Here is a 115,343-nt window from a genome sequence, read left to right on the forward strand (position 1 = left end):
CGCATGGCTTAACCTCGGCCACACATTCGGCCACGCCATTGAAGCGGAAATGGGTTATGGCGTATGGCTGCATGGTGAAGCCGTTGCAGCAGGCACTGTGTTGGCGTGCCGTTTATCGCAGGAGTTGGGCAAATTGACCGAAGCCGACACGCAGCGTGTTATCCGTTTGCTTGCAAAGGCCGGGCTGCCTACCGAAGCACCGAAATTTAGTTTCGAGCGCTGGATCGAACATATGCAGCACGATAAAAAAGTCAGCGGCGGAACCATGCGTTTTATCAGTTTGAACCGATTGGGCGAAGCTTGCATTACGCCAATAAGCGATATGGAAATTTTGTGTCGGGTGTTGGGTGGCTGACAGCCTGTTTTAATGGAGTAAATCCGACACTTAGGCAAACCGGCAAGCAGGAAAAATGAAACTGATACAACAAACACTTGCATTAAAACGCCAAACTATCCTAAAATTAGCGGTTTCCCATATATTCTATTTTTCTCCAAGGAATTTTTAAACATGGTAGTTATCCGTTTAGCCCGTGGCGGCTCTAAAAAACGCCCTTTTTACAGCATTATCGTAGCAGACAGCCGCAGCCGTCGTGACGGCCGTTTTATTGAGCGCGTAGGTTTCTATAACCCGGTTGCCAATGAAAAACAAGAGCGCGTTCGTTTGAATGCTGAGCGTTTGAACCACTGGGTAAGCCAAGGCGCGCAAGTGAGCGAAGCGGTTGCCAAACTGGTTAAAGAACAAAAAGCTGCCGCTTAAGTTTCGATAAAGCAAATACACCATGAACGACTCTCGGCAATGGGTAGCCATGGGCTACATCAAAGGTGCGTTCGGTATTAAAGGCTGGGTAAAAGTAGCTGCCAATACCGAATATCCCGACAGCCTGTTGGATTATGCCGAGTGGCGCTTGGTCAAAGACGGTCAAATCAATAACGTTGCCGTGGAAAGCGGAAAGCTTGCCGGCGGCGAGCTTCAAGTGAAATTTGAAGGTATTGACGACCGTGACATTGCGCATGCGCTGCGCGGCTATACGATTGAAATTCCTCGCGAAGAATTTGCTCCGGTTGAAGAAGATGAATACTACTGGGCCGATTTGGTGGGAATGGAAGTATTTAACCGTGAAGGTGTTTCATTGGGGAAAGTTGAAAACCTGATGGAAACAGGCGCGCATGATGTTTTGATGGTTAACGGCAATTACGGCAAGAAGTTGATTCCGTTTGTATCGCACTATATAGACCGCGTTGATTCTGAAACGCAATCCATCACGGTAGATTGGGGCTTGGATTATTAATGAAAATCCAAGCAATTACCCTATTTCCCGAGATGTTTGAGAGCATTACCAAATATGGCGTTACTTCCCGCGCCCTGAAACAGGGGGTGTGGCAATTTGATAGCATTAATCCGCGCCAATTTGCCGATAACAAACTGGGCTATATTGATGACCGCCCGTTTGGCGGCGGGCCGGGAATGATCATGATGGCACCACCATTGCAGGCTGCTATTGATGCGGCAAAGGAAAACCTGGCTGGTAATCAGTCTGTGGTGGTCTATTTAAGCCCGCAAGGTATGCCGCTAACGCATAAAAAAGTGCAAGAATTTGCTCAGATGAGCGATTTGATTTTGTTATGCGGCCGTTATGAAGGTGTGGATGAGCGTGTGTTATCAACAAGCGTCGATCAAGAAATCAGCATAGGTGATTTTGTGGTGTCAGGCGGTGAATTGCCGGCCATGATGTTGATGGATGCTGTGTTGCGCCTGATTCCGGGTGTGTTGGGTGACAGCCAGTCGGCAGAGCAGGATTCTTTTGCCAACGGCCTGTTAGATTGCCCGCACTATACACGCCCTTTAGAATTTCGAGGTATGGGTATTCCTGAAGTATTACGCTCGGGAAACCATGGTTTGATAGCGAAGTGGCGGTTAAAACAATCGCTGCAACGCACTTTACTGCGCCGACCGGACCTGCTGGAAAAGCGCAATTTAATCCCAGAGGAAATCCGACTCTTACAGGAAATTAAAGAAGAGCAACGGACAATCCAATCATAATTAAGGAAATGAAATGAACCTGATTGAACAATTAGAGCAAGAAGAAATTGCTCGTTTAAACAAAGATATCCCTGAATTTGCTCCGGGTGATACCGTAGTGGTATGGGCGCGTGTGGTAGAGGGTAACCGTACCCGTCTGCAAGCTTATGAGGGTGTGGTGATTTCCCGTCGCAACCGTGGCTTAAACAGTAACTTCATCGTGCGTAAAATTTCCAGCGGTGAAGGCGTTGAGCGTACTTTCCCACTTTATTCTCCGCGTCTTGAGAAAATCGAAGTTAAACGTCGTGGTGATGTACGCCGTGCTAAACTGTACTATCTGCGTGGCTTGACCGGTAAAGCGGCCCGTATTAAAGAAAAATTGCCTGCTCGTAAAGGCTAAAATCAAATATTGTCTTAGGATAAATATAAATAAAACCTCTTAAGCGAAACTGGCTTTATCAAGCCGGGGGCTTGAGAGGTTTTTGTTTTGAGTTGGGTGTTTTGAGATTATGTTTATATAATTAAACCACTTACATAGTAACAGTTCCTTCATGCTGGATGGGGCAAGCCTAGGTATAACCGGATTATAGTAATGCCTGTCTGAAAAAGAAGTTTTCAGACAGGCATTACGTTATGCTATAGCCCGCTAGGAATTTGACTGTACAGTGTGTAGGACATTGTTAATGAAGCTGGTGAGTCAGCTTGAAAGTCTTGTAGACCTGTTTTTCAGACAGGCTTTGTGTGTGGCTACGATGATGACTCAACGATAAAACATTGCTGATATCTAATGGCTTCAGTTATTATCAAGCTACTTCGGTATCGAATAAGGATCAAATATGAATAATATTAAAGTGGCAGCCATTCAAATGGTTTCTTCGACACATCCGGATGAAAACCTTGAAACTATGAAGAATTTAGTGCGCAATGCCGCTAAGTTGCAGGCGGATTGGGTGTTATTGCCGGAGTATTGGCCGCTGATGGGTAAGCAGGATGCTGATAAGTTAGCGGTGGCGGAGCCTTTGGGTTGCGGGCCGTTTCAGCAGGCTTTGAGTGAGTTGGCGCATGAGTGTGGCGTGGTTTTATTTGGTGGTACGGTGCCTTTGAAGAGCCGTGAGTTGGATAAAGTTTTGAATACTATGTTAGTGTTTGATGCCGATGGTGAACGTTTGAGTTGTTATGACAAAATGCATTTGTTCGGTTATTCCGGATTGGGCGAGCGTTATGCCGAAGCCGATACGATTTTAGCCGGGCAGTCGGTGCCGAGTTTGCGGGTTGACGGCTGGGGTGTGGCTCAGGGGGTGTGTTATGACGTTCGTTTTCCTGAGTTTTTCCGGGCACAATTACCTTTTGATGTATTGATGCTGCCTGCCGCTTTTACTTATACAACCGGTTTGGCGCATTGGGAATTGTTGCTGCGCGCACGCGCCGTGGAAAACCAGTGTTATGTTGTGGCGGCTGCCCAAGGCGGTTTGCATGAGAATGGCAGGAAAACGTTTGGCCATACGATGATTGTTGACCCATGGGGCGAGGTGTTAAATGTTTTGGGCGAAGGTGAGGGCATTGTTACGGCAGAGTTGGATGTGGCACGATTGAAGAGTGTCCGAGCACGCTTGCCGGCTTTATCGCACAAGATGCTTTAAGGTGTTATTAATCAAATGCCTGTCTGAAATGAAATGTTTCAGACAGGCATTTGATTTATGGGTGGGATAATGTGATCGGTATATTCATAGGTGCTTGATGGCGGGCGTAATAAAGGGGGAATGTAATGTGGTTTTTTTCTTTGTTCCATTGTAGCTGCCGAGATGGGCTGCTGTGTCGTGCCAGGATGGAGATTAGCGCGGCCTTTCTTTGATGCTCGGGTAATCGGTACAAATCCAGGCTTGCCTGAAAAGCGTGCAATAACATTTGAGTGTCTTGCAGGCGGTTTTGGTGGCTGGAAAAATCGATAACGGTTGAAGCAAAGAAACGACAACCGAGTACATTGCTTTTGCACGCCCAGCTATGATGATCAATTGTTTCAAGTGGTAAGAATGGGCCGGCATCTTGTTTCAAGGCCTGTAAAGCAGATGCGCGGCAGTAGGGCGCATAAGACATGGCAAGGATGGCCTCATTGTGCTCGGTGTCAAATACGGGTAGCGTCATGGCCTGAAGAGCCAATGGCCAAAAGGGTTCGTTATCTTCAAGCAATAGAGACCATGAATGTTCCGGATTGGCAATAAGCTCGACACGCATGCGGAGAGAAGAACTTGTTCCCATTTGCCGGTTGAGGTTGAGGGGTGAGCGGGATTCTTTTTTTATGGAGGCGCAAATGCCGTGTTCATTTTTTGTGAACGGCATCAAAGCTTGCATACATGTTTCGGGCAGGCGCGTGGCCCATTCGGGCTTTTCTGAGAGCATTTGGGCGATCAGGCGGGCATTACTGGAGACTAAAACATCGCCCATCATGGTATAGATGAGTTCTTGTTGCTCTTTGATTAAGGTTTTGCCTGATTTAATTTGGCGGCAGGCTCGTTGCAGGGCTTGTTCGTGTTGCTTGTTTGCCCAATCGACGGCAGCGGCTGTGGGGCGTAGGAAAGTAAGTTTAGCTGGGGCAAGCGTGTTTTGAATGGGGATAAATCATCACTTAGCGGATGGTTGAAATAGAATGTTTCATAATCTGCAAGAGCATCAATATTACGAATGATGTCGCGGTATTGATAAACAGCTTGCCGGTATTCAGGAAGCTTAGCCCTGATTTCAGACAGGCATTTGGCTGCATCGTGATCGCATCGCATTTCTTCATTTTGGGGCAGGGGTAATGCCAAAGCCTGTAGTTCTTGTGGTATTTCAACGTCGGTATTGTGCAAAGCATCTTGATACTTTTCCATCAGGCCGGTGCGTTCGGCTTCGGAATGGGTTCGGTAGGGCAGCATCCATAATTCGTGATAACCGTTACTCAAATGGCCGGCAGGATGTTGTGTATTTTCTGAAGATATAAGCTGCAAGTCGGCTTGTGCGGATTGGATATCGCGGTGTTTGAGATAGGCTGGCAGCAGGTAGAAAACGCAGGCGATAAGGGAAATAATTGTGAGGATAATAAGAATGTGGATACGTTTCATAATGTGTGAGTAGATGTAAATATAGTTTCCTTTCCGGATTTTATCTGGAAATACTTGGCGTGCACGGAGAACGGATAAAGTGTGTGGTTTTATGTCGCCGCGGATACACCAATGCCTGTCTGAACATTTTCAGACAGGCATTGGTTTGGGTTTCACATTGAATAAAAACGCATTTTTTAGTACAATCGCGCATCTTTTTTACTTGGGCGCTGATCTAATTTGCTGCCCGCCCAGCTGTGAAACCTAATCATTCTGCAGCGTTGCCCGGCGCTATCATAGCGTTTGTAGCCGTGCACTGTGTATCATGATTAGGTTTCTTCGCTATATATTGTTTGAGAATAGAAAAATGTCGAATATTCCTTCAGAAGTGCGCCGCCGACGCACCTTTGCCATTATTTCCCACCCTGATGCGGGTAAAACCACGCTGACCGAGAAGCTGTTGCTGTTTTCGGGTGCAATTCAAAGCGCCGGTACGGTGAAGGGCAAGAAAACCGGTAAATTTGCTACTTCGGATTGGATGGAAATCGAGAAGCAGCGCGGTATTTCTGTAGCATCGTCCGTGATGCAGTTTGAATATAAAGATCATATAGTGAACCTGCTCGACACTCCGGGCCACCAAGATTTTTCTGAAGACACTTATCGTGTACTGACTGCCGTCGACAGCGCTTTGATGGTGATTGACGCGGCAAAAGGTGTGGAAGCGCAAACCATTAAGCTTTTGAATGTTTGCCGCCTGCGCAACACGCCGATTGTAACTTTCATGAATAAATACGACCGTGAAGTGCGCGATTCGCTTGAGCTGCTGGATGAGGTGGAAAGCATTTTAAAAATCCGGTGTGCGCCCGTAACTTGGCCGATCGGCATGGGTAAAAACTTCAAAGGTGTTTACCATATTCTGAATGACGAAGTATATTTGTTTGATGCAGGCGGCGAAAAATTGCCGCATGAATTTGAAGTGATTCAAGGGATTGATAATCCGCGCTTGGATGAGCTGTTTCCTTTGGAAATGGATAACCTGCGCGCCGAAATCGAATTGGTTCAGGCTGCCTCGAATGAATTTGATTTGGAAGAATTTTTAGCCGGTGAGCTGACACCGGTATTTTTCGGGTCAGCCATCAATAATTTCGGCATTCAGGAAATTTTGAATTCGCTGATCGATTGGGCGCCCGCACCGAAAGGCCGCGATGCAACTGTGCGCGTTGTTGAGCCTGCCGAAGAAAACTTTTCCGGTTTTGTGTTTAAAATTCAGGCTAATATGGATCCGAAGCATCGCGACCGCATTGCTTTTTTACGCGTGTGTTCCGGCAAATTTGAGCGCGGTATGAAAATGAAACATCTGCGTATCAACCGGGATATTGCCGCTTCCAGTGTGGTGACATTTATGTCGCATGACCGAGAATTGGTAGAAGAAGCCTATGCGGGCGATATTATCGGGATTCCTAATCACGGCAATATTCAAATCGGAGATAGCTTTTCCGAAGGCGAGCAGCTGACGTTTACCGGCATTCCTTTTTTCGCGCCGGAGCTGTTTCGCAGTGTGCGTATTAAAAACCCGCTGAAAATCAAACAACTGCAAAAAGGCTTGCAGCAGCTTGGCGAAGAGGGTGCGGTGCAGGTGTTTAAACCGCATTCCGGCGGTGATTTGATTCTGGGCGCGGTTGGCGTGTTGCAGTTTGAAGTGGTCACTTCGCGCCTGGCTGCCGAATATGGTGTGGAAGCGGTGTTTGATAATGTCGGTATTTGGTCGGCGCGCTGGGTTTCTTGTGAAGACAAGAAAAAGCTGGCGGAGTTTGAAAAAGCAAATGCTGTTAATTTATCGATTGATGCCGGCGGTAATTTAACCTACCTCGCACCTAATCGTGTGAATTTGAATTTAACACAGGAGCGTTGGCCGGATATTGTGTTCCATGAAACCCGCGAACACGCAGTTAATTTAAACGAGTAAAAGCGAATAATATCGAATGCCTGTCTGAAGTCCATTCAGACAGGCATTTTGCTTATTAAAAAAGCTTTTGAAAGGTGTTTGTCAAGTTATGATAAGTTAAAGCAATTAAGAGTGTTGTGAAAAAGTTGAAAGGATTAAATAATCGGATGTTATTTTGGATAAGCGTTAATTTAAATGTTAAATAGATAATTTTGTTATAAATCATGGCGATATGGTTTCGGGTATATATAATAAGGCACGTTGTTTGATTTATTACAAAGAAAATGTGAAAAAAAAGATTGGAAAATACCGATTGTCTGATTAGAATGCCATTTATCTTTGATTCCGTTATGTTTAAGCACGGGTAAATATTTTCAGGCTACTTTATAATTATGCAAACCATTTCTATCGACTTCCAACCGCAGCGCAGCTTTCTTGGACACCCGAGAAGAGCTGCTGTTGCTCATATGGGGGAAATGGTTGCCGAATTGAATAAAAATGCCTTGTTCGCGGGGCAACGTATATTAATTAGAAGCCAACCTGATTTTCCTTTGAGTCATGTTGAAGAACAGCGTAAATCACCTTTTGCCAGTGCAGGTTTCGTAGATGTGATCAATGCGATGGAAGGCAGTGAGCTGTTACAGGGCATGCCGTCTGAAAGCCGCTATCATAAGATTTTCTCGGTTAATTGCGCGAATGATGCCCATCAAAGCCTTTGTTTTCATGATAAAGAAGAGTTGAAAAGCACCGGTTTGATTGAATGGTTGCTGGATCAAGAGGCTTCCACGCTGATTATCGGCGGCACAGCAACAGACCGCAGCTTAAAAGAAACCGTGAAGCAGCTGCGCTTTTTTGGCAACTGGGACATTGTTGTAAATTTGGCCGCTTGTCGCGGGTTTGATGCGGAAGATACATTGTGTGCCATCAATGAAATGCGTAGGATGGGCGTACGCACCATCACCAACTCTATGGAATTGCTCAGTAAGCTGATGCCTGAGGGATCAAAATCGGAGGAGTTCGCTAAAATCAATCATGCGTTGAAATTTGCCAAAATCTGATTGCTTATCTATAGTGATTTGAAGATGCCTGTCTGAAAAGTTTAAATGATTCAGACAGGCATATTTATTATGATGATGTTTTTGGAAAAGTGTGCCGCCAGCTTTCTTCGTTATAGATATAGTTCTATAATAACCAAGTCAGCGGCCGCATTATCGAAATTTATTAATAAAAAATTTCTTTTGTTGCTGATTTAAATTAAAAAATTAATAATAAACATTAGATTATAATCATTTTATTATAAATTTAATATTTTAAGGAACACACTATGTCTGAGCAAACTAACCAGCAGCCGGACAAGCCGAAGCCAACTTCATCCAAACAAGCCGGAAAAGAGCCCAAAGAGCAAGTGATCAATCTCTATCAGGGCAGTAAGCGCATCCATCCTAAATTAGCGAAAGGCCGTTTCGCTAATTGGCGCGTGGTTGCGATTTTTGCAACGCAGTTTGTGTTTTATGTTTTGCCCTGGCTTAACTTCAATGGCCGGCAAGCCGTATTATTTGATATTCCCGACAGACATTTTTATATTTTCGGTTTGTCTTTGGGAACCGGCGATTTAATTTATCTTTCAGGTCTTTTGATTGTTTCGGCATTCGGTCTGTTTTGGTGGACAACTATTGCCGGGCGGTTATGGTGCGGCTATGCTTGCCCGCAAACGGTTTATACCGAAGTCATGTTATGGATAGACCATTTGGTTGAGGGTGACCGCAATAAACGTTTGAAGCTGGAAAAATCGCCTTGGAATTTCACAAAAATCCGTATTAAAGCCACCAAATACCTGCTGATTTTCGCTGTATGTGCATGGACAGGTATTTCGTTTGCAGGTTGGTTTACACCGATACGCGAATTTGTGCCTAATATTTTTAACGGTACGGCTAACGCTGCGCCGATGATTGCGGCTGCATTTTACGGCTTCATGACTTGGCTTATGGCGCACATGATGCGCGAGCAGGTATGTAAATATATGTGCCCGTATGCGCGTTTCCAGAGCGCCATGTTCGACCCGGATACTTTGATTATTTCTTATGATGAAGAGCGTGGTGAACCGCGTGGCGCGCGTAAGAAAAATTTGAGCAAAGAAGAAAGCGGTTTGGGCGATTGCATCAATTGCACCATGTGTGTGCAGGTTTGCCCGGTTGGCATTGATATTCGGGATGGCTTGCAGTATGAATGTATCGGGTGCGCGGCGTGTATTGATGCGTGCGACGAGATTATGGATAAAATGAATTATCCGCGCGGCCTAATCCGATATACCACAGAAGCCGCACTCAAGCACCAATATCCTGAAGCGCAAATTAAAAAGCGCCTGCTCAGACCTCGAGTGGTGGGGTATGGTTTGTTTTTATTGGCGGCAGTGTCGGCATTGCTATTCGGTCTGTCTACACGTGACAGCCTAAAAGTCGACATCATTAAAGACCGGGGTGTGATGGTTCGTGAAAACAAACAGGGCCGTTTGGAAAATGCGTATAATCTGAGGGTTGTGAATTACAGCGAAGAAGAGCAGATAATTACGGCAACGGTAAAAGGCTTTGACGATATCGTTTTGACCGGTTTGCCGGAAGCAGGTTTGCGCGTGCCGCCAAGTGAAACGCTGACTGTGCCGGTGCAGGTTGCCACTTACCCGGAATATGCCGATAAAGGTACGCACCCGATTGAATTCACTTTCAAATATAGAAAAGCGGCAGAAACACCTGAAGCAGCCGCTGAATTGGTAGAAAAATCCTCATTTGTCGGAGAGTAAACGTGAATGAACCGAAGCAATCCAAGGTTTGGTATAAAGAACCATGGCCTTGGATTCTGATGGCAGGCCCCGCCATTGTAGTGGTGGCTGCGATTGCCACTTTCTTTATCGCCAAAACCAATAATTCGGATTTGGTGATTGATGATTATTACAAAGACGGTAAATATATTAATCTGCAAATCGAACGTGATCAGGAAGCGCAGAAGCGCAATATTCAGGCTCAAGTGTTGATCAGCCCTTCGAATGATGCGGCTAAAGTATTTATCAGTGGTGATTTTAATCCGAAAGAACCGATTAATATTCTGTTTATGCATCCGGCACGGCAAGCAGACGATCAAACGGTTAAGCTTCAGGCTGGCTCCGGAGGATTATCCGGTGATAAGCACGAATATAATGCTGTATTTAAGCCGCTTCCGCCAGCTAAGCATTGGTATGTGCGCGTTGAGGATGTTGGAGGTAAATGGCGTGTGGAAAATAAATGGCAGGTAAATCAAGGCAATGCTTTAACGCTTTCACCTATGGAAAAGCTGCCGGAGGCAGGCGGTTGAAAATGTTAGCGTGCCACCATAAAGTTTCGCTATGCTATTCAAGTTGTTAACAGAGATGCCTGTCTGAAAAACTTTTCAGACAGGCATTTTTGAATAAGATGAAGATTATGTAAAAAAGCCATTAAAGCCAAATTTGGCGCACGCAGCAAAAGCCTTACCTTTAAGCAGCCTCCCGTGTTAACATTACGGTAACATCAAATTACATTCCGTTGGAAAAATACAATATTAGGATTGAAAGTACCATGGACGATTTAATCAAAGAAGCAGCACTTCATTTCCACGAATACCCGTTTCCGGGCAAAATTCAAGTAACGCCGACCAAGCCTTTGGCTACCCAGTATGATCTTTCTTTGGCTTATTCGCCGGGTGTGGCTGCGCCTTGTATGGAAATTTATAATGATCCGCTCGCCTCATATAAATACACGGCACGAGGCAATTTGGTTGCGGTTATTTCCAATGGTACGGCCGTTTTGGGCTTGGGTAATATCGGCGCACTGGCCGGCAAACCCGTGATGGAAGGTAAGGGCGTATTGTTTAAGAAGTTTGGCGGTATTGACGTTTTTGATATTGAGGTAAACGAAACAGACCCTGATAAATTGGTTGAAATTATCGCTTCTTTAGAGCCGACGTTTGGCGGCATCAATTTGGAAGACATTAAAGCACCCGAGTGTTTTTATATCGAGAAAAAATTGCGCGAGCGCTGCAATATCCCCGTATTCCACGATGATCAGCACGGCACGGCCATCATCACTGCGGCAGCGGTAATTAACGGCTTGCGCGTGGTGGGCAAAGATATTGCCGATGTGAGCTTGGTGTGTTCCGGTGCCGGTGCCGCTGCGATTGCCTGCTTGGATTTGCTGGTTGCGCTGGGTATGAAAACTGAAAACATCACAGTTTGCGATTCAAAAGGTGTTATTTACCAAACCCGCGAAGACCGTGAACGCATGGATGAATCCAAAATCCGTTATGCCATCGCAGACAATGGGCAACGCGTGTTGCCTGATGCGGTTTCAGGTAAAGATATTTTCTTAGGTCTTTCCGGGCCTAATCTCTTAAGTGTTGACATGCTTAAGACTATGAATGACAAGCCTATCGTACTGGCTTTGGCAAATCCGCAACCTGAAATCTGGCCGCCTGAGGCTAAAGCTGCCCGTCCTGATGTGGTGATTGGCACAGGCCGTTCGGATTTCCCGAACCAAGTAAACAATGTTTTGTGTTTTCCGTTCATTTTCCGTGGTGCATTGGATGTGGGCGCGACCACCATCAATGAAGAGATGAAGCTAGCATGTGTACGTGCGATCGCCGATTTAGCGATGGCTGAATCGAGCGCGGAAGTGGCCGGTGCGTATGAAGATGCGGATCTGACTTTCGGTCCGGAATATCTGATTCCCAAGCCGTTTGACCCGCGCCTAATTGCTAAAATTGCACCGGCAGTGGCTCAAGCAGCGATGGATTCCGGTGTGGCAACCCGCCCGATTACCGATATGGATGGCTACGTTGAGAAACTGAACCAGTTTGTTTATAAAACCAGCTTATTTATGCGCCCGATATTTAATCAAGCGCGTAAACAGATTAAGCGTATTGTGCTGACTGAAGGTGAGGATGAGCGTATTTTACATGCTGCACAGCAAGTGGTTTCACAGAAACTGGCGTTCCCGATTTTGGTAGGGCAGCGGAAAATCATTGAAGAGCGTTTGCAGTCTCAAGGCTTAACTATCCAACCGGGTCGTGATTTTGAATTGATTGATATTGATGATAATCCGCACTTTGAAGCAAGCTGGAAAGAATATTACCGCTTGCGTCAGCGCAAGGGTGTTACCGAAGAAATGGCACGCCGCCGTGTTCGCGCTAACAGCACTTTGATCGGCGCATTGATGGTGCGACTAGGCTATGCTGATGGTATGTTATGCGGCACCATGGGGCGTTTTTACGATCATTTTGCTATTTTTGAGGAAGTGATTGGTTACAATAATCCTGAAAAACATGCATTTGCCATGAATGCGCTGATTTCAAATAAAGGCAACTTCTTTATTGCAGACACTTACATCAATGAAGATCCGGATGCCGAACAATTGGCCAAGGGTACTTTGATGTGTGCCAAAGAAATGAAGCGTTTCGGTATCAAGCCGAAAGTGGCGCTGGTGTCTAATTCGAACTATGGTTCGCGCCATGATAAAGATGCCGTGAAAATGCAAGGCGCGCTTGAAATGATACGCGAGCTGGATCCTGAATTGGAAATCGATGGCGAAATGCAGGCAGATGTGGCAATGGATGAAGAAATGCGTAAATCCATTTATCCGGAAACCACGCTGACGGGTTCCGCCAATCTGCTGGTAATGCCTAACGTTGAAGCTGCTAATATCAGCTATAACCTGTTGCGCGTGAATGCAACCAACGGCATTACAGTCGGCCCGATTTTGATGGGTATGAACAAACCCGTGCATATTGTTACGCCGATATCTACCGTGCGCCGCATTGTCAATATGATTGCATTAACCGCCGTAGATGCACAGCGTCAATAAGCTTGATTGAGCATGAATGCCTGTCTGAAAAAATATTCAGACAGGCATTGTCGTTTTGTTATTGCAGACTTTCGGCAGGCGCGCTTATCCTTTAAAATAGCAGCGTTTTATTTCAGGAGCCGGCCGTGGAATGTCCGATATGCAATGCGCAAGACGAAGATGTTTTGTTGCAAACCGATAAATTACGTGTGATTGCTGTGCATAATGAAGCCGATGCGCCGGCTTTCTGCCGCATTATCTGGCAGCAGCATATTGCAGAGATGACCGATCTGTCGGCAGCAGAGCGTAATGAATTAATGGATATGGTGTATCGCGTGGAAAGCGCGATGCGCGAGGTGTTTAGGCCTGCCAAAATCAATTTGGCCAGTTTGGGCAACGTGGTTCCGCATTTGCATTGGCATGTGATTGCCCGTTTTACCAACGACGCACATTTTCCCGCACCTATCTGGGCAGCACCCAAACGCACGTCAGCCGTTGTGTTGCCAAAAGATTGGCCGCAACAGATCAAAGCATTAATCAATTAAACTAAACGAAAAGGAAACAATATGGATTGGCAAACTTCACGCCGTAATTTGTTGCGCGTAGGAGCGGCAGTGGCCGGTGCCGGTGTGTTGCAAGCCTGTACGGGCGGGGCACAGAAAAAGCCGACTGTAAAATCTACCGGAAAAGCTGTGCCTGTTCAGCCGAAGCCGACCATTAAACGTTCAGGAAAAAATGTGTTAAGAGTTGTTGCACCTTCTGGTTTTGCGGAAGATAGAAACCGTATCGAAATCGGTTTGACCCGTCTTTACAATGCCGGGTTCACTGTAACTAACCAAGAAGCTGCTTATCGCCGTTATCAGCGTTTTGCCGGTGCAGATGCTCAGCGGATTGCTGACTTTCAGGATGTTGCCTCCGGCCGTGTGCCCGCGCCGAAAGTGTTAATGGGGCTGCGTGGCGGTTATGGTGCGGCACGATTACTGCCTCATATCGATTTTGCTTCGCTTGGCGCAAGAATGCGGGAGCGTCAAACACTGTTTTTGGGTTTTAGCGACGTGTGCGCTATCCAACTTGCGCTTTTGGCTAAAGGCAATATGATGAGCTTTGCCGGGCCTATGGTGTATAGCGAATTTGGCAAAACCATGCCCAGCCCTTACACAATGGATTCGTTTATTAACGGTACCACCAATGCGCAAAATACCATTACCGTGTCATCTATTCAGCGAAAAGGTGTGAGTGTGGAAGGCACGCTTTGGGGGGGGAACCTAAGCGTATTGGCATCTTTAGTGGGGTCGCCTTATATGCCTGATATCCAAGGCGGTATTCTGTTTTTGGAAGATGTGGGCGAGCAGCCCTACCGTATTGAGCGTATGCTGCAAACCTTGCTTTTGGCAGGCATATTGCAAAAGCAGCAAGCCATTATTTTGGGCGATTTCCGCATGGGTACCATCCGTGATATTTATGACAGCAGCTATGATTTCACTAATGTAATCAACATTATTAGCCGAGTAGCTAAAGTCCCCGTGTTAACTGGTTTCCCGTTTGGCCATATTACCAATAAATCTACTTTCCCATTGGGCGGACATGCGAAAGTGAAACCGAGTTCGGACGGCGGCTATTCTGTGACGTTCAGTGGTTACCCGGTTTTAGACAAAACCACTTTGGCTTTGGATACGCTGATTCCGCCTCCGGTATCGCTTGAAGACCCGTTGAGTGGATACAATCAGATTATCGAAGAAAAAGGTGATTTGGAATAATGTGGCACCGATATTGCCGCCCGTAAATCATAGTTAACCTGTTTTGTAGAATTGAGCAGAATGCCTGTCTGAAGCATAAAAAACGTTTCAGACAGGCATTTTTTGTTGATCGGTTTTAAATATTTTATGCGGTGCTTGCAGCACTGTTTGTGAAGGCGTATCTTCTTATATATTAATTTCGCTATAAACACAATTTAATAATTTATGTTATAGTTGCTTTTTAACTTTATTGCTAAATCTAAATATTGATTTTATATGTTATGAAGTTTCGTTAATGCCACTATAGCCAAGTCAATAACAACTGGTAAATATATTGATGGATACACAAGTTATGCTGCGCCAAATCATACGTTCCGATATTCAAGCAATGACTGCCTATGCCGTGGCAGACGTGCCTTCAAACTGCATCAAGCTTGATGCAATGGAGATGCCCTACCGTTATCCGGACGAACTGAAAACACAATTAGGAAAACTTCTGGCAGAAGCGCCGGAGAATCTTTATCCCAATCCGGCTACCAGCGGGCTTCAAGAGGCATTGCGTCAGACTTTTGGCATATATGATGCTGCGGATATTGCTCTGGGTAACGGTTCCGATGAGTTAATCCAATTACTTACCATGCTGGTTGCCAAGCCTGGCGCTAAGGTTTTGGCTTTGGAGCCGAGCTTTGTTATGTATCGACACAATGCCCGCCTGTTTGGCTTGGAATATGTCGGGGTTCCGCTGAATCAAGATTTCACCATGAATCTACCGGCAGTGTTAGCCGCGATTGAAAAACACCAACCTGCTTTGATATTTGTGGCTTATCCTAATAATCCCACGGGGGTTTGTTTTGCGCGGGATGAAGTGCAGATGATTATTGATGCGGCACCGGGAATCGTGGTGGTAGATGAAGCTTATGGGGCGTTCAGCCGAGATAGTTTCTTGCCGCAAGCCGGCAGTTGTGAACATCTAGTGGTTATGCGAACACTGAGTAAAATCGGCTTTGCCGGCTTACGGATCGGCTATGCTGCCGGCCATCCGACGGTAATGCAGGAGCTGGCAAAGATTGTGCCGCCTTATAATATGAACCAACTAAGTCTTGCGGCTGCTAAATTTGCTTTGCAAAATCAAAACTGGATTACACAGCATATTGATATTTTGAAGCAGGAACGAAGCCGTTTAAGTGAAGCACTCTTAGCATTAGGGATTGAAGTTTTTCCTAGTGAAGCTAATTTTATTACGGTAAAAGTGAATGATGCCGAAAAAGTATTTGAAACTTTATGGCAGAATAACATTCTTATAAAAAAACTACATGGAACGCATCCGTTGTTGGCACAATGTCTGCGCATTACCGTAGGCACACCTGAACAGAATGATGCCGTTTTAAATATTTTAAAAAATATTACAACATCAATCTTGAAACCAAATTAATAAGTAAGCGAACTTTTTATGAAAACCAAAAAAGAAATCCGTAATGAAAATTTCAACCGCTTAATTGAAGAAGCAGGTTCCATTTCCGAGCTGGCACGACGTTGCGGCTATGAGAATCCCGCTTCGCTCTACCAGCTTAGGGTGCGTTTGAATAAACAGGAGGAGGGCAGCCGCGGCATCACCAATACACTGTCCGCTAAGCTGGAATCCGGTATGGGTAAGCCGCGTGGTTGGATGGACATTCCCCAAGAGGGTGCAGCGAGTAGTTCGGGTGCGGTATCGGGCAGTAGTGTTAGCGCCATTGATATGAGCAATGCCTCAGGCCGTGTCGTAACGGTAACGCGCAATACCAATGAAACCCAGATTACCATTTCACTTAATCTGGATGGCACCGGTCGAAGCCGTTTCGATACAGGTGTGCCGTTTTTGGAGCACATGCTTGACCAAATTGCCCGCCACAGCTTGATTGACTTAGACATTACCTGCAAAGGTGATCTGCATATCGACGACCACCATACAGTGGAAGATATCGGTATTACGCTCGGCCAGGCTCTAAAGCAGGCTTTGGGTGACAAAGCAGGCATTCGACGTTATGGCCATGCCTATGTGCCGTTAGATGAGGCATTGAGCCGCGTGGTGATTGATCTTTCCGGCCGTCCGGGTTTAGTGTATAACCTTAATTTCACTCGAGCATGGATCGGTAAATTCGACGTTGATTTATTCAGCGAGTTTTTCCACGGTTTAGTGAATCACAGTATGATGACACTGCACATTGATAATCTGAGCGGTTACAATGCCCACCATCAAGCTGAAACCGTATTTAAAGCGTTTGGTCGTGCATTGCGTATGGCGGTAGAACATGACCCGAGAATGGCTGGCCAAATGCCGTCAACCAAGGGTACTTTAACTGCATAAGGCCGTAATGGCTGGGATAGTTAGTCGCTTTCACGTCGCACTTTCAGACAGGCATATGCCTGTCTGAAAGCATTTTAAAGTCTTCAAAATAATATATGTAAGGTTTGTGTTCAATGAAAATAGCAATAGTTGATTACGGCATGGGTAATCTGCATTCGGTTTTAAAATCTGTTCAAGCGGCAGACAAGTTGGCCAACACCGGCGCGCAAATTGTACTGACTGACAAACCGGAAGATGTGTTTGCTGCTGATAAGATTATTTTCCCGGGCCAGGGCGCCATGCCCGATTGTATGGCTGCTTTGGAACAAAGTGGTTTGGGCGAAGCCGTGGCTGATGGTTTGAAAAATAAACCTTTTTTCGGTATTTGCGTGGGCGCGCAGCTCTTGTTTGATCACAGCGAAGAAGGGCCTACAGCCGGTTTAGGTTGGTTTAAAGGCGAAGTGAAGCGTTTTCCGGCCGATAACACGGATGTAGAAGGTAATAAACTGAAAGTGCCGCATATGGGGTGGAACAGCGTGCACCAAGTGCGCTCCCACCCTTTGTTTAAAGATATTCCCGATGAAACGCGTTTTTATTTTGTACACAGTTATTACTTCGCACCCCAGGAAGAGAGCATAATATTATGTACCAGTGAATATCCTGAACCATTTGCGTGTATTGTCGGACGCGACAATGTGTTTGCCACCCAGTTTCACACTGAAAAAAGCCATGACGCCGGATTACTGTTGTTGCGTAATTTTTTACACTGGAACGGATAAATTGTGTTAAAATCACTAAATTATATTTCAGACAGGCATTTCTTAATAATGAAATGCCTGTCTGAAACGATAATGTTTACCGCGTTTCGTTTGAGTTAGGTCAGCTAATCATATTTTGATTGCGATAAATATTTTATTTGAATAACGGATTTTGCCATGTTACTGATTCCTGCCATTGATTTGAAAAACGGCCAATGCGTGCGCTTGAAACAAGGCTTGATGGATGAAGCAACCGTATTTTCGGACAAACCTGCCGAGATGGGGCGGCATTGGGTAGAACAGGGCGCGCGCCGTTTGCATTTGGTGGACTTGGACGGCGCATTTGCCGGAGAACCGAAGAATTTTGAGGCTATCAGGGAGATTTTGGCGGTAACTTCGCGTGATGTGCCGGTTCAACTTGGCGGCGGCATTCGAGATTTAGGTACCGTCGAAAAATATCTGGGCTTAGGTTTGAGCTACGTCATAATCGGTACAGCAGCAGTAAAAAATCCCGATTTTGTGCGTGAGGCATGCAAAGAGTTTGCCGGGCACATTATTGTTGGTTTGGATGCAAAAGACGGCATGGTTGCCATTGATGGCTGGGCCACGGTAACCGACCACCATGTGATTGATTTAAGCAAACGATTTGAAGATGATGGTGTAAACAGCATTATTTATACAGATATCGGTCGCGACGGGATGATGAGCGGAGTTAATGTAGAGGCAACCGTTAAACTTGCCGAAGCTGTTGATATTCCTGTGATTGCTTCCGGTGGTTTAACGAATTTAGAAGACATTAAAGCATTGTGTGCAGTTCAGGAAAGCGGCATTGAAGGTGCCATCACAGGCCGGGCAATTTATGAGGGCAGTATTGATTTTGCCGAAGCCCAAAAATTGGCTGATGAATTATCAAAGTAAGCAAGCATTTTACATTTATCTGAATTAATTTAGTTTTATTGATCAGCAATCTCGCAGCCGGATAACGGGTTGAAATTAAATATATTAAACGAGATTGCATACATATTCGCAGGGAATAGAAAAAATGTTGGAAGTATTTGTTTTAGGTTTTTGGCTGATATGGTCGTCTGAGCGCGACATCTCAGCACTGATGGAAGGCTTGGCATTTGTCGGGCTTACTGTTTTGATTCGCAGCATCATGGTATTTTCTCCGCCTGAAATCAACCAATTATTTTTTATTACAATGGGCATTGAATGGGCGTTTGTATCTTTGGTAATGTGGGCGGTAAACCGTTATTCGACCACTTTCATTACCACTTTGCTATTTGCGCTAATCGGCTCGGCATCTTATTATTGGTTATCGCAGCATTCGCTCGAAATTGCCGAAAAAATCATTGCATAATTAAACAGGCTGCTTGGCAAATAAAGCAGCCTGTCGTTATTTTGAGAGTAGTAAGGGAATCGTTATGGCATTGGCAAAACGTATTATTCCATGTCTGGATGTAGAAAACGGTCGCGTTGTGAAAGGTGTCAACTTTATCGGATTACGTGATGCGGGCAATCCGGTTGACGTAGCCAAACGTTACAATGACGAAGGTGCGGATGAATTGACATTTCTCGACATTACGGCATCTTCCGATAATCGCGACACTATTTTGCATGTGATTGAAGAAGTCGCCTCGCAAGTGTTTATTCCGCTAACAGTTGGAGGCGGTGTACGTTCTGTAGCGGATGTGCGCCGATTGTTAAATGCCGGCGCAGATAAGGCCAGCATTAATACTGCTGCCGTTACTAATCCTGATTTGATTAATGAAGCCAGCGGTTTTTTTGGCTCACAGGCAATTGTGGTAGCGATTGATGCCAAAGCCGTCAATCCCGAAAACACACGTTGGGAAGTATTTACCCACGGTGGGCGCAAAGCCACGGGTATCGATGCTGTAGAGTGGGCAAAAAACATGCAGGCGCGTGGTGCCGGTGAGATTCTTTTGACTAGCATGGATAGAGATGGCACTAAGATAGGTTTTAACCTGCCGCTCACACGAGCGATTAGTGAAGCAGTGGATATTCCTGTGATTGCATCGGGTGGTGTAGGTAATGTACAGCACTTAATAGATGGTGTGAAAGAAGGTAAGGCTGATGCTGTGTTAGCGGCTAGTATTTTTCACTTTGGCGAAGTAAGTATTCGTGAAGCTAAGCTGGCGATGCAGGCTGCAGGAATAGAGGTACGGCTTTAAACTCAATATCCGTTGAGCCTATTTTTAAGTTGACTCACTACGGTCAATCAACTTGATTTTTATTGCAGTATCACTGTCTCTCTCTGTATTACAGCAAATGAACTTTTGAACTTTATTTTGGATGCAAGGCAGCAAGCTGTAGACAGCACAGGTATAGTAAACAAATTTATTTTGCTATACCTGTGCTGTTTTGTATGAGAGGCTAGTTTCATGGCTATATAAAAAAAGCGTACTCATTTTGAGTACGCTTAAAATTTGGAGAGAGTGTACAAATAAAGAATTAAAGCAAATATAGCAAGCTTGTTTCTCGGGCTCCTCGGGTTTAGGAGGAATATCGATTAATAGCTTAGAAAGGAATTAACTATCTGTTGTTAAAGAAATAGTTAGAAGGCATCTTGTATGTTAAATATCTGAAACTACAGATTGATGCCTCTTATTTCTTTGCTACCGTTAGGTAGTTAAATAAGCAGGTTGCTTATTTTTTCATGCCCAATTGGATTTCGCCACCTTTGCTAAATTTGATTTCTTTAACAACGCTGAATTCTTGCGCTTGGCCGTTTACGAAAGCAGGGCGAAGTGTTTGGTTGGCCATCCATGCAATAGCTTGATTGTCGACAGTTGTGTTGCCGCTGGTACGGGTAACGCGAACATCTTTTACGGAGCCATCTGTATTAATAGTAAGGCGTACAGCCAATTTGCCGTCAATTTTTGCTTGGGCTGCGCTCACTTCTTGGTTTTTTTGGAAGAATTGCAGGCTTTGTGCTGAAGCAGCTTGAGCAGACAACAGAGCAGCTGAAATAGCGATAGAAGAGAAGATAGTGCGGATAGACATGGTAAAACTCCTTGCGTAATGTGTTGAGTATAATGATTAGCATAAAATGCTAAATTTATATATAGAAAGCATTTTCGACCTCTGTCGGTTTTGGGTCTGTTTTGCTTTTCGATGGACTCATTGTGCCAAACATTTTTTTTCTTTGCAATAAAATTAAAATGTCAAAACAAATTTGTTTATTGCATTAAAAAATGAATAAACGGTTATTCTGGTTTTGTGATGGAGCAAAAATTATCGTTTAGTGTTTAATGATGGCTGGATATTTGGCTTTTTATTTTATTTTAATTTAATTAAAACAGTTAGTTATTTATAATGAACTTAGTTCTGATATTGTTTATATATGCATAATTTTATGCTTTTATCATTTAAAAATATACCAAATATCACCTTTATATACCGATTGTTTAAATTTTATTTGTGTTGTATTTGTGATAATTGTAGACAATTTGGTGGTTTGGTTTTATGTAAATTGCCAGTTTTTTAGGCAATTGCTATTTTTTATGGCGATAATAGTTGATTTTATGTGATATTTGCATAAAAAATTATTTCGTAATATTCATTTTGATTATTTTTGAAATATAATTCCAATTTTTATCTTTTTGAATTTATGAATGATGACTGGATAGCATTTGCTTGTAATTTAACTAGATCCATTTTGTGGGTATGTAATTAAATATTTTTAGGCAGCCTATTTATTCTTAGCTTAATCAGTGCTATTTTCTTTAAGGTATGCATGTTGATCTGCGTGCACTATGAGAAAAACAATTCAGGAGAACAATAATGACCTATCAATACACTCAAGCTGCCGACTTGAAAGTTGACAATCATCTCTACCGTTTCATCGTTGAGGAAATCCTTCCCAAGCAAAATAAACATACGCCGGAAACATTTTGGCAAGGGCTTGCTGATTTGGTGCACAAATATGCGCCGAAAAACCGGGAGCTTTTGGCTAAACGGGATGAAATACAGTTGAAGCTGGACGAATGGCATAAAACCAATCCGGGCCCGGTTCGTGACGAAGCGGCTTATCAGGCATTTTTGCGTGAAATCGGCTATTTGGTTGATACACCGGCTTCTTTTAAAATTGCTACTCAAAATGTTGACCGTGAAATTGCCGAGCAGGCCGGCCCGCAATTGGTGGTGCCGATTAATAATGCCCGCTATGCGCTGAATGCTGCCAATGCCCGCTGGGGCAGCCTGTATGACGCGCTTTACGGTACTAATGCAATTGACCAAACCGGTGATTTGGCTCCTGGCAAAGGTTACAATCCGAAGCGTGGTGATGCAGTAATTGCATTTGCGCGCACGGTATTGGATGAAAGTCTACCTTTGGCGAAGGGCAGCCATAAAGATGTGTTGGCTTATAGCGTTGACGGTGGGCAACTGAAAGCGAAATTGAAAGATGGCAGCGAAAGCGGCTTGAAGCAGCCTGAATTGTTTAAAGGTTATAACGGCAACCCGCAGGCGCCTTCTTCTTTATTATTCCTGCATAACGGCCTGCACATCGATATTCTGATTGATAAAGACAGCCCTATCGGCAGCCAAGATCCTGCCGGTATCAAAGATATTGTGATGGAAGCGGCTTTATCTACTATTATGGACTGTGAAGACTCGGTTGCAGCGGTTGACGGTGAAGACAAGACTTTGGTTTATCGCAACTGGCTGGGTTTGATGAATGGCACTTTGGTGGAAGAGGTTGAGAAAAACGGCAAAACTTTTACCCGTAAGCTCAACCCTGACCGCGAATATACTGCGCCTGACGGTTCTTCTTTCAAGCTTCCCGGTCGGTCTATGCTGTTTATCCGTAATGTGGGCCATTTGATGACGACGCCGGCAGTATTGGATAAAGACGGTAACGAGATTCCCGAAGGCATTCTTGACGGTGTGATGACGGCAATGATTGCGCCTTTCGATTTGAACCGCAGTGAAAACACCAACAGCCGTTCAGGTTCGGTATATATTGTTAAACCGAAAATGCACGGGCCGGAAGAAGTGGCTTTTGCCAACGAATTGTTTGGTGCATTTGAAGATTTGGCCGGTTTGCCGCGCAATACTCTGAAAATGGGCGTGATGGATGAAGAGCGCCGTACTTCTGCCAATTTGGCGGCTTGTATCGAAGCGGCGAAAGAGCGCTTGGTATTCATCAACACGGGCTTCCTCGACCGCACCGGTGATGAAATGCATACCTCCATGCATGCCGGCGCGATGGTGCGCAAAGGTGATATGAAGTCTACCGATTGGATTAGGGCTTATGAGCATAACAATGTTCAGCAAGGTTTGGCTTGCGGTCTGCCGGGCAAGGCGCAAATCGGTAAAGGTATGTGGGCGATGCCTGATTTGATGGCGGAAATGTTGGAGCAGAAAATCGGCCATCCGAAATCCGGTGCAACGACCGCCTGGGTTCCTTCGCCGACAGCCGCTACGCTGCATGCATTGCACTATCATCAAGTAAACGTGTTTGATGTGCAGCGGGCTTTCCAAGCGCAAGACGATAAAAAAGTCCTGTCTGAAATCCTCACGATTCCGGTGGCTGAAAATACCGGCTGGTCGGCTGAAGAGAAACAGCAAGAGCTGGATAACAACTGCCAGGGTATCTTAGGCTATGTGGTCCGTTGGGTGGAGCAGGGCGTAGGTTGCTCGAAAGTGCCCGATATCCATAACGTAGGCCTGATGGAAGACCGTGCGACCTTGCGTATTTCCAGCCAGCATATTGCCAACTGGTTGCTGCACGGCGTGGTAAGCAAAGAACAAGTGCGCGAAACTTTGGAGCGCATGGCAGCCGTGGTGGATAAACAAAACGAAGGCGATGCGGCTTACACGCCGATGGTTGGCCGCTTCGACAGCTCGCCCGCTTTCTTGGCGGCTTGCGATTTGGTGTTTAAAGGTACGGAGCAGCCTAACGGCTATACCGAGCCGCTGCTGCATCACTGGCGCCGGGTTGCCAAAGGCAGCTGAGCTTTTTAAGCTGCAAGCGTGAACAATGCCTGTCTGAAAACGTTTTAACTTGGTTAAAGCCTGCTTTCAGACAGGCATTTCAGTTATAATTCCACGGCAAACGGGGCGTGTGCCCCGTATTTACTTTAGATTGAGAAGATATGGCCACTTATTCCCTATTCATTACCTGCCCGCGGGGCTTGGAACCTGTATTGCAAACCGAGCTGGAAACACAAGGTTGCACCGATATTCGGGCAACGGATGGGGGTGTGGCATGTAAAGGCGGTTTGGAGCAAGTTTACCGTGTGAACCTGCATTCGCGCACCGCCAGCCGCGTGCTGCTGCGGCTGACCAAAGGCAGCTTCCGCAGCGAGCAGGATATTTACATTTTGGCACGTAACATTAAATGGGATAATTGGTTTGATGTGCATGATACATTTAAGGTCAAAGTGGAAGGTAAAAGAGCCCGGGTAAAAAGCCTGGATTTTACAGGGCTGAAAATCAAAGATGCTTTATGCGACAGCTTCCGCGGGCAAACAGGCAGCAGACCCAGCGTGGATAAACACCGCCCTGATGTGCGTGTTCATGCATTTATTGACGAAAACAATATTCAGATTTTTATCGATACCAGCGGGGAAGCGCTCTTTAAACGCGGATACAGGCAAGATGCGGGCGATGCGCCGCTGCGGGAAAATCTGGCTGCCGGATTGCTGATGTTGGCCGGTTACGACGGTACTCAGCCTTTTCAAGACCCGTTTTGCGGCAGTGGAACGATTGTAGTGGAGGCAGCGTGGATTGCGATACACCGTGCGCCCGGTTTGATGCGCCGCTTTGGTTTTGAAAAGTTTAAAAATTTCGACCGTGCTTTGTGGGTTCAAACCAAACAGGCGGCGCGTGATGCGGAAATAGCGCAGGCACCGGCGCCTATCGGCGGCAGCGATAATGACCGCCAAATGATCCGCACCGCGGAAGCCAATGCGCGTGCGGCTGAAGCGGATGCTTTCATACAGTTTTCAGTGAACGATGCGCAGGATGTGCGGCCCAACGGTGTTGCCGGCATTATGCTTTCAAACCCGCCTTACGGTGTGCGCTTGGCCGAAGTGGAAGCCTTACATGCGCTTTATCCGCAGCTCGGTGCATGGTTGAAGCTGCATTATGCCGGCTGGCTTGTCGGCATGTTTACCGGCGACCGCGATATGCCCAAGCTGATGCGTTTGCAGCCCAAGCGCAAGATTCCGCTTTATAACGGCAATCTTGACTGCCGCTTGTTCCTTCTGGATATGGTTAAAGGCAGCAACCGCTGATGCCTGTCTGAAACGGATAATTTATGAATCATAATCATCAAGAAATGATGCGTTTATCTAAGCGCATGGCGGAACTGGGGCTATGTTCGCGCCGTGAAGCGGATGGCTATATAGAACAGGGTTGGGTAAAAGTAAACGGTCAAACTGCGGTGCTCGGGCAGAAAGTGGGCTTATCGGACCGCATCGACTTGGATAAAAAAGCGCATGAAAGCCAAGCGGGGCGCGTAACGATTTTGTTGAACAAGCCGGTGGGCTACGTGAGCGCCCACGCTGAAAAAGGTTATGCGTCTGCCGCTTCATTGATTACGGAAGAGAACAGGTGGGAAGGCGATTCCAGCGGGATTGTGTTCAAAAAAAACCATTCCCGCGGGCTGGCGCCTGCAGGCCGATTGGATATTGATTCGGTAGGGTTGCTGGTGTTGACGCAAGACGGGCGGATTGCCAAACAACTGATTGGCGAACAGAGCGGCATAGAAAAAGAATATCTGGTTCGGGTAAAAGGAACCTTATCAGAAGAAGGATTGCGCTTGTTAAACCACGGCCTGAGCCTTGATGGGGAAAAATTGCGCCCAGCTCAGGTTACATGGCAAAACCAAGACCAATTGCGTTTTATTTTGAAACAAGGCAAGAAGCGCCAAATCCGACGCATGTGCGAATTAGTCGGCCTGCGTGTAGTGGGTTTGAAACGCATCCGTATGGGCAAAGTCAAACTGGGTGCACTGCCGCCGGGAAAATGGCGGTATTTGGATAAAAAAGAAAAGTTTTAAGAGTAAGCGGCAAATGCCTGTCTGAAAGCAAACAACTTAATAGCCGTTTGCTTTCAGACAGGCATTGTGCTATAGCAAATAAGATTATTTTTGAAACAAGGCAGCAAGCTGTGGACAGCACGAGTGGTACGTCAAAGGCGCAGCAACGCCGTAGTAAAAGTGCTGTATCGCTTGTTTATAAAGCGCGGTTAAAATACAAAGGTACCTTCGCTGCCTTCGACATTTTGTTTACATAAGTCAGCAATTTTTCCGGCAGCTCCAAACCGCGAACCATCGTCAGATTGCGCAGAATAGGGAAGATGAGAATGTCTTCCATACTTAATTCGCCGGCTAGAGCCCCGGTTGATACAACCAGCTTTTCCAGCTCTGCTAAATCAGTGTGCAATTCGGCCAGATATTGAGGGGTATTCGTTAGATGTTCTTCGAATTTGCCGATAGTTTCTTCTTTTTTCTTCACAAAATAGTCGATTGCCGATTGGGTGGGATAATCAGGTAGCCCCAATTTGATATTGCGCGGCCAAACCAGTTTGTTTTGATAGCTGCTTACTTTATCGAACCATGCCTGTATTTCGGGGCGGATGGCTTCGTCTAGTTTGCCATCGGCATATTCTCTAACCCAGCGGACAATATCCAGGCTTTCTCCCATGTATGAACCATCGGGCTTTTGCAAAATAGGCACTTGTTTTGCACCAATCATACTGATGGGCGTGTCTTCATCATCGTTAGCCAGGATAATTTGCTCAACATCAATATTAAAAAGGCCAAACGACATACGGGCACGAACGCAAAAAGGGCAATGGTCATAAATATACAGCTTCATCATGCTTCTCCGTGGAGGGAATGGGTTTTAATAAAAATATAACTTAGTTAAAAATTATTTTTAAAATATTTTAAATTGTAATTAAATGTATTAAAATTAAACTCAAAATAAATAAAGAAAACATTTTTTTACAATTGCAGCGTTGTATTATTTTTATGTATTCTTAGCATTTGTTTTTTCAGTGAATTTCAAAATTATAAATAAACGGCATTTTTCTTAGATAAGCGGGATTATGCAAATTAATTGTTATTGTGTGAAAATTGCTTAAATTTTGAGCGGCGAAAATTTTACAACTTCCGTGAGCCGCCCTATACTTACAACATATTATCAGAGCTACAAGCTTAATGCGTATAGATTTTTTCAACCCCCTTGGCAATGTTGCATCTAAAGCGCCGATGTTTATGATGCAGTTGATTTGTAAATAAGCTTGTTTCAGGCTTGCAGCATTATTAAATGTGTTTTTTAGAATATTTAGTGGAGAGTACTATGAATTACGATAAAGCCGTATCAGAAATGTTGAACGTTGATGGTTCTATTGCTGCTGCTGTGGTTGATTATGCGAGCGGAATGCTTTTAGCCGGTGGCGGATCACCTTCCGTAGACTTGGAAATTGCGGCTGCCGGCCACACTGAAGTAGTTTCTTCAGAAATGAAAACCATGAAAATGCTGGGCATGAATGATGTTATCGAAGATATTCTGATTACATTGGGTAAACAATACCATCTGCTTCGTCCGCTGAAAAACCACGATGGTTTGTTCCTTTACTCTGTATTGGATAAATCTAAATCAAATTTGGCTTTGGCCCGTCGCTCTTTGGTTGAGGTAGAGCGCAATTTGGGTTGATTTTAAAGAGACTTGGTAGCGAATCCAGCCATCTTACAGGCTGGATTTTTTAGGGTTGGAATACAAGAATGCCTGTCTGAAAAATAGTTTTCAGACAGGCATTCTTGTATTCCAACGGCTTATCGTTACATTCGAGTGCGTTGACACGGTAGATCTCCCTTTCGTTTGTCATGGCGGTTTAAGAATGCTTGGTTCGCGGCTGGATTTAGCCTATGCTTAACGTTACAATAATCCCTCACAAAACACTAGCGGGTAGAAACTATGACGATCACGTCCACCGTAAGCAGTCTTGCTCTGGATTTGGATAAATATCGCGATTGGTTTGATATTTATCTGAAAGGCCTGTCTGAAAAACATCAACAGCTGCTGAAATCGGCACTGGCTTTGGCTGAAGAATGTTATCCGGAAAAGGCTGTAACGCATGCCGGTGAACTGCTGCTCAGCAATTTATTGGGGGCGGCTCAAATGGTTTCTGAGATGGATTTGCTGCCGGATGCCGTAGCAGCCACTATTCTTACCGACATTTCATCGTTCTGCGACAATTGGCAGGAAAGAGTAACAGAAACATGCGGTAAGAAAGTATGCGATTTAGTTGAAGGTATTGATGAAATCCAAAAGCTGACGCATTTTGCCAAGGTTGACAATCTGGCCACGCCTGAAGAGCGGGCGGAGCAGGCCGAGACCATGCGGAAAATGTTACTGGCCATGGTGTCGGATATTCGGGTGGTGTTGATTAAACTGGCGCTCCGCACCCGTACCATGCAGTATCTCTGCCGTTTGCCGGATAGTGAGAAAAAACGGGCGGTTGCAAAAGAAACCTTGGATATTTTTGCGCCTTTGGCCAACCGCTTGGGGGTTTGGCAGCTCAAATGGAAGTTAGAAGATTTGGGCTTCAGACATCAAGACCCTGAAAAATACAAAGAGATTGCCAATCTGCTGGATGAAAAGCGCACCGAGCGCTTGGAATATATTGAAAACTTTCTAAACATTTTGAGAAGAGAGTTAGATAAATACAATATCCACTATGATGTGGCCGGCCGACCCAAACATATCTATTCCATTTACAAAAAAATGGTTAAGAAAAAGCTTGGGTTTGAAGGTTTGTATGACATCAGGGCCGTGCGGATTTTGGTTGATACCGTGCCCGAGTGTTATACCACGCTCGGTATCGTACACAGTTTGTGGCAGCCTATTCCGGGTGAATTTGATGATTACATCGCTTACCCGAAAGCCAATGGCTACAAGAGCTTGCATACGGTTATCGTGGGGCCGGAAGATAAAGGTGTGGAAGTGCAAATCCGCACTTTTGAAATGCATCAATTCAATGAATTCGGTGTAGCGGCACACTGGCGCTACAAGGAAGGCGGTAAGGGCAATAGCGCTTACGAACAGAAAATCGCGTGGCTGCGCCAGCTTTTGGACTGGCGTGAAAATATGGCGGAAAGCGATCAAGAAGATCTCGCTTCGGCCTTTCAAACAGAATTATTTAACGACACGATTTATGTGCTGACGCCGCACGGCAAAGTATTTTCACTACCGGCGGGCGCCACCCCGATAGATTTTGCTTACGCTTTGCATTCTGATTTGGGTAACCGATGCCGGGGTGCAAAAGTGGACGGGCAGATTGTGCCGCTTTCCACGCCGCTGGAAAACGGGCAGCGGGTGGAAATTATTGCCGCCAAAGAGGGTGCGCCATCGGTAAACTGGCTGTATGAAGGTTGGGTAAAAAGCCAGCGCGCCATCAGTAAAATCCGTGCCTATATCCGCCAGCAGAATGCGGAGGCTGTGCGCGAAAACGGCAAGGCGCAATTTGAAAAAGTGCTGGCTAAAACCTCCCCCAAACCTAACCAGCAAGAGCTGAGCGAGAAGCTCGGGTTCAAAAAAATCGAAGATCTTTATACTGCCATAGGGCAGGGTGAAATCACGCCCCGGGCCATACAAAAAGCCTGCGGCATGTTGAATGAGCCGCCGCCCGCGCAAGTTAGCGAAACCAGTATTGTCAAACGGTCGAAAATCAAATCCGATAATAAAAACGGGATTTTAATTGATGGTGAAGAGGGTTTGCTTACCACATTGGCCAAATGCTGCAAACCTGCGCCGCCCGACGATATTATCGGTTTCGTAACCCGGGAGCGGGGTATTTCGGTGCACCGAACCAACTGCCCGTCGTTTCAAAATCTTGCTAAGCAATCCCCCGATAAAGTATTGCCTGCTTCTTGGGCGAAAATACAAGACGGTCAGGTATTTGCGGTGGATATCGAAGTGCGCGCGCAAGACCGTAGCGGGCTGTTGCGTGATGTCTCAGAAACATTGGCGCGTCATAAAATCAATGTGACTGCGGTTCAAACACATTCCCGTGATTTGGAAGCCAGCATGCGGTTTACTTTGGAGGTGAAACAAGTGAGCGAGCTGCCTCGTGTTTTAACCAGCTTGAGCGAAGTGAAAGGTGTGCTGAGCGTTACGCGGCTTTGATTGACTATATATAAACTGAAAAAATGTAATGCCTGTCTGAAAACTTGTTGCAGCTTTAGTTTTCAGACAGGCATTTTGTTTACCGGATGATGATTGGATTTACTTCAGCTGATCCAGCCAACGTTCCGCATCAAGTGCGGCTTGGCAGCCGGATGCGGCACTGGTGATCGCCTGGCGGTAGGTGTGGTCTTTTACATCGCCTGCCGCCCAAACGCCGTCGATATTGGTTAGCCCCACATTATCGGCGGAGCCGCCTTTGGTTTTCAGGTAGCCTGTTGCGTCCATATCGAGCTGGCCTTTGAAAATGGCGGTGTTGGGCTGGTGGCCGATGGCGATGAACACGCCTTTCACGGTGATATTTTCGGTGTTGCCGTCGGTGTATTTCAGGCGGGCGCCGGTTACGCCGCTGTCGTCGCCCAATACCTCGTCGAGGTTGGCATTGAGTTTGAGGATGATTTTGCCTTCTTCAACGCGTTTCATCAATTTATCAACCATGATTTTTTCTGCGCGGAAGGTATCGCGGCGGTGGATGAGGGTAACGGTTTTGGCGATGTTGGCCAGATACAGAGCCTCTTCTACGGCGGTGTTGCCGCCGCCGACTACGGCCACGTCTTCACCTTTATAGAAGAATCCGTCACAGGTGGCGCAAGCGGAAACACCGCGGCCTGCAAAGGCTTCTTCGCTCGGCAGGCCGAGGTACTTGGCCGAAGCGCCGGTAGCGATAATGAGTGCATCGCAAGTATAGGTGCCCATATCGCCTTGCAGGGTGAACGGGCGGTTTTGCAAATCAACAGTGTGGATTTGGTCGAAAATCATTTCTGTGCCGAAACGCTCGGCATGGGCTTGGAAGCGGGCCATCAGCTCCGGGCCTTGCACGCCTTGAGCATCTGCCGGCCAGTTGTCGACATCGGTGGTGGTCATCAATTGGCCGCCTTGTTCGATGCCGGTGATGATAACGGGTTGCAGGTTGGCACGGGCGGCATAGATGGCGGCGGTGTAGCCGGCAGGGCCTGAGCCTAAGATGATGAGTTTGTGATGTTTGGTTTCGCTCATGATAAATCCTGTGGTTATGCAGATAAGTTCAGACAGGCATTATGAATGATTCAATGCCTGTCTGAAAAAAGTGTAGCCGTATTAACGGCGGCGGCCAAAACCGGGTTTGCCGCCCATGTTGCGTTGTTGACGCGGCTGTTGGTAGTTGTTTTGCGCGTTGTTGCTTTGGCGGTAAGCCGATTGGTTGGCCTGCTGCGCGGCTTTTTGGCGAGGGGTCAGTTTGTTGGGGGCTTGGGCGGTTTTGCCTCGGTATTGTTGGGCGTATTGGGTGCGCACTTGTTGGGCGGTAGGGCTGTTGGCCGGGGCCTTGGTGAATTTATTAGCCAAAGCGCTGCCGATAAAGGCGCCTGCCGCGGCACCGATCAGGCTTTGCAGCAACCAGCTGCCGGTTGACGGGTCATACATATATTGTTGGCCGTCGGTGCCGGTAACAACTTCGCCGTTTTTGCCTTTTTCTTGTTCGGCAGCGGGAATGGTTTCGTTAACCGCGCTTGCGGCCAGCTGATAAACAGTGGTGTCTTGTTGAGCCTGCAGTTGGGCAATCTGTTCTTGCTGGGCTTTCACTTGGGCTTCCAGCTCGGCTTGTTTGTCGCCGCCGCATGCGGTAAGCGTGAAAGCGGCAGCGCTGATAAGGGCAAGGTATTTCTTCATAAGTATTCCGAATTGTATTTTGTGGGTTGCAAACAGCGTTTAATATATAGTCAGATAATCGAATATTCAACAAATGGGTTGTCGATTGCTCTTTTAAAGAAGTTATATAAAATTGATTTAGGCAATATATTTTGTTTCTATTTTTATATTGGTACTGTATTATTAACGTTTCTTTTTGTTAATTAAAGGGATGTTTATGCGAAAAAACGTTGGGTTTGCAATTTCTTTGTTTTTTGTCGTTACGGGATGTGCAACTGCTCCAATCGATTCTTCTCGAGCAAAACTTGTGCCGACTGAAAGAATTTTGGCATATAGTGAGCCAAACCCTGATTATGCAAAAGTAGAAATTATTAGAGATTCAGGTCATATTGGAAGTGCCTGTTATTTTGGAGTCATGTACCGAAACACGGTTTTGGCTCGTTTTGGAACAAAGGAAAAGGCTACTTTTTATATTCCTGAAGGTAATTGGCCATTTGCTATTGTGCGAGATCCTGATGGACGAGGTTTATGTGGAGTAAACGATTTAAATCCTGTTTTTGAAACACAAAAAATTAGTAAAGAACAAGATAATTTATTTAGAATTAGTTTTGGCCCTTGGCGTCGTCCAAGATTATTACCGCTTCAATAAATAGTTTTCGAACCAATTTTTTATAGCATTAAAAATTATTTTTCAAAGCATAGAAGCAAGAAAAACAGTAATGCCTGTCTGAAAAGTTTTCAGACAGGCATTGTTTGCTTTATTCGGGCTTCTTAAAGTGCTTGCGACGCTCATGCTCTTGCAAGTAGCGTTTGCGCAAGCGGATGGATTGCGGCGTGATTTCCACCAATTCGTCGTCGTCGATAAACTCGACCGCGCTTTCCAAAGTCAGCTTGATCGGAGTGGTCAGGCGCACGGCTTCATCGGTGCCGCTGGCGCGCACGTTGGTGAGTTTTTTGCCTTTCAGCGGGTTAACCACCAAGTCGTTGTCACGGCTGTGGATGCCGATAATCATGCCTTCGTAGAGTTTGTCGCCGGGCGATACGAACATGCGGCCTCGGTCTTCCAAGTTCCACAATGCGTAAGCCACGGCTTCGCCTTGCTCTTGGGAAATCAACACACCATTGTGGCGGCCGGGCATATCGGGTTTCACCGGCGCGTAATCGTCGAAAACGTGGCTCATCAGGCCGACGCCGCGGGTTAAGGTCATGAATTCGCCTTGGAAACCGATCAGGCCGCGGGCGGGGATGTGGTATTCCAAGCGGGTGCGGCCGTTGCCGTCACTTTCCATATTGGTCAGCTCGCCACGACGGCGGCCAAGCTCTTCCATCACGGCGCCTTGGTTGTCGTCGGGTACGTCAACGGTCAGGTTTTCATACGGTTCGCATTTTTGGCCGTCAATTTCGCGGTAAACCACGCGCGGTTTGCCGACGGCCAATTCGTAACCTTCGCGGCGCATGTTTTCCAACAGAATGGTCAAGTGCAATTCGCCGCGGCCGGAAACGCGGAATACGTCGGCATCTTCTGTGTCTTCTACACGCAGGGCGACGTTGGTGAGCAATTCTTTTTGCAGACGGTCGCGAATTTGGCGGGAAGTAACAAATTTGCCTTCGGTGCCGGCCAGCGGAGAGGTGTTGACCATGAAGTCCATGGTTAAAGTCGGCTCGTCCACGCTCAACATGGGCAGGCCTTTGGGATTATCTTTATCGGTGATGGTTACGCCGATGCCGATGTCTTCAATGCCGGAAATAATCACAATATCGCCTGCTTCCGCTTCTTCCAAGGGAACGCGCTCCAAGCCTTTGAAGCCCAAAAGTTGGTTGATGCGGCCTTGCGCCACTTGTTTTTCGTGGTTCATCACGGCAACCACTTGGCCGGGTTTGATGCGGCCGTTCAAAATGCGGCCGATACCCAAGCGGCCGGTGTAGTTGTCGTAGTCGAGTTGGGAAATTTGCAGTTGCAGGGTTTCGTCTGCGTTGCCGCTGGGCGGGGGGGTGTGTTTCAGGATGGTGTCGAACAACGGGCGCATATCTTTGTTCTCGTCGTCTTCTTCCAACTTGGCGAAACCGCTCAAGCCTGAAGCGTAAACGATGGGGAAGTCTAATTGCTCGTCGGTGGCGCCGAGGCTGTCGAACAGCTCGAACGTTTGGTCGATCACCCAGCTTGGGCGCGCGCTCGGTTTGTCGATTTTGTTAATTACCACAATCGGGCGCAGGCCTAATGCCAGTGCTTTTTTGGTGACGAAACGGGTTTGCGGCATCGGGCCTTCTTGGGCATCTACCAGCAATACCACGCAATCCACCATGCCTAATACGCGTTCTACTTCGCCGCCGAAGTCGGCGTGTCCGGGCGTATCTACGATGTTGATGTGATAGCCTTCGTATTCGATGGCGGTATTTTTGGCAAGAATGGTGATGCCGCGTTCTTTTTCGATGTCGTTGCTGTCCATCACGCGTTCGTCAACCTGCTGGTTGGCTCGGAAGGTGCCGGATTGGCGCAATAATTGGTCGACCAGTGTTGTTTTACCGTGGTCAACGTGGGCGATAATCGCAATGTTGCGGATTTGTTTCATGTTTGTGCTTTAGCTTAAATTTGGAAAACTGTGAATTATAACATGCTTTTATTGGCAAAATGTCTTCAATAAAAAACAGGTTTTAAAGTTAATTAATGTAAAATGTAAATCTAATTGATAGAGCTTATCAAAATCGTATCCAATAAAACACTATTAAAAACAAGATACTGATATTTTCTATTCAAAAAAACAGGCCTATTTATTTTTGATAATTATTTGTATTTTAAATAGAAAATTTGAAATATTTGGAATAGTTGATAGAATTTGAAATATGGAAGAGCAGTGCAAAAGAAACACACCGCATCATAATAAGTAAGTATTCGTGAAAGGAATAAAACTATGCAAGGCAATCAAGCAGTAATTGATTATATGAACGAGTTGTTGGCGGGCGAATTGGCTGCGCGCGACCAATATTTTATCCATTCTCGCATGTATGCGGAATGGGGTTACAACAAATTATTCGAACGCATCGGCCATGAGATGGAAGATGAAACCGAGCATGCAGAAGCGTTTATCCGCCGTATTTTGATGCTGGGCGGCACGCCGAAAATGGTGCCTGCGGCTATTAATGTGGGCGCTGATGTGGTTTCTATGCTTAAAGCCGATTTGAACACTGAGCTGGAAGTGCGCGCCGCTTTGAAAAAAGGTGTGAAACTTTGCGAAGAGCAACAAGATTATGTTACCCGCGAATTGCTGGTTAATCAGTTGAAAGATACTGAAGAAGACCATGCACACTGGCTTGAGCAGCAATTGCGCCTGATTGATATGGTCGGCATGCAAAACTATCTGCAAAGCCAAGTTTAATATTTAGAACCTTGAAAGGAGCCGATAATGCAAGGCGAACGTTCGGTAATCCGTGAGCTGAATATAAATCTAGGCTTGCTGCTGGTAACCATCAATCAATATTTCCTGCATGCCCGTATTTTGAAAAACTGGGGCTTTGAGGAATTGGGTGAACATTTCTACAAACAATCTATCGTGGAAATGAAGGCTGCCGATGACCTTATTGAGCGGATTTTACTGCTGGAAGGTCTGCCTAACCTGCAGGATTTGGGTAAATTGCTCATTGGTGAAACGCCGGAAGAAATTATCCGTTGCGATCTTACTAAAGAGCAGGAAAAACACGACGCATTGGTGGCTGCGATTGCCGAGTGCGAGGCTCAACAGGATTATGTAAGCCGTGCTCTGTTAACCAGCTTGAAAGACACCAACGAAGAACACATTGATTGGTTGGAAACCCAGCAAGAATTGATTGGCAATATGGGGTTGCACAATTATTTGCAATCTGGTGCGCAAGAGGACTAAGCAGGGCAGCCCGCTTAGAAACACAACACTACCAAACTAACAACAACTTTTGCGCAAGTTGTGAGGAAGCGGCTCATCGTTCGGATGAGCTGTTTTATTATGTATGCCTGTCTGAAAAGTGTTTAATTAGTTTTCAGACAGGCATTGCCGAAGCCATATAGTGGAAGCGGTAAACTTGTGCTATAAATAAAAACGTTTTTTATTTAAACAGAAAGCGAACAGCAATGGATGCATTGGCACTATTAACCACACGCCGTTCAAGTAAGAAATTGACCGCGCCCGGACCCGACAGGGCGCAGATTGAAACGATGCTGCAAGCGGCAACACAGGTGCCTGATCATGGCAATATGCGGCCGGTTAAGTTTACCCTTATCGAGAGTGAAGAAGGTTTGAACCGTTTCCGCGAGCTGCTTAAGCAAACCGTGATTGAGTTAAATTTTGGTGAAGAGAGCTTGCAAAAAGCCGAGAGAGTAGGGCGTATGGCGCCTTTGGTGGTGGGGGTAACGTTCAGCCCAAATCGTGAGGTGCCGAAACCCAAGCCCGAATGGGAGCAAATGTTGAGCGCTGCGTGCTCTGCGTACGCTTTCCAGCTGGCTGCCAAAGCACAAGGTTTTGATAATGTTTGGATTACCGGGCTTTGGGTAAACAGCCCTTTATTGCGCGAAGCTTTCGGTTGCGCTGAAAAAGATAAAATCATTGCTTTGTTGATGGTGGGCACGGGCGAGGAAAACAGTGAAGGTGCAAAAAACACGGATTTATCAGAATCGGTAACTTATTGGTAAACAGTTAAAACCCGGTTGCTCTTCATGGCAACCGGGTTTTTTCAGACAGGCATTGGATTAAGTGAACTTTAACTGTTGATTAGCTATTGATAAACAATCTCAAATAGAGTTATAATGTTACGTTATAACGCTAGGAGGAAGTTATGAAACCCGATATTCATCCGGAAAATTACCGCACTGTTTTGTTTTACGATAGCAGCGCCGATGAAGGCTGGCTGATCCGCTCTTGCGCGCCCACTTCTAAAACCATGCAGTGGCGCGACGGTCAGGAGTACCCGGTATTTATGCTGGATACATCATCTGCAAGCCATCCTGTGTATACAGGCAAACAGCGCGAGCATAACCGTGAAGGCCGTGCCAGCCTGTTTAACCAACGCTATGCAGGTATGATGAACGCACTTAAGAAAGGATAAGCACATGCAAGTTTTATCATCTTTAAAAGCCGCCAAACAACGCCACAGAGATTGCCAAGTGGTGCGCCGTCGCGGAAAAGTTTATGTGATTTGCAAAAGCAATCCGCGTTTTAAAGCGCGTCAGCGTTAAAAATATATTCCCTTTATCTATCGAAGTCGAGCTGCCTTTGGGCAGCTTTTTTTTATGTTTTTGAAAATAGATTTTCAGACAGGCATTGAGATAAATCAAAATCATATTAATCATTTGCTGTCAAATAAAATTAATAAAATTTAACTATTGAAATACATCTTCATAACCCAATATCGCATTTATCCAACAATTGAAGCTATACAAATAAGGAGCTCTAGAAATATGAGATTCGATAAACTAACCGCAAAATTCCAACAAGCTCTGGCCGATGCCCAGAGCTTGGCTTTGGCTGCCGATAACAGCTATCTCGAAGCAGGCCATGTATTGAAAGCCTTGCTCGACGATGCCGAAGGTGGCACCGCAGCCCTACTCTCGCACGCCGGTGTGAACGTACCACAAGTAAAACAACAACTTACCCAAACCCTAAACAGCCTGCCCAAAGTATCGGGCACCGGCGGCGAAATCCTGCCCAGCCGTGAATTGCAGGCCGTCTTAAACCTGATGGACAAAGCTGCCGTGAAGCGCGGCGATGCCTATATAGCCAGCGAACTGTTCCCGCTTGCATTGGTACAGCAAAACGACAACACCGGCCGCATTCTGAAAAATGCCGGAGCCACCGAACAAAACATCAACGCCGCCATTGACGCGGTACGAGGAGGAGCCTCTGTGGATAACCCCAATGCCGAAGACCAACGCGAAGCCCTGAAAAAATACACCACCGACTTAACCCAGCGCGCCCGCGAAGGCAAACTTGATCCGGTTATCGGCCGTGATGACGAAATCCGCCGTGCCATCCAAGTATTGCAACGCCGCACCAAAAACAACCCCGTGTTAATCGGCGAACCCGGCGTGGGTAAAACCGCCATTGTGGAAGGCTTGGCGCAACGTATCGTGGACGGTGAAGTGCCCGATTCCCTGCGCAACAAACGCCTGTTGGTGCTCGATTTAGCCGCATTGATTGCCGGTGCCAAATACCGCGGCGAGTTTGAAGAACGCCTGAAGGCCGTCTTAAACGATTTGGCTAAAGACGATGGCAACACCTTGATTTTCATTGATGAAATCCACACGCTTGTCGGTGCGGGCAAGGCAGACGGCGCAATGGACGCAGGCAATATGCTCAAACCCGCTTTAGCTCGCGGCGAGCTGCACTGTATCGGTGCCACCACTTTAGACGAATACCGCCAATACATCGAAAAAGATGCCGCGCTGGAGCGACGCTTCCAAAAAGTATTGGTGGGCGAGCCGAGCGTGGAAGACACCATCGCCATTCTGCGCGGTTTGCAGGAGCGTTACGAAATCCACCACGGCATCGACATCACCGATCCGGCTATTGTCGCCGCCGCAGAATTGAGCAACCGCTACATTACCGACCGCTTCCTGCCCGATAAAGCCATTGATTTGATTGACGAAGCTGCCAGCCGAATCAAAATGGAGCTGGATTCCAAACCCGAGCAGATGGACAAACTCGACCGCCGCATCATCCAGCTCAAAATGGAAAGAATGCACGTCGAGAAAGAAAGCGACGACGCCAGCAAAAAACGCCTCGATTTAATCGACGAAGAAATTGCCGGCCTACAAAAAGAATACGCCGATTTGGACGAAATCTGGAAAGCCGAAAAAGCCGCTTCCGCAGGCACTGCCGATCTCAAAAAACAAATCGACGACATCAAAGTCAAAATCGAGCAGGCCAAACGCCAAGGCGACTTCGCCCGCGCATCCGAGCTGGAATACGGCGAACTGCCCAAACTCAGCCAACAACTGCACGCGCTGGAAAACAATCCGCAAGAGCAGCAGGCCAACAAACTCTTCCGCACCAAAGTGGGCGCGGACGAAGTGGCCGAAATCGTATCGCGCATGACCGGCATTCCCGTGAGCAAAATGATGGAAGGCGAACGCGACAAACTCTTGAAAATGGAAGAAGTATTGCACAACCGCGTGGTGGGGCAAGACGAAGCCGTGCGCGCCGTATCTAACGCTATCCGCCGCTCGCGCTCCGGCTTGGCCGACCCCAACAAACCATACGGCAGCTTCCTCTTCTTAGGCCCGACCGGTGTCGGCAAAACCGAACTGTGCAAAGCATTGGCGAGCTTCCTGTTTGACAGCGAAGACCATTTAATCCGCATCGATATGTCGGAATACATGGAAAAACACGCCGTTGCCCGCTTAATCGGCGCGCCTCCCGGCTATGTCGGCTATGAAGAAGGCGGCTACCTAACTGAACAAGTCCGCCGAAAACCTTACAGCGTGATCCTGCTCGACGAAGTGGAAAAAGCCCACCCCGATGTGTTTAACATCCTGCTGCAAGTGCTGGACGACGGTCGCTTGACTGACGGCCAAGGCCGTACGGTGGACTTTAAAAACACCGTGATCGTGATGACTTCCAATATCGGCAGCCACCACATCCAACAAATGGACACCGCCGATTACGAAGCCGTGAAAGAAGTGGTAATGGAAGACGTGAAAGAACACTTCCGCCCCGAAATGATCAACCGTATCGATGAGGTGGTCGTGTTCCACGGCTTGGATCAGGCCAATATCCGCAGCATCGCCAAAATCCAGCTCAAAGGTTTGGAAAAACGCCTTGCCGCCCAAAACCTGCATCTCAAAGTCGACGATGCCGCGCTGGATCTAATCGCCAAAGCAGGCTTCGACCCCGTATACGGCGCACGCCCGCTCAAACGTGCCATCCAAGCGGAAATCGAAAACCCGCTGGCTCTCGCTTTGCTCGAAGGCAAATATAAGCCCGAAAGCACCATCCATGTGAAAGCGGATGGAGATAATTTAATATTTGATTAACTATTTTTTAGTTAACTATAACCAAAGGCCGTCTGAAAATTTTCAGACGGCCTTTTCATGAGTTAAAATACGTTTCTTTGTGATAACTTAAGCCATCATTTACCATGTCTGCATTACAAACCCTTCTTTCCCAATTTCGCGAGCTGACCCAAACCGAACGCGATAAAGGCACGGCTTTTGAGAACCTGATTATCCGTTACTTTGAAAACGAACCTTACTACCGTAGCCAATATGCCAAAGTGCAGACCTATGCCGCATGGGCGCAAGAGCATTTTGAATCACTAGGACTCAGCAGTAAAACCGATGCCGGTATTGATTTAGTTGCTACTACCCAAGCAGGTGAGTTCCATGCGATTCAATGCAAAAACTATGCCCCAGAAAAAACCATTCAAAAAGCAGACATCGACAGTTTCTTTACTGCTTCCGGAAAACACTATTTCAACCACCGTTATATTGTGACCACTACCAACAAATGGTCATCAAATGCCCGTGCCGCGCTGATTGACCAACATATTCCGGTAGCAGTCATCAATCTGGAAGATTTGGAAAACAGCCGGATTGACTGGACACAATATCAAATTGGCGCTTCTCCCGTATTAAAAGCGCGTAAAGATTTACGCCCACACCAACAACAAGCACTTAGAAACGTGCAAACCCGTTTTGACGGAGGGGAAACCCGAGGCAAACTGATTATGGCTTGCGGTACAGGCAAAACCTTCACCGGCTTAAAAATTGCCGAAAACATTGCAGGTGTCGGAAAGCGGGTATTGTTTTTGGTACCAAGCCTATCTTTATTAAGTCAAACCTTGCGGGAATGGACGCAAGACAGCGAAATCGCTTTAAACAGCTTTGCCGTCTGTTCCGATAGTGATGTTGGCAAAAAAGGCAAAAAAGACGAAGACGACCGTGTGCTTGTCACTACCAGCGATTTGCAATTTCCAGCCACAACCCATGCGAAAAGTTTGGCTCAAGCCATAAGCGTTGCTGAAGCCCAAGACAATCGGCAAGCTATGACCGTTGTTTATGCCACTTATCATTCTATTGATGCGATTCATCAGGCTCAAAAACAATTTGGGCTACCTGAATTCGATCTGATTATCTGTGATGAAGCCCACCGCACCACTGGCGCAACATTCGACGGCGAAGACGAATCTGCCTTTGTCCGTATCCATGATGCCGATTACATCAAAGGTGCAAAACGTCTTTATATGACTGCCACACCGCGCATCTACGGTGAGACTGCCAAAGCCGCGGAGGGTGTGGTGTTGTATTCCATGGATGATGAAACCCATTACGGCAAAGAATTTTTCGTTCTCACTTTCTCTCAAGCCGTTTCAGACGGCCTCTTAGTTGATTACAAAGTGATTGTGCTGGCGATTGAAGAATCACATGTCAACCGTCGTTTACAAAACCTGCTTACCGATAGCAATAACGAGCTCAAAGTCGATGATGCCGCAAAAATCGTCGGCTGCTGGAAAGCCTTGTCAAAATACGGGCTGAGCGGCGAGGATGGGGCTTTATATAACCCCATGCGTCGAGCTGTTGCCTTTTGCCAAGTAATTGAAAAAGAATACAAAGGCAGCAAACACAAAGTCAGTTCCAAACTCATCGCCGAAATGTTCCAAGCCGTGGTGGAAGAATATCAACAAGCCGAAAGCAAAGCTCTGCTGGAACACAATCCTGATTTAAAACTGCCTCCGCAATTGTCCATGAAGTGTGAAGCCGAACATGTTGACGGCAGTATGAATGCAGGTGAAAAAGAAAGTAAGCTGCAATGGCTCAAAGCAGATCTGCCCGATAATACCTGCCGCATTCTTTCCAATGTACGTTGCCTGTCTGAAGGCGTGGATGTACCTGCACTTGACGCAGTGCTGTTTCTTACACCGCGAAATTCACAAGTGGATGTCGTGCAGTCTGTCGGGCGCGTAATGCGTCGCGCCGAAGGTAAAAAACAAGGTTATGTTATTCTGCCTGTTGTGATTCCTGCCGGTATCGAAGCCGAAGATGCTTTGGATAAAAACGAAAACTACAAAGTCGTTTGGCAAGTGCTCAATGCCTTACGTGCCCATGACGACCGCTTTGATGCCATGATCAACAAACTGGAATTCAACGGCAAAGATACTCAAAAAATGGAAGTTATTGCCGTTGCAGACAAAGTACAAGCAAAGCAAAAACGCCAAAGCAAGAGTGCAAAAGCAGCAGGTAACGCACGGGGTGGCAACGCCATTGGTACAAAACCCGAACACAACCCTGCAAACCAAGAGGCCCTTGAATTCCAAATAGGCGAAATCGAACGCGCCCTATACGCCAAAATCGTCAAAAAATGCGGCAACCGCCATCACTGGGAAGATTGGGCGGGCGACATTGCCAAAATCGCCCGTACCCACATCGACAGCATCACCGCCATTCTTGAAAACCCAGCCAATAGCGCCGAACAAAACGCCTTTAACGCCTTCGCCGCCGAATTGCGCGACGACCTCAACAATGCCATTACCGATGCCGAAATCACCGAAATGCTGGCGCAGCACATGATTACCAAACCCGTGTTCGATGCTCTGTTTGAACAATACAGCTTTGCCGAGCACAACCCCATGAGCCGAGCCATGCAAAACGTGCTGGATTTATTGCAGGCTAAAAACCTGCATAAAGAGCGCAACACCTTACAATCGTTCTACGAATCCGTTCAAATGCGGGCTTCCGGTATCGAAACCGCCGAAGGCAAACAAAAAATTATTGTCGAGCTATACGATAAATTCTTCCGTAATGCCTTCCCCCGCATGACCGAACGGCTCGGCATTGTTTATACCCCGGTTGAAGTCGTTGATTTCATCATCAAAAGCGTAGAAGACGTATTACAAAACGAATTCGGCAGCAGCCTCAAAGACAAAGGCGTGCACATTATCGACCCCTTTACCGGCACCGGCACGTTTATTACCCGACTGTTGCAAAGCGGCATTATTCCTGTTGACAGGCTACCTGAAAAATATCAAAACGAAATCCACGCCAACGAAATCGTTTTACTCGCCTATTACATCGCCGCCATCAACATTGAAGCCACCTATCACGGCATCTTGCACGGCAATATCGACGGCAAAATTTCAGACGGCCTCGATTACCAACCCTTTAACGGCATCTGTCTGACCGATACTTTCCAAATGTACGAAAAAGGCGACATGCTCGATGAAATGCTGGTTGACAACAGCGCACGTCGCAAACGGCAGAAAGAATTAGATATCAGAGTGATTATCGGCAATCCGCCGTATTCAGCGGGGCAAGAAAGTGCCAACGACAACAATGCCAATATCGAATACCCGCATTTGGATGACCGTATTCGTACAACTTATGCCGAGCATTCCAAAGCCACCAATAAAAACGCGCTATACGACAGCTATATCCGCGCCATCCGCTGGGCTTCCGACCGCATCGGCACACAAGGTGTCATCGGATTTGTGACCAATGCCGGCTGGGTCGAGGCCAACACCGCCGACGGCTTAAGAAAATGCCTGTCTGAAGAATTCAGCAGTTTGTATATCTTTCATTTGCGCGGCAATGCGCGTACATCAGGCGAACGCCGCCGCAAAGAAAAAGACAATGTTTTCGGGCAAGGCACACGTACGCCCATTGCCATTTCCATTTTGGTGAAAAATCCCGAATCCCAAAAACAAGGACAGATTTATTTTCACGACATCGGCGACTATTTAACCCGCGAGCAAAAACTGGAAACAGTTGCCGAATTTGGCAGCATTAACGGCATTAGCGCACAAAACGCTTGGCAGCAGATCGTGCCTGATGAATTTAACGACTGGCTCAATCAACGTGATCCGAATTTTGATAACTACATTCTGCTTGGCAGTAAAGACAATGGTGATGAGAAGGTGATTTTTAGTAATTACAGTAGAGGGCTGGAAACTAATCGTGATGCGTGGTGTTACAACTCATCACCATGTCGCCTGAAAGAAAATATGGAAAATATGATTGAGTTTTACAATAGTGAAGTAAAACGTTTTCAGGTAGCCTGTGAAGTTTTATCTGAAAGTCAAAAAATTTCCATTGATGACTTTGTCAATACAGATACAACTCAAATTAGTTGGAACAGAAGTTTAAAAGCAGATTTAGGAAAACAACGGTTCTATCAGTTTGATAAAGCCAATATTTCAACCGCAATGTACCGTCCCTATACGAAACAAGCTATATATTTTGCCAAGGGTATAAATGCTTATTTAAACCAAATGCCCAAGATGTATCCAAGTGGTAATTTAGTTAATGAAACTATTTATTTGAGTGGCAGTGGCAATTCAGGAAAAGAATTTTCTACAATAATGACCGATGTTATTCCTGATTTGAATATGCAGCATTCAGGCGGGCAAGGCTTCCCAAAAGATTTATATGAATTTTCAGACGGCATAGAGATAGCCGAACGAACGAACGAACGAACGAACGAACGAACGAACGAACGAACGAACGAACGAACGAACGAACGAACGAACGAACGAACGAACGAACGAACGAACGAACGAACGAACGAACGAACGAAATTATATCAGAGTGCAGAACGAACATATCAATATCGCCATGTGCCTCTCAGTCACAGGAAACAAGGGATTCTCTGTCTTACTCACAGATACCATCCCAGATCTGCACCTCATCGGCGACGCACAATGCTTCCCAATGTTTCTCTACGAAACGGAGCAATGAACATGACAATTTGTATTACAGGCTTGGGAACAAGCAAAGGCTTCTCCGCATTGATAACAAACACCGTTCCCGATGTACAAATGCAGATGAACGGGCAATGCTTCCCGATGTTTCTCTACGAAACGGAGGAAGCATAATGGCAACGCAAAAAGATTTATTTGCCGCAGATGCTGCACAGAGGCCGTCTGAAACAGAAAATGCGCCGAAGCAGAAAAAACTGGTACGTCGTTCTGCTATCACCGATGAAGCTTTAACGCATTTCCGCGAGCCTTATTCGGCCGAAGATGCTGAAAACATCAGTAAAGAAGATATTTTCTACTATATCTACGGACTGCTGCACAGCGAGGAATACCGCGAGCGCTATGCCGATAATTTGAGCAAACAGTTGCCGCGCATTCCACGTATGAAACACTATGTCGATTTTGCCGCATTCAGCCAAGCCGGACGTGATCTGGCTGCATTGCATCTGAATTATGAAAGCGTGCCGATGTATCAGGACATCAAACTTTCAGGCAGCTTGAAAGGGTTAAAACTGACCTCTCAGCAAATTATTGGCGGCGAAGATGAAGATTTCCGCGTAGTGAAAATGAAGTTTGCTAAAAAAGACGACAAAACCAAAGTCGTCTATAACGGCAAAATCACGGTGGAAAATATTCCCGAAGCTGCCTACGACTACATCGTTAACGGCAAATCGGCAATCGAATGGGTGATGGAACGCCAAGCGGTGACTACCGACAAAAAATCCGGCATTACCAACGATGCCAACGATTGGGCACGCGAAACGATGGGCAATGCGCGTTATCCGTTAGAATTGTTGCTGAGGGTGGTTACAGTAAGCTTGGAAACCCAGAAAATAGTGAACAACTTACCTAAGTTGGAGATTTTATAGTCTTGAAAGGTATGGAGGAAGTTGTATGCAACAACGACCATTAGGCCGCAGCGGTATCCGGGTGAGTAAAATTTGTTTGGGTACGATGACTTGGGGCGAGCAGAATACGGAGGCTGAGGCGCATGAGCAGTTGGATTATGCGCTGGCAAACGGTGTGAATTTTATCGATACAGCGGAGATGTATCCTGTGCCGCCGGGCAAGGAAACGTATACGCGCACGGAGCAGTTTATCGGTAATTGGATTAAGGCGCGTGGCCGGCGTGATGATTTTGTGTTGGCGAGTAAGATTGCGGGGCCGACGGGGGCGAACGGTTTGGAGCGTTATATCCGCGGCGGCAATGATTTTTCGCGTGCGCAGATTTTCGAGGCGTGTGATGCCAGTCTGAAAAGGTTGAACACGGATTATCTGGATTTGTATCAGCTGCATTGGCCGGAGCGGCAGACGAACTTTTTCGGGCGTTTGGGTGTGCAGGCAATCGGGGGGAACGAGCGGTTTACGCCGTTTGATGAGATTGTGGATGCGCTGGGCGAGCTGGTGAAGCAGGGCAAAATCCGGGCTTACGGTGTGTCGAACGAAACGCCCTGGGGCACGATGCGGTTTTTAAACGAACATGAGCGCAATCCGGCTTTGCCGCGCGTGGCTTCGGTGCAGAATCCTTATAATTTGCTGAACCGCAGCTATGAAGTGGGCATGAGTGAGGTTTCGTTGCGCGAGGATGTGCCGCTGTTGGCTTATTCGCCGATGGCGTTTGGTGTGTTGAGCGGTAAATACCGCCACGGTGCGATGCCGGAAAACAGTCGGCTGGCTTTGTTTCAGCGTTTTCAGCGCTATACGAAGCCGCAGGGTTTTGCGGCGGTGGAGCGTTATGCCAAGATTGCGGACGATGCGGGCATGAGCTTGGCTGTGATGTCGCTGGCGTTTGTGACGCAGCAGGCTTTCGTGGCGAGCAATATTATCGGTGCGACAACGATGGCGCAGTTGCGCGAGAATATCGGCAGTGCGGATGTGGTGCTTTCGGGCGATGTGTTGGATGCGATTAATGCGGTGCACGCGGAAATCAGTAATCCTTGCCCTTAGCGGGATGCCTGTCTGAAAGCGGGCAATAACAAATAGTTATGGTTTCGTCATACTCGGGCTTGATCTGAGTATTTCCTAAAGTTATTGGAACTCAAGATACTCGGGTCAAGCCCGAGTATGACGGGCGCACTATTGTTTAAGCTTATTTGCCATAAGCGTTTCAGACAGGCATGTTTATTTGGCTTTTTCAATCAGATAATCCACCAGCGGCGGCACGCCTTCGGCGGCTTTTTTCGGCACGATTTCGATATGTGCGCCGGATGCTTGGGGATTCGGGTCAACCAGATAAATATCGGCATGCGGTGGGGCGTAGTGCAGCAGCGAGGCGGCAGGGTAAACTTGCAGCGAGGTGCCGATAATCAGAACGACGTCTGCTTCGTGCATCATGGCTACGGCTTTGGGAAACAGCGGCACGTCTTCGCCGAACCACACAATATGCGGCCGCAGCGGATGGCCTTTGCTGTTGGTGTCGGAAAGGGTTTGGTCGCCTGTCCATTCGATGATGTCGGTTTCGTCTAGGGTGCTGCGCAGTTTGCTGAGTTCGCCGTGCAGATGCAGAACATGGTTGCTGCCCGCGCGTTCGTGCAGATTGTCGACATTTTGTGTGATGATTTGCACGTGGTAGTGCGGTTCAAGCTTGGTTAGTGCGAGATGTGCGGCGTTGGGCGAGGCTTGTTCGGCCTGTTTGCGCCGCTGGTTGTAGAAATCCAGCACGAGCTGCGGATTGCGTGCGAATGCTTCGGGTGTGCACACTTCTTCTACGCGGTAGCCTTCCCATAAGCCGCCGGCGTCGCGGAAGGTTTTTAAGCCGCTGTCGGCGCTCATGCCTGCGCCGGTTAGTATGATGCATGTTTTCATGGTGGTTTAACCGTTTTGAATGAACAGGATTCACTATATCAAACAATGCCTGTCTGAAAAACCTTCCGACAGGCGGGGAAAATGGGAGCAGGGTGCGGATTCTGCTATATTTGTCGTGGGCAAACTGATTGTTTTGCAACAAGGGGTTAAGTGATGAATGTGAATAAAGTTTGGTTTTATATCGCGCTGCTCAGCATTATTGTGGCGGGGGTGTGGCTCTCGGCGCCTGATGAATCGGCGCAGCAGCGTATGAAAGAAGCGGTAGCGAAAAAGAAAGCAGTGCAAAAGCAGAAGCAGCAGGCGGCATCGGCAGCGCAGGGTGAGAGTGGTAAATGAAGTGGCTGAAATGGATTGCAGCGATTTTGGCTGCGGCGGCTTTGGTATTGGCCGCGCTATGGTTTTGGCTGCCGCAGGATGCGGGTTTGAAGCCACGCCAGAAAATGCTGCTTCAGCAGAAGCCTTTGCCTGAACACGCAGTGGTGGCGCGATTGGTGGTGCGCAAAGGCGCGCGGGAAATGGATGCTTATGATGAAGCGGGAATGCTTTTGAAAACCTACCCCATATCTCTAGGTTTTAATCCGCAAGGGCATAAGCAGTTTGAAGGCGACGGCAAGACGCCGGAAGGCAGCTATGTCATTAATGATAGAAACCCAAACAGCGGCTACCATAAAAATCTCGGCGTGTCTTATCCGAATGCACAAGATAAAGCATTTGCCAAATCGCAAGGCAAAAGCCCGGGCGGCGACATCAAGATCCACGGTCTGCCCAACGGTTCGGGCGGCATCGGCGCGCGGCATTTGTTGCGCGATTGGACAAACGGCTGCATTGCCGTTACTGATGCCGAAGTGGATGAACTTTACCGGCATGTAAAATACAAAGCTCAAATAGATATTCTGCCTTGATTAAATTTTTCGCTTTATAAACAATAAAATGCCTGTCTGAAAAAGCTTTCAGACAGGCATCATGTTACAATTCCAGCACCCTAATCCAGAGAAAATCATGCATACCCCCAACCCTAAAATCATCTTTTTCGATATAGACGACACGCTCTACAGCACACAAGAACACCGCATTGCTGAGAGCACTCGGGCAGCTTTGAAAGCGCTAAACCGGCAAGGCATTATTACCGCTATCGCCACCGGCCGCGCGCCATGCCTGCTGCCCGAAGTGATACGCGAATTGATTGAAGAAACCGGTATCGACATGTTGGTCAGCATCAACGGGCAATATGTGCGGCACAAAGGAAAAACATTGGCCGAATTTCCTTTGCAGCAGGCCAGTGTGCAGGAAGTTATCACTTTTCTGAAGCAGGCAGATGTTGCTTACGGGCTGGTGTCTGTCGAGCACTTCAGCGTTTCGTGCGAAACAGAAGCCTTGCTCGATGCCGCCGGCGCACTCAAACTGCCTTACCGAATTGCCCCCGATGCCTATCTGCATGATCCGGTTTACCAGATTATCGGTTTTTACGATGAAGCTACCGAACAATCGCTCAACGGCAATCTGCCCGCAGGCATCAAAACCGTTCGCTGGCATCCTTACGGTGTCGACCTGTTGGATGAATGCGGCTCCAAAGCGCGTGGTATCCGGGTTGCGCTGGATAAACTGGGTTTGACTATGGCCGATGCAATGGCTTTCGGTGACGGACCGAATGATATTGAAATGATGAAAGCCGTAGGTTTCGGTGTGGTTATGGACAACGGCCACCCTGATACAAAAGCCGTGGCCGATTTCGTGTGCCCTTCAGTTACGGAAGACGGCATATACCGCGGTTTGGTCAGCTTGGGTTTGATTGAAGAAATGCCTGTCTGAAACCTTTCAGACAGGCATTTTTTTATCGATGTGATTTAAGGAAACAAAATTTTACATATTGATAAAAATAAAGATGAGATACAGACAAAAGCTGCGTAGAACCTGCTTTTCATAGGCAATATTCACAAAAATGCCTTGTCTTGCTGGTAATGAAAAAGGCATATTATTCATAATGCAATGCAGTTATGCTTGAAACAGCTTTTAAAAAAGACTAAGCTGTTTTCAAGCCCCTTGGATTTATTTAAACAAGAGTGGCTGTATATTTGATAAATCCAAATTACAAAATAGAAGGAGAATTATGATGGCAAAAAATTTGAATGTATTCGACAAAGAATACGGCCTGTTGATTAACGGTGAGTGGACCAAAGGCAGCAAAGGTGAATTACTCACTTCGCACAACCCTTCCAACGGTGAAGAGCTGGCAAAATTTGTTGATGCCAGCGACGAAGATGTTGATGCAGCGGTAAAAGCGGCACAGGAAGCTTTCAAAACGTGGAAAAAAACGACTGCAACCGAGCGTGCTTTGATTTTGAACCAAATTGCTGATGTGATTGACGAAAATGCAGAGTTGTTCGCTTTGCAGGAAACACTGGATAACGGCAAACCCATCCGCGAAACGCGCGCAGCCGATATTCCTTTGGCATCCGACCATTTCCGCTACTTTGCAAGTGTGATCCGAGGCGAAGAAGGCACTTGTAACCAATTGGACGAAGAAGATTTGTCTATCGTATTGCGTGAACCGATCGGTGTGGTGGGTCAGATTATTCCGTGGAACTTCCCATTCTTGATGGCTGCGTGGAAAATCGCTCCTGCTTTGGCTGCCGGCTGTACCATCGTGATCCATCCTTCAAGCAGCACTTCTTTGAGCCTGCTTTCGTTTGCACAGAAAGTGAACCATCTGTTGCCTAAAGGCGTGTTGAACATCATCACCGGTAAAGGCTCCAAATCCGGTGAGTACATGCTGCATCATAAAGGTTTCAACAAGCTGGCATTTACCGGTTCGACCGCAGTAGGCCGTCGCGTAGGCATTGCTGCCGCGGAACTGTTGGTTCCGGCTACTTTGGAATTGGGTGGCAAATCGGCCAACATCTTCTTCGACGATATGCCGTTTGACAAGGCTTTGGAGGGTGCGCAAAAAGGTATTTTGTTCAACCAAGGACAAGTGTGCTGTGCCGGTTCGCGTATCTTCGTTCAGGAAGGTATTTACGATAAATTTGTGAATGCGTTGGCCGAAGAGTTTAAGAAAGTGAAAGTTGGTCTGCCGTGGGAAGACGATACCCAAATGGGTGCGCAAGTAAATGCCGGCCAGCTGGAAACTATTTTGAAATATGTCAAAATCGGTGAACAAGAAGGTGCCCGTATCATTACCGGCGGTAAAAAAATAGAAGGTGGCGATTTGGGCAAAGGCGAATTCGTCGAGCCGACTCTGATTGCTTCCGACAGCAACGATGACCGTGTTTCGCAAGAAGAAATCTTCGGCCCGGTAGCGACAGTGATTAAGTTCAAAACCGAAGAAGAAGTAATCAAAATGGCCAATGATTCTGAATACGGCTTGGGCGGTGCGGTTTGGAGTAAAGATATCAACCGCTGCTTGCGCGTGTCGCGTGCATTGGAAACCGGCCGTGTTTGGGTAAACTGCTATAACCGCTTGCCTGCCGGTGCGCCGTTTGGCGGTTATAAAACTTCCGGTATCGGCCGTGAAACCCATAAAATGATGCTGGCTGCTTACACCCAAGTGAAGAATATCTATATCAGCACCCGCGAAGAGCGTGAAGGTATGTATTAATTTGCTGATTTGATGTTGGTTTGAATGAGGCTGTCTGAAAATTTTCAGACAGCCTGTTTTTCTGTGAGGTATTTCCAATAACGTTGCGGCATTTGTTGGTGGTGTAAACGGGGATTCCGCCGAGAAAGAATGGTGGTGCTTTGAAAATAACGCTGCCATAGCTTTTGATAGTCTTTTTCATGTGTAGCACGGCCCGTATGCTGAGGTTTTTCTTCCAAGTTGCTGATGGGGTAAAGGCTGTCTGAATCGTGATATATGCCGTAATGCCTTTGGGTATCGAAAATTGCCCATTTCTGATCGGGATAGCGGTTTCGGAAGTGGCGTACAATCAGCGGGAGTACGTCAAACTGCGGTTCGATCCGCGCCAGATAAAGGTTGTTTTCCCATTCTTCAAAGCGTACAAACGCTTCCATGCGGTGTTTTTCGCAGCCTACGCTTTTTACCCATTGGGCCCACTGCATTACATCGAAATGACCATAATCGCTAAGTATGTTGGCATGGTGTGGCTGTGCGAGTGTGAGGCGGACGATGCGGAAAAAGGTATCCGGCATTTCCGGAGCAGCGGACAGGAAACCATATAGCAGCTTCAGCATCCCGCGTCGGCCGATTTGCCGTTCTAATCGGGTAAAAACACGGCGGGCATGTTCGGGAGATGTGGGTACGGTTTCGTTTTGTGCGAATAAATCGGCATGATTGCTGTTGCAGGAAATATGTATGGCCTGCGGTGGGTATTTTTTCGCGTAAATATGGAAGACTGTACTTAGCAAACCGTCGAAGCTGCCGTCGTAATATAGATGGTGCATGAGTATTCCTTTTTCAGACAGGCCTTTATACAAATAAATCGCCTTGTTGTGCATCGCTTTGGCTGAATTTTGAACGTATGTTTTGCAGCAGCAGGCAGCTCAGTTTCGGGCTGTCGATTAAGTCGGCATAGCGGTTGGGTTCCCGCAGCGTGATGAAGTAGCGTGCTCGGTTGAGGGCGATACCCATTTTTGCCAGTTGGGCGAGGGTAATGACGCGGAAGCGCCGTGCTTGCACTATACGCTTAGCTGATTTCACTCCAATGCCGGGCACGCGCAAAATGGTTTCGAGAGGAGCAGTTTGCAAAGGCACAGGAAACCATTCTCGGTGGCGTAGCGCCCAGGCGAGTTTGGGGTCAAAGTCCAAATCGAGAAAGGGTTGTGTATCATCGAGAATCTCGTGTTCATTGAAGCCGTAAAAACGCATCAACCAATCGGCCTGATAGAGGCGGTTTTCGCGTCGAAGCGGCACTTGTGCGGATAAAGGTGGCAGACGTTTGTCTTCTAAAACCGGAACATAGCCGGAGTAATACACGCGCTTGAGGCGGTAGTTGCGGTAAAACTGGCCGGCGGCTCGGATAATCTGGCGGTCGTTTTCGCCTGCCGCACCAATGATGAATTGTGTGCTTTGGCCTGCGGGAGCGAATTTCGGCGTTGATTTGATAGTTTTGCGGGTTTCTTGTAATGCGGAGATTTCGTTGCGCACGAAAGCCATTGGTTGGGTCATGTCGTGATGGTTTTTTTCAGGCGCAAGCAGCTTAAGGCCGGAAATGGTGGGGATTTCCATATTGATGCTGAGGCGGTCGGCATACAGGCCGGCTTCATGTAGGATTTCTTCTGAGGCTTTCGGGATGGTTTTGAGATGGATATAGCCGTGAAACTGGTGCTCCAGCCGTAGTTTTTTGGCAATCCGCACCAAACGCTCCATGGTGTAATCAGCGTTTTTGAAAATACCTGAGCTTAAAAACAGACCTTCGATGTAGTTTCTGCGGTAAAAGCTAAGTGTCAAATCGACCACTTCGTCTACCGTGAAAGCTGCGCGGGCAATATCGTTGCTGCGGCGTGAAACGCAATAGGCGCAGTCGTAAATGCAATGGTTGGTAAGCAGGATTTTCAATAACGATACGCAGCGGCCGTCTTCGGTAAAGCTGTGGCAAATGCCTGCCCGTGAAGCGTTGCCCAGACCGCTGCCGCCATTAGTGCGTTTGCTGCCGCTGGATGAGCAGGAAACATCGTATTTTGCTGCGTCGGCCAGTATTTCCAGCTTTTTGCTGATTTTATCGTAGTCCATGATGTTTCTCTGTAAAACTAAAGTTTTTTTATTATAATGATAAGATTTTATATAGTCAGCTAAATTTTTTCTTAGTTTGATTATAGGGGCGTTATATGGATAAGGCTGTCTGAAAACTTTGTTTCAGACAGCCTTTCTATGTGCTTTAGCTTAAATGGCTTATTGCAACAGTTTACTTGCCGGATTCAGCCTCGCCGCTGTCTATCGACCAGGGAATGCCGAAGCGGTCAGTAACGACACCGAAGCCTTGGGAAAAGAAAGTTGCTTGAAACGGCATTTCGATGATGCCGCCCTCTGCCAGCGCATTGAAAATTCTTTGCCCTTCGGCCGGGGTGTCCACGCTGATATTGATTTGTATGCCTTGCGGTTTTTGATAGCCGCTTCCTGTGGCGCATAACTCGGCAACAACATCTGATGCCATTAAGGTTTGCGAACCGATTGTTAATTGGACATGCATGATTTTTTGCCTATCCGCTTCGGATAGAGAAGGCATATCGGGCTCTGGCGGCATATCGTTGTATGTGTAGCGGTCGGTGATTTCTGCCTTGAAGAGTTGTGCATAAAATTCAATGGCTTCTGCGCAATCTCCGTTGAAATAAAGATAAGGAATGAATTTCATGGTGTTCTCCTTTTTACAATTTGGTGAAGGGGGCTTGTTTTCAGACAGGCCTGATTGATAGTAAGCCATTTTAGGAAAGCTTATTTATTACGGATTGCGCTGCGCTTTGATAAAGTCGAACAGCAATTTTGGCAGGTTGACGGTAATTGGCGGATCGCTTGGTTGGAAAGGGCGCAGGTTGAGCGTTATCGTAAGTGGTGCGGGCAGCGGAAAGCTGATGGGTTCGGGATGAATGCCGCGCAGGCAATGGTCGAGGCGGAAGTGATGTAAGGGGTTGAGGCTGGGTTTGATTTCACAGCCGAGCAGATAGTAAGTACCGTCGGGCACATTGCAGATTGAGAAACTTCTGGTATGGAACAGGGCTTTACCGACTATGGGCACGCCGCGTGGAATGGGCTCGGGAAACAGTCCGGCAAATACTGCGCTGTGTTGAGCGGCACCTGAAACAGTGATGTTGAGAGGGTGGGCTTGCCGGTGTTTTTCAGGTTCGAAGCTGTAATGGGGAATGGCACGGGAAGCTGTGTCAGTGATTTGTTCGTTGAGTGTGCGGCTTGCATCTGCGGCTTGATTGCGGTAATCGCGCGGGGTTTGGCCGGTATGGTAATGGAAGCGTTGGCTGTATGTGCCTGCACTGGCGTGTCCGGCTTCAAGTTGCGATTCGATAATGCTTTTGCCTTCTATCAGGGGCTCGATGCCTTGTTCGATTTTGAGGGCGGCAATGTAGTCGCGCATGGAAATGCCTGTCTGAAAATGAAACCAACGGCTGAGATAGAAGCGGCTGTAGCCGAAGTGTGCGGCAATATCGGCAGGCGCGGGATTGTCTTTCAGACAGGCTCTGATATAGGTGGTTACTTCGTCGATTGAAAGCATATGGTTTGGGTGCTTATTCGTCGTGTTCTTTAAAGCTGACAGGAGTGGTTAAAGTAAACGGTGTGTCGGTGTAATCGTCCAAACCTTCATATTCGAAACAATAAACGCCTTCTATGGTAACGGAAACGCCGCCGTCAGAGTTGGTTTGGAAAGCTAAAGCGTTTACGTCAATCGGATGGTGTACTCCATCAAGATAAATCGATCCGTCGATGTAAGGCGTGTTTGGGGTGGCGGCGGCATCGTTGAGCGGGAATTGGAACGTGCGGCCGATTATGTCCTCCGGTTGGAGCGAGGGTAGCCTGATACTGTCGAGGCGGATTTCGGTTTCTTCTTCTTCGCAGTCGTCGTTCCATTTAAATGTATGCAGTGGGATGGTCAAGGAGGCGTCGTCTGGTGAACCGAGTAAAGCGGCGTAGCGTGGGCGTAAGAGATGTGTCGGAAAAGTTTTCATTGCAGACTTTCTGAAAAAATAGATTGTTGGTCATTGGACATTCTCGGTAAATGCGGGTTTAAAGCAGTCTGTTACGGCTTTGTGATAGGCGCCCTATCCAATGTTTTTATCTGTTATTTTTTGTTTTACATCAATTTTAGCCGATGAAAATATGAATCTCAAAATGCCTGTCTGAAAAATTTCAGACAGGCATGGATAATTATGCCGATTTAATAAATGATTTGATTGTAATCCGGTAAATCAGTTTTGCTTCAGGTCAAATTTGGTTGAATCATTTAAAGGAAAGCAGCGGATATTGGTTGAACACAATATGAATGAAAATGACACGTTGTTAGAATACAAAAAATTCATAATGAATTAAATAAAGCACGGTGCGTTTGCTTACTTTGGGCAGACGGGGTGGCGCAGTGTGATTTTGAAATAAAGGAGAAACTATATGACAAAGCTGTATCTTGGCCCGGTGTTGTCGTTCCGCGGTGGGGCAGAGCAGGGGGAATGGAAAGTGAGTGCGATGATCGGCGTTTCCGATACCGAGTTTTTCCCTGTGGTGCGGGTGGACGGGGTGGCGACCGATGCGCCGAAAATATTGTTGCGGCATGGCGGGAAAGCTTATCTGCGTTATGATTTGTCGTGCAAACAGCAGGCTCAGGAAAGAAGGGTTGAATACCGTATCGATGGGGTTGATGAAGTATGGCATTTTACCGTTCCGGCCAAAGGGCAGGCGCCGCGTATGGTTTATGTGTCGTGCAATGGTTTTTCGGATGCCAACGGTATCCGCAAGCTGATTAAAGGCGAGAATGCGGTTTGGGAAGATTTATTGTGTAATCACGATAAAACAGTGCGCCCGCCGCGTTATCAGCTGGATAAGGAGCAGCTTTGGCACGAAGAGCGCACGCATGATAAAGGTCTGCAACGCTTTCATCTGATGGTGATGGGCGGTGATCAGATTTATTTTGATCCTATTTGGGAAGATATTAAGCTGTTGAAAAAGTGGATCGGCCTGCCGCGCAAGGAGCAGCTGAAATACAAGGTTAATGCACAGCTCGAAAAAGTTATAGGCGATTATTACATTAATTTTTATCTGAGCCGCTGGCTGCCGAGCAATCACGCGCCGTGGGGTTCGTCGAATAAAACTTTAGATTCGGCACACGGTATGGCGCGCATCCCTACTGTGATGATGTGGGATGACCATGATATTTTCGACGGCTGGGGGTCGCATAGCCCGGAAATGCAGCGCTGCCCGCTGTTTCAAAGGATGTTTTATCACGCAAGGCGAGCATTTTGGGTGTTTCAGATGCAGCAGGCCGAAGAGCAGCTTCCTGAATTAAAGCTGCGCACGGATATTAATATGCGAATTGATGATCCGATATTTGAACCGATTGAGTGGTCGAAAGTGTTGAAATCAGACAAACTGGCTTTGCCCTTATTCGACAACCAGCCCGGCTTTTCTTTTGCCCACTCTATCGGCCCTGTCAGCCTGCTGGTGGCGGATTTGCGCACCGAGCGTTCGCATGAACAGATTATGGGTCCGGCAACATGGCATTCGATGCAGAAATGGTTGGCGTCAGGAATTCCCGAAGCCGGCGGCTCGCGCCATTTATTGTTTGTATCATCGGTGCCGGTGATGCACCCCAAGCTTTCATTGGCAGAGTTGCTGATGGACAATCTGGGTTATGACCATGTACTCGACAGCAGCGCCGATGATTTGAAAGACCATTGGACCAATGATGATCATGAAGGCGAACGCAAGCGCTTGATAGAAACGCTGTTTAGAACAGCGCAAGAAAAGCAAATGCGCGTAACCGTATTGTCAGGCGACGTGCATGTTGCCGCGTGGGGCGTGGTTTCACGTACCGACACGGATTGCTGTGACGGCAGCACGCAGATTCAGCAGCTTACTTCCAGTGCGGTGGTGCATCCTTCGCTGGTGTCTGTAATGGAGCGTTTGTTTTGCCAAATGCTCAATTCGTTGGCCAAGAAAAAGCAGAAACTGGACGGTTGTACTGAGGCTGAAATGATGCTGTTCCCTGCATCTAACCGTTATGTGGTGGCAGCGCGAAACTGGCTTGCGCTTGAGTTGGATGAAGATATGAAAGGCGGTAAATTATGGGCAAGCTGGCGTTGCGAAACAAAAGACGCGTTTACCAATCATTTGCTGGCTATTGAGCCGGTAAAAAACGGTTGAGTCGGCTTTAGCTTGAGTTCATGAGAATGCCTGTCTGAAAAAGTTTTATGGGTTTTCAGACAGGCATTTTCGGAGTAACCGAGCGTATGATAAAACCAGTGTTTGCGGTTGTTATTCCTTTTTTACCAAAACGTATGAAATATGCCCGGTTTGAGCATTTAAACCGCAACCTGCGCTTTAATATGCGGGTGCGGGTCGTAATCGATTAATTCAAAATCTTCAAATTTAAATTCAAAAAGGTCTTTTATATCAGGGTTCAACTTCATTTTCGGCAGTGAGCGCGGCTCACGGGTTAATTGCAGCTCGGCTTGCTCGAAATGATTGCTGTAAAGATGGGCGTCGCCAAATGTGTGGATGAACTCACCTGCTTGCAAACCGCAAACTTGTGCCACCATCATGGTTAACAAGGCGTAGCTGGCTATATTGAACGGCACGCCTAAGAAGATGTCGGCGCTGCGTTGGTAAAGCTGGCATGAGAGTTTGCCGTTTGTTACATAAAATTGAAACAAGGCATGGCAGGGCGGCAGGGCCATTTCGTCTACCAGCGCAGGGTTCCATGCGGAAACAATCAGCCGGCGGCTATTAGGGTTGCTTTTGATTTGTTGGATGAGATTGGAGATTTGGTCGATATGTCTGCCATCGGGAGCCGGCCAACTGCGCCATTGGTAGCCGTAAACCGGGCCGAGATTACCGTTTTCATCAGCCCATTCATCCCAGATCGACACATTATTGTCTTTCAGGTATTTGATATTGGTGTCGCCTTTTAAAAACCACAGAAGCTCGTGAATAATCGAGCGAAGATGCAGTTTTTTTGTGGTTAGTAATGGAAAGCCTTCGCTTAAGTCAAAACGCATTTGGTAACCGAATATAGAGCGTGTGCCCGTGCCGGTGCGGTCAGCTTTATCTGTTCCATGTTCGAGCACATGTTGCATCAGGTCTTGGTAGGCTTTCATTAAAGTTCCTTATGAGAGATGTTCAGGCATGCCAGACAAGACGGCATTGTAACACTTGCGTATGCCGTATATGCAGTTTTGTTACTTGGCAGGTAGGTTAAGCTGCTTGGTTGACTGCTTGAATTGGGTTGGTTGTCGTGTTTTGCATCAAAGTTTAATTTTTTTACCTCAAATTAAACTTATGTTGTTTTCTCTGAAAAATATTTCTTCGCGTGTGTTTGCAAGGGCGTTTAAGTTTAATAAAGTTGTAAAACCAAGCATAATGTTTTAAATATGATGCATTTTAGTTTTTAACTGCTAAAAATAAAAATAATGTAAATTTAAAATGTTGACAATTTTATGCATTTTTTTCTTGGCAAAGCCATTCAACAGGTTTATATTTATAGACACTGTAAATTTATTTCACAGCTTTGTTAACTTCACTTTTATCTTAAGGAAGAACATTATGTCGGTAAATCTAAATAATCTATTCGAACAAATCAAAAAACGCGACCCTAACCAATCTGTGTTTCACCAAGCTGTTGAAGAAGTGTTCGGCAGTTTGGCTCCCTTTTTGGCGAAAAATCCCAAATATACCCAACAAGGGTTATTGGAGCGCCTTGTAGAGCCGGAGCGGGTGATTATGTTCCGCGTTTCTTGGGTGGACGATGAAGGCCAGGTACAAGTAAACCGCGGCTACCGCGTGCAAATGAACTCTGCCATCGGCCCTTACAAAGGCGGTTTGCGTTTCCATCCAACCGTAGACTTGGGCGTGCTGAAATTCTTGGCTTTCGAGCAAGTGTTTAAAAATGCATTGACCACTCTGCCTATGGGCGGCGGTAAAGGCGGTTCTGATTTTGACCCGAAAGGCAAGAGTGACGGCGAAGTGATGCGTTTCTGCCAAGCATTTATGACTGAGCTTTACCGCCACGTTGGTGCCAATACAGACGTACCAGCCGGCGATATCGGTGTAGGCGGGCGCGAGATCGGTTACTTGTTCGGCCAATACAAACGTATTGCTAATGAGTTTACTTCTGTGCTGACCGGTAAAGGCTTGGGCTATGGCGGCAGCTTGATCCGCCCTGAAGCGACAGGTTACGGCACGGTTTATTTTGCAGACAGCATGCTGAAAACCAAAGGCAACAGCATGGCCGGTAAGAAAGTGGTTATTTCGGGTTCGGGCAATGTGGCTCAATATGCTGCTGAAAAAGCCATTCAGTTGGGCGCGAAAGTGCTGACGGTTTCTGATTCCAACGGCTTTGTACTTTTTGGCGATCAAGGTATGAACGAGGCCCAACTGGCTGCTTTGATCGAGCTGAAAGAAGTTCGTCGCGAGCGTTTGTCAGTTTATGCCAAAGAACAAGGCCTGCAATATTTTGCCGACCAAAAACCATGGTGTGTGGCTTGTGAAGTTGCATTGCCTTGTGCAACGCAGAATGAATTGGATGAAAGCGATGCCAAAACCCTGCTGTCTAATGGCTGCTTCTGTGTAGCGGAAGGTGCGAACATGCCTTCTACTTTAGGTGCGGTTGAGGTGTTTGTGAATGCGAAAATCCTTTATGCGCCGGGTAAAGCCTCTAATGCGGGCGGTGTGGCCACTTCAGGTTTGGAGATGAGTCAAAACAATATCCGCTTGTCTTGGGAACGTGGCAAAGTGGACCAACGCTTATTCAATATTATGGAAAATATCCACGAAAATTGCGTAGCAAACGGTTCTGAAAACGGCTATGTGAATTATGTGAACGGTGCAAATATTGCCGGCTTCAAGAAAGTGGCCGATGCGATGTTGGCACAAGGCGTGGTGTAATTGTCTGCTGACTGACTAAGCAGCCTGAATAGGGCTGCGACCAAACAAATGCCTGTCTGAAAGTTTTCAGACAGGCATTTTTAATTGAATGGCAAAGCAGCAAGAATCTGATTGTTATACAACTGCTTCTTCTTTAACTTTTTGGGGTTTGGCAATATTCTCGCGGCTTAGTCCAAACATAACCAGTAAAGGGCTGGCCACTAGAACTGATGAATAAATGCCGAACACAATACCGATAGTCAGCGCTAAAGAAAAACCATGCAATGCACTGCCGCCGAAAATCAGCATGGCGAGTACCATCGCTTCGGTTGAACCATGTGTGATTGCCGTGCGGCCCATAGTGGCGGTAATCGCATTGTCAATGATTTCGGGCACGCTTTTATTGCGCATACCGCCTTTTCGGAAATTTTCGCGAATACGGTCGAATACCACAACTGATTCGTTTACCGAATAGCCCAAAACAGCAAGAATACCAGCCAATACGGTTAAAGAAAATTCCCATTGGAAGAATGCAAAACAGCCCAAGATAATAATTACGTCGTGCATGTTGGCGATGATCGCTGAAACGGCAAACCGCCATTCAAAGCGCACCGAAAGATACATAATAATGCCGATAATCACCAAAGATAAGGCAATTAAGCCGTTTTGCACCAATTCATCGCCTACTTGAGGGCCGATAAATTCTACTTGGCGCAGGCTGACTTGAGGGTCGTCTTTTTTCAGGATATTCATAACCTGATTAGATAAGGTTGCCGAATTTATGCCTTCTTTATTTGGCAATCTGATCATTACATGCCGGTTACTTCCTAATGCCTGAACTTGAACCTCGCCTAAGTTGAGTACGTTTAAATCTTGCCGCACTTTATTGATTTCGGCCGGTTTGCTGTATTGCACTTCCATTACTGTGCCGCCGGTAAACTCTACCGAAAAGTTCAGGCCTTTGGTAAATAAGAAGAATACCGCCAGTATAAAGGTAAGCAGAGAAATAAATGTGGTGAGCTTACCGTATTTCATAAACGGAATGTCGCGTTTAAAGTGAAACAGTTCCATGAGTTACTCCTTATTCTGTATCGGCAACATCAATATTTGCCGCTTTAACAGCAACCGGATTTTTAATGCCAATGGCAATTTTTTTCAGGCTTCTACGGCTTCCGTACCAAAGGTTGCACAACGCACGCGAAACCACTACCGAAGAGTACATTGAGGTAAGGATACCGATACAATGCACTACGGCAAAACCGCGAACCGGGCCTGAGCCGAAAATCAACAAAGCGATACCGGCAATTAATGAAGTGATATTCGAGTCGACAATTGTGGCCCAAGCGTGTTTGTAGCCTTCATTAATGGCAGTTTGGGGCTTTTTACCGGCTCTTAATTCTTCACGAATGCGTTCGTTAATCAGCACATTTGAATCAATTGCCATACCTAAAGTCAACGCAATAGCGGCAATACCGGGCAAGGTCAAAGTAGCTTGCAGAGCCGATAAAATAGCCATGAGGAACAGCAGATTGGCGCAAAGTGCAACCACGGAGAAAATGCCGAATACACGGTAGTAAATCACCATAAATGCGGCGACAACTACAAAGCCCCACAAGGTTGAATTGAAGCCTTTTTCAATATTTTCTTTACCCATGGAAGGGCCGATGGTGCGTTCTTCCACAATCTCCATTGGTGCAGCCAAAGAGCCTGAGCGCAATAGCAAGGAAATATCGTTGGCTTCTTCAATAGACATGCTGCCGGAAATGATGGTGCGTCCGCCGGTGATCGGTTCATTAATCGTAGGTGCGGTAACCACTTCCGCTTTACCTTGGTCGATCAATACCATCGCCATGCGTTTTTTAACATTATGGCGTGTCAGGTCTGCAAAAATGGCAGCGCCGGTATTGTCGAAGTTAATGCTAACGGCAGGTTGATCGTTTTCATTGAAGCTGGGTTGGGCATCATTAATATTGTCGCCGGTTAATTCAACTTGGCGGTTAACCAATACGGCTTGAGGCTGTTCGCCGCCGGTATAAAGCAATTCATAACCGGCGGGTACGTTGCCTGAAACAGCTTGCTGAAATGAAACAGGATCATCGTTAACCATGCGCACTTCCAATGTGGCGGTGCGGCCAATGATATCTTTGGCTTTGGCTGTATCTTGAACACCGGGCAGCTGCACAACGATACGGTCTGCGCCGGCTTGCTGGATAACGGGTTCTGCTACGCCTAATTCATTAACACGGTTGTGCAGGGTTGCAATATTTTGCTTAACCGCATCGGAACGGATTTGGTTAATTACATCTTCAGACAGGGTTAGAATCAGGCGGTTGCCGTCGCTAGTTAAAGTGGTTTGCGGCAAGAGTTTTTGCAGCTCTTTTTGAGCCTTGTTTAAATCGGCTTCGTTTTGGAACGGTACGGCGATGCTGTTATCGCTTTGAACGATGTTGCCCGCGCGGATTTTTTGGCGGCGCAACTCACGGCGGATATCGCCGGCGTAACGTTCAAAAGTTTTCTGCATAGCGGCTTTCATATCCACCTGCATGGTAAAGTGCACGCCGCCGCGCAAGTCCAAGCCTAAAAACATCGGATTGGCTTTGATTTTCGCCATCCAGTCCGGGCTGTTGGGAATCAGGTTCAAGGCAGTGATATAGCCGTCGCCCAGCGTTTTTTCGATAACGTCGCGGGCTTTGATTTGTGTGTCGGTGTCTTTAAAGCGCACACGCAGCGAGTTATCGGCAATAAACATGCCGTCAGAAGCGATGCCTGCCTGCTGCAATGCGGTTTGTATTCGATTTTCGGTTTGATTGTTGATAACAATGGATTGCCGGTTGGTGGAAACCTGAACAGCCGGTGTTTCGCCGAAGAAATTGGGTATCGTGTAGAGAACGCCCAAAATAATGGTGGCCAGAATCAGCAGGTATTTCCAAAGCGGATAACGGTTCATAGGTCAATCTTCATGGTTTATAAAGACAAACAGCCGCAAGGCCGGTAAATACCGGCTGCGGCCTTGAAATCAAGATTAGGCTTCGAGCTTGCTGGCAACAGCGTTACGCTCTACCTGAACTTCAACATTTCTGGCAATTTCAACAGTAAAGAACTTATCATCTGAGCGCACAATGCGGCCTACGAAACCTGAAGCAAGCAACACACGATCTCCGCTTTTCAGTTCGGCCAGCATGGCTTGATGGGCTTTAAATTTTTTCTGTTGCGGGCGCATAATCAGAAAATAGAAAACCACCAGAATCAGAATCAACGGAGCAAACTGCATCAGCATATTGGGTTGGGCAGCGGCATCTGCGGCGTATGCAAATTCAATCATTTGTTATCCATCTATTAAAATTATCCATAAACAGGCTATCTTCTTTAAAGAAATAGCCGCTCTTTAATGCGTTATTCTAAAGGGCAGGGCATTTTTTTCCAAGAAATTTCCGCATTTATTATCGTTCATTTACCAATGCCTGCCTGAAAAACGGTTTTCAGACAAGCATCATGCAGTCCAATAGAAAAATACCTCTTGAAACAGTTAGAGGCAGCCCTATATAGAGAAATCATGTATCGAGAACATTATGAAATTTACCTCTTTATTCCGTAAGGGACGAAATATGACAGAACAAACCCAATATCCAGAAGAAAATTTGACTGATAACGAAGAAAACATTGAATCTTCAGAGCAGCAGGCTGAAGCAGAACAAGCAACACCGCCTACTTATGAAGAATTGCAAGCCAAAGTGGCCGAGCTGGAAGAACAGTTGAAAGAAGAACAGCTGCGCGGCTTGGCAAACGAGCAAAACCTGCGTCGCCGTCATCAAGAAGAGATTTTGGCAACACATAAATTTGCAGGTCAAAAATTTGCAACTGAAATGCTGCCGGTGAAAGACTATTTGGAAATGGCGCTGCTTGACCAAAGCGGTAATTTCGATGCTTTGAAAATGGGCGTACAGATGACTTTGAATGAATTGAATAAAGCATTTGATTCAACCCAAATTAAAGAAATCAACCCGCAGCCCGGCGATAAGCTTGATCCGCATCATCACCAAGCTATGCAGATGGTAGAGAGTGAACAAGAACCTAATACTGTCGTTAATGTGATGAAAAAAGGTTATACATTGGCCGACCGAGTATTGCGTCCCGCGATGGTAACAGTGGCGAAGGGTAATGAAGCTTAACAATAGTAAGTCTGGAAAAGTTATTGTGTTGGGTAATTGTTTGAATTGTTAAGAAATTAAATTTAATCAAAACCAGTTATCCACACTTGAAAAATAATCGGCAAGCCTTATTTAACAAACCGAACAGGGCTGTAAGTCCCAACAATATTCTAATTCAAGGAGCTATAAAATAATGGCAAAAGTAATCGGTATCGACTTAGGTACAACCAACTCATGTGTCGCTATCTCAGAAGGCGGCCAAACACGCGTAATTGAAAATGCCGAAGGTGCACGCACCACACCTTCTGTGATTGCTTATTTAGACGGTAACGAAGTATTGGTGGGTGCGCCTGCAAAACGTCAGGCTGTAACCAATCCGAAAAATACAATTTATGCGGCCAAGCGCTTAATCGGCCATAAATTTGAAGATAAAGAAGTACAAAAAGACATCGATTTGATGCCTTTTGAAATCATTAAAGCGCAAAACGGCGATGCTTGGGTGAAAGCGCAAGGTAAGGAATTGTCTCCTCCGCAAGTTTCTGCTGAAGTGTTGCGCAAAATGAAAGAAGCAGCCGAAGCTTATTTGGGTGAAAAAGTCACTGAAGCCGTGATTACCGTACCTGCTTATTTTAACGACAGCCAACGCCAAGCCACCAAAGATGCGGGCCGCATTGCCGGTTTGGATGTAAAACGCATCATCAACGAACCGACCGCTGCAGCATTGGCTTTCGGTATGGACAAAGGCAATAAAGGCGACCGTAAAATCGCTGTTTACGACTTAGGTGGCGGTACGTTTGATATTTCCATCATCGAAATTGCTGATGTAGACGGTGAGAAACAATTTGAAGTATTGGCTACTAACGGTGATACATTCTTGGGCGGCGAAGACTTTGACCAACGTTTGATCGACCATATCATTTCCGAGTTCAAAAAAGAGCAAGGCATTGATCTGAAACAAGATGTGATGGCGCTGCAACGCCTGAAAGAAGCGGCTGAAAAAGCGAAAATCGAATTGTCGAGCGGCCAACAAACCGAAATTAACCTGCCATATATCACAATGGATGCGTCAGGCCCGAAACACTTGGCGATGAAAATTACCCGTGCCAAATTCGAGAGCTTGGTTGAAGACCTGATCGAACGCTCTATCGAGCCTTGCCGTATTGCTGTAAAAGATGCCGGCTTGAACATAGGCGAGATTGATGACGTGATTTTGGTGGGTGGGCAAAGCCGTATGCCGAAAGTGCAAGAAGCCGTGAAAGCATTTTTCGGTAAAGACCCGCGTAAAGATGTGAACCCTGACGAAGCTGTGGCATTGGGTGCTGCGATTCAAGGTGAAGTATTGGGCGGCGGCCGCAGCGACGTATTGCTGCTCGACGTAACACCGCTGTCACTCGGTATCGAAACCATGGGCGGTGTGATGACGAAACTCATCAACAAAAACACCACCATCCCAACCAAAGCGTCGCAAGTGTTCTCAACTGCCGAAGATAACCAAAGCGCGGTAACCATCCATGTATTGCAAGGTGAGCGCGAGCGTGCTTCTGCTAATAAATCGCTGGGCAACTTTAACTTGGGCGACATCGCTCCTGCACCGCGCGGCATGCCGCAGATCGAAGTAACCTTCGATATTGATGCCAACGGTATTTTGCATGTGTCTGCCAAAGATAAAGGCACAGGCAAAGAAGCGAAAATTACCATCCAAGGTTCTTCAGGTTTGAGCGAGGAAGAAATCGAACGCATGGTGAAAGATGCTGAAGCCAATGCCGAAGAGGATAAAAAACTGACCGAGCTTGTGGCTTCACGCAACCAAGCCGAAGCTTTGATTCACTCTGTGAAGAAATCTTTGGACGAGCATGGTGATAAGCTGGATGCGGATGAAAAAGCCAAAATCGAAGATGCTGTGAAAGCTGCTGAAGAAGCAGTTAAAGGCGAAGACAAGGCCGAAATCGATGCTAAAGCCGAAGCTTTGGGTACTGTTAGCCAAAAACTGGGTGAGATTGTGTATGCCCAAGCGCAAGCGGAATCTCAAGGTGCTGCCGGTGCAGGTCAGGCAGATGACGCATCAGCTTCTGCTAAGAAAGCCGATGATGATGTAGTGGATGCCGATTTCACGGAAGTAAAAGACGACAAATAATTGTCGAATGCAAAAAGCGCTGCTTAAAAAAGCAGCGCTTTTTTGTGTTGGTTGATAGGGCAAGCCGGTTTTTAAAATGCCTGTCTGAAAACTTTTTCAGACAGGCATGGATATTGTGGCGGTTCATTTTCGCTATATAATCTTTCTTTCATTTGCTATTCGGTTGTTATGACTGCCACGGAAATCATTCATATTATCGGCACTGCCGCATTTGCTTTGTCAGGCTATCTGGTTGGCGTGCGCAAACGCTTGGATATGTTGGGCGTGTTGATTCTTGCTTTACTCACTGCGGTGGGTGGCGGGATTATGCGTGATGCCATTATCGGGCGCATTCCGTTGGTGTTTACCCAAAACACGGCATGGGTGGTAATCGGTATTACTTTATTGCTGGCTTGGTTGTTTAAGTTGCAGAAAAGCAGGAAGCGGGAGCTGGCGGCTGTATTCGTGTGGGCGGACTCTTTAGGCTTGGTGGCGTTTACGATTACCGGGGCGCAATTGGGTTTGTCGCTGGACTTGAATATTTTCGGCGTGGTGATGCTCGGATTTATCACGGCGGTGGGCGGCGGGATTGTGCGCGATATGCTCGTGAACGATATTCCAATGATCTTACGTAAGGATTTTTATGGAACGGTGGCGGTGATTATCAGCTTGCTAATGTATTTTTTGAATATGTTGGGCTGGATTAATCCGCTGGTGTTGAACTTGTTGCTGGTTGCCGGTTATGCTTTGCGTTTGTGGGCCCATCGTGTGTCTTGGGCGTTGCCGCGTTTTTGATCATCGGTTGAGATAAACAATGCCTGTCTGAAAACGAGCAACGCGGGTTTCTGCGAAGCTCAAACTTTTCAGACAGGCATTGTTTATGGATGCGTTATATCAGCACCACATCATATTGCTCTTGCGTGTAGCTGTTTTCCACAGCCAGCGAGATCGGTTTGCCGATAAAGTCGATCAGCAGCGCGAGCGATTGAGATTCTTCGTCTAAAAACAAATCAATCACTTCGGGCGAGGCGAGAATGCGGAACTGCTTCACATCAAAGCGGCGGCTTTCGCGTACGATTTCGCGCTGGATTTCGTAGCACACGGTTTGCGGTGTTTTCAGGCGGCCGCGCCCTTGGCAGGTGGGGCAGGGTTCGCATAACACATGGCTCAAGCTTTCGCGCGTGCGTTTGCGGGTAAGCTCGACCAGGCCGAGGCTGGTGAAGCCGTTGAGCGTTACGCGGGTGCGGTCGAAACTCAGGGCTTTGGCCAGCTCTTGCAACACGGCTTCGCGATGGTTATCCGACACCATATCGATAAAATCGATAATCACGATACCGCCGATATTGCGCAGGCGAAGCTCGCGGGCGATGGCATGGCAGGCTTCGAGGTTGGTTTTGAAAATGGTTTCGTCAAAGTTGCGTGCGCCGACAAAGCCGCCGGTGTTCACATCGATGGTGGTCATCGCTTCGGTGGATTCGATAATCAGGTAGCTGCCGAAATTGAGTGAAACGCGCGGTTGCAAGGCGCGGTTGATTTCCTGTTCCACATTATGGGTTTCAAACAAAGGCCGCTCGCCCGTGAACCATTCGATTTTCTCCGCCGCACCTTGCACATATTGGGCGGCGAATTCACACATTTTCTGGTGGTTTTCTTTTGAATCGACCAGAATTTTGACCGTATTGTCGCTGAACATGTCGCGTAACACGCGCAGCGACAAAGGCAGATCCTGATACAACATGGTTTCGGCAGGCCGGGTTTTTGCCTGATATTGGATATTCGCCCACACTTTGGTCAAGTATTCGATATCGGCCTGCAGTTCGGCATCGGTGGCTGTTTCGGCACTGGTGCGGATGATGTAGCCGCCATGGTTTTCTTTGGGCAGCAGGTTTTCCAAGCGCTGGCGGAGTTGGTTGCGCTCTTCCTCATCTTCAATACGTTGGGAAATGCCGATATGGCTGTCTTGCGGCAGATGCACGAGAAAGCGGCCGGCCAGTGAAATCTGGGTGGAAAGCCGTGCGCCTTTGCTGTTGAGCGGGTCTTTAATCACTTGAACCAAAACGGTTTGCCCTTCAAACAGCATGTGCTCGATGCGCTGGTCGGCATCCGGATTCTGTCGCTGCTCCAATACATCGACAATATGCAGAAACGCAGCGCGCTCCAAACCAATGTCGATAAACGCACTCTGCATGCCCGGCAATACGCGGCGCACAATGCCCAAATAAATATTGCCCACCAAGCTATGGCCGCTGTTGCGCTCGATATGCAGCTCGCAAATATTGTTTTCCTCAACAATGGCCACACGGCTCTCTTGCGGAGTGATATTGACCAATATGGTTTCCGGAGGGCGCACAATATCCTTGTGCAAAGGAATGCTGGATAACATAAATCACTTTCTGAATTCAAAAATTTTCTGCCGCAGATTCTTAAGGCTAAAAAGCTGTGGCAGAACATTCTTGTGTTGATTAATTAGGTAATTTGCCTACATCCTTTCAGACAGGCATCCCGTATTATAGGAAAGAGCGGCGTTGTGGCAAAGCAGCATTTTTGTTTAATGTGAAGTGCATACAAAATTCACGCTCCATACTAAGGTTTTTATAGCTGTGAACACTATTTCATACATGGCGGAGAACAGCAGGCTCTACACATGGTACGGCAAAGCGGGTCAAAGCATTATGAAATGTTAAGTTTCGCCGCTGTACCGTTTTTCAGACAGGCATTCGGTATAATGCCTGTCTGAAAACCACACACAAAAAAAGGATATATTCATGGCAGCCGCACCCGAGGCCAAATACACAGAAGAGACTGTTTTGTGGGTTAAGCACCACACGCCCAAGCTCATCACATTCGCGATTACCCGCCCCGAAAGCTACCGCTTTTCCGCAGGCCAGTTTTCACGCCTCGGATTCCGCGACGGAGAAGGCTTTATCTGGCGCGCCTACTCTGTCGTCTCTGCCGAATATGCAGATACGCTTGAATATTTTGCCGTGTTGATACAGGGCGGCCCCATGTCGGCTAAGTTGGCGGAAATGAAAGAGGGCGACACCATTCTGCTTGATAAAAATGCCATCGGCTTTTTGTTGCCCGAGCGTTTTCCCGACGGCAAAGACTTGGTGATGCTCTGCACAGGTTCGGGCATCGCACCGTTTTTATCCATTTTAGAGCAGCCCGAAATCTGGCAGCGTTTCGACCGCCTCGCGCTTGTACATTCGGTATCTTATGCTGACGAACTGATTTTCAACGACCGAATCGCTGCCCTTGCCGAACACCCATTGATTGACGAACATTTCCACAAACTGGTTTTCGTGCCCGTTGTTACCCGCGAAACCACCAAAGGCGCACTCGGCAAACGCCTGCCCGAACTTTTGAAAAACGGCGAACTTGCCGCAGCATTCGATATGCAGTTCACTCCAGCTGATACCCGCTTCATGATCTGCGGCAACCCCGCCATGGTCAAAGACACTTTCCAAGCCTTGCTCGACATGGGTTTCGCCATGCACCGCAACCGCGTACCGGGGCAGATAATGATGGAAAACGGGTTTTAAACACAAGGCTGCAAATATGGTTTTGTTTTTGGATTTTGATGGGGTACTGCATCCGTGGCCGTTTAAGAAGCGGGCAGATTGTTTCAGCCAAGTGCCTGTGTTGGAAGCGTTTTTGAGCAGGCCGGAATATGCGGATATTGATGTTGTTGTGTCTTCGTCTTGGCGGGAAGGGCGTGGGTTGGCGGAATTGCAGGTGCTGTTTTCGCCTGAATTCGGACGGCGGATTATTGGTGCGACGCCGGTGTTTCGTAAGCAGACGGAAAAGGGTGTGCGCGAGCGTGAGATTTTGGCTTGGTTGGAACAAAACGGCAGGAAAGATAAGGATTGGCTGGCTTTGGATGATTTGGAAGGTTTTTTCGATCAGCATAAAGATAAAGTTTTTTTCTGCGACAACAGCACGGGGCTGACGGAAGATGATTTGCCTGCTTTGGCGGTGATGTTGAACCGTGTTTTAGGGTACTGATTTTTCAGACAGGCATTTGGAATGCCTGTCTGAAAATAGGGATAAATCTGAAAGTGTTTGTTTTTAATGTGTTAATGCCGTAAACCGATGACGCCTGAAACGAAAAAACTGCTGAAAATCACGGATACTGCTGCACAGAAGCTGGAGAAGCTCGGCTTGCACAGCGCGTGGGACGTGGTGCTGCATTTGCCGCTGCGTTATGAAGATGAAACGCATATTACGCCGATTGCAGATGCGCCTTTGGGCGTGCCTTGTCAGGTTGAAGGTGTGGTGGTGCGGCAGGATGTTCAGTTTAAACCGCGCAAGCAGCTGATTGTGCAGATTCGTGATGATGCGGGCAAGGTGCTGTTTTTGCGGTTTATTCATTTTTATGCCAGTACGCAGAAGCAGCTGGCGCAAGGGCGGCGGGTGCGTGCGGTGGGGGAAATCAAGCATGGTTTTTTCGGTAATGAGATGATCCACCCGAAAATCAGGGATGCCGAAAACACAGGCTTGTCTGAAAGCCTCACGCCGGTTTATCCCACGGTAAACGGCCTGAACCAGCCGACTTTGCGCCGGATCATCCAAACGGCGCTTGATGCGGTGTCGCTGCATGATACTTTGCCCGATGCTTTATTATCCGAGTTGAAGCTGCCAGGCTTGGCCGAAAGCCTGCGTTTGTTGCATGCGCCGCCGCCGGAATACAGCATTACCCGCTTGGCCGACGGTGCTTTGCCGGCGTGGCAGCGTTTGAAGTTTGATGAATTGTTGGCGCAGCAGCTTTCCATGCGGCTTGCCCGACAAAAGCGCATCAACGGGCAGGCGAAACCTTTACACGGCGATGGCAGCTTGAGCGATAAATTGTTGGCGAATCTGCCGTTTGGTTTAACCGGCGCTCAGACGCGGGTGCTGGATGAAATCCGCTCGGATATGCGGCAGCCGCACCCGATGCACCGCCTGCTGCAAGGCGATGTGGGCAGCGGAAAAACCATTGTGGCGGCTTTATCTGCGCTAACTGCGGTTGAGGCCGGTTTTCAAGTGGCGGTTATGGCGCCCACTGAAATTCTGGCCGAGCAGCATTATATGAAGTTCAAACAATGGTTTGGCGCTTTAGGCTTGGACGTGGCATGGCTGACGGGCAGCGGGCGCAAGAAAATGAAAGAGCAAACCAAGGCTCTGCTGGAAAGCGGCGATGTCAAGATAGCGGTTGGCACGCATGCTTTGTTTCAAGACGATGTGCAGTTTCAGAATTTGGGCTTGGTGATTGTGGACGAGCAACACCGTTTCGGCGTGGCGCAGCGTTTGGCCTTGAAAAACAAAGGGCAGGATGTGCACCAACTGATGATGTCGGCTACGCCGATTCCGCGTACGCTGGCTATGAGTTTTTTTGCCGACTTGGATGTGTCGGTGATTGACGAGCTGCCGCCGGGGCGCACGCCGGTGAAAACCCGCTTGGTCAACAGCTTGCGGCGCGCGGAAGTGGAGCAGTTTGTGCTCGGCACCTGTGAAAAAGGGCAGCAGGCATATTGGGTGTGCCCTTTGATTGAGGAAAGTGAAACCTTGCAGCTGCAAACAGCGGTGGATACGCAGCTAGAGCTGCAACAGGCTTTGCCCATGCTGAACATAGGTTTGCTGCACGGAAAAATGAAGGCGGCGGAAAAAGCGGCGGTGATGGAAGATTTTTCCGCAGGCAAAATTCATGTGTTGGTGGCGACCACGGTTATCGAAGTGGGTGTGGACGTGCCGAATGCCAGCCTGATGGTGATTGAGCATGCCGAGCGCATGGGTTTGTCGCAATTGCACCAGTTGCGTGGCAGGGTGGGGCGCGGCGCGGCGGCGAGCAGCTGCGTGCTCTTGTTCTCCGAGCCTTTGAGCGAACTGGCCAAAGCGCGCTTGAAAGTGATTTACGAGCATACCGACGGCTTTGAAATCGCCCGTCAGGATTTGAATATCCGCGGCCCGGGCGAGTTTCTCGGTGCGCGGCAGAGCGGGGTGCCGATGCTGCGTTTTGCCAATTTGGAGGAAGACATGCGCCTGCTGGAGCTGGCGCGCGGTATTGCGCCGAAGCTGATTGCCGAAAGGCCGGATATTGTGGATGCGCATCTGGATAGATGGCTGGGTATCCGCGAAGGTTATTTGGGCGTGTAGTTTTGTTTTCAGACAGGCATGATGAATGCCTGTCTGAAAACATTTACAGGAAAATTGCTTCTGCCGAATCTTGCGGCTAATGATTGTTTGACCTTAAGATTTATTTTTTTCTAAGTTCCGTCATACTCGGGCTTGACCCGAGTATCTCAAGTTACTGCAAGCCTGAGTATGACGAACGTGCTATTTTTAAGTTTATTTGCCAGAGATCTCCCATACAATTTAATCTCTTTTCAGACAGGCATACCGGTAATGCCTGTCTGAAAGTGCATTCAATCCCAACGGAGTTTTCCATGAAACCGAAGCAGCTCACGCCGCAGCAGCAAAAAATCCAGCAACAGCTCAATAAAATTTCCGCCCGTTTTAAGGAATATTCGGCTGCGGGTCATTTTCAGCAGGCGATGAAGGAGGCTTTAAAAGCGCATAAATTAGCGCCGAACTCTACCGCGCCTTTAAGTGATGCGGCAACCATGGCAGTAAAAAGCGGTTTGTGGGATGAAGGCATTAAGTATGCCAAGCAGGTGTTGAAGCGCGACCCGAAGCATATCAATGCCCACGATGCTTTGTCGCATGCCTATGATGGTAAAAAAGATTGGGCGGGCTGTGGCAAATATGGTTTGCGCGCATTGGAGCTGCGGGATGAAATTTACGGCCAAGCCTGCCCCGAGCTGCCGAAAATCGAGCCGAAGAAAGCGGGCAAAAAAATCATTTCGTTCTCGCTGTTCGGCGCAAGTTCCGCGTATGGGGAGCCGGCCGTGATGAATGCCGAACTGTGCCCGTTGGTTTATCCCGGTTGGGTGTGCCGCTTTTATATTGATGAGAGCGTGCCGGAACATGTGGTCAGCCGTTTGAAAGAGGCGGGCGCGGAAGTGGTGCAGGTGGATGAAACGCTGCGAAGCTGGCCGGGTACGCTTTGGCGTTTTCTGGCGGCGGATGATGCGGATGCCGCTTATGTGGTATTTCGCGATGCGGATTCGGTGATTTCACAGCGGGAAGCGAAAGCTGTGGCAGCATGGCTGGAAAGCGGTAAGCTGTTCCATACCATGCGCGATGCAGGTACGCACACCGAGCTGATTTTGGCGGGTTTATGGGGCATGGCGGCAGGAGCGGTGCCGGATATGAGAGGCAAGATTGAGGCCTATCTGAAAAAGCCTTTGGAGTCGCGCCATTTTGCCGATCAGTTTTTCCTGCGTGAAAACATTTGGCCTTATGTGCGCCAAAGCGTGTGCGCACATGACCGCTTGTTTGGTTTTACGGATGCGGCAGACTTTCCCGAAACATGGGAAAACTTTGATCCTGACCGGCATCATGTCGGCTGCGATGAAGGCAATTCGCATATTTCCGCCGCGCTCAACCTGCCTGAAGGCAGCCGGATTCTTTGGCGTTTGTTTACCCGCATTTCGCCTTTGTTTGGCGAAAACTATGAAGAAATTGTGAATGAGCAGGAGCGCTTGGTGTGCGCATATGAAACAACGGTGCAAAACGGCGGATTAAGTGCTTATATCCCGCGCCGTTATTCTAAAGGTGTGGAAAGGGGGTTGACTAAAATAACAGTGGCTCCGCTGGGCTAGTATAGTGAGTGATGAAATTGAATCTTGCATTCAAAGCCCGCTTGCACTGCCGTGTGATTTCCGCATTGTTTGCGGCTCGCCACCTTATATGAAAAGCTTATTTTCACAGCTATAAGAAGCACAATGCCTGTCTGAAAGTTTTCAGACAGGCATTGTATTTTATCTAACTGCTTAGATTAACGACGGCCTTGAACGTTGTATTTTTTCTCAAGCGAGGCAAACAACCAGCTCAGGCACATGGTCATCGCCAGATAAATCAGGGCAATGGTATAAAGCGGTTCTTCATAGATGGAATAGCGGCCGGAAATGGTTTTTTGCACATAGGCCAGTTCGGCAACGGCGATAACCGAAATCAGCGAGCTGTCCTTCAGTAAAGTAATAAACTCGCTGGCCAATGGCGGCAACATACGGCGGGTTGCCTGAGGCAGAATCACATAACGCATGGCTTGCGGATAGCTCAAGCCAAGTGAACGTGCCGCTTCCATTTGGCCTTTGTCGATGGATTGGATGCCGGCGCGGAAAATTTCGGTGATATACGCACCTGCGTTTACGGTAAGCGCCAACACACCGGCAATCAGCGCGCCGTAATTGCGGCGGATTTCATTGGCTTCTGCGCCGCTGATGAGTATGCCGCCGTCGTAGCTTACTAAAATCGGAAACCAGACAAAGTGCCAAATAAAGATTTGTACGAATAAAGGCGTGCCGCGAAAGAGGGTAACGTATATGGTGGTAATGGTGCGCAGCAGGCTTACTAAAAGTTTCAGCGGCCAGCCGCCTTTTTCAACGCGTATGATGCGGGCCAATGCGCCGAACAGGCCGAGTATGGTGCCGCCGAAGGTAGCCGCTACGGTTAATCCCAGAGTGGTGAGCGCTCCGTAAAGAAACATCCAACGGTATTCGTAGATGATGTCGAATCTGAAATCCATAATTTTTTCTTTAGAAAAACAGCAGTTAAGGGCGCGTGCAAGCGCTTAAATAAAAAGTAAACCCAGTATTTTACAAGAAAATACAATTGAAAGGTTTTTTAATTTTGTGTTTTACATAAATTCTTTCAGACAGGCATTTAAAAGGGATTAAGCAGCCGCATCGGATTGTCGTAAAGCGGGCATAACGTTTAAAATAGCGGGTTTTGATTAATACTACTTAGAAAAATCACATGGAAATCTGGTTCGGCTTAAACCGCAAGCCTGTTTTTGCTCAAGGGGTTGCTGCAACCATCGGTAATTTCGACGGGGTTCATCTGGGGCATCTTCATATTCTGCGGCGCTTGAAAGAAGAAGCGCAGAAGCGCAGCCTGCCGGCGGTGGCGATTGTGTTCGAGCCGCAGCCGCCTGAGTTTTTTGCGCGTAAATTCAACAAGCCTTTGCCTTTCCGGCTCAGCCCGTTGCGCGATAAATTGATGCTGCTGGAAGCAACCGGCTGCCTGGATGCGGTTTGGGTGTTGCGCTTTAATCAGAGTTTTGCCGATATTCCCGCGCAAACCTTTATTGACCGCTTGCTGCGTCAAAGCTTGGATACCCGCTATCTTTTGGTAGGCGATGATTTCCGTTTCGGAGCAGGGCGGGAAGGCGATTTTGCGATGTTGCAAAGCCAGCAAGGCATGTTCACAGAGCGTACGCCTTCCGTGCTGATTGAGAATATGCGGGTTAGCAGCACTGCGGTGCGCCAGGCTTTGGCGGGCGGTTTGCTGGATTGCGCAAGCAGCCTGCTCGGCCATGATTATGTGCTTAGCGGGCGTGTCAAACACGGAGCCAAATTGGGGAGGACGATCGGCAGCCCTACGGCCAACATTCATTTGCCTAACCATCATTATGCTTTGAGCGGTGTATTTGTGGTGGAAGCAGAAGGCAGCTTCGGCAGAAAACGCGGCGTGGCCAGTTTTGGCGTCAATCCCACTGTTTCTCAAACCAGCCGGCAAAAGCTTGAAGTTCATCTGTTTGATTTTGATGGAAATATCTATGGCGAGCGGCTGCATGTTCATTTTCTGCACAAATTGCGCAACGAAGAAAAATTTCCCGATATAAAAAGCATGATGGTGCAGATTCAGGCCGACATGGCCGAAGCAAGAAGCTGGCAGCCGATGCCTGTCTGAAAGCCCTTATAAAATCAAGGCAATTCCGTTACAATAGTTTTATTTTCTTTACTTTAAAATATCGGGCCGGCGGTTTAATCTGAGCCGGACCGAGCAACACAGCGACAGAGAACCAAAATGACCGACTACAGCAAAACCGTAAACCTGCTTGAAAGCCCGTTTCCTATGCGCGGCAATTTGGCCAAGCGCGAACCTGCGTGGCTGAAAAGCTGGTACGAGCAGAAACGTTACCAAAAATTGCGCGAGAAAGCGCAAGGCCGCCCGAAGTTTGTGCTGCATGACGGCCCGCCTTATGCCAACGGTGACATCCATATCGGTCATGCCGCCAATAAAATTTTGAAAGACATTATCGTCCGCAGCAAAACGTTGGCCGGATTCGATGCGCCTTATGTGCCGGGTTGGGACTGCCACGGCCTGCCCATCGAATTAATGGTGGAAAAGCTGCACGGCAAATCTATTCCGGCCTCCAAGTTCCGCGAATTGTGCCGCGAATATGCTACCGAGCAAATCGCGCGTCAGAAAAAAGACTTTATCCGCTTGGGCGTGATGGGTGATTGGGAAAATCCTTATCTCACCATGAACTACCAAACGGAAGCGGATACCGTGCGTGCGCTGGGCGAAATTTATAAAGCGGGCTATCTGTATCGCGGTGAAAAACCGGTTCAGTTTTGTTTGGATTGCGGCTCTTCGCTGGCTGAAGCGGAAGTGGAATATAAAGATAAAGTTTCCCATGCCATTGATGTGGCTTACCTGTTTCAAGACAATGCCGCTGTAGCCAAAGCGTTTGGCCTGTCTGAAATCAGCGGGAATGTTTTTGCCGTTATCTGGACCACCACGCCATGGACGCTGCCGGCCAGTCAGGCGATAGCGGCCGGTGCAGATGTGGTTTACCAACTGATTGATACGCCCAAAGGTAAATTGGTTTTGGCAAAAGATCTGGCTGAAGACGCGGTTAAACGCTATGGGTTTGAATCAGGTCAAACGCAAGTCTTAGCCGAAACCAGCGGCAGCAAGCTTGAGCATTTGCATTTGAACCACCCGTTTTTAGAGCGTGATATTACGGTGCTCAACGGTGAGCACGTTACCACCGATGCCGGTACGGGTTTGGTGCACAGCGCACCGGCTCACGGTTTGGAAGATTATTTTGTATGCTTGAAATACGGCATACAGCTTTACAATCCGGTTAACGGCGAAGGTCGCTATATTTCCGAAATGCCGCGTGTAGCTGGTATGACCGTATGGGAAGCCAATCCGGTTATTATTGAATGGCTGGAAGAAGAAGGCAAGCTACTGGCAAACAATAAAATCGAACACAGCTATGCACATTGCTGGCGACATAAAACGCCTTTGATTTACCGCGCAACCGGCCAATGGTTTATCGGTATGGATAAAACCGGCGCTGATGGAAAAACTTTGCGCGATAAAGCCATGAAAGCGGTGGATAACACCGAGTTTTTCCCTGCTTGGGGGCGTGCGCGTTTGGAAGCTATGATCGAAGGGCGCCCCGATTGGGTGGTTTCCCGCCAGCGCAACTGGGGCACGCCCATGACTTTTTTCATCCATAAAGAAACCGGCGAACTGCATCCGCGTTCGGCTGAGCTTTTGGAAGAGGTTGCCAAAAAAATTGAGCAAAAAGGTATCGAAGCGTGGTTTGCCTTGGATAAGCATGAATTGTTGGGCGAAGAAGCCGAACAATATGAAAAGCTTTCCGATACCATGGATGTGTGGTTCGATTCCGGCAGCACCCACTTTTCTGTGTTGAGAAGGCGTGAAGAGTTGGTTTGGCCTGCCGATTTGTATCTCGAAGGCAGCGACCAGCACCGCGGCTGGTTCCAGTCGTCTATGTTGACAGGTTGCTCTACGGTTGGTCGTGCGCCATATAAGCAATTGTTAACCCATGGCTTTGTGGTTGACCAAAACGGCCGTAAGATGTCCAAATCATTGGGCAATGTGGTGGCACCTCAAGAAGTGTATAACGAGTTCGGCGCCGATATCCTCCGTTTGTGGACAGCTTCTACCGATTATTCCGGCGAGCTGGCGATTTCTAAGGAAATTTTGAAACGCGTAACTGAAAGCTATCGCCGTATCCGCAATACTTTGAGCTTTTTATTTGCCAATTTGAGTGATTTCCACCCTATGGATGATGCGGTTCCACAAGACCAAATGGTGGAAATTGACCGTTATGCCATGGTGCTGGTGCGCCGCCTGCAAGAGCGTTTGGCCGGTGATTACTATCCGCGTTATGCGTTTCACTTTGCGGTAAAAGATATTGTGGCATTCTGTTCAGAGGATTTGGGTGCATTCTATCTTGATATTTTGAAAGATCGCTTGTACACCACTAAGGCAGACAGCCACGCCCGCCGTAGCGCGCAAACCGCTCTTTACCATATTACCCGCAGCCTTGTGTTGCTGATTTCCCCGATTCTCTGCTTCACTGCCGAAGAGGCTTGGGACATTATCGGCGGTGGAGAAGAAGACAGCGTTTTGTTCCACACTCTGCACGAATTTCCTGCAATGAATGAAAAAAGTGAAGCTGAGTTGGTGCGCAAATGGGAAGCTGTGCGCCAAGCGCGCGAGGCTGTAACCGCTGCTATCGAACCTTTGCGTGTTGATAAAACGGTCGGTTCATCTTTGCAGGCAGAAGTAGAGATTACCGCGCCGGAGGAGTTGGCCGGTTATCTGAAAGCGTTAGGTGATGAATTGCGCTTTGTGTTATTGGTGTCTAAAGCAACCGTTAACAAAGGCAGCGAGCTTTCTGTAATTGCTAAAGTGAGCAATGGAGAAAAATGTGAACGCTGTTGGCATTACACCGATGATATCGGCGCTGTTGCCGGGCATTCGACTATTTGTAAACGTTGCGCCGGGAATATTGACGGAGAAGGCGAACATCGCGATTATGCATAAAGCCTTTGTCAGTTAATCAATATAATGCCTGTCTGAAAAAGTTTTCAGACAGGCATTCATGTTTTGGATGGCTTAAAAGGCCGTGTATGGCGCTGCATGAACCGTTCGGCTTGCAGAGCTAATTGTTTGTAGCAATGTGTTATAAACTATATATAAAGATTAATATGCTTATATCTTAATTTGATATATAACATTTTGAATCGTTGAAATGTTTTTCGGGTTGTTAAGGAAAAACATGATGAAGTTAATTACACTTGACTACATTTTTGCTATAATGCGCGCGGTCGCTGCATGAGGCAGATAGTTAAGCCACTTTGAGCAGTAACTGTGCTGGTGTATCTGAATTATATTTATTTTGCTCCGCCGGTTTGCTCTGTTTTCAGTGGATTGATTAAAATTTGTACAAACCAACAAAATTAAAAAGGAAATACACAATGGGCATTAAAGTTGCCATTAATGGATATGGTCGTATCGGTCGCCAAGTATTGCGCGCTATCTATGATTACAAATTGGAAGATCAATTGGAAGTGGTGGCGGTAAATGCCAGTGGTTCTTTGGAAACCAACGCACACTTAACCGTTTTCGACAGTGTACACGGCCGTTTTAATGCGGATGTGAAGCATGATGATAAAAATCTGATTATCAATGGTAAAACAATTGCATTCTTCTCTACCCGTAATCCTCTGGAATTGCCTTGGAAAGATTTGGGTGTAGATTTGGTATTCGAATGCACCGGTGCGTTTACCAGCAAAGCTAAAGCACAGGCGCACTTGGAAGCAGGTGCCAAAAAGGTATTGATTTCCGCGCCGGGTGAAGCTGATGTGGACGCAACCGTAGTGTACGGTGTGAACCATGATGTAATTACGCCCGAGATGACCGTAGTATCCAATGCATCTTGTACAACCAACTGCTTGTCTCCGGTAGCTAAAGCGCTTCATGATGGCCTCGGTATCGAAAAAGGTGTGGTTACCACAATTCACTCTTTAACTAACGACCAAAACGTTACCGATGTGCGCCATAAAGATTTACGCCGCGCGCGCAGCGGCGTAGCAAACCTGATTCCTACCAAAACCGGTGCTGCTAAAGCGGTAGGCTTGGTGTTGCCCTCATTGAAAGGTAAGCTGGATGGTTTGGCTATCCGTGTGCCGACGATTAACGTGTCTTTGGTAGACCTTTCGTTTACTGCCGCCCGCGATACCTCTGTTGAAGAAGTTAACCAAATTTTGAAAGAAGCTTCAGAAGGCTATTTGAAAGGTGTGTTGGGCTACAACACGTTGCCTTTGGTATCTATGGACTTCAACCACACAACTCAAGCCAGTTTTTTTGATGCGACGCTGACTAAAGTGGTTGCCGGTAACTCTGTTAAAGTATTCGCTTGGTATGATAACGAATGGGGCTTCAGTTGCCAGATGTTGAATACCGCACGCGTTATGTTCGGTTTGGAAGTGCGTCCTTTTTCTGTGTAATACCGAATAAACAGCGCATTTAAAATGTTGGATGCCTGTCTGAAAGTGAAGTTAAGCTTTCAGATAGGCATTGTTTTATTATATATGGTCAATCAGCTTAACTTCAGTTCAAAAAATTAATTTGATTAACTATAGTCAAGCTGAATCATAGCGATATGGCAAATAAACTTTATTTTTGTCATGTCTCCGTTATGCTCGGCTTGAACCGAACATCCCCTAAAGTTACAGGAACTCAAGATACTCGGGGCAAGCTTGAGTATGACGGGTGTGCTAATTTTTAAGTTTATTTGCTATAAGGGAGCGAATGGGCAATGCCTGTCTGAAAAAGGTCTTCAGACAGGCATTTATTTGGTTAGGTTTATCAATTTTATTATGATTTTTGGGTTATTTGATAATTTTCAAAGTCGTAGCCGGAAATAGTGTTTCGGTTATTTCCTTAAAGCTTTGGGTAACACAAAAACAATGCTTTCTTCTACACCGGCACCTTCCTCAACGGTTTTGTGTCCCCAATCCTGAATGGTTCGGATGACTTCTTGGACTAGCACTTCGGGAGCGGAAGCGCCCGCCGTAATGCCCACTTTATTTTTGCCATTGAACCATTCTTGCTTCAGATAAGAGGCGTTGTCTACCATATAAGCATCCACACCGCGCAATTTGGCAACTTCGCGCAAGCGGTTGCTGTTGGAAGAATTGGGCGAGCCAACTACGATGACAATGTCGCATTCGGCTGCAAGATTTTTCACGGCTTCCTGACGGTTGGTTGTAGCGTAGCAAATGTCTTCTTTGTGTGGGCTGCGGATGTTGGGAAAACGCACCTTTAAAGCCGCAATAATATCTTTGGTTTCATCTACCGAAAGCGTGGTTTGGCTGACATGGGAGAGTTTTTCAGGATCAGCCACTTGCAATTTAGCTACATCCTCTACGGTTTCGACCAGCAGCATTGCTCCTTCCGGTAACTGCCCCATTGTGCCTTCTACTTCAGGGTGGCCTGCGTGACCGATCATGATAATTTGATAGCCTTGTGAATCTAAGCGAGCCACTTCTTTATGCACTTTGGTAACCAGAGGGCAGGTTGCATCAAAAACTTGAAAGCCGCGTGCTTCAGCTTCTTCCTGCACTGCTTTAGATACTCCGTGTGCTGAGTAGATAAGCGTGGCACCTTCTGGTACATCGGCTAAATCTTCAATAAAAACGGCACCTTTTTCGCGAAGATTGTCGACCACAAATTTGTTGTGTACTACTTCGTGCCGCACATAAATGGGTGCGCCGAATTCTTCAAGAGCACGTTCTACAATGCTGATAGCACGGTCAACACCTGCGCAGAAGCCGCGCGGGTTGGCCAGCATGATGGTTTTATCTGCCATGATTAAGTATTCTGAATGTGTGTTAATTGATAACCTTGGGGTTTGCAGCCGTTTCTTTTTTGCTGTTTTTAAAGCCGTCGATAACCAATAAAGTTGCGCCTACTACGATAAAACTGTCGGCCACGTTAAACGCGGGATAGTGCCAGCTTTGCCAATAGAATAGTAAATAGTCAATCACATGGCCGTGTTGGAAACGGTCAATCACATTGCCGAGCGCGCCGCCGATAATCATGGACGCACCAATTTTTCCAAGTATATTGAATTGATTTCTAACGATTTCCCGAGCCAGATAGCCGCAGATTACAATAGCTAAACCGATAAAAAAGAATTTTTGCCAACCGCCCGCATCTGCCAGGAAGCTAAATGCCGCTCCGGAATTGTGTGCCCGAGTAAGATCAAAAAAGTTTGGAATAATATTTAAACGCTCGTATTCTTGGAAATTTTTGATAACCGCTAATTTAGTGATTTGGTCGAGAACAATGGCGAAAACGGCAAGTAGCCAATAGCGTGTGTTGGATGGTTTTGTTTTATTCATATATTTTTGCTGAGGTTAAATCAGGGTTGCCATTTTACCTGATTCGGTTTGATGCTGGGGTTAATTTATGAAATCAAAAACTTAATTTTTAAGCAAATATTAAGTAGGAGAAAGAGCCTGTCTGAAATAAGCAAGATGAAACATGCAAAAAAAAAACGCCATCTAAATCAAGGGATATGAAATAGATGGCCAAACACATTACGGGGAAAACGTCTTACTCACTTACTTGCGGTTAGCAAGTAACGTCTATCAGACAGGGCGAATAATAAATTAGTTCCCGAATAATCGGCAAAAAAAAACTTAAAGGCGTGAATATATGATAAGCGGTGTTCTAAGATTGGTTTAAATGACACAGATCAAAGTTTGGTAATTTTCGTTGTTTGTATAAATGAAAGGAAATTTATTAAAAAATAATCGGTTATGGGAATAAGTTGGATTTTGGTTGTTTTTAGATAAAAAAAACCATCTATACCAAGGGGAAAGTATAGATGGCCAAACACATTACGGGGAAAACGTCTTACTCACTTACTTACTCTATGAAAAGTAAGTGCTTGTATGACTGGGTAGGCCATGAATAGTTCCAAAATTAATATGTTAAACAATGTAAATAGAATACTTTTAATTATAACGGTATGAAATATAAGCAATTAAATTAATAAATAATTTGAGAATTTTAATCGGGATTGATGAACTGCCACTCACCGGGAGCCAGATTTCCGGTTTCCCAGCGACCGAAACGCAAACGGTGAAGTCGTTCAACACGGTTGCCTGCTGCTGCGACCATGCGTTTGACTTGATGGTATTTTCCTTCGGTAATGGAAAGCAGTAGCGTAGTGGGGCTGCTCAGTTCGGCATCTGCGGCGACGATGATTTCGTTTTCATCATGCAGTAATACGCCCGCTTTTAGTGTATCGCATAAAGTTTGGTCGGCGGGATGTTTGAGTGTTACTTGATATAGTTTGGTAACTTTGTGTTTAGGCGAAGTCATGTTGTGATTGAACTTGCCGTCATTGGTAATTAGCAATACGCCGGTAGTGTCTGCATCCAATCGGCCGACCGCTTGCATGCCGACTTGCCTCATATGCTCGGGAAACAGGCTGAATACACTGGGATAGTCGCGTGGTTTGTGTGAGGTTTCGTAATTTTCCGGTTTGTTGAGCAGAATGTAGAAATAGGGTTGTGGAATAACAATGAGAGGTTTTCCGTCGATTGATAAGCTGGTTACATCATCCGGATTAATCATGCTTTTGGGTTGGTTTGCAAGCGTGCCATTGATTTCGATGCAGTCGTTTTCAATCAGCCATTGGCATGTTTTACGGCTGCCTATGCCTTGGGATTGAATATATTTTAAGAGTTGCATGACAGATAGGATTATTGATGAAATATGCTTATTGTATAGGAAAATGCCTGTCTGAAAGGAAATTATGATTTTTCAGACATTATGTTTGTATGCTGAGTAACATAATCATTGTTTAATCAAAGATGTATCATGCCGTGATCGTCCGGAATGCGGGCGGCTGCCTTGTAGATATCGATAAGGGATTTTAAAAACATCACGGGTAGGCCGATAACCGTTAATGAGATAATCAGATGTACGGTTGCTGCAGCACGGTCTCCTATCAGCAAGTGATGCAAACCGAATACGCCACCGAAAAAACCGCTGATAATATAGGTAGACTTATTAATGGTACGCATTCGTTGGAGCTGCTGCTCTTCAGGAGAAAGAAGGCGCTCTTGAACAAAGATTGAATAATTGTTTTCATCTGCAGCTTCTGCAACAGCTTCCGCTCCAGCCGATTCTGTGTTGTTTGTCGGGATTTGGTTCAATGCTTCCCAAAGCTCGGGATGGGTTTGAAATAATTTTACGTCATATTCAGCCTTGGCAGCCGGCGTAGATAAATTATCTTTGATTTCTTGCAATTGGTTCAGCGGAAGTAACTTCTGTTCAGCCGCCTGTGACAGGGCTTTGTTGACTTGCTGCGAATCTGCGCCGGCAGGTAAGTTGAGCAAACTGTAAAGATTTTTCATGAGCGATACATTTCTGAATGTTGAATATTTATTTTTTATGTATAACTCATGTTATTTTAAGTTAAGTAAAAAATCAAATTAAAAATAATTTATAAAAGTTATAAATATTGGATGAGCGGATATGAGTTTGTTATAACTCTTTATAATTATGCAGATAGTGTAAAATATCGGGCTATTTTGACTGTGTCATTAAAGCAAGGAATGAGATATGTTGACCCTATATTATTTGCCCGGAGCATGTTCGTTGGTGCCTCAGGTTGCTTTAGAGTGGGCTGATGCCGATTATCAGGCTGTAGAAGTTCCGCGAGATAAAATTAAATCTCCTGAATTTCTGGCATTGAATCCGATGGGGAGTGTGCCGGTTTTGCAGGAAGGGGATTGGACGCTGTCGCAAAATATCGCTATTTTGGAATATATTAATGAGCTCTATCCGCAGGCTTTGGTATTGGGTAGCGGTAGTGCGAGGAATAGGGCGCAAGTTCGAAAATGGTTGGCATTTATGAATGCCGATCTGCATCCTGCGTTTGCGCCTTTATTTGCGCCGCAGCGTTTTGTTGACGCGGAAGAAGAGCAGGCAAAGTTGCGCGCTGTGGCTGCAGGTAGGGTTACGATGTTATATGCTTATCCGCATGAAGTATTGAGCAAGCAGCCTTTTTTGGTCGGAGAGAAAACAATTGCTGATGTGTATCTCTATGTTACTTTGCGTTGGGCCAAAGCTTTAGGGCTGGATTTGAGTTTGTATCCTGCATTTACAGATTTTTATCGGCATATGGAGTTTGACGAAGGTGTGCAGAACGCTTTGAGGAAGCAGGGTTTACTTTGAGTGTAAACAATGCCTGTCTGAAATTTCAGACAGGCATTGTTTTTTTAAGATAATTTATACAAACCAGCCACGTACTGCTTCTAAGCCATGATGGTTAATGCGTGCATCGGCATGGGCTTGTGCTTTGGGTTTGGCACGATAGGCTACGCCGATGCCGGCAGCTTCAAGCATCGGGATATCGTTGGCGCCGTCGCCTATTGCTAATACTTGTTTAGTATCTAATCCGAGAGCATTGCGGTGCTCAATGAGCAGATTGGCTTTGGCTTGTGCATCAATGATGCGGCCTTCAAGTTGGCCGTTTAATATGCCGTTGGTACTGCTTAGTTCGTTTGCATAGGCATAGTCTAAGCCGAGTCGGCTTTTCAGGCGGTCGGTAAAGAAAGTGAAGCCGCCGGATACCAGCATAAATTTCACGTTATGTTTTTTACATTCTGCCAAAAGGTATTCGGCTCCAGGAGAAAGCTGTAATATTTGGTCGTAAACCTGTTGCAATACTTGCTCTTTCAAGCCTTTGAGCAGGCTTACACGTTGGCGCAAGGATTGTTCGAAATCCAACTCGCCGCGCATGGAGCGTTCCGTAATGGCGGCAACTTCGTTTTTTAAACCTACTCCGGCCGCTATTTCATCAATACACTCAATCGTAATCAGAGTGGAATCCATGTCGCTTACAATCAGCCCGAGTTCTTCAAATTTCATGTCGGGCAATATGGCAAAATCAATTTTTTGTGTGTCTAAATCTTCAGCAATATCAGTTGGCAGGCAAAAATCGGCGGATATGGGAATCCGCATGCTGGTGTGATTGTGTGGTGGAGGCACGGTAATGTAGCGGGCGAGCCGGCTTAGATTGCAGGATTTAATGGAGGGATGCTGGAGAACGAGGGCGTAAGACATAATAAATTAAGCTCAAAAATAAGGCGGATTATAGCCTAAATGCCTGTCTGAAAAATATGGTTGTTATTGGGGAAGTGTTTCGCTGTGCAGAATAAAGCAAATCCCCGAACCAATGGCTCAGGGATTTCAATGTTTGGCACGCCCACGGGGAATCGAACCCCGGTTACCGCCGTGAAAGGGCGATGTCCTAACCGCTAGACGATGGGCGCGGATAATTTGTTTTGGCGCACCCGGAGCGATTCGAACGCCCGACCCTCTGGTTCGTAGCCAGATACTCTATCCAACTGAGCTACGGGTGCGAGAAAGAATGCTATTCTATGTATTGTACTGATGCTTGTCAACTATTTTGTCGCGAAAATTTTGAAGAAAAGGTAAAATAAATAATTATTGTTTGAATTTCATGGAAATTTTAGTATGTCGGACTTGATGTGCAGATGGCCTTTGCTGGCATCTGCATTTGCCCGTTTGGAGCGGCCGGTAGTGATTGTGGACTTGGAAACTACGGGCGGCAAAATGCTGACTGACCGTATCACGGAAGTGGCGATGCTCCGTTTTGAGCGGAACAAAGTGCTGAGTCGTGAGTGGTTGGTTAATCCTCAGAGGCCGATTCCTCCATTTATTACCGGCCTGACGGGTATTGATGATGAGATGGTTAAAGATGCACCTGAGTTTGCCGCGATGGCGGAAGAGTTGTTGCCGTTTTTGCAAGGTGCGGTTGTGGTTGCGCATAACAGCCGGTTTGACTATACGTTTTTACGCCATGAGTTCCAGCGTGCGGGCATAGACTTTGCAGCACCTGCTTTGTGCACGGTTCAGCTTTCCCGCAAACTTTATCCGCAATTTCATAAACATAATTTAGACAGTATTATCGAGCGTTGCGGTATTGTGATGGAACAGCGTCACCGTGCGATGGCTGATGTGTTGGCATTGGCTGAGTTTTTGGAAAAAGCTTTATCTGAACGTGGTGAGAAAGAGTTTGAGGCACGAAGCAGAGCGTTGATGCATCCGAAAATGTTGCCTGCGTGGGTACCCTCTGATTTGGCTGATCAGCTTTATGCGTTGCCGGATCGCCACGGTGTGCTGATTTGGTTGGACAAAGGCGGGCGGGCGCTTCATTTGATTGAGCATGAACACGCTTTTTCTGAAGTGGCCTCTCATCTGCATTCGGCCAAGCCGGATTATGCACTGCAAGCAGTGGCTGTGCGTTTTATTCCGGCTGTGGGATGCTTGCATGCTTTGTGGTTGAAGGCGCAGTTGGCTCAGGAATATGGGTTGAGGCATGAGCAGGGTACGAAAACTTATTTGACCGTGCGCTTCCGTGCGAGTGAAACGGGGGAATTGCAGGCAAGAATCGAACCGTTATACTCCGGTAAACATTTTCAGAAACCTTATGGTTTGTTTTTGCACAAAAAATCTGCCAAAAGAGCGTTAATAGCATGGGCGGCAGAAATGGATTTGTGCCCTTCGGTGTTGGACATTTTGCCGCAAACGTATGCGCAGGGTGTGCCGTGTCCGGCGATGGCGGCGGGAAAATGTGAAGGCAGTTGCGCTTCGGAAGGTGGAAAATCCTTGCACAACGAGCGTGTGTTGGCGCGCGCCGGATTGCTGCCTGTTGCTGATTGGGGGCGCATGCATGATATTGAGATAATGGAAACCGATGGTTTAAACGGGCAATGTGTGACGTTTCGTTGCACGGGTGGTGCATTGTCGTTACCCGACGGTAGTTGGTATTTTGATGAGGGGTTGCCTGCTTTGTTGAAAACGAAATTTAAATTGGGTAGCCGCGTGGTGAAAATGTTGGGCTAGAATCTGTTTAGGATTAAAAATGCCTGTCTGAATATTTTTCAGACAGGCATTTTTAATAATAAGGTTTACATGTTTTGCAAACGGGCGATACGGTTATCTAAGCTTGGATGTGTGCTCAGAAGTGAATCTTTGGCTTCGCTTGCGATGCCCATAGCCGTCATATTTTGAGGGAGATCACTGGGGTTTCCTTTCAGGCGTTGCAAAGCGGCAATCATTTTGGGAGTACCAACCAGTTTGGCGGCACCGGCATCTGCCCGGTATTCGCGTTGGCGGCTGAACCACATCACGATAATGCTGGCTAAGAAGCCGAATAAAATCTGTAAAACCATGCTGACAATAAAATAGATGCCGCTGCTGGTTTCGCCTCGGTCGTTAGTGGCAACCATATTGGAAATAATGCGCGAGAGGAAAATTACAAAAGTGTTGACCACGCCTTGGATTAAGGTAAGTGTAACCATGTCGCCGTTGCCGACATGTGCCATTTCATGCGCGAGGACGGCCTCAACTTCGTCACGGGTCATATGGTTTAGCAAACCGGTGCTGACAGCTACCAGCGAATTGTTTTTGCTCGGGCCGGTGGCAAATGCGTTTGGCTCTGGAGAGTCGTAAATGGCTACTTCGGGCGTTTGTATATTCCATTGGCGGGCTTGGGCTTCCACAGTTTTAAGCAGCCATGCTTCCAGCTCGTTTTCCGGTTGGGTAATTACTTCGGCGCCAACGGATCGTTTGGCAACCATTTTGGATGTGAGAAGTGAGATGATTGAACCGGTAAAACCAATAACGGCAGAGAAGGCAAGCAGCCCGGCCGTGTTGTTTGGATCACCGTTTAACCCTAATATGCTTAGAATAATGCTGATTACCACCAAAACGGCGATGTTGGTCAGCAGGAATAAGAAAATGCGTTTCACAAGTTTCCCTTCTTGAATATGTGTATTGCTTTAGCTCAAAACAGTGTGGCTATTTTCGCAAAAACCATTCAAAAGAAACAGCATGGTTTGGGCAAAGGTATGCAAATTTGCACGGAGTTTGTTGTTTTGTTGTCTATAAGCTGTAAAACCTTATTATTTCATGACTTCGTGTTGCGCGGTTTCGCTGTTATATATTTTGTTGTTTGAATTTAAAATGACTTAAACTCAAATATTATAACAATGCCTGTCTGAAGCATTTTCAGACAGGCATTGTTATATTCTTGAAGGGAAGATACTTATCTGCGAATCTGCCCGTTACCTAAAACAATCCATTTCTGGCTGGTTAATCCTTGCAAGCCCACGGGGCCGCGGACGTGGATTTTATCGGTGGAAATGCCGATTTCCGCTCCTAATCCATATTCAAAACCGTCTGCAAAACGGGTTGAGGCGTTGACCATTACGCTGGCGCTGTCGACCAGGCGCAGGAATATTTGGGCATCGGTGTAGGATTCTGTAACGATGCTGTCGGTATGGTGGCTGCCGTGGGTGTTGATGTGGGCAATGGCTTCGGCCATGTCGTCAACAATTTTTATGGCCAATATCGGTGCGAGGTATTCCGTGTCCCAATCTTCGGCTGTTGCGGCTTTGATGTTGTTTAATATGGATAATGTGCGGGAGCAGCCGCGTAGCTCGACGCCTTTTTCTGTGTATTTTTCCGCTAAAACCGACAATATTTCTTGGGCTCGGTTTTGATGTATCAATAGGGTTTCCATGGTGTTGCATGTGCCGTAGCGGGAGGTTTTTGCGTTGAATGCGATGTTTATGGCTTTCTCTTTATCTGCTGCTTGGTCTATATAAACGTGACATATGCCGTCGAGGTGTTTTATGACCGGTACGCGTGCTTCGGCGGAAATTCGGGCAACCAAATTTTTGCCACCTCGGGGAATGATGACGTCAATCAAATCAGAGCTTTGCAACATGGTGCCTACGCCTTCTCGGTCGGTATGTTCAATGAATCCGACAGCCGCCGCCGGTAACCCGTTGGCCTGCAATGCTTGTGTGATGAGTTTGGCGATAGCCGTGTTGCTGTTGAACGCTTCGCTGCCGCCGCGCAATATGCAGGCATTACCTGATTTCAAGCACAATGCGGCTGCGTCAACGGTAACATTCGGGCGGGATTCGTAAATAATACCGATTACGCCGAGCGGAACGCGCATTTTTCCGATTTGCAAACCATTTGGGCGGGTGCGGAATTCGTCCATCTCGCCAACCGGATCGGGTAGGGCGGCAATTTGGCGCAGACCCTCACACATGCTTTCTATCGTGCTGCCGGTGAGTTTCAGGCGGTCGAGCAAGGCGGTGTCCAATCCTTTTGTTTCGGCTGCTTTTAAGTCTTCTGCGTTGACTGCAAGAATGGCGCTTTCGTGCTGTTTAATTAGCTCCACCATATTTAAAAGGGCGGCATTTTTTTGTGCGGTCGTGGCTGAGGCGAGTTGATAATAAGCCTCTTTGGCTGCTTTTGCTTTGGCGCGGACATAATCTTGTATGCTTTGCATGGAGTATCTCTATTTCTGTTGATTGGCTTTTCGTCAATATTATAGAAATCTGAATGATTTGCAAGCGGGGGAGCGCTGTGGCCGAAAAGCTTAATATGAACAATGCCTGTCTGAAAAAGCTTCAGACAGGCATTAAGTTATTACGGGCTATACGGTTTGTGAGTATCTTACTTTGGTTTCGCGATGCCGTAAGTGGTAATCGAATATCATGGCAATGTTACGGATGAGGAAGCGGCCTTTGGGGCTGACGGTGAGGCTGTGGGCATCAAGTTGCAGCAGCTCTAATTGTGCCATTTGGTTTAAGTCTTGAAGCTCTTGCTTGAAATATTCGTCGAACTGGATGCCAAACTGCTCTTGGTATTCGGAAAAATCAAGTGAGAAGCGGCACATTAGGTCTTGGATGATTTGACGCCGCAGAATGTCGTCTTGGGTGAGCTGGTAGCCGCGCATGATGGGCAGGCGGTTTGCATCGAGAGCGGCGTAGTAGGCATCGATATCTTTTTCGTTTTGCGCGTAAATGCTGCCGATTTTGCCGATGCTGGATACGCCTATGGCAATGAGATCGCAATCGGCGTGGGTTGAATAGCCTTGAAAATTACGCTGCAGGCGGCCTTCGTGTAGAGCAATGGTCAGTTCGTCGGTCGGTTTGGCGAAGTGGTCCATGCCAATAAACTCGTAGCCGCGTGCGGTTAGGGTTTGTACGGCATATTGAAGAATATCGAGCTTTTCTTCGCTGTCGGGCACGGCATCGGTATCAATACGGCGCTGGGGTTTGAAAATATGCGGTAAGTGGGCATAATGGTAAAGGGCCAGTCGATCAGGGTCGAGTGACAGTACGGTTTCAATGGTCGGTTTGATGCTGTCGAGTGATTGGTGGGGTAGGCCGTAGATTAAGTCAACACTTATAGATTTGAATCCGGCTTCGCGCGCGGCATCAATTACTTCACGGGTTTCGGCCTCTGTTTGAATACGGTTGACGGCTTGTTGCACTTTAGGGTCAAAATCTTGAATGCCTATGCTCATGCGGTTAAAACCGAGCTTGCCTAAATGGAATACGGTGTCTCGGCTGACTTTTCTAGGGTCGATTTCTATTGAGTATTCACCCGTAGGGATCAGGGTAAAGTGTTTGCTTATCATGGCAAACACGCGTTCGATTTGGTCATCGTTTAGAAATGTAGGTGTACCGCCGCCGAAGTGGAGCTGGGCGAGTTGGTGACGGCCTTTTAAGTGTGGTGCCAAGAGTTCCAGCTCGCGCTCGAGATATTGGATATAGGTATCGGCGCGTGCTTTGTCTTTGGTAATGATTTTGTTGCAGCCGCAGTAGTAGCAGATGGTATTGCAGAATGGTATGTGGATATAGAGTGATAGGGCTTTATCGGGTTTGTTTTCCTGCTGTGTTGCTAATGCTGAGATATATTCCTGTTCACTCCAGCTAGAATCGAAGCGGTCTGCAGTAGGATAAGATGTGTAACGCGGGCCACTGGCCGGAAGGCTGGCGATAAGCTGGCGGTCAAATACCGGTAGCATGTGGTCATGGATTGTTATGATTTTCATTTAAAAAATTTTATTATGAGCGATAAATGTTTTTGATGGTTTGTAGGGAGTTTGCCATAGTCAAATGGAAACCCGTTTGATAGAATGCGTCTATTATGAATAACAAGCCTTGACTTGCGTCAAGAACATATGAACAAAGCGATAAGAAATAGGCAATTATTTAAACCGTGAAACGGGTATGCATTATGATTACACACACGAATTCAGCAATTAAGACTTTATGTTCTTCTTGCTCTCTGCGCGAACTGTGTATGCCGGTAGGTTTGGTTCCTGCTGAGTTTGAGCAGTTGGATTCGGTTATCAAGCAAAGCCGCCGTTTGAAAAAAGGCGAATATTTGTTTCGCACCGGTGAAGTGTTTACTTCGCTTTATGCTATCAGAACGGGCTTTTTCAAAACAACTGTAGCCAGTCAGGATGGACGCGATCAAGTAACCGGCTTTTCCATGTCGGGTGAACTAATCGGGATGGACGGTATTTGCTCGCATATGCATAGCTGCGACGCAGTCGCTTTGGAAGATAGCGAAGTATGTGAGCTGCCTTTTGCGCATATGGAGGAATTGGGTAAGAGAATCCCCAGTCTGCAAGCCCATTTTCTGCGCTTGATGAGTCGTGAAATTGTAAAAGATCAGGGTGTTATGCTGCTTTTGGGTAATATGCGCGCAGAAGAACGGATTGCTGCATTTTTATTGAACCTTTCTCAACGCTTGCAGGTGCGCGGTTTTGCAGCCAATGATTTTATTCTCCGCATGTCGCGTGAAGAGATAGGCAGCTATTTGGGCTTAAAGTTGGAAACGGTAAGTCGAACATTATCTAAGTTTCATCAGGAAGGCTTGGTTCAGGTAGAACATAAACATATTAAGCTTTTAAATCCCGAGGCGCTTAAGAAGATGGTTTCAGGTTGTGTACATGCAGTAGAGTAAGATGTAGGTTAATTAAGTTAACAATGCCTGTCTGAAAAATTTCAGACAGGCATTGTTTGTTATTGAGCATGGTTTTATAGTCAACCAACTTAATTTGTAATACAAGGCAACAAGCCGAAAACAGTACAAACAGTACGGCGAGGCGCAGCAACGCCGTAGTGCAAAGTTAAGTTGGTTGACTGTATTACTTAAATGGAAAAGTCTTCTTCAATAGGCTCATAAAGTAATTTATCAATTTTTTCTCTGGTCAGTCCGGGGGAGAACATATTGATAAACTCATAAGCGTAACCACGCAAATAAGAGTCTGGTCGAAGTGTAATCGCCGTGTAAGAAGACTCAAACAGATGGGATGCGTCTATCATCTGTAATCCCTGATCGGTGTCAGGGTCGAATGCCATCTGAGCCATAATACCAATGCCCAAACCGAGCTTGACATAAGTTTTTAATACATCTGTATCTGCGGCAGCCAGAACAACATTCGGATGCTCGATTTTTGCTTTGTTAAAAGCATGTGAAATACATGAATTGCTGTTGAATGCAAATTCATAAGTAATCAGCGGGTAAGCCGCCACATCTTGTAACCGTATGGCGGCGGCAGTATTGAGCAGAGGATGCCCGTCAGGAATCACGATGCCGTGAGTCCATTTTGAGCAAGGGATGCTGCGTAGCTCATCAAAGCTATCAAGTGATTCCGTTGTAATGGCAAAGTCTGCTTCACCCGACAAAACCATCTGCGCCAATGTAGACGGGCTGCCTTGTTTGATTGAAAGCTGTACCTTAGGGTACTTTTTAACGAATTCGGCAATAATCGAAGGAAGCACATAGCGTGCTTGGGTGTGTGTGGTGGCAATAGTCAGGATACCGCTGTTGTGATCGGTAAACTCTTTACCGATATTTTTAATATTGTGTACATCATGCAATACACGCTCAGCTAATACCAACACCGCTTTTCCAGGCGGAGACACAGATATGATGCGTTTCCCGCTACGGATGAAAATTTGAACGCCAAGCTCTTCTTCTAATAACCTTATTTGTTTGGAAACGCCAGGTTGCGAGGTAAAAAGCGCATCAGCTGCAGCTGAAACATTAAGGTTTTGACGGTAGACTTCCAATACATAACGCAATTGTTGTAATTTCATAATGGTGTGGGAAAAAGTTGAATGAATAAAGCTTTGTAGGCTTTATACGACAAAGTGGAAATCACTGTAGCATATTTTGTAAGAGGATTACGGCGAGAGCCTAGAGTGAAACTGATAAAGGGTTTGTTTTTTCTGAAATTATATAAACAATTAAAACGCAGTTTTACGAACAAAAGCGTTATAACGATGTTGCTTTTGTGCAACTGCTGTAAGGAATGTCGGTTGATTTGCCTTTAAATAAATGACACGAAGTTGATTTTTCGGCATGATTCATAACTAGGAAGCGGGCTTTTAAGCAGTCGTATAAAACATTCGCTATTGACAGTTTGTGCTTGGCTTCTTTATAGTGCAAACCTGAAATATCCGAATTGCTGCGGCAGAGTGCTGTGGCCTGTATATTGTGATGTACAACAGAAGCCGGAGGGCTTGTTGTACGGCAATCTTTAGATGAGGGAATAATAATGACCAAACAGCTTAAATTAGGTGCTTTGATCGTTGCCGCTATCGCTTCTGGCAACGCTATGGCAAGCGAACCGCACGGTAAAGACGGCTATGTAATCAGCCGCGAATCTCATGAAGTTGTACGTAATAACTACGGTGAGTGCTGGCGTGACGGTTATTTCGATAAAGACGCCCATGGCCGTGTTGAGTGTGGCGACGCTGTTGCTGCTGCTCCTGTTGCACCTCAGTACGAAGAAGAAACAGTAGCTTTGTCCGCTAAATTCCTGTTTGACTTCGATAAATACACTCTGCGTTCCGAAGCTACCGAAACTCTGAACAACTTGGCAACCCGCTTGTCTGATGCCCGAGTTGAAGGCGTTCGCGTTGAAGGTCATACTGACTTCATGGGTTCTGACGAATACAACCAAAACCTTTCTCAAGAGCGTGCTAACGTTGTGGCTAACTACTTGGTTAACCGCGGTGTAGCTGCTTCTAAAGTAAGTGCCGTTGGCTTGGGTGAGTCTCAAGCTCGCATGACTGCTACTTGTGAAGCTGAAGTAGCTAAATTGGGCAAAAAAGTATCTAAAGCAAAACGTCGTGCTGCTCTGATTGCATGTATTGAGCCTGACCGTCGCGTAGATGTTAAGATCCGTACTTTAGTAACCAAACAGGTTTCTGAAGGTCAAGCTGCTCAAGGTGAGCGTTCTGATGTAGATTCTGGCTGGCATCCTCAAAATAATAAATATCACGGCTTCACTCGTCCGTAATATTTATTTAAGCATTAAAAAACCCTGCATTTGCAGGGTTTTTTATGCCTGTCTGAAAATTTTGAGGAGTCTGTGCCAACTGTTGATTGATAGTTATAGTTAATCGACACATTAATATAAGGCAGTAAGCCACGGACAGTATAGGTGGTATGGGACTGATCTTGTTGCTGCTTTAGCAGCTTACAAAATTGTTCTCTTTTTGGGTTAAGGCGCAGTAATGGCGTACAAAAGTTAAGTTGATTGACTATAGGCTCCCAAATTCCGATGTTTTAAAATGTTGTTCGGGCTTGTCGTGTTATATAGGTATTGTTTGCAGGCTTGATTTCTAAAAATTGATGTAATGCTATAACAGCAGTGTGATAATGTGCGGAGCTTATTTATCAAGGGTGGAACATTTGAATATATATATGATTCTAAAATGAAAGGTTTTGGTTGTAAGAGTATGGCGATGAGTATTTGAAATTACGTGAATGTTTGTCTAAGAATAATTTCAGACAGGCATTGCACTGAGCCAGTGTTGGGTGTTCTCGTATATTAAGAGGTTATCCTAATTATTATTTTAATAACTACAATTATCGATTAAATTGAATAATCAGCTTATCAATGGGCATTTCAGACAGGCATCTGAATATTTGATGAACCAGCACTTGAATCGCAATCATTTTTTGTACTTTTAAAGCGGCAGACCATGACAGAGTTTGAATTTATTTATAATTTTCTAGTGCGGCAACACGATGATGATGTGTTGTTGGGTATTGGTGATGATGCGGCAATCGTGCGGCCGCGCGCAGGACATGATTTGTGTTTCAGTAGCGATATGTTGGTTTCAGGTAAGCATTTTTTTTCAGATGTTGCGCCTGAAGACATAGGACATAAAGTTCTGGCCGTTAATGTTTCGGACATGGCTGCGATGGGTGCAACCCCGCGTTGGGTTTTGTTGAGTGCTGCCTTTCCTGAGTTAGATACGCTATGGCTGAATAAATTTTGCGGCACTTTATTCGAGCAATTGAGTCAATACGGTATAAGCTTGATTGGCGGTGATACGACAAAAGGGAATTTGACATTCAATATCACCATCGTAGGCGAATTGCCGCAAGGGCTAGCATTAAAGCGTTCGGGAGCCAAGCTAGGAGATGATGTTTGGATTTCCGGCCAGGTGGGTATGGCTGCGGCAGCTTTGGACGGTTATTTGGGAAAGGTTGTTTTTCCTGAAGCGGTTTGGCAAGAGTGTCGGCAGAAATATCTGAGGCCGGTTCCAAGGGTAGCGTTGGGGCGGGAATTATTGCCGCTTGCACATGCTGCGCAAGATATTTCAGATGGATTGGCTCAGGATTTGGGACATATTTTGAAAGCTTCAGGGGTGGGGGCTGAGCTTTGGGCTGACCGTGTTCCTATATTGCCGGCTTTACGTGATTGTGCACCTGTTGAACAAATTCGTGCGTGGCAATTGAGCGGCGGAGATGATTACGAGTTGTTGTTTACTGCTCCTGAGGCAGTAAGGGCGCAGATTTTGGCTGCGGGAGAAGCTTCCGGCACACAGCTTGCACGTATCGGCAAGATTATTGAAGGCACTAAACTGCGTATTTTAGATGATGCAGGTGGTGAAATTCATTTGCATAAAACGGGGTTTGATCATTTTGGCTGAGTTTAAACCGAGCTTGCGTTGGCTTTTGCAGCGGCCCGTATGCTTTTTAGGATTTGGTTTTGGAACCGGCTTGGCGCCGTTTATGCCGGGCACGTTCGGCACATTGCCCGCATTACCAATGGCCTATCTGCTGATGGCTTCCGGTTTGTCTGCAGTGGGATTGTCTTCGGTTTGTTTGGTGCTGTTTGTGTTTGGCATTTGGATTTGCAATGTGACTGAACGGGAATTGGGTCTGCAGGATTACGGCGGAATCGTGTGGGATGAGATTGTTGCGATGATGCTGGTGTTGGCTTGGGTGCCGCAAAATTTAAGTTGGTGGCTGGCTGCATTTGTAGTGTTCAGATTGTTTGATATGTTGAAACCCTGGCCGATTAAATGGTTTGACCGGCGTGTGCATGGCGGCTTGGGTATTATGCTGGATGATGTGATCGCCGGACTGTTTGCTATATTGGTATTGCAAGCGGTTCAATTGATAATGCCTGTCTGAAAAATAGGGAGAACGATTGAGATGGAAAATTCTATAGAAGTGATTGTTGAACCACGCTATTTGGCAGATCAGAGTAATTTAATCAAAGATCGTTATATATTTGCTTATCATATCAAGATTCGTAATCATGGTGGTGAAACCGTAACGTTGAAAAACCGTTTCTGGGAAATTACCGATGCACACGGTGAGGTGGAGAAAGTATCCGGTGCCGGGGTTGTGGGCGAGCAACCGACGCTTTACCCGGGAGATGATTTTGAATACAGCAGCGGCACCCATCTTTCTACGCCGTGGGGCAGTATGAAAGGGTATTATGAATTTGAAGACGATATGGGTGGGCGGTTTATGGTACAGATTCCAGAATTTGATCTGAAAGCCAATATTATGTTGCAGTAATAATTTGATTTTTAAGAAGTAAATGCTTTGCTTGTGAATTGAAGAGGCTGTCTGAAAATGTTCAGGCAGCCTTTATCTTTATCATGCTCTGTAACTAAAAGTTAATTTAAGCTTGCATTAGTTAATTCCTTGTGCTGAAATGATACGAATCTGTGTTTAGGGCGCGTAGATATTCTGTGTTTCCGGAAGGTTGTACATTGAATGATTGATGCGTGCTAAGCGGTTGGCGTGGCAATTTAGTGCTTTTGGCAGATTATCGCTAAATCATTTTAAAACAGCTTTTATATTGGTTTACCGCCTTATTCTATTTAAATATAGATTAGATTTTTATGCGTAGATTGCTGCGAATAACATCATACAACCAATAACTTAGAGAATTTTGATCAGGAGGAACAATGGAAGGCCTGAAGAATTTTTTTGATATGGTAGGCGGCTGGGTCTGGGGGCCGGTAATGCTGGCATTGCTGGTTGGCACAGGCGTATTGCTGACCATCCGTTTGGTTGGTTTGCAATTCTCCATGCTGCCTTATGCTTTGAAGCTGGCTTTTTTTCCGCATCCGAAAAAAGATGATGGTTCAGATCATGAAGGAGACATTTCACATTTCGGTGCTTTGATGACGGCGCTTTCTGCGACCATCGGTACGGGTAATATCGCCGGTGTGGCAACAGCAGTCATTATGGGCGGCCCAGGTGCGGTATTTTGGATGTGGATTACTGCGATTTTCGGTATGGCAACCAAATATGGCGAGGGTGTGTTGGCGGTGAAATACCGTATTACCAATGCCAAAGGCGAGATGTCCGGCGGTCCGATGTACTATATTGAGCATGGATTGAAGCAAAAATGGCTCGCTCTTTTGTTTGCTTTGTTTGGCACGATTGCTTCGTTTGGCATTGGCAGTTCGGTTCAATCCAACTCTGTGGCGCAAGCTGTACATTCGAGCTTCGGTGTGGATCAGGTTTATACCGGCGTGATTTTGACTGTGTTGACTGCTATTGTGGTGCTGGGCGGTATCCGTAGTATCGCTACGGCTTCGTCGTTGATTGTGCCGATAATGGCTGTGCTGTATGTGGCGGGCGGTTTGGTAATCATTACTCTGAATCTGGATAAAGTGGGACCCGCCGTAGGCATGATTTTGAGTGATGCGTTTTCAGGGGCAGCGATTGCGGGCGGCGCAATCGGTACGGTTATCCGCTATGGTGTAGCACGTGGTGTGTTTTCAAATGAGGCGGGTATGGGTTCGGCGCCGATTGCAGCTGCGGCTGCCAAAACCGACCACTCTGTGCGTCAGGCGCTTGTTTCTATGACAGGTACGTTTTTGGACACTATTGTGGTGTGCTCGATTACAGGCATTGTGTTGGTAATGGGCTTAACACAAGGTGCCGAATTTACCCCTTTATTGGGTGAAGACGGTAAAGCCATTACCGGTGCTGTGTTAACAGGTAAAATTTTTGATCTGTTGCTGCCCGGTCCGGGTGGTTGGATTGTAACCATTGGTTTGATTTTTTTCGCTTATTCTACGATTCTCGGCTGGTGTTATTATGGTGAGAAATGTGCGGCTTATGTGTTTGGCGACCGATCGGCCAATATTTACCGTGTGATTTATGTGGCCAGCGTTATGATTGGTACTGTGGCGAGTCTGGATTTGGTATGGGCGGCAGCAGACACTTTCAACGGTTTGATGGCCGTGCCTAACTTGATTGCGCTGGTGTTTTTATCGGGCGTGATTGTGAAGGAAACCAAAGACTTTAAAGCAAAACGTGCAAGCGGCGATTTGCCGTAGTCTGATGCAATATTGGATGAATGCCTGTCTGAAATGCTTTCAGACAGGCATTATTGTTGGGCTGCGTAATTTACAAGCAAAATGTTATACAGTATCATTTCAGCTTTGTCGTATAGCTATGATGGATGAGTTTTAAGAAGACGGCAGTAAGCCCGTAAGTCAGCTATAAAGCGCTGTTTTTGGTTGAAGTGATTTAGCTATGGCAGCAGGGTAAATAGGGCGGCTGTATAAAAACGTTAAACTTCTTGTTCGCAATACTCAAAAAAGCGGCGCCAGATTAGAGAGAATGGGTGGTGCCGCTTGTTTAACTTGGTAACTTTAACCTGCAGAGGCTTGTTTTCAGACAGGCATATGCTATCAAAATACTGATACAAACAATGAATCTTTTATTAACCGGCCTGATCCAGCGCTTATTGCTGGCAGCCTGTGCCTTGATGTTTTTATGGGGCGTGTATTTTTGGGCAGTGGCCGAATGAGTATCTGTATCCATAATCTTACGGTGAGCTATCATCGAAAACCTGCCGTGCATCATATTGACATGGAATTTGATGCCGGTTCGATGTGGGTGATTTTTGGGCCTAACGGTGCAGGCAAGTCAACCTTGCTTAAGGCCATTATGGGTCTGCTCAAGGCAGATACGGGGAGCATCAAATGGCGGGGCATGAGCCGGAAAGATATTGCTTATCTGCCGCAGCAATCTGATATCGACCGCAATCAGCCGATGACTGTGCTGGAGTTGGCGGCTTTGGGGCTTTGGTATGAAATAGGCTTCTTCGGTCGGGTTAATGCCTCGCAAAAGGCCCGCGTAATGGATGCGCTCAAGCGTGTGGGCATGGAAGAATTTGCCCAGCGGCAGATTGCCCATTTGTCTAACGGCCAATTCCAGCGCGTGCTGTTTGCCCGCATGCTGGTGCAGAATGCCCAATTTTTATTGCTAGACGAACCGTTTAATGCTGTGGATGCACGCACGACTTATGCGCTGTTGGAAGTTTTGAAGCAGTGCAGCCGAGAAGGGCAGGCCGTGATTGCTGTGTTGCACGATTATGAGCAGGTGCGGGCTTATTTTCCGAACACACTTTTGATGGCGCGGGAAAAAGTAGCGTCAGGCAAAACAGAAGAAGTGCTGACCGATGCTTATTTGCAAAAGGCGGCTGAGTTGATGCAGAAAACCGAAGGTGCAGAGTGGTGCGCCGTGTGAGATAGAACGGTTTCAAACAGGCATGGTTCAATGCCTGTCTGAAACCTGCTGAAAAATGAATTTATACGAATTATTGGTTGCTCCTTTCGCCGAATTTGGCTTTATGCGCTATGCGCTGGCTTCGGTGGTGTTTCTTGCTTTATCGGGTGCGCCCGTCGGCGTGTTTTTGGTTATGCGGCGGATGAGTTTGGTTGGCGATGCGCTTGGCCATGCCGTGCTTCCCGGCGCGGCGGTGGGTTATATGCTTGGTGGGTTGAGCATGCCGGCCATGAGCTTGGGCGGTTTTATCGCCGGGTTGATGATGGCGCTGCTGGCCGGATTGGTAAGCCGTTTTACTAATTTGAAAGAAGATGCGAACTTCGCCGCATTTTATCTGAGCAGCTTGGCCATCGGTGTGGTGTTGGTGAGCCAAAGTGGCAGTAATATTGATTTGCTGCATCTTTTGTTTGGCTCAATTCTGGCGGTGGATTTGCTTGCTCTGCAACTGGTGGCAATCAGCGCAAGCGTTACCATCGTCACTTTGGCCGTAATTTACCGCCCCATGCTGCTGGAAAGCATAGACCCGCTGTTTTTGAAAGCGGTAAATGGCAAGGGCGGCTTATGGCATCTGATATTTCTGGTGCTGGTGGTGATGAATCTGGTGGCGGGGTTTCAGGCTTTGGGCACTTTGATGTCGGTGGGGCTGATGATGTTACCCGCGATTACCGCGCGTTTGTGGGCGCGGAATATGGGAATGTTGCTGTTTTTAGCCAGCGTGTTCGCATTATTGTGCGGTATCGGAGGTTTGCTGTTTTCATATTATGTGGAAATACCTTCCGGCCCCGCGATTATCTTGTGGTGCGGTGCGTTTTACGTGATTTCTATTGTTTTCGGTTGGGAAAGCGGGCTGGTGTCTAAATGGCTGCGCCGCCGGAAACACCATACTTATTAAAGGAGTAGAAGAATGAAACATTGGAAAATTGGCCTTTTGGCGTTTTGTGTATCCGGTGCGTTGCATGCCGCCCCTCTGCCTGTGGTATCGAGCTTCAGCATCTTGGGCGATGTAACCAAACAAATCGGTGGTGAGCGTGTGGCGGTGCAGAGTTTGGTTGGTGCGGATCAAGATGCACACGCTTATCATCTGACGAGTGCGGATATTAAAAAAATCAGCGCGGCCAAGCTGGTGTTGGTAAATGGTTTGGGTTTAGAGAAAGCCGAGCTGAGCCGAGCTGTGAAACAAAGCAAAGTGGCCTATGCCGAAGCGGCTGCCGGTATTAATGCTTTGAAAATGCCGGAGAGCGGGCACCATCACGATCATGGCGAAGGCGAACACCATCACCATGATCATGGAGAATATGATCCTCATGTATGGACCGACCCTGTATTGATGCAGAAATATGCAGCTAATGTGGCGGACGCCTTGATTAAAGCCGACCCGGCCGGCAAAACTTATTATCAGCAGCGTCTGAGTTCTTATCAGGGAGAGTTGAAAAAGCTGGATGCTTACGCAACGCAGAAATTCAACGCCGTACCTAAAGGGCAGCGCAAGGTATTGACCGGGCATGATGCCTTTGCCTATATGGGCAAACGCTACGGCATTATGTTTATTGCCCCGCAAGGCGTGAGCAGCGAGGCGCAGCCTTCGGCAAAACAAGTGGCAGCGATTATCCGCCAAGTGAAGCGCGAGGGCATCAAAGCCGTGTTTACCGAAAACATTAAAGATACCCGCATGATAGATCGTATTGCGAAAGAAACCGGTGCGAAAATCGGCGGTAAGCTTTATTCAGATGCTTTGAGTAACGGTGCTCCTGCCAATACTTATATCAATATGTACCGGCATAATGTAGATACCTTGAGCGGTGCAATGAAATAAATTTTTGGGCGGCATAAAATGGCCGGTGTCAAGCCATATTGAGCAATGCCTGTCTGAAATTCAGACAGGCATTGGTTATCTAATAGGAAAAAACGATAAAAAATAATGTTTTTATTTCTTGACTTTAAGCATAAAAAAGCGTTTAATAGCAGGTATTGAATTTACACGCCGATTTGACACAGCTTGCGGGCGTTTAAAACAGCTAAAGCGTACAGAGTTTTTCATTTAAGCTGTTATATTTTGGCCCGTTTGTGTGCAGACACAATCGGGCTTTATTCTGTTTCAGAATAATGTGAAGCAAACAAAGAAACAGAAGTAGGAATACACATATTTATGATTGTCTTAGATAAAGTAAGTAAGCGTTACCGCAGCAGTGATACCGGAGGTTGGTTTACCGCGGTTGAGCCGACCAGCTTGGAAATCAAGCAAGGGGAAATTTTTGGCCTGATGGGTTATTCAGGCGCAGGTAAATCCACATTGCTCCGTCTTATCAATCTCTTAGAGCGGCCTGATGAAGGCCGCGTGGTTGTAGAGGGGCAGGATTTAACCGAACTTTCACATGCCGCTTTGCGAAAAGCACGTCAAAACATCGGCATGGTATTTCAACAGTTTAATTTGTTGAGCAACCGAACCGTTGCAGAAAACGTGGCATTCCCGCTGGAAATTGCCGGTTGGGATAAAGCCAAAATCAAAGCACGAGTGGCTGAGTGTTTGGAAATCGTACATTTGAGCGATAGGGCGCAACATTATCCCGCTCAGTTGTCCGGCGGGCAAAAACAGCGTGTCGGTATTGCGCGTGCGCTGGCGCCCAGCCCGAAAGTGATTTTGGCCGACGAGCCAACTTCTGCATTAGATCCTTTCACCACGCGGAATGTACTGGCGTGTTTGGAAGAGATTAATAAAAAATTTAATGTTACAATTGTTATTGTTACACATGAGATGAGCGTTATCCGCCGTTTATGCGACCGCACCGCACTGTTGCATCATGGCAAGCTGCTGGAAGTGGTGGATGTGAATAATAACCAAATCCACGCCCGATCAGAAATCGGTCGCGAACTGATTCGGGAGGATTGATTATGTCTGATCTAACTTTTGCCCAAGCAGTGGATAATCTGTGGGGCATGAAATCCGAGATATTGAAAGCCACTTGGGAAACCTGCATCATGATGGGCATTTCCGTTCCGGTTTCCGTATTTTTCGGCACACTGCTCGGCATCGGCATGTTTGCTACCGGTAACCACATGCTCTTTTATAACCGCACGGCCAATAAAGTTTTGGATAATGTGATTAACCTGATTCGTGCGTTTCCTTTTGTGATTTTGATGGTGGCAATGGGGCCGTTGACCTTGTTGGTGATTGGTAAAAGTATAGGCCCGTATGCCGCTTCTTTGATTTTATCCGTGTCCGGCATGTTTTATTTTGCCCGCTTGGTGGAGCAGAATCTGCGTGAAGTGCCACGCGGTATTATAGAAGCGGCAACCAGCATGGGCGCATCGCCTACCGCCATTATTTTCAAAGTGTTGCTTTCCGAAGCACGATCAGGCATGGTGTTAAGCATTACCGTGCTGAGCATCGGTATTTTGTCGTACAGTGCGGCTGCCGGTATGATTGGCGGCGGCGGTTTGGGCGACCTGGCTGTTCGCTATGGTTATCACCGCTTTCAAACCGATATGATGGTATTTATCGTGGCCGTATTGGTGTTGGCTGTGATTGTGATACAAAGTTTGGGTAATTTGATTGCCCGTAAACTGGATAAGCGCTGAGAAATTGAATGCCTGTCTGAAAATTTTCAGACAGGCATTATAGAAAATGTTGGTAAGCCATGGCTTGGCTATCGATACTGATATGAAACACCCCCTATTTAACACACTTACATTTTAAGGAGCTTGATATGCAACCTAACACATTGTTATTCAAAACCCTCTCAGCCGGTGTTATCGCCATTGCGCTGTCAGCATGCGGCGGTCAAAAAGATAATGCTGCTCCTGCCGCATCAGGTGCTTCTGCTGCGCAGGTCGGTGCTGAAAAAAGCAAAATCGTATTCGGTACTACTGCCGGTGATTTTGGCGATATGGTGCGCGAGCAAGTGAAACCTGCTTTGGAAAAGCAAGGTTATCAAGTTGAGTTGGTTGAGTTTACAGATTATGTGCGCCCCAACCAGGCTTTGGCACAAGGCGAGTTGGATATCAATGTGTTCCAGCACAAACCTTATCTTGATGATTTCAAAAAAGAACACAAATTGGATTTGGTAGAAGTTTTCCAAGTGCCGACTGCGCCTTTGGGTTTGTATCCCGGCAAATTGAAATCGTTGGATGAGGTAAAAGAGGGCAGCAGCGTTTCTGCGCCGAACGATCCTTCAAATTTTGCCCGTGTTTTGGTAATGTTGAATGAATTAGGCTGGATCAAGTTGAAAGACAACGTTGACCCGCTCACTGCATCGAAAAAAGACATCGCAGCCAACCCGAAAAATCTGCAAATCGTAGAGCTGGAAGCTGCGCAATTGCCGCGTAGCCGCCAAGATGTTGACTTTGCGGTCATTAACGGTAACTATGCAACCAGCTCAGGTATCAAGCTGACTGAAGCATTGTTCCAAGAGCCGAGCTACGCGTATGTAAACTGGTCTGCCGTGAAAACTGCCGATAAAGACAGCAAATGGTTGAAAGACGTGGAAGCTGTTTATAACTCTGAAGAGTTTAAGAAATATGCGCAAACCCGCTTTGCCGGTTACAAATACCCTGAATCATGGGGTCTGAATGCAGCACAAGGCGCGAAAGCAGAAGCGGCTTCAACCGTTGCCGCATCAGCAGCTTCTAAATAAAGCCGATTTGCAAGATATAGTCAATCAACTTGCATAACAATAACGACGTCATATTCGGGTTTGAACCGAGTATCTTCCTAAAGTTATTGGAATTCAAGATACTCGGGTCAAGCCCGAGTATGACGGGTATGCTATTTTTAAGTTGGCTCGTTATATAAAAATGCCTGTCTGAAAATTTTCAGACAGGCATTTTTTGATTATGCGCTTAAACCGCTTCGGCTTCCTCTGCCAAGAAACAGCGCAGTTTTTGCATGGCTTTGGCTTCGATCTGGCGGATACGTTCGGCAGATACACCGTATTCTGCGGCTAATTCGTGCAGGGTTAAGCCGCCGTCGTCTTGCAGCCAACGTGTTTCTACAATGCGGCGGCTGCGATCGTCAAGCTTGGCCAATGCGTTTTGCAAGCCTTCGGTTTGCAGGGTTTGGCTGGCTTTTAACTCGATTTGGCGGGTCGGTTCGCTATCGTTGTCGGCCAACCAGTCGATGGGAGCATAGCTGTCTTCATCATCGCTGTTGTCGGCCAGAATGCCGATATCGCGGCCGGTCATGCGTTGTTCCATTTCCATAACTTCGGAAAGTTTCACGCCCAGATCGTCTGCTATATCTTGAGCCTCTTTGGGAGAAAGAGCACTCAGGCTTTTGCGCATGCTGCGCAGATTGAAGAACAGTTTGCGTTGCGGCTTGGTGGTGGCTACACGAACCAAACGCCAGTTGCGCAGAATGAATTCGTGAATTTCTGCTTTAATCCAGTGTACGGCGAATGAAAACAGGCGTGCACCGCGTGAAGGTTCGTAGCGTTTTACCGCTTTCATTAAGCCGATATTGCCTTCCTGAATTAGGTCGGCTTGGTTGAGGCCGTAGCCATCGTATCCGCGCGCAATCGATACAACCACGCGCAGGTGGGAAAGAATCAGTTTTTTGGCGGCTTCCAAGTCGCCTGCGATTTGACGCTCCGCCAAACGGGTTTCTTCCTCGGCGGAAAGCATAGGAATATTGTTAACGGTATGAATGTACTGCTCCAAACTGCCGTGACCGCTTGGTACGGGTAATGCAAAAGCGTGATTCATCGTCATTGTATGTCGTTTCCTTTTTCGTTGTTTTTATCGTTTGTGGCGAAGGGGCATTGTAACATTGTTGATTTGTTTCGTGTCAGTTTGCCCCGACACTTGTCTATGTTCTTATTAGACACAAATTTTGTGTTTGGTTTTATATTTAATAGGTAAAATTTTGTATTTTATAAAATTTGATTGTTTTTGAATATTTGAGTGTATTTGTCGGGATTGAACGTCATGCCTGTCTGAAAGTGTTTTCAGACGGGCACTGGTTTAGCTTCTGCGTTTGTAGCCTAAACCGAACAATATGGCGGCTGATAGGGTTAATAAGCTGATTAGCGGCCATGAACTGCCGAGTTTCATATAAGGGGTTTCTCCGCTGTAACCCTGAATTTCGCCTTCCAATGTGGTAACGGTATCGGCAGGGGCGGATAGTGTGATGCGGCCTTTGGGATCGACAATGGCGGTGGCGCCGGTGTTGGTGGCGCGAACCATGTAGCGGCCGAGTTCCAGCGAGCGTGCTTGGGATTGTTGGAGGTGCTGGTACATGGCGTTGGATTTGCCGTACCAAGCGAGGTTGCTGGCGTTGGCGAGCAGGCTGGCTTGTTTGGCCGGGGCGATGAGTTTGTCGCCGAATCCGTCTTCATAACAAATATTAAAAGCGATTTTCTGGTTGCCCATAATCAGCGGCTGCTGGTTGTTGCCGCCACGTTTGAAGTCGGCCAGCGGCATGTTCATCATTTGGTAGAGCGGTTCAGTAATGGCGGGCAGGGGTTTGTATTCGCCGAAAGGGACGAGATGGTTTTTGGCATAATAAGGCAGGTCGTCGGGTTTGGCAGGATCGTAGGCCGACATATTGATGACGGCGTTTTCGTAATTGGTGCCGTTATCGGTAAATTGGGCTATGCCGATGGCCAAGGCGCTGCCGTTGGCTTTGGATTGTTCGGAAAAATAGCCGAGTATTTCAGGGGGAAGCTGTTGCCGCATCACGGTAAGCGCGGTTTCAGGCAGGATAACAATATCGGCGCGTGTGGCGGAAACCATGTCGAGATAACGCTGTATGGTCGGCAGCACTTGGGCTTCGTCCCATTTCAAGGTTTGCGGGATATTGCCTTGCGGCAGAGCAACGGTGGCTTTACTGCCATCGGGCTGAGTGAATTCTATTTGGCGCAACAAACCGCCGGTAAGCAGCAGGGAGGCGAGGGCTGCGGCGCTGATGATGCGTTGTTTGGTTTGCCCGGGGTTGTCGATAATCAGCGCCAGCCAGGCTCCGGCAAAAGCTGTCGCGAGTGTAACCAAGTGTATGCCGCCAAGAGGAGCGAATCCGGCCAGCGGGCTGAAGTCGGCAATTTGCGAATAACCTAAAGCGCCCCAGCCGAAGCCGGTAAGCAAACGTTCTCGGGCGAATTCGGTAAGTGTCCAATACACGGGTAGGGCAATACCGGTTTTCAGAGGTCGGCTGAGTCGGGTTTTCTGCCACAGCCACACGGCCAGCATGGGAAACAGGGCCAGATAAGCGGGCAGTAGGAAGGTTAGTGGTATGGCATAAATATTGGGCAGGCCGGAAATATCGTGCAGGGCGGTGTGTATCCAGTAAAACTGGCAGACATAGGCAATCAGGCCGAATAAATAAGCGCTGAGTGTTTGACGCTCGGGACGTAATTCAAGCAGGCGGATGAATGCGCCGAAAATGAGCGGCATCAGCCAGAAGTTGTAATAAGGTGCGAACGTAAACGGGGTGGCGGCGGCCAGAATAATCAGTAGCGGCCAGTAAACGGTAGGTTTTTGCCAGAGTGTGTCGAAACGGGAAAATGCCATAATTATAGATAGTGTGTGAGTAATGCCTGTCTGAAAAAGTGTTCAGACAGGCATTATATAGTGATTTACTACATAGCCTAGCAATCCGCTGTTTTCTAGACGGATTTAGTGTGCTTCTTTCTTGCCAAAGGCTTTTATCAGCGGCAGCACCACGGCGCATACGATAGAGCCGATAATTACGCCTATTACCAAGCTGGCAAGGCCGCCCATCAAACCGTCGGCCCAGCCGCGCGCCTCGAGGAAGTGGTGAAGGCTGCCGACATAGTGCACAAAAATACCGCCGCCGACCAAGAACATGGCAATCGTGCCGGCCACGCTCAGAAAACGCATAAACCATGGCATAAAGCCGATAATGCCTTTGCCGACGGTGGCGGAAGCGCCGCCTTGCTGTATCATTTTCAAACCCAAATCATCGGCTTTTACAATTGCGGCCACCAAGCCGTAAACAGCGATGGTAATGCCGATACCGATGGCGGAAAGGGAAATGATTTTCACGCTGAGCGGTGATTGTGCCATCACGCCCAGAGCGATAATGATAATTTCGGCAGAAAGGATAAAATCGGTGCGGATGGCACCGCGGATTTTGTCTTTTTCGCTGGTCACTTCATCGGGTTTTACACTATCGCCGGCAGGTGTTTCTTCATCTTTATGCAGAAATTTATGCAGCAGCTTCTCCACGCCTTCGAAGCACAGGTAAGCGCCGCCTATCATCAGTAGCGGCACAATCAGCGAAGGTGCGAATACCGAGAGCAGCAACGCAACGGGAATCAGAATGGCTTTGTTGACCAGAGAACCTTTCGCTACCGCCCACACAATCGGCAATTCGCGGTCGGCGTGTACATCGGTAACTTGGTTGGCATTCAGTGCCAAATCGTCGCCAACCACGCCGGCGGTTTTTTTTGCTGCCATTTTAGTCATTAGGGAAACGTCGTCGAGGATGGAAGCGATATCGTCGAGCAGGGTAAAGAGGGTGGAAAAAGCCATTTTATTTGCCTTACTTGGGGTTGTGTGTTGGCTGCCTCAGCATTGTGTGTACTTCAATGCCTGTCTGAAAGGCTGTTCAGACAGGCATTTCGGCTGTATCTGATGGCAGCATTGGTTAGGTTTTGATTAATCTTCTTTTATTTGCACAGCCATTAATGTGTGCAGCCTGCGGTTGTCGGCGCGGGCTACGGTAAATTGCAGCTTGCCCAGCGTGACTTTTTCGCCGCGCACCGGCAAACGCCCCAACTCTTGGATAACCAAGCCGCCGATGGTGTCGGCTTCTTCGTCGTCATAGTCAGTGCCGAAATAGTCGTTGATGTCTTCCACTTCGGTAAAGGCGTTGATGCGCCAGCGGCCTTCGGATACGGGGAAGATGTTGTCGGCGCTGTCGTCTTCGTCGAATTCGTCTTCGATATCGCCGAGGATTTCTTCAATTAGGTCTTCAAATGTAACCAAGCCGGATACGCCGCCGTATTCGTCGATGACCACGGCCATGTGGTTGCGCTGTTCGCGGAAGGCTTTGAGCAGCATGTTCAGCGGCATGCCTTCGGGCACGAACACGGCAGGGCGCAGAATGCTTTCTAAATTGAAATATTCGTTGCTGAACGCATATTTCAGCAGGTCTTTGGCATGCAGAATACCTAAAACATTGTCTTTGTCTTCGCTGATAACAGGAAAGCGGGAATGGGCGGTTTCGATAATGTAGGCTACGATGCGCTCCAGGCTGTCGCCCGATTTGATGACATTCATCTGGGCGCGCGTAATCATGGCGTCGCGCACTTCCAGCTCATTGAAATCCAATATTTTTTCGAGCCGTTGTAAGGTTTCGGCGTCGTATACTTTGCGCTCATGCGCCTGACGCAGGATATCGACAACTTCTTCAGCGGATTCTGGCGCATCGTTGGTGATGCGGTTGATGAGGCGTTCAAAAAAATTGGGCTTCGACGGGTCGTCCATGTCAAATTTCGTCCTGTTGGTAAGGGTTTGGGTATGCTAACTGATTTAACAGTTTGATTTCAAGTGATTCCATAATTTCGGCTTCTTCTTCGGAAATATGGTCATAGCCCATCAAATGCAATGTGCCGTGTAGGGTAAGATGGGCGAAATGTGCTTCCAGCGTTTTGCCTTGTTCTGCGGCTTCTTTGGCAACGACTTGCGGGCAGATAACCAGGTCGCCGCTGAGAGTGTCGGGGTTTGGTGCGAACATGGCTTCTCCCTCGTCGAGTGCAAAACTGAGTACGTTGGTGGCGTAGTCTTTACCGCGGTAGTCGCGGTTGTAGGCGCGGGCATCTTCTTCATTGAGCAGAATCAGGCTGATTTCGGCGCGGCGGTATTCGTTTTTAAGGGCATGCCATATCCATTGCCGGAATTTATGTTCGGCAGGCAGCGGGGAAAAACCGGATTGGTCTTCAAAGTAGAAAGATAGGCGGGTGTGTTGCAGTTTTAAAAAAGGGTAGCGTTTGGCTTGTTTCATTATTAAATATAGATTGAAATGTTTTCAGACAGGCATTATAGCAATATCTCGGGTAGGGTAATGAGTCAATATGTGGTGCTCCGGGTTAATAAATGACATGCCTGTCTGAAAGATGTTCAGACAGGCATTGTGAAGCTTCTGAAGGGGGCTATAAGCTTTCGGCTATGGCCTTTAATTTGGTATGGCAGTATGGTGGGGCCTTAACCGTAACGGCGTTGGAACTCAGCCATAAAGTCAACCAAGGCCGCCACGCCTTCTAGCGGCATGGCATTGTAAATACTGGCGCGCATGCCGCCCACGCTCTTGTAGCCGCTCAAAAATTCCAAGCCTTGAAAAGAGGCCTCGAGGGCAAAGCGCTTATCCAAATCGGCATTGCCTGTTGAAAAGACCACATTCATTTTTGAGCGCGCATCCGGGTGGATATTATTGGTGTAGAAGCCGTCGCTGTTATCAATGGCGGAATATAGGGTTTCTGCTTTTAAATCGTTTAAAGCTTCCATGTTTTTGAGGCCGCCTTGTGTTTGCAACCAGCGGAATGTTAATCCGGCGATGTAAATCGGGTAAGTGGTGGGCGTGTTGTACATGCCTTGTTTGTTGATATGCGTTTTGTAGTTCCACACGTTCGGCACCCGGTTGGAGCAGCGCTCCAGCAAATCTTCGCGGATAATCGCCACCGTTACGCCCGCTGGGCCGATATTTTTCTGCGCGCCTGCATAAATTACACCGAAATCGGCCACATTGATTTTGCGCGAAAGAATTTCGCTCGACATATCGCAAACCAAAGGCGGCATGCCTGAGGCCAGCTTGGGCATGGTACGGTATTGCAGGCCGTTGGCGGTTTCGTTGCTCACAAAATGTACAAAAGCCGAGCCTTCATCAATATCCCATTCTTCCACTTTCGGCAAAGCCGTGTAGCCGGATGGTTTGCCGTCTGCCGCCAGATGAATATCTACATCTGAGAGTTTGCCCATCTGGGAATGCGCTGTGGCCGACCAATTGCCCGTTACCACGGAATCCACACGTTTAAACCCATTGGCAAAGTTCATGACCACCATATTGAATTGCGCATTAGCACCGCCTTGCAGAAACAGCACTTTATAGTTATCAGGAATCGCAAGCAGTTCGCGCAGATCCTGTTCGGCATGATGCAGGATGCTCATAAACATATCGGAGCGGTGGCTCATCGTCATGACCGACATGCCGGTGCCGTTGTAATCCAGCATCTCGTGTTGGGCGGTGCGTAGAACGGCTTCAGGCAGAGTGCCGGGACCGGAGGAGAAATTGTAGACGGTGCGGTTGGCCATAGTGAAAACCTTATCTTGTTGGTATTTATAATGAAATTTGAAAATCAAGCTGTCAATTCTAGTCTCGGCGCACTCTTTTTGCAAGGATAATAATGCCTGTCTGAAACCTAGATAAAGCGATTAAAACAAACACTTTTCTTTTATGAATAAAAGGTTTATAATCCACAAAATTTTTCAGTTATATGAAGAATGGCCACAGGGCCATTTTTTGTTTTTTACGGAGCGGAATTTGGATATTCAAAGCATTCTTGAGAAAACCCTGCCCGGCTTAGGCTATGAAGTGGTGGACTTCGAGCTGACTGCCCAAGGCACTTTGCGTGTATTTATTGATAAAGAAGGCGGCATCACGGTAGAAGATTGCGCAACCGTGAGCAATCATCTGAGCCGCGTGTTTATGGTGGAAGACATCGACTATAAAAATCTGGAAATTTCCAGCCCGGGTCTTGACCGCCCTCTGAAAAAAGCTGCCGATTTCGAGCGCTTTGCCGGAGAGCAGGCAAAAATCAAAACCCGCCTGCCGGTTGACGGCCAGAAAAACTTTATCGGACGCATTGAGGGCTGCAAGGATGATATCGTGCGCATTTCTTTCGACGGTAAAACCGTTGAGTTGGCTCTATCCAATATCGACAAAGCCCGCCTGAAACCCGAATTCAAATTTTAAAATCAAATAAATCAGGAGTTTGACCATGAGTCGCGAAATGTTGCAATTGGCCGAAGCACTGGCCAGCGAGAAAAACGTAGATCCGGATGTGGTGTTTGATGCGCTGGAGTTTGCATTAGGTACCGCCGCCAAGAAAAAATCTGAGCGCGAACATATGGATGTGCGTGTGGAAATCAACCGAGATACCGGCGAATATTCTACTTACCGCCGCTGGTTAATCGTGGCGGACGAAGATTACACCTATCCGGATACCGAAAAGACTATTGAAGAAATCCAAGAAGAAATTCCGGGCACAACCATTCAGATCGGCGAATATTACGAAGAAAAACTGCCGAATGAAGCTTTTGGCCGCCAAGCCGCTCAAACAGCCAAACAAATTATTCTGCAACGTATCCGTGACGCCGAGCGCGAGAAAATTCTGAATGAATTTTTGGAGCGCAAAGAAGACATTGTTATGGGTACAGTGAAACGTATCGAGCGCCACGGACTTATCGTAGAAATCGGCAAACTTGATGCTCTGATTCCGCGTGACCAAATGATTCCGCGCGAAAACTACCGTAATGGGGACCGCATCCGCGCGCTGTTTCTGCGTGTAGACGAACAAGGTTCGCGCAAACAGGTGGTTCTAAGCCGTACTTCGCGTGAATTCTTGGTTAAACTGTTTGAACAGGAAGTGCCGGAAATTGCCGACGGCCTTTTGGAAATCAAAGAGGCTGCCCGCGACCCGGGCCAACGCGCGAAAATCGCAGTGAAATCAAACGACCAACGTGTCGATCCGCAAGGCACCTGTATCGGTGTGCGCGGTTCGCGTATTAACGCAGTAAGCAATGAGCTTAATGGCGAGCGCATTGATGTGGTATTGTGGTCGCCCGAAACTGCGCAGTTTGTGATCAATGCGCTTTCTCCCGCTGAAGTAACCCGCATTCTGATTGATGAAGACAAACACGCGGTTGATGTGGTGGTGGCTGAAGACCAGCTGGCGCTTGCTATCGGACGCGGCGGACAAAACGTGCGCCTTGCAGCCGACTTAACTAACTGGCAGCTGAACATTATGACTGTTCAAGAAGCGGAAGAGCGCCATGCCGCGGAAGATGCAGCTATCCGTAACTTATTTGTTCAGCATCTGAATGTGGACGAAGATACCGCTGATGCATTGGTTCAAGAAGGCTTCTCAACCTTGGAAGAAGTGGCTTATGTGCCTGCGGAAGAATTGGTGGAAATCGGTTTTGATGAAGCCACAGTTGATACTTTGCGCAACCGTGCCCGCGATGCCATTCTCACGTTGGCCATCGCTTCGGAAGAAAAACTGGAAGAAATCGCAGAAGATCTGAAAACGCTGGAAGGTGTGGATCAAGACATGCTCCGTGATTTGGCACAAGCCGGCATTATCGACCGTGACGGCCTGGCAGAATTGGCGATTGACGAATTAATCGAAATTACCGGCGTCAGCAAAGAAGAAGCTGAAAAAGTGATTATGGCTGCCCGCGCCCACTGGTTCGAAGAAGATAATAAATGAGAGGTAAGGTATGAGTAACAGTACCGTAGAACAATTTGCAGCAGATCTGAAGAAACCGGTTGAAGAACTGTTGAAACAACTGAAAAGTGCCGGTGTTGCCAAATCATCAGGCAGCGACGAAATTACTGCCGATGATAAAGCTTTATTGCTTGCCTATCTGAAACAAAGCCATGATACGCAAAGTAGTACAATCAGCATCGCCCGTAAAAAAACCGAGCGAAGCACGGTAGACGGCGTACAAGTGGAAACACGCCGCCGCAGCCGTAAAGTTGTGGTGCCTTCTCCTGAAGAATTGGTGGTTCAGGCTAAAGTGAAAGCGGAGCAGCAAAAAGCTGCAGAAGAAGCGGCTGCTGCCGAGCAGCGGGCCAAGGCAGAAGCCGAGGCTAAAGCGAAAGAGGAAGCTGAAGCTCAAAGGATCGAAGAAGAAGCAAAACAAAAAGCAGAAGAACAGGCTAAAGTTGAAGCGGAAAAAGAGCAGGTGCAAGCTGCTCCTGCCGAAGAGCCGGCACCAAAATCTGAGAAACCTGCCAAAAAGGGTAAAGATAAGAAAAGCGCACCTTTGCCTAAACCTGTGGAAGTTGTGAGTGCGGCCGAGCAGGCCACGCGTGATGAAGAAGCCCGCCGTGCTGCCGCATTACGAGCGCATCAAGAAGCTTTGCTGCGTGAAAAACAAGAGCGCCAGGAGCGTCAGCAGCGTCGTGAAGAAGCCAAAAAGCAAGCCCAAGAAGAAGCGCGTGCCGCACAAAAAGCGCGTGCCGACGAACAACGCTCTGCCAAGCCGACCGATAAAAAGCCGTTGGCTGTTTCCGGTAGCGCTTCAAGCAAAGCGAAAACCCATGCTGACGAAGATACCAGCCCTAGCAGCGGTAGCCGCAAGAAAGAAGACCGCCGTAACCGCGATGACGCCGATATGCAGTCACGCGGTGCAAAAGGTAAAGGCAAAGGCCGGGATCGCAATGCTGCCGTACATGGTAATGAAGAGCGGGTGCGCGGCGGTAAAAAAGGTAAGAAACTCAAACTTGAGCCGAACCAACATGCATTTACCGCACCTACCGAACCGGTAGTACATGAAGTTTTAGTGCCGGAAACCATTACTGTAGCCGAACTGGCGCACAAAATGGCCGTTAAAGGCGTGGAAGTGGTTAAAGCTTTGATGAAGATGGGCATGATGGTTACTATCAACCAATCGCTTGATCAAGAGACTGCGTTGATTGTGGTTGAGGAAATGGGTCATATCGGTAAACCTGCGGCGGCGGATGATCCGGAAGCATTCTTGGAAGAAGGCACGGAGCATATCGAGGCCGAAAAACTGCCACGTCCGCCGGTTGTTACGGTAATGGGTCACGTTGACCATGGTAAAACCTCGCTGCTTGACTATATCCGCCGTGCCAAAGTGGTGCAGGGCGAAGCAGGCGGTATTACCCAGCATATCGGCGCTTACCATGTAGAAACACCACGTGGTGTGATTACTTTCCTGGATACGCCGGGTCACGAAGCGTTTACCGCGATGCGCGCGCGCGGTGCTCAAGCTACCGATATTGTGATTTTGGTGGTAGCCGCTGATGACGGTGTGATGCCGCAAACCATTGAAGCAATTGCACATGCG

Annotated in this window: 102 protein-coding genes, 2 tRNA genes and 2 pseudogenes (2 of these 106 only partly in view); 69 read left to right on the plus strand and 37 right to left on the minus strand. The window is 47.1% G+C overall.

Annotated elements, in window-relative coordinates; all coding sequences use genetic code 11:
* The 6 genes from aroB to AKG09_RS00835 form a co-directional block, all read left to right on the plus strand.
* A protein-coding gene (gene aroB / locus AKG09_RS00810) for a 3-dehydroquinate synthase (protein ID WP_054617610.1) crosses the window boundary here: on the plus strand, positions 1-355 show its end. The gene continues 722 nt to the left of window position 1, outside the view; only the last 355 of its 1,077 coding nucleotides appear in the window; its start codon lies off the left edge, out of view; it ends in the stop codon at positions 353-355.
* Between the two features lie 153 nt (positions 356-508).
* Positions 509-757 carry a 30S ribosomal protein S16 gene (rpsP, locus tag AKG09_RS00815; protein WP_009115964.1) on the plus strand — a complete coding sequence of 83 codons (249 nt, stop codon included), beginning with the start codon at positions 509-511 and terminating at the stop codon, positions 755-757.
* Positions 758-779: 22 nt separating this feature from the next.
* On the plus strand, positions 780-1,289 hold the full coding sequence (rimM, locus tag AKG09_RS00820; RefSeq protein WP_054617611.1) for a ribosome maturation factor RimM: 510 nt from the start codon (positions 780-782) through the stop codon (positions 1,287-1,289).
* The gene (trmD, locus tag AKG09_RS00825; RefSeq protein WP_054617612.1) at positions 1,289-2,041 is read left to right on the plus strand and encodes a tRNA (guanosine(37)-N1)-methyltransferase TrmD; all 753 of its coding nucleotides are present in this window, start codon (positions 1,289-1,291) and stop codon (positions 2,039-2,041) included. Before rimM ends, trmD begins: the two co-directional genes overlap by 1 nt.
* Before the next feature lie 13 nt (positions 2,042-2,054).
* Positions 2,055-2,420, plus strand: coding sequence for a 50S ribosomal protein L19 (gene rplS, locus AKG09_RS00830; protein ID WP_009115967.1), 366 nt, complete (start codon positions 2,055-2,057; stop codon positions 2,418-2,420).
* A 436-nt stretch (positions 2,421-2,856) separates the two neighbouring features.
* Positions 2,857-3,660, plus strand: a complete 804-nt coding sequence (locus AKG09_RS00835; RefSeq protein ID WP_054617613.1) for a carbon-nitrogen hydrolase family protein — start codon at positions 2,857-2,859, stop codon at positions 3,658-3,660.
* 55 nt (positions 3,661-3,715) lie between these two features.
* Here AKG09_RS00835 and AKG09_RS00840 read toward each other — a convergent pair whose 3' ends face one another.
* On the minus strand, positions 3,716-4,465 hold the full coding sequence (locus tag AKG09_RS00840; RefSeq protein ID WP_156320762.1) for a hypothetical protein: 750 nt from the start codon (positions 4,463-4,465) through the stop codon (positions 3,716-3,718).
* Positions 4,466-4,494: 29 nt separating this feature from the next.
* Positions 4,495-5,118, minus strand: coding sequence for a hypothetical protein (locus AKG09_RS00845; RefSeq protein ID WP_054617615.1), 624 nt, complete (start codon positions 5,116-5,118; stop codon positions 4,495-4,497).
* Between the two features lie 346 nt (positions 5,119-5,464).
* Between AKG09_RS00845 and AKG09_RS00850 the strand changes: the two genes are divergently transcribed.
* From AKG09_RS00850 to hisF, 13 genes are all read left to right on the plus strand, one after another.
* Complete coding sequence (locus AKG09_RS00850) at positions 5,465-7,063, plus strand: peptide chain release factor 3 (protein WP_054617616.1); 1,599 nt, start codon at positions 5,465-5,467, stop codon at positions 7,061-7,063.
* A gap of 371 nt (positions 7,064-7,434) precedes the next feature.
* Positions 7,435-8,100, plus strand: coding sequence for an isochorismatase family protein (locus tag AKG09_RS00855; RefSeq protein ID WP_054617617.1), 666 nt, complete (start codon positions 7,435-7,437; stop codon positions 8,098-8,100).
* Between the two features lie 266 nt (positions 8,101-8,366).
* A complete protein-coding gene (gene ccoG / locus AKG09_RS00860) occupies positions 8,367-9,839 on the plus strand; it encodes a cytochrome c oxidase accessory protein CcoG (protein WP_054617618.1) in 1,473 nt (490 codons plus the stop codon).
* 2 nt (positions 9,840-9,841) lie between these two features.
* On the plus strand, positions 9,842-10,387 hold the full coding sequence (locus AKG09_RS00865) for a FixH family protein (RefSeq protein ID WP_082391713.1): 546 nt from the start codon (positions 9,842-9,844) through the stop codon (positions 10,385-10,387).
* Positions 10,388-10,629: 242 nt separating this feature from the next.
* Positions 10,630-12,909: an NADP-dependent malic enzyme gene (locus AKG09_RS00870; protein WP_054617619.1), complete on the plus strand. Its 2,280-nt coding sequence runs from the start codon at positions 10,630-10,632 to the stop codon at positions 12,907-12,909.
* A gap of 125 nt (positions 12,910-13,034) precedes the next feature.
* Entirely contained in the window at positions 13,035-13,433 is a 399-nt protein-coding gene (locus tag AKG09_RS00875) for an HIT family protein (protein WP_054617620.1), read from the plus strand.
* Positions 13,434-13,454: 21 nt separating this feature from the next.
* Entirely contained in the window at positions 13,455-14,645 is a 1,191-nt protein-coding gene (locus AKG09_RS00880; RefSeq protein ID WP_054617621.1) for an LD-carboxypeptidase, read from the plus strand.
* Between the two features lie 316 nt (positions 14,646-14,961).
* A complete protein-coding gene (gene hisC / locus AKG09_RS00885; protein WP_082391714.1) occupies positions 14,962-16,056 on the plus strand; it encodes a histidinol-phosphate transaminase in 1,095 nt (364 codons plus the stop codon).
* Positions 16,057-16,074: 18 nt separating this feature from the next.
* Positions 16,075-16,971, plus strand: a complete 897-nt coding sequence (hisB, locus tag AKG09_RS00890) for an imidazoleglycerol-phosphate dehydratase HisB (RefSeq protein ID WP_054617623.1) — start codon at positions 16,075-16,077, stop codon at positions 16,969-16,971.
* Positions 16,972-17,084: 113 nt separating this feature from the next.
* The gene (gene hisH, locus AKG09_RS00895) at positions 17,085-17,729 is read left to right on the plus strand and encodes an imidazole glycerol phosphate synthase subunit HisH (RefSeq protein ID WP_054617624.1); all 645 of its coding nucleotides are present in this window, start codon (positions 17,085-17,087) and stop codon (positions 17,727-17,729) included.
* A gap of 156 nt (positions 17,730-17,885) precedes the next feature.
* The gene (gene hisA, locus AKG09_RS00900) at positions 17,886-18,626 is read left to right on the plus strand and encodes a 1-(5-phosphoribosyl)-5-[(5-phosphoribosylamino)methylideneamino]imidazole-4-carboxamide isomerase (protein WP_054617625.1); all 741 of its coding nucleotides are present in this window, start codon (positions 17,886-17,888) and stop codon (positions 18,624-18,626) included.
* A gap of 124 nt (positions 18,627-18,750) precedes the next feature.
* A complete protein-coding gene (locus AKG09_RS00905; protein ID WP_054617626.1) occupies positions 18,751-19,068 on the plus strand; it encodes a hypothetical protein in 318 nt (105 codons plus the stop codon).
* A gap of 64 nt (positions 19,069-19,132) precedes the next feature.
* Entirely contained in the window at positions 19,133-19,900 is a 768-nt protein-coding gene (gene hisF, locus AKG09_RS00910) for an imidazole glycerol phosphate synthase subunit HisF (RefSeq protein WP_054617627.1), read from the plus strand.
* Between the two features lie 475 nt (positions 19,901-20,375).
* Here hisF and AKG09_RS00915 read toward each other — a convergent pair whose 3' ends face one another.
* The gene (locus AKG09_RS00915) at positions 20,376-20,732 is read right to left on the minus strand and encodes an energy transducer TonB (protein ID WP_054617628.1); all 357 of its coding nucleotides are present in this window, start codon (positions 20,730-20,732) and stop codon (positions 20,376-20,378) included.
* 780 nt (positions 20,733-21,512) lie between these two features.
* On the opposite strand from AKG09_RS00915, the gene AKG09_RS00920 reads away from it, so the two are divergent.
* The 3 genes from AKG09_RS00920 to AKG09_RS00930 all read left to right on the plus strand — a co-directional run bounded on the left by AKG09_RS00920 (position 21,513) and on the right by AKG09_RS00930 (position 25,737).
* Complete coding sequence (locus AKG09_RS00920; protein ID WP_054617629.1) at positions 21,513-23,687, plus strand: malate synthase G; 2,175 nt, start codon at positions 21,513-21,515, stop codon at positions 23,685-23,687.
* A 140-nt stretch (positions 23,688-23,827) separates the two neighbouring features.
* Positions 23,828-24,970: a class I SAM-dependent RNA methyltransferase gene (locus tag AKG09_RS00925; protein WP_054617630.1), complete on the plus strand. Its 1,143-nt coding sequence runs from the start codon at positions 23,828-23,830 to the stop codon at positions 24,968-24,970.
* Positions 24,971-24,993: 23 nt separating this feature from the next.
* Entirely contained in the window at positions 24,994-25,737 is a 744-nt protein-coding gene (locus AKG09_RS00930; protein ID WP_054617631.1) for a pseudouridine synthase, read from the plus strand.
* A gap of 175 nt (positions 25,738-25,912) precedes the next feature.
* Here the strand turns inward: AKG09_RS00930 and grxB are convergent, their stop codons facing one another.
* Entirely contained in the window at positions 25,913-26,557 is a 645-nt protein-coding gene (gene grxB / locus AKG09_RS00935; protein WP_054617632.1) for a glutaredoxin 2, read from the minus strand.
* A gap of 486 nt (positions 26,558-27,043) precedes the next feature.
* Here grxB and AKG09_RS00940 point away from each other — a divergent pair, with 486 nt between their 5' ends.
* Complete coding sequence (locus AKG09_RS00940; protein ID WP_009115991.1) at positions 27,044-27,400, plus strand: hypothetical protein; 357 nt, start codon at positions 27,044-27,046, stop codon at positions 27,398-27,400.
* Between the two features lie 49 nt (positions 27,401-27,449).
* Here AKG09_RS00940 and AKG09_RS12300 read toward each other — a convergent pair whose 3' ends face one another.
* The gene (locus AKG09_RS12300; protein ID WP_255351109.1) at positions 27,450-27,572 is read right to left on the minus strand and encodes a hypothetical protein; all 123 of its coding nucleotides are present in this window, start codon (positions 27,570-27,572) and stop codon (positions 27,450-27,452) included.
* Positions 27,573-27,661: 89 nt separating this feature from the next.
* Between AKG09_RS12300 and AKG09_RS00945 the strand changes: the two genes are divergently transcribed.
* Positions 27,662-29,872 (plus strand): bifunctional (p)ppGpp synthetase/guanosine-3',5'-bis(diphosphate) 3'-pyrophosphohydrolase, encoded by a 2,211-nt coding sequence (locus tag AKG09_RS00945; protein WP_054617633.1) that lies wholly within the window; start codon positions 27,662-27,664, stop codon positions 29,870-29,872.
* Positions 29,873-29,971: 99 nt separating this feature from the next.
* Here AKG09_RS00945 and trxB read toward each other — a convergent pair whose 3' ends face one another.
* Entirely contained in the window at positions 29,972-30,925 is a 954-nt protein-coding gene (trxB, locus tag AKG09_RS00950) for a thioredoxin-disulfide reductase (RefSeq protein WP_054617634.1), read from the minus strand.
* 81 nt (positions 30,926-31,006) lie between these two features.
* Entirely contained in the window at positions 31,007-31,576 is a 570-nt protein-coding gene (locus AKG09_RS00955) for a hypothetical protein (protein ID WP_054617635.1), read from the minus strand.
* 196 nt (positions 31,577-31,772) lie between these two features.
* On the opposite strand from AKG09_RS00955, the gene AKG09_RS00960 reads away from it, so the two are divergent.
* Positions 31,773-32,204: a hypothetical protein gene (locus AKG09_RS00960; protein WP_054617636.1), complete on the plus strand. Its 432-nt coding sequence runs from the start codon at positions 31,773-31,775 to the stop codon at positions 32,202-32,204.
* Between the two features lie 109 nt (positions 32,205-32,313).
* On the opposite strand, the gene typA is transcribed toward AKG09_RS00960, so the two are convergent.
* The gene (typA, locus tag AKG09_RS00965; RefSeq protein WP_054617637.1) at positions 32,314-34,125 is read right to left on the minus strand and encodes a translational GTPase TypA; all 1,812 of its coding nucleotides are present in this window, start codon (positions 34,123-34,125) and stop codon (positions 32,314-32,316) included.
* A 339-nt stretch (positions 34,126-34,464) separates the two neighbouring features.
* Here typA and bfr (AKG09_RS00970) point away from each other — a divergent pair, with 339 nt between their 5' ends.
* The 10 genes and pseudogenes from bfr (AKG09_RS00970) to AKG09_RS01010 all read left to right on the plus strand — a co-directional run bounded on the left by bfr (AKG09_RS00970) (position 34,465) and on the right by AKG09_RS01010 (position 46,213).
* On the plus strand, positions 34,465-34,929 hold the full coding sequence (bfr, locus tag AKG09_RS00970; RefSeq protein WP_054617638.1) for a bacterioferritin: 465 nt from the start codon (positions 34,465-34,467) through the stop codon (positions 34,927-34,929).
* Between the two features lie 27 nt (positions 34,930-34,956).
* Positions 34,957-35,430 carry a bacterioferritin gene (gene bfr, locus AKG09_RS00975; RefSeq protein ID WP_054617639.1) on the plus strand — a complete coding sequence of 158 codons (474 nt, stop codon included), beginning with the start codon at positions 34,957-34,959 and terminating at the stop codon, positions 35,428-35,430.
* 224 nt (positions 35,431-35,654) lie between these two features.
* Positions 35,655-36,212, plus strand: a complete 558-nt coding sequence (locus AKG09_RS00980) for a nitroreductase family protein (protein ID WP_054617640.1) — start codon at positions 35,655-35,657, stop codon at positions 36,210-36,212.
* Positions 36,213-36,355: 143 nt separating this feature from the next.
* Entirely contained in the window at positions 36,356-36,625 is a 270-nt protein-coding gene (locus tag AKG09_RS00985; protein ID WP_054617641.1) for a type B 50S ribosomal protein L31, read from the plus strand.
* Between the two features lie 4 nt (positions 36,626-36,629).
* Positions 36,630-36,755 carry a type B 50S ribosomal protein L36 gene (ykgO, locus tag AKG09_RS11565; RefSeq protein WP_009116002.1) on the plus strand — a complete coding sequence of 42 codons (126 nt, stop codon included), beginning with the start codon at positions 36,630-36,632 and terminating at the stop codon, positions 36,753-36,755.
* Positions 36,756-36,977: 222 nt separating this feature from the next.
* Positions 36,978-39,551, plus strand: a complete 2,574-nt coding sequence (clpB, locus tag AKG09_RS00995; protein ID WP_054617643.1) for an ATP-dependent chaperone ClpB — start codon at positions 36,978-36,980, stop codon at positions 39,549-39,551.
* 104 nt (positions 39,552-39,655) lie between these two features.
* Positions 39,656-43,939, plus strand: a pseudogene (locus AKG09_RS12115) (DEAD/DEAH box helicase); the annotation flags it as partial.
* Positions 43,940-44,072: 133 nt separating this feature from the next.
* Positions 44,073-44,246, plus strand: a pseudogene (locus AKG09_RS12005) (type ISP restriction/modification enzyme); the annotation flags it as partial.
* 136 nt (positions 44,247-44,382) lie between these two features.
* On the plus strand, positions 44,383-45,135 hold the full coding sequence (locus AKG09_RS01005; protein ID WP_054617644.1) for a type ISP restriction/modification enzyme: 753 nt from the start codon (positions 44,383-44,385) through the stop codon (positions 45,133-45,135).
* 25 nt (positions 45,136-45,160) lie between these two features.
* Positions 45,161-46,213 carry an NADP(H)-dependent aldo-keto reductase gene (locus tag AKG09_RS01010; RefSeq protein WP_054617645.1) on the plus strand — a complete coding sequence of 351 codons (1,053 nt, stop codon included), beginning with the start codon at positions 45,161-45,163 and terminating at the stop codon, positions 46,211-46,213.
* Positions 46,214-46,387: 174 nt separating this feature from the next.
* On the opposite strand, the gene AKG09_RS01015 is transcribed toward AKG09_RS01010, so the two are convergent.
* Positions 46,388-47,071 carry an NAD-dependent deacylase gene (locus AKG09_RS01015; protein WP_054617646.1) on the minus strand — a complete coding sequence of 228 codons (684 nt, stop codon included), beginning with the start codon at positions 47,069-47,071 and terminating at the stop codon, positions 46,388-46,390.
* A 19-nt stretch (positions 47,072-47,090) separates the two neighbouring features.
* Between AKG09_RS01015 and AKG09_RS12305 the strand changes: the two genes are divergently transcribed.
* The 5 genes from AKG09_RS12305 (at position 47,091) to AKG09_RS01035 (ending at position 50,666) form a co-directional block, all read left to right on the plus strand.
* Complete coding sequence (locus AKG09_RS12305; RefSeq protein WP_255351110.1) at positions 47,091-47,225, plus strand: hypothetical protein; 135 nt, start codon at positions 47,091-47,093, stop codon at positions 47,223-47,225.
* Positions 47,225-47,407 carry a hypothetical protein gene (locus AKG09_RS01020; RefSeq protein WP_054617647.1) on the plus strand — a complete coding sequence of 61 codons (183 nt, stop codon included), beginning with the start codon at positions 47,225-47,227 and terminating at the stop codon, positions 47,405-47,407. The genes AKG09_RS12305 and AKG09_RS01020 overlap by 1 nt, the downstream gene beginning before the upstream one ends.
* Complete coding sequence (locus AKG09_RS01025; protein ID WP_054617648.1) at positions 47,404-47,973, plus strand: murein L,D-transpeptidase family protein; 570 nt, start codon at positions 47,404-47,406, stop codon at positions 47,971-47,973. Before AKG09_RS01020 ends, AKG09_RS01025 begins: the two co-directional genes overlap by 4 nt.
* Before the next feature lie 97 nt (positions 47,974-48,070).
* Positions 48,071-48,880, plus strand: a complete 810-nt coding sequence (locus AKG09_RS01030; protein WP_054617649.1) for a Cof-type HAD-IIB family hydrolase — start codon at positions 48,071-48,073, stop codon at positions 48,878-48,880.
* A 301-nt stretch (positions 48,881-49,181) separates the two neighbouring features.
* Complete coding sequence (locus AKG09_RS01035; RefSeq protein WP_054617650.1) at positions 49,182-50,666, plus strand: aldehyde dehydrogenase family protein; 1,485 nt, start codon at positions 49,182-49,184, stop codon at positions 50,664-50,666.
* Positions 50,667-50,710: 44 nt separating this feature from the next.
* On the opposite strand, the gene AKG09_RS01040 is transcribed toward AKG09_RS01035, so the two are convergent.
* The 5 genes from AKG09_RS01040 to AKG09_RS01060 form a co-directional block, all read right to left on the minus strand.
* Positions 50,711-51,469: a TIGR03915 family putative DNA repair protein gene (locus tag AKG09_RS01040; protein ID WP_054617651.1), complete on the minus strand. Its 759-nt coding sequence runs from the start codon at positions 51,467-51,469 to the stop codon at positions 50,711-50,713.
* Positions 51,470-51,494: 25 nt separating this feature from the next.
* Entirely contained in the window at positions 51,495-52,757 is a 1,263-nt protein-coding gene (locus AKG09_RS01045; protein WP_054617652.1) for a putative DNA modification/repair radical SAM protein, read from the minus strand.
* Positions 52,758-52,929: 172 nt separating this feature from the next.
* Positions 52,930-53,376, minus strand: coding sequence for a VOC family protein (locus AKG09_RS01050; RefSeq protein ID WP_054617653.1), 447 nt, complete (start codon positions 53,374-53,376; stop codon positions 52,930-52,932).
* An 87-nt stretch (positions 53,377-53,463) separates the two neighbouring features.
* Positions 53,464-54,246 (minus strand): helix-turn-helix transcriptional regulator, encoded by a 783-nt coding sequence (locus AKG09_RS01055; protein ID WP_054617654.1) that lies wholly within the window; start codon positions 54,244-54,246, stop codon positions 53,464-53,466.
* Positions 54,247-54,259: 13 nt separating this feature from the next.
* Complete coding sequence (locus AKG09_RS01060; protein ID WP_054617655.1) at positions 54,260-54,697, minus strand: hypothetical protein; 438 nt, start codon at positions 54,695-54,697, stop codon at positions 54,260-54,262.
* Positions 54,698-55,133: 436 nt separating this feature from the next.
* Here AKG09_RS01060 and AKG09_RS01065 point away from each other — a divergent pair, with 436 nt between their 5' ends.
* Complete coding sequence (locus AKG09_RS01065; RefSeq protein WP_054617656.1) at positions 55,134-56,882, plus strand: alkaline phosphatase D family protein; 1,749 nt, start codon at positions 55,134-55,136, stop codon at positions 56,880-56,882.
* Positions 56,883-57,040: 158 nt separating this feature from the next.
* Here AKG09_RS01065 and AKG09_RS01070 read toward each other — a convergent pair whose 3' ends face one another.
* Positions 57,041-57,835, minus strand: coding sequence for a thymidylate synthase (locus AKG09_RS01070; protein ID WP_054617657.1), 795 nt, complete (start codon positions 57,833-57,835; stop codon positions 57,041-57,043).
* 445 nt (positions 57,836-58,280) lie between these two features.
* On the opposite strand from AKG09_RS01070, the gene gdhA reads away from it, so the two are divergent.
* Entirely contained in the window at positions 58,281-59,621 is a 1,341-nt protein-coding gene (gdhA, locus tag AKG09_RS01075) for an NADP-specific glutamate dehydrogenase (protein WP_054617658.1), read from the plus strand.
* 114 nt (positions 59,622-59,735) lie between these two features.
* Here the strand turns inward: gdhA and secF are convergent, their stop codons facing one another.
* The 3 genes from secF to yajC all read right to left on the minus strand — a co-directional run bounded on the left by secF (position 59,736) and on the right by yajC (position 62,922).
* Positions 59,736-60,671, minus strand: a complete 936-nt coding sequence (secF, locus tag AKG09_RS01080) for a protein translocase subunit SecF (RefSeq protein ID WP_054617659.1) — start codon at positions 60,669-60,671, stop codon at positions 59,736-59,738.
* A gap of 10 nt (positions 60,672-60,681) precedes the next feature.
* Complete coding sequence (gene secD, locus AKG09_RS01085; protein ID WP_054617660.1) at positions 60,682-62,547, minus strand: protein translocase subunit SecD; 1,866 nt, start codon at positions 62,545-62,547, stop codon at positions 60,682-60,684.
* 75 nt (positions 62,548-62,622) lie between these two features.
* Complete coding sequence (gene yajC / locus AKG09_RS01090; protein WP_009116025.1) at positions 62,623-62,922, minus strand: preprotein translocase subunit YajC; 300 nt, start codon at positions 62,920-62,922, stop codon at positions 62,623-62,625.
* A 283-nt stretch (positions 62,923-63,205) separates the two neighbouring features.
* Between yajC and grpE the strand changes: the two genes are divergently transcribed.
* The 3 genes from grpE (at position 63,206) to AKG09_RS01105 (ending at position 66,656) form a co-directional block, all read left to right on the plus strand.
* Positions 63,206-63,769: a nucleotide exchange factor GrpE gene (grpE, locus tag AKG09_RS01095; RefSeq protein WP_054617661.1), complete on the plus strand. Its 564-nt coding sequence runs from the start codon at positions 63,206-63,208 to the stop codon at positions 63,767-63,769.
* A 172-nt stretch (positions 63,770-63,941) separates the two neighbouring features.
* Positions 63,942-65,882 carry a molecular chaperone DnaK gene (gene dnaK / locus AKG09_RS01100; RefSeq protein ID WP_054617662.1) on the plus strand — a complete coding sequence of 647 codons (1,941 nt, stop codon included), beginning with the start codon at positions 63,942-63,944 and terminating at the stop codon, positions 65,880-65,882.
* Positions 65,883-66,050: 168 nt separating this feature from the next.
* Positions 66,051-66,656, plus strand: coding sequence for a trimeric intracellular cation channel family protein (locus tag AKG09_RS01105; RefSeq protein WP_054617663.1), 606 nt, complete (start codon positions 66,051-66,053; stop codon positions 66,654-66,656).
* A 94-nt stretch (positions 66,657-66,750) separates the two neighbouring features.
* Here the strand turns inward: AKG09_RS01105 and rng are convergent, their stop codons facing one another.
* Positions 66,751-68,244, minus strand: coding sequence for a ribonuclease G (gene rng, locus AKG09_RS01110; protein ID WP_054617664.1), 1,494 nt, complete (start codon positions 68,242-68,244; stop codon positions 66,751-66,753).
* A gap of 382 nt (positions 68,245-68,626) precedes the next feature.
* Here rng and AKG09_RS01115 point away from each other — a divergent pair, with 382 nt between their 5' ends.
* The 4 genes from AKG09_RS01115 (at position 68,627) to AKG09_RS01130 (ending at position 73,561) form a co-directional block, all read left to right on the plus strand.
* The gene (locus AKG09_RS01115) at positions 68,627-69,403 is read left to right on the plus strand and encodes a ferredoxin--NADP reductase (protein WP_054617665.1); all 777 of its coding nucleotides are present in this window, start codon (positions 68,627-68,629) and stop codon (positions 69,401-69,403) included.
* A 16-nt stretch (positions 69,404-69,419) separates the two neighbouring features.
* Complete coding sequence (locus AKG09_RS01120; RefSeq protein WP_054617666.1) at positions 69,420-69,866, plus strand: HAD domain-containing protein; 447 nt, start codon at positions 69,420-69,422, stop codon at positions 69,864-69,866.
* 87 nt (positions 69,867-69,953) lie between these two features.
* Complete coding sequence (recG, locus tag AKG09_RS01125; RefSeq protein ID WP_054617667.1) at positions 69,954-71,993, plus strand: ATP-dependent DNA helicase RecG; 2,040 nt, start codon at positions 69,954-69,956, stop codon at positions 71,991-71,993.
* A 290-nt stretch (positions 71,994-72,283) separates the two neighbouring features.
* Positions 72,284-73,561, plus strand: a complete 1,278-nt coding sequence (locus AKG09_RS01130; RefSeq protein ID WP_054617668.1) for a hypothetical protein — start codon at positions 72,284-72,286, stop codon at positions 73,559-73,561.
* Positions 73,562-73,737: 176 nt separating this feature from the next.
* Here the strand turns inward: AKG09_RS01130 and AKG09_RS01135 are convergent, their stop codons facing one another.
* Positions 73,738-74,487, minus strand: a complete 750-nt coding sequence (locus tag AKG09_RS01135; protein WP_054617669.1) for an amino acid ABC transporter permease — start codon at positions 74,485-74,487, stop codon at positions 73,738-73,740.
* A 230-nt stretch (positions 74,488-74,717) separates the two neighbouring features.
* Here AKG09_RS01135 and ribF point away from each other — a divergent pair, with 230 nt between their 5' ends.
* From ribF to gap, 3 genes are all read left to right on the plus strand, one after another.
* Positions 74,718-75,653, plus strand: coding sequence for a bifunctional riboflavin kinase/FAD synthetase (gene ribF / locus AKG09_RS01140; protein ID WP_054617670.1), 936 nt, complete (start codon positions 74,718-74,720; stop codon positions 75,651-75,653).
* Between the two features lie 117 nt (positions 75,654-75,770).
* Positions 75,771-78,557: an isoleucine--tRNA ligase gene (ileS, locus tag AKG09_RS01145; RefSeq protein WP_054617671.1), complete on the plus strand. Its 2,787-nt coding sequence runs from the start codon at positions 75,771-75,773 to the stop codon at positions 78,555-78,557.
* Positions 78,558-78,991: 434 nt separating this feature from the next.
* Positions 78,992-80,023 (plus strand): type I glyceraldehyde-3-phosphate dehydrogenase, encoded by a 1,032-nt coding sequence (gap, locus tag AKG09_RS01150; RefSeq protein ID WP_054617672.1) that lies wholly within the window; start codon positions 78,992-78,994, stop codon positions 80,021-80,023.
* A gap of 428 nt (positions 80,024-80,451) precedes the next feature.
* Here the strand turns inward: gap and ispH are convergent, their stop codons facing one another.
* From ispH to AKG09_RS01170, 4 genes are all read right to left on the minus strand, one after another.
* Positions 80,452-81,387, minus strand: coding sequence for a 4-hydroxy-3-methylbut-2-enyl diphosphate reductase (gene ispH / locus AKG09_RS01155; protein WP_054617673.1), 936 nt, complete (start codon positions 81,385-81,387; stop codon positions 80,452-80,454).
* A 22-nt stretch (positions 81,388-81,409) separates the two neighbouring features.
* Positions 81,410-81,922: a signal peptidase II gene (gene lspA / locus AKG09_RS01160; RefSeq protein ID WP_054617674.1), complete on the minus strand. Its 513-nt coding sequence runs from the start codon at positions 81,920-81,922 to the stop codon at positions 81,410-81,412.
* A gap of 673 nt (positions 81,923-82,595) precedes the next feature.
* A complete protein-coding gene (locus AKG09_RS01165; protein ID WP_054617675.1) occupies positions 82,596-83,282 on the minus strand; it encodes a pseudouridine synthase in 687 nt (228 codons plus the stop codon).
* A 116-nt stretch (positions 83,283-83,398) separates the two neighbouring features.
* Positions 83,399-83,950 (minus strand): hypothetical protein, encoded by a 552-nt coding sequence (locus AKG09_RS01170; protein ID WP_054617676.1) that lies wholly within the window; start codon positions 83,948-83,950, stop codon positions 83,399-83,401.
* A gap of 208 nt (positions 83,951-84,158) precedes the next feature.
* Here AKG09_RS01170 and AKG09_RS01175 point away from each other — a divergent pair, with 208 nt between their 5' ends.
* On the plus strand, positions 84,159-84,773 hold the full coding sequence (locus AKG09_RS01175; RefSeq protein WP_054617677.1) for a glutathione S-transferase family protein: 615 nt from the start codon (positions 84,159-84,161) through the stop codon (positions 84,771-84,773).
* A gap of 54 nt (positions 84,774-84,827) precedes the next feature.
* Here AKG09_RS01175 and serB read toward each other — a convergent pair whose 3' ends face one another.
* The 3 genes from serB to AKG09_RS01190 form a co-directional block, all read right to left on the minus strand.
* A complete protein-coding gene (serB, locus tag AKG09_RS01180; RefSeq protein ID WP_054617678.1) occupies positions 84,828-85,664 on the minus strand; it encodes a phosphoserine phosphatase SerB in 837 nt (278 codons plus the stop codon).
* 134 nt (positions 85,665-85,798) lie between these two features.
* Positions 85,799-85,873: transfer RNA gene (locus AKG09_RS01185), tRNA-Glu, on the minus strand.
* A gap of 13 nt (positions 85,874-85,886) precedes the next feature.
* Positions 85,887-85,963, minus strand: a tRNA-Arg gene (locus AKG09_RS01190).
* A gap of 115 nt (positions 85,964-86,078) precedes the next feature.
* On the opposite strand from AKG09_RS01190, the gene AKG09_RS01195 reads away from it, so the two are divergent.
* On the plus strand, positions 86,079-87,470 hold the full coding sequence (locus AKG09_RS01195) for a 3'-5' exonuclease family protein (protein ID WP_054617679.1): 1,392 nt from the start codon (positions 86,079-86,081) through the stop codon (positions 87,468-87,470).
* A 65-nt stretch (positions 87,471-87,535) separates the two neighbouring features.
* Here AKG09_RS01195 and htpX read toward each other — a convergent pair whose 3' ends face one another.
* The 3 genes from htpX to hemN form a co-directional block, all read right to left on the minus strand.
* Positions 87,536-88,378: a protease HtpX gene (htpX, locus tag AKG09_RS01200; protein ID WP_054617680.1), complete on the minus strand. Its 843-nt coding sequence runs from the start codon at positions 88,376-88,378 to the stop codon at positions 87,536-87,538.
* Positions 88,379-88,674: 296 nt separating this feature from the next.
* A complete protein-coding gene (locus AKG09_RS01210; RefSeq protein WP_054617682.1) occupies positions 88,675-89,934 on the minus strand; it encodes a glutamate-5-semialdehyde dehydrogenase in 1,260 nt (419 codons plus the stop codon).
* 147 nt (positions 89,935-90,081) lie between these two features.
* Positions 90,082-91,488: an oxygen-independent coproporphyrinogen III oxidase gene (gene hemN, locus AKG09_RS01215; protein WP_054617683.1), complete on the minus strand. Its 1,407-nt coding sequence runs from the start codon at positions 91,486-91,488 to the stop codon at positions 90,082-90,084.
* Positions 91,489-91,673: 185 nt separating this feature from the next.
* On the opposite strand from hemN, the gene fnr reads away from it, so the two are divergent.
* A complete protein-coding gene (gene fnr / locus AKG09_RS01220; RefSeq protein WP_054617684.1) occupies positions 91,674-92,408 on the plus strand; it encodes a fumarate/nitrate reduction transcriptional regulator Fnr in 735 nt (244 codons plus the stop codon).
* Positions 92,409-92,596: 188 nt separating this feature from the next.
* Here the strand turns inward: fnr and AKG09_RS01225 are convergent, their stop codons facing one another.
* Positions 92,597-93,547 carry a CysB family HTH-type transcriptional regulator gene (locus tag AKG09_RS01225; RefSeq protein WP_054617685.1) on the minus strand — a complete coding sequence of 317 codons (951 nt, stop codon included), beginning with the start codon at positions 93,545-93,547 and terminating at the stop codon, positions 92,597-92,599.
* Positions 93,548-94,008: 461 nt separating this feature from the next.
* On the opposite strand from AKG09_RS01225, the gene AKG09_RS01230 reads away from it, so the two are divergent.
* From AKG09_RS01230 to AKG09_RS01280, 11 genes are all read left to right on the plus strand, one after another.
* Positions 94,009-94,755 carry an OmpA family protein gene (locus AKG09_RS01230; RefSeq protein WP_054617686.1) on the plus strand — a complete coding sequence of 249 codons (747 nt, stop codon included), beginning with the start codon at positions 94,009-94,011 and terminating at the stop codon, positions 94,753-94,755.
* Positions 94,756-95,443: 688 nt separating this feature from the next.
* Positions 95,444-96,400 carry a thiamine-phosphate kinase gene (thiL, locus tag AKG09_RS01235; RefSeq protein WP_054617687.1) on the plus strand — a complete coding sequence of 319 codons (957 nt, stop codon included), beginning with the start codon at positions 95,444-95,446 and terminating at the stop codon, positions 96,398-96,400.
* Entirely contained in the window at positions 96,393-96,887 is a 495-nt protein-coding gene (locus tag AKG09_RS01240) for a phosphatidylglycerophosphatase A (protein ID WP_054617877.1), read from the plus strand. Before thiL ends, AKG09_RS01240 begins: the two co-directional genes overlap by 8 nt.
* A gap of 21 nt (positions 96,888-96,908) precedes the next feature.
* Complete coding sequence (gene apaG / locus AKG09_RS01245) at positions 96,909-97,280, plus strand: Co2+/Mg2+ efflux protein ApaG (RefSeq protein ID WP_054617688.1); 372 nt, start codon at positions 96,909-96,911, stop codon at positions 97,278-97,280.
* A gap of 395 nt (positions 97,281-97,675) precedes the next feature.
* Positions 97,676-99,061, plus strand: coding sequence for a sodium:alanine symporter family protein (locus AKG09_RS01250; RefSeq protein WP_054617689.1), 1,386 nt, complete (start codon positions 97,676-97,678; stop codon positions 99,059-99,061).
* A gap of 472 nt (positions 99,062-99,533) precedes the next feature.
* Positions 99,534-100,259, plus strand: coding sequence for a metal ABC transporter ATP-binding protein (locus tag AKG09_RS01255; RefSeq protein ID WP_054617690.1), 726 nt, complete (start codon positions 99,534-99,536; stop codon positions 100,257-100,259).
* A gap of 55 nt (positions 100,260-100,314) precedes the next feature.
* The gene (locus AKG09_RS01260; protein WP_054617691.1) at positions 100,315-101,190 is read left to right on the plus strand and encodes a metal ABC transporter permease; all 876 of its coding nucleotides are present in this window, start codon (positions 100,315-100,317) and stop codon (positions 101,188-101,190) included.
* A 12-nt stretch (positions 101,191-101,202) separates the two neighbouring features.
* Positions 101,203-102,111 (plus strand): metal ABC transporter solute-binding protein, Zn/Mn family, encoded by a 909-nt coding sequence (locus AKG09_RS01265; RefSeq protein WP_054617692.1) that lies wholly within the window; start codon positions 101,203-101,205, stop codon positions 102,109-102,111.
* 333 nt (positions 102,112-102,444) lie between these two features.
* Positions 102,445-103,185 (plus strand): methionine ABC transporter ATP-binding protein, encoded by a 741-nt coding sequence (locus AKG09_RS01270; RefSeq protein ID WP_054617693.1) that lies wholly within the window; start codon positions 102,445-102,447, stop codon positions 103,183-103,185.
* A gap of 2 nt (positions 103,186-103,187) precedes the next feature.
* Positions 103,188-103,874 (plus strand): methionine ABC transporter permease, encoded by a 687-nt coding sequence (locus AKG09_RS01275; RefSeq protein ID WP_054617694.1) that lies wholly within the window; start codon positions 103,188-103,190, stop codon positions 103,872-103,874.
* A 128-nt stretch (positions 103,875-104,002) separates the two neighbouring features.
* Positions 104,003-104,929: a MetQ/NlpA family ABC transporter substrate-binding protein gene (locus tag AKG09_RS01280; protein ID WP_054617695.1), complete on the plus strand. Its 927-nt coding sequence runs from the start codon at positions 104,003-104,005 to the stop codon at positions 104,927-104,929.
* Positions 104,930-105,134: 205 nt separating this feature from the next.
* Here the strand turns inward: AKG09_RS01280 and rpoH are convergent, their stop codons facing one another.
* The 6 genes from rpoH to serC form a co-directional block, all read right to left on the minus strand.
* A complete protein-coding gene (gene rpoH, locus AKG09_RS01285) occupies positions 105,135-105,995 on the minus strand; it encodes an RNA polymerase sigma factor RpoH (RefSeq protein WP_054617878.1) in 861 nt (286 codons plus the stop codon).
* A gap of 258 nt (positions 105,996-106,253) precedes the next feature.
* A complete protein-coding gene (lnt, locus tag AKG09_RS01290) occupies positions 106,254-107,798 on the minus strand; it encodes an apolipoprotein N-acyltransferase (RefSeq protein ID WP_054617696.1) in 1,545 nt (514 codons plus the stop codon).
* A gap of 105 nt (positions 107,799-107,903) precedes the next feature.
* A complete protein-coding gene (locus AKG09_RS01295) occupies positions 107,904-108,782 on the minus strand; it encodes a DUF808 domain-containing protein (RefSeq protein ID WP_054617697.1) in 879 nt (292 codons plus the stop codon).
* Positions 108,783-108,908: 126 nt separating this feature from the next.
* A complete protein-coding gene (locus tag AKG09_RS01300) occupies positions 108,909-109,739 on the minus strand; it encodes an HlyC/CorC family transporter (protein WP_054617698.1) in 831 nt (276 codons plus the stop codon).
* Position 109,740: 1 nt separating this feature from the next.
* Positions 109,741-110,256, minus strand: a complete 516-nt coding sequence (gene ybeY, locus AKG09_RS01305; protein ID WP_054617699.1) for an rRNA maturation RNase YbeY — start codon at positions 110,254-110,256, stop codon at positions 109,741-109,743.
* Positions 110,257-110,456: 200 nt separating this feature from the next.
* The gene (serC, locus tag AKG09_RS01310; protein ID WP_054617879.1) at positions 110,457-111,560 is read right to left on the minus strand and encodes a 3-phosphoserine/phosphohydroxythreonine transaminase; all 1,104 of its coding nucleotides are present in this window, start codon (positions 111,558-111,560) and stop codon (positions 110,457-110,459) included.
* Positions 111,561-111,789: 229 nt separating this feature from the next.
* On the opposite strand from serC, the gene rimP reads away from it, so the two are divergent.
* The 3 genes in view from rimP to infB are tightly spaced (at most 25 nt apart) and all read left to right on the plus strand, a layout consistent with a single transcriptional unit that may run on beyond the window.
* On the plus strand, positions 111,790-112,221 hold the full coding sequence (rimP, locus tag AKG09_RS01315) for a ribosome maturation factor RimP (protein WP_054617880.1): 432 nt from the start codon (positions 111,790-111,792) through the stop codon (positions 112,219-112,221).
* 25 nt (positions 112,222-112,246) lie between these two features.
* Positions 112,247-113,737, plus strand: a complete 1,491-nt coding sequence (nusA, locus tag AKG09_RS01320; protein WP_054617700.1) for a transcription termination factor NusA — start codon at positions 112,247-112,249, stop codon at positions 113,735-113,737.
* 10 nt (positions 113,738-113,747) lie between these two features.
* On the plus strand, positions 113,748-115,343 hold the 5' portion of the coding sequence (gene infB / locus AKG09_RS01325; RefSeq protein ID WP_054617701.1) for a translation initiation factor IF-2. The gene runs 1,212 nt beyond the window's last position; 1,596 of the gene's 2,808 nt are visible here — the first part of the coding sequence; the start codon lies at positions 113,748-113,750; its stop codon lies beyond the right edge, outside the window.

Origin of the sequence: Neisseria sp. 83E34, from assembly GCF_001308015.1 — a bacterium.
Taxonomy (GTDB): Bacteria; Pseudomonadota; Gammaproteobacteria; order Burkholderiales; family Neisseriaceae; genus Neisseria.

Coding starts and splice junctions, on each gene's coding strand:
- rpsP (WP_009115964.1), top strand. CDS start 509: ATGGTAGTTATCCGTTTAGCCCGTGGCGGCTCTAAAAAACGCCCTTTT.
- rimM (WP_054617611.1), top strand. CDS start 780: ATGAACGACTCTCGGCAATGGGTAGCCATGGGCTACATCAAAGGTGCG.
- trmD (WP_054617612.1), top strand. CDS start 1,289: ATGAAAATCCAAGCAATTACCCTATTTCCCGAGATGTTTGAGAGCATT.
- rplS (WP_009115967.1), top strand. CDS start 2,055: ATGAACCTGATTGAACAATTAGAGCAAGAAGAAATTGCTCGTTTAAAC.
- AKG09_RS00835 (WP_054617613.1), top strand. CDS start 2,857: ATGAATAATATTAAAGTGGCAGCCATTCAAATGGTTTCTTCGACACAT.
- AKG09_RS00840 (WP_156320762.1), bottom strand. CDS start 4,465: ATGATGGGCGATGTTTTAGTCTCCAGTAATGCCCGCCTGATCGCCCAA.
- AKG09_RS00845 (WP_054617615.1), bottom strand. CDS start 5,118: ATGAAACGTATCCACATTCTTATTATCCTCACAATTATTTCCCTTATC.
- AKG09_RS00850 (WP_054617616.1), top strand. CDS start 5,465: ATGTCGAATATTCCTTCAGAAGTGCGCCGCCGACGCACCTTTGCCATT.
- AKG09_RS00855 (WP_054617617.1), top strand. CDS start 7,435: ATGCAAACCATTTCTATCGACTTCCAACCGCAGCGCAGCTTTCTTGGA.
- ccoG (WP_054617618.1), top strand. CDS start 8,367: ATGTCTGAGCAAACTAACCAGCAGCCGGACAAGCCGAAGCCAACTTCA.
- AKG09_RS00870 (WP_054617619.1), top strand. CDS start 10,630: ATGGACGATTTAATCAAAGAAGCAGCACTTCATTTCCACGAATACCCG.
- AKG09_RS00880 (WP_054617621.1), top strand. CDS start 13,455: ATGGATTGGCAAACTTCACGCCGTAATTTGTTGCGCGTAGGAGCGGCA.
- hisC (WP_082391714.1), top strand. CDS start 14,962: ATGGATACACAAGTTATGCTGCGCCAAATCATACGTTCCGATATTCAA.
- hisB (WP_054617623.1), top strand. CDS start 16,075: ATGAAAACCAAAAAAGAAATCCGTAATGAAAATTTCAACCGCTTAATT.
- hisH (WP_054617624.1), top strand. CDS start 17,085: ATGAAAATAGCAATAGTTGATTACGGCATGGGTAATCTGCATTCGGTT.
- hisA (WP_054617625.1), top strand. CDS start 17,886: ATGTTACTGATTCCTGCCATTGATTTGAAAAACGGCCAATGCGTGCGC.
- AKG09_RS00905 (WP_054617626.1), top strand. CDS start 18,751: ATGTTGGAAGTATTTGTTTTAGGTTTTTGGCTGATATGGTCGTCTGAG.
- hisF (WP_054617627.1), top strand. CDS start 19,133: ATGGCATTGGCAAAACGTATTATTCCATGTCTGGATGTAGAAAACGGT.
- AKG09_RS00915 (WP_054617628.1), bottom strand. CDS start 20,732: ATGTCTATCCGCACTATCTTCTCTTCTATCGCTATTTCAGCTGCTCTG.
- AKG09_RS00920 (WP_054617629.1), top strand. CDS start 21,513: ATGACCTATCAATACACTCAAGCTGCCGACTTGAAAGTTGACAATCAT.
- AKG09_RS00925 (WP_054617630.1), top strand. CDS start 23,828: ATGGCCACTTATTCCCTATTCATTACCTGCCCGCGGGGCTTGGAACCT.
- AKG09_RS00930 (WP_054617631.1), top strand. CDS start 24,994: ATGAATCATAATCATCAAGAAATGATGCGTTTATCTAAGCGCATGGCG.
- grxB (WP_054617632.1), bottom strand. CDS start 26,557: ATGAAGCTGTATATTTATGACCATTGCCCTTTTTGCGTTCGTGCCCGT.
- AKG09_RS00940 (WP_009115991.1), top strand. CDS start 27,044: ATGAATTACGATAAAGCCGTATCAGAAATGTTGAACGTTGATGGTTCT.
- AKG09_RS12300 (WP_255351109.1), bottom strand. CDS start 27,572: ATGACAAACGAAAGGGAGATCTACCGTGTCAACGCACTCGAATGTAAC.
- AKG09_RS00945 (WP_054617633.1), top strand. CDS start 27,662: ATGACGATCACGTCCACCGTAAGCAGTCTTGCTCTGGATTTGGATAAA.
- trxB (WP_054617634.1), bottom strand. CDS start 30,925: ATGAGCGAAACCAAACATCACAAACTCATCATCTTAGGCTCAGGCCCT.
- AKG09_RS00955 (WP_054617635.1), bottom strand. CDS start 31,576: ATGAAGAAATACCTTGCCCTTATCAGCGCTGCCGCTTTCACGCTTACC.
- AKG09_RS00960 (WP_054617636.1), top strand. CDS start 31,773: ATGCGAAAAAACGTTGGGTTTGCAATTTCTTTGTTTTTTGTCGTTACG.
- typA (WP_054617637.1), bottom strand. CDS start 34,125: ATGAAACAAATCCGCAACATTGCGATTATCGCCCACGTTGACCACGGT.
- bfr (WP_054617638.1), top strand. CDS start 34,465: ATGCAAGGCAATCAAGCAGTAATTGATTATATGAACGAGTTGTTGGCG.
- bfr (WP_054617639.1), top strand. CDS start 34,957: ATGCAAGGCGAACGTTCGGTAATCCGTGAGCTGAATATAAATCTAGGC.
- AKG09_RS00980 (WP_054617640.1), top strand. CDS start 35,655: ATGGATGCATTGGCACTATTAACCACACGCCGTTCAAGTAAGAAATTG.
- AKG09_RS00985 (WP_054617641.1), top strand. CDS start 36,356: ATGAAACCCGATATTCATCCGGAAAATTACCGCACTGTTTTGTTTTAC.
- ykgO (WP_009116002.1), top strand. CDS start 36,630: ATGCAAGTTTTATCATCTTTAAAAGCCGCCAAACAACGCCACAGAGAT.
- clpB (WP_054617643.1), top strand. CDS start 36,978: ATGAGATTCGATAAACTAACCGCAAAATTCCAACAAGCTCTGGCCGAT.
- AKG09_RS01005 (WP_054617644.1), top strand. CDS start 44,383: ATGGCAACGCAAAAAGATTTATTTGCCGCAGATGCTGCACAGAGGCCG.
- AKG09_RS01010 (WP_054617645.1), top strand. CDS start 45,161: ATGCAACAACGACCATTAGGCCGCAGCGGTATCCGGGTGAGTAAAATT.
- AKG09_RS01015 (WP_054617646.1), bottom strand. CDS start 47,071: ATGAAAACATGCATCATACTAACCGGCGCAGGCATGAGCGCCGACAGC.
- AKG09_RS12305 (WP_255351110.1), top strand. CDS start 47,091: ATGAACAGGATTCACTATATCAAACAATGCCTGTCTGAAAAACCTTCC.
- AKG09_RS01020 (WP_054617647.1), top strand. CDS start 47,225: ATGAATGTGAATAAAGTTTGGTTTTATATCGCGCTGCTCAGCATTATT.
- AKG09_RS01025 (WP_054617648.1), top strand. CDS start 47,404: ATGAAGTGGCTGAAATGGATTGCAGCGATTTTGGCTGCGGCGGCTTTG.
- AKG09_RS01030 (WP_054617649.1), top strand. CDS start 48,071: ATGCATACCCCCAACCCTAAAATCATCTTTTTCGATATAGACGACACG.
- AKG09_RS01035 (WP_054617650.1), top strand. CDS start 49,182: ATGGCAAAAAATTTGAATGTATTCGACAAAGAATACGGCCTGTTGATT.
- AKG09_RS01040 (WP_054617651.1), bottom strand. CDS start 51,469: ATGCACCATCTATATTACGACGGCAGCTTCGACGGTTTGCTAAGTACA.
- AKG09_RS01045 (WP_054617652.1), bottom strand. CDS start 52,757: ATGGACTACGATAAAATCAGCAAAAAGCTGGAAATACTGGCCGACGCA.
- AKG09_RS01050 (WP_054617653.1), bottom strand. CDS start 53,376: ATGAAATTCATTCCTTATCTTTATTTCAACGGAGATTGCGCAGAAGCC.
- AKG09_RS01055 (WP_054617654.1), bottom strand. CDS start 54,246: ATGCTTTCAATCGACGAAGTAACCACCTATATCAGAGCCTGTCTGAAA.
- AKG09_RS01060 (WP_054617655.1), bottom strand. CDS start 54,697: ATGAAAACTTTTCCGACACATCTCTTACGCCCACGCTACGCCGCTTTA.
- AKG09_RS01065 (WP_054617656.1), top strand. CDS start 55,134: ATGACAAAGCTGTATCTTGGCCCGGTGTTGTCGTTCCGCGGTGGGGCA.
- AKG09_RS01070 (WP_054617657.1), bottom strand. CDS start 57,835: ATGAAAGCCTACCAAGACCTGATGCAACATGTGCTCGAACATGGAACA.
- gdhA (WP_054617658.1), top strand. CDS start 58,281: ATGTCGGTAAATCTAAATAATCTATTCGAACAAATCAAAAAACGCGAC.
- secF (WP_054617659.1), bottom strand. CDS start 60,671: ATGGAACTGTTTCACTTTAAACGCGACATTCCGTTTATGAAATACGGT.
- secD (WP_054617660.1), bottom strand. CDS start 62,547: ATGAACCGTTATCCGCTTTGGAAATACCTGCTGATTCTGGCCACCATT.
- yajC (WP_009116025.1), bottom strand. CDS start 62,922: ATGATTGAATTTGCATACGCCGCAGATGCCGCTGCCCAACCCAATATG.
- grpE (WP_054617661.1), top strand. CDS start 63,206: ATGACAGAACAAACCCAATATCCAGAAGAAAATTTGACTGATAACGAA.
- dnaK (WP_054617662.1), top strand. CDS start 63,942: ATGGCAAAAGTAATCGGTATCGACTTAGGTACAACCAACTCATGTGTC.
- AKG09_RS01105 (WP_054617663.1), top strand. CDS start 66,051: ATGACTGCCACGGAAATCATTCATATTATCGGCACTGCCGCATTTGCT.
- rng (WP_054617664.1), bottom strand. CDS start 68,244: ATGTTATCCAGCATTCCTTTGCACAAGGATATTGTGCGCCCTCCGGAA.
- AKG09_RS01115 (WP_054617665.1), top strand. CDS start 68,627: ATGGCAGCCGCACCCGAGGCCAAATACACAGAAGAGACTGTTTTGTGG.
- AKG09_RS01120 (WP_054617666.1), top strand. CDS start 69,420: ATGGTTTTGTTTTTGGATTTTGATGGGGTACTGCATCCGTGGCCGTTT.
- recG (WP_054617667.1), top strand. CDS start 69,954: ATGACGCCTGAAACGAAAAAACTGCTGAAAATCACGGATACTGCTGCA.
- AKG09_RS01130 (WP_054617668.1), top strand. CDS start 72,284: ATGAAACCGAAGCAGCTCACGCCGCAGCAGCAAAAAATCCAGCAACAG.
- AKG09_RS01135 (WP_054617669.1), bottom strand. CDS start 74,487: ATGGATTTCAGATTCGACATCATCTACGAATACCGTTGGATGTTTCTT.
- ribF (WP_054617670.1), top strand. CDS start 74,718: ATGGAAATCTGGTTCGGCTTAAACCGCAAGCCTGTTTTTGCTCAAGGG.
- ileS (WP_054617671.1), top strand. CDS start 75,771: ATGACCGACTACAGCAAAACCGTAAACCTGCTTGAAAGCCCGTTTCCT.
- gap (WP_054617672.1), top strand. CDS start 78,992: ATGGGCATTAAAGTTGCCATTAATGGATATGGTCGTATCGGTCGCCAA.
- ispH (WP_054617673.1), bottom strand. CDS start 81,387: ATGGCAGATAAAACCATCATGCTGGCCAACCCGCGCGGCTTCTGCGCA.
- lspA (WP_054617674.1), bottom strand. CDS start 81,922: ATGAATAAAACAAAACCATCCAACACACGCTATTGGCTACTTGCCGTT.
- AKG09_RS01165 (WP_054617675.1), bottom strand. CDS start 83,282: ATGCAACTCTTAAAATATATTCAATCCCAAGGCATAGGCAGCCGTAAA.
- AKG09_RS01170 (WP_054617676.1), bottom strand. CDS start 83,950: ATGAAAAATCTTTACAGTTTGCTCAACTTACCTGCCGGCGCAGATTCG.
- AKG09_RS01175 (WP_054617677.1), top strand. CDS start 84,159: ATGTTGACCCTATATTATTTGCCCGGAGCATGTTCGTTGGTGCCTCAG.
- serB (WP_054617678.1), bottom strand. CDS start 85,664: ATGTCTTACGCCCTCGTTCTCCAGCATCCCTCCATTAAATCCTGCAAT.
- AKG09_RS01195 (WP_054617679.1), top strand. CDS start 86,079: ATGTCGGACTTGATGTGCAGATGGCCTTTGCTGGCATCTGCATTTGCC.
- AKG09_RS01210 (WP_054617682.1), bottom strand. CDS start 89,934: ATGCAAAGCATACAAGATTATGTCCGCGCCAAAGCAAAAGCAGCCAAA.
- hemN (WP_054617683.1), bottom strand. CDS start 91,488: ATGAAAATCATAACAATCCATGACCACATGCTACCGGTATTTGACCGC.
- fnr (WP_054617684.1), top strand. CDS start 91,674: ATGATTACACACACGAATTCAGCAATTAAGACTTTATGTTCTTCTTGC.
- AKG09_RS01225 (WP_054617685.1), bottom strand. CDS start 93,547: ATGAAATTACAACAATTGCGTTATGTATTGGAAGTCTACCGTCAAAAC.
- AKG09_RS01230 (WP_054617686.1), top strand. CDS start 94,009: ATGACCAAACAGCTTAAATTAGGTGCTTTGATCGTTGCCGCTATCGCT.
- thiL (WP_054617687.1), top strand. CDS start 95,444: ATGACAGAGTTTGAATTTATTTATAATTTTCTAGTGCGGCAACACGAT.
- apaG (WP_054617688.1), top strand. CDS start 96,909: ATGGAAAATTCTATAGAAGTGATTGTTGAACCACGCTATTTGGCAGAT.
- AKG09_RS01250 (WP_054617689.1), top strand. CDS start 97,676: ATGGAAGGCCTGAAGAATTTTTTTGATATGGTAGGCGGCTGGGTCTGG.
- AKG09_RS01255 (WP_054617690.1), top strand. CDS start 99,534: ATGAGTATCTGTATCCATAATCTTACGGTGAGCTATCATCGAAAACCT.
- AKG09_RS01260 (WP_054617691.1), top strand. CDS start 100,315: ATGAATTTATACGAATTATTGGTTGCTCCTTTCGCCGAATTTGGCTTT.
- AKG09_RS01265 (WP_054617692.1), top strand. CDS start 101,203: ATGAAACATTGGAAAATTGGCCTTTTGGCGTTTTGTGTATCCGGTGCG.
- AKG09_RS01270 (WP_054617693.1), top strand. CDS start 102,445: ATGATTGTCTTAGATAAAGTAAGTAAGCGTTACCGCAGCAGTGATACC.
- AKG09_RS01275 (WP_054617694.1), top strand. CDS start 103,188: ATGTCTGATCTAACTTTTGCCCAAGCAGTGGATAATCTGTGGGGCATG.
- AKG09_RS01280 (WP_054617695.1), top strand. CDS start 104,003: ATGCAACCTAACACATTGTTATTCAAAACCCTCTCAGCCGGTGTTATC.
- rpoH (WP_054617878.1), bottom strand. CDS start 105,995: ATGAATCACGCTTTTGCATTACCCGTACCAAGCGGTCACGGCAGTTTG.
- lnt (WP_054617696.1), bottom strand. CDS start 107,798: ATGGCATTTTCCCGTTTCGACACACTCTGGCAAAAACCTACCGTTTAC.
- AKG09_RS01295 (WP_054617697.1), bottom strand. CDS start 108,782: ATGGCTTTTTCCACCCTCTTTACCCTGCTCGACGATATCGCTTCCATC.
- AKG09_RS01300 (WP_054617698.1), bottom strand. CDS start 109,739: ATGGACGACCCGTCGAAGCCCAATTTTTTTGAACGCCTCATCAACCGC.
- ybeY (WP_054617699.1), bottom strand. CDS start 110,256: ATGAAACAAGCCAAACGCTACCCTTTTTTAAAACTGCAACACACCCGC.
- serC (WP_054617879.1), bottom strand. CDS start 111,560: ATGGCCAACCGCACCGTCTACAATTTCTCCTCCGGTCCCGGCACTCTG.
- nusA (WP_054617700.1), top strand. CDS start 112,247: ATGAGTCGCGAAATGTTGCAATTGGCCGAAGCACTGGCCAGCGAGAAA.